This window comes from Streptomyces sp. NPDC021224, from assembly GCF_044332905.1.
Lineage (GTDB): Bacteria > Actinomycetota > Actinomycetes > Streptomycetales > Streptomycetaceae > Actinacidiphila.
The window spans coordinates 1-113367 of record NZ_JBIRPW010000004.1 but is presented as its reverse complement, the minus strand read 5'-3'; the positions used below and the strand labels follow the sequence as shown (position 1 = coordinate 113367).

Below are 113367 nucleotides of genomic sequence, written 5' to 3'. Positions count from 1 at the left end.
TCCTTGCTCAGGTGCAGGTCGAGTTCGACCTGGTCCAGCCCCGCCTGTTCGGCGCGGCGGAAGGACCGCAGCGTGTTCTCCGGCTCGACGCCCATGACCCCGCGGTGACCGACGGTGAGGAAGCTCATGCCCGCAGCCTAGGCCGCCCGGACGACGCGGGGCCGAACGTGTCGTGACGACTCGGCGGCGCCGGAGGAATTCCGGACGGTCCCGGGACGAATAGGGTCATCGGCCGCAGGAAAGGCGAACACCAAGCCGTGTCGCCGGAGAATCTTCTCCTGGCCCGCTTGAAGCGGGAACAAGGTCGCGGATACGGTGTCGGTACGGCAATTTTTCCTGTGAAGGAGCGGTCATGGCAGACATTCTTTCGTCGAGGGCGGCACCTGCTCAGGGGATATCCGGTGACGACGTCGTCGGGCACCCGGTGTGGAGCGAGCTGAAGGAGGCCGTCGAGACCGTCCGGCCCTGGCAGCTGGGGGACGGCTCGATCGACTTCGAGGCCGAGGACGCGCCCTCGCGTACGGAGGCGGCGCAGGCCGTGGACCGGGTCGCGGAGGCCGTGGACCGGCTCACCGACCTGCTCCCGCACGACGCGGCCTACCACCGCGCGCTGGCCGCCGACCTGCGCCGCTGGGCCGACGAGGGCTTCGGCGTGCCGGACTTCCTGGACTCGCTGCTGGCCTTCCGGCCCTCCGCCGACCGCACCGACGGCCGCCGCCATGTCGTGGTCTTCCCGATGTACACCCAGAACGGCAACCCGGACCGCAACCTGGAGGCCGTCGCGCTGCGCGTGATGTGGCCGGAGTGGATCGCCGAGCTGGAGCGCACCCGCTACGACAACCCGCAGTTCGTGCCGATCGTCTTCGAGGACTTCACCCCTGGCTACGACACCAACTCCGCGGTGCTCTTCCCGGAGACCGTCGCGGTGCGCAAACCCCCGGCCGCCTGGAGCTGGGGTGCGATCTTCTGCGACCGCGAGGCCGCGCGCTTCCGGGTGGTGACCGAGGCCGCGGTGGACATCCTGGGCCTCGACCTGCCGCCGGAGGCCGCCCGGCTGGTGTCCGACCAGGAGCTGGCGCAGCAGACGTACATGCTCTGGGACATGATCCACGACCGCACCCACAGCCACGGCGACCTGCCCTTCGACCCGTTCATGATCAAGCAGCGGGCGCCGTTCTGGATGTACGGCCTGGAGGAGCTGCGCTGCGACCTGACCACCTTCCGGGCCGCCGTCGAGCTGCAGGCCGAGGGCCACCCGATGGGTCTGGGCGTGCAGTACGCGATCCTCTTCGACCGGCTCTTCCGCTTCCCGGTCACCGGCGCGCGGGTCCGCAACTACGACGGACTTGGCGGACAGCTGCTGTTCTCCTACCTGCACAAGCACGACGCCGTACGCTGGACGGACAACACCCTGCACATCGACTGGGAGCGTGCACCGCAGGTCACCAACCAGCTCTGCGAGGAGATCGAGACGCTGTACCGGGACGGCATCGACCGCCCCAAGCTCGTGCACTGGTTCGCCGCGTACGACCTGGTCGCGAGCTATCTCTCGCCGCACCCCGGCTCGGTCTGGGCCAAGGGACCCGATGCCCTCGACCTGTCTCAGCCTCCGCGCAAGCTGGTGGACGACGTGCTGCCGGACGAGTTTCCGCTCAGCATGTTCTACGAGGCCCTGTCCAGGAAGCTCCGTGAAACGATCGCCTCGACCAAGGGGATCACGGGGGCCGGACTGGAGCGGAGCGCCGCGTGACCGGTGCGGCCGAGGAGGCGGAGATGACGACCGACACGTATTCCGGCGGTCTCGACGGAGCGGTGATCGCCGTGGCGGGTGCCGGCGGCCCGGCCGGCCGCGCCGTGCTGCAGCGGCTCGCCCGCGCGGGCGGCCATGTCGTCGCGGTGGACCACGACCCCGAGCGGCTCGCCGAGGCCGTCGACGCGGCCCGCTACGACGCCGGCGGCGCCGACATCACCGGCGAGATCGTCGACCTGCTCGACCTGGAGGCCACCCAGGACTGGGCGGCCCGGATCGAGAAGGACCACGGCAGGGTCGACGGCCTGGTGCACCTGGTGGGCGGCTGGCGCGGCTCGGCGTCCTTCCCGGAGACCGAGCTGGCCGACTGGGACGTGCTGCACCAGCTGCTCATCCGCACCGTGCAGAACACCTCACTGGGCTTCCACGACGGGCTCATGCGCAGCCCCGGCGGCCGCTACGTGCTGATCAGCGCGGCAGGCGCGAGCCGCCCGACCGCGGGCAACGCCGCCTACGCCGCCGCGAAGGCCGCGGCCGAGGCGTGGACGCTCGCGCTCGGCGACTCCTTCCGCCGGCTCGGCGGCGACAACGGACCCACCGCGGCGGCCACCGTCCTGGTGATCAAGGCGCTGGTGCACGACGGTCTGCGGGCCGAGCGCCCGCAGTCGACCTTCTCCGGTTTCACCGACGTGACCGACCTCGCCGAGGCGATCGCGACCCAGTGGAACCGCAACGCAGCAGAAGTGAACGGGACCCGCCAGTGGCTGACGCCTCAACCGTGACCGATTCCGCGGACGACTCCGGCCGTACCGACGCCGTGCGCCGGCACGACCCCGCCGTCCGCGGCTTCGCCAGCGACAACTACGCCGGTGTCCACCCCGAGGTGCTCGCCGCTCTCGCCCTCGCCAACGGCGGCCACCAGGTCGCCTACGGCGAGGACGCGTACACCGCAGCGCTCCAGGACGTCTTCCGGCGGCACTTCGGTCCGGCCGCCGAGGTCTTCCCGGTCTTCAACGGCACGGGCGCCAACGTGACCGGCCTGCAGGCGGTGACCGACCGCTGGGGCGCGGTGATCTGCGCGGAAAGCGCGCACATCCACGTGGACGAGTGCGGCGCGCCCGAGCGCGTGGGCGGTCTGAAGCTGCTCACCGTCTCCACTCCGGACGGCAAGCTCACCCCCGAGCTGATCGACCGGCAGGCGTACGGCTTCGACGACGAGCACCGCGCGCGGCCGCAGGTCGTGTCGATCGCCCAGACCACCGAGCTGGGCACCTGCTACACCCCGCAGGAGGTCGCGGCGATCTGCGACCACGCCCACCAGTTGGGCCTGGCGGTGCACATGGACGGCGCGCGGCTCGCCAACGCCGCCGCGACGCTCGGGGTGCCGCTCGCCCGCTTCACCTCCGAGGCGGGTGTCGACATCCTGTCCTTCGGCGGCACCAAGAACGGGCTGCTGTTCGGCGAGTGTGTCGTCGTGCTGGATCCGGACCGGGTGCGCGGGCTGCGGTACCTGCGCAAGCTGTCGATGCAGCTGGCGTCCAAGATGCGCTTTGTGTCGGTGCAGTTCGAGGCGCTGCTGGCCGGTGACCTGTGGCTGCGCAGCGCCGGGCACGCCAACGCGATGGCGCGCCGGCTGGAGGCGGCCGTGCGGGGCGTCGAGGGTGTGCGGGTGACCCAGGCCGTACAGTCCAACGCGGTCTTCGCGGTGCTGCCGCGCGAGGTGAGCGAGCGGCTGCAGAAGCGCTTCCGCTTCTACTTCTGGGACGAGTCGACCGGCGAGGTGCGCTGGATGTGCGCCTTCGACACGACGGAGGCGGACGTGGACGGCTTCGCGGCGGCGGTCGCGGAGGAACTGGCGGGAGTGTGTGAATAAATATGCGAGCGTCGGTAAATTGATTGATCTGCGGTCGGTGCCTGTCTAGGGTCTGCCCATGGAACCGATCCCGGAGACCGACGACCTTTCCGCCTTCCTGGCAGCCGACGACGTCCTCGACCACCACGACCCGGTGGTGGTCGAGACCGCGGCACTGCTCGCCGAGGATGCGGACAATCTGCATGAGTATGCGCACACGGTGTACGAGTATGTGCGCGACATGATTCCGCACTCCTTCGACTCGGGGGATCCGGGCGTCACCTGGCGGGCGTCCGACGTGCTGGCCCGCCGCAACGGCATCTGCTACGCCAAGTCGCACGCGCTCGTCGCCCTGCTGCGGGCCCGCGGCATCCCGGCGGGGCTGTGCTACCAGCGGCTGACCGAGGACGACGGCTCCGACCCGGTCCTGCACGGGCTGGCCGCTCTGCGGCTGCCGGGCGCGGACCGCTGGAGCCGGCTGGACGCGCGCGGGAACAAACCCGGTGTGGACGCCGCTTTCTCCCTCGACGTGGAGCGGCTCGCCTTCCCCGTCCGCCCGGAGCTGGGGGAGTGCGACTACCCGACCGTGTACGCCGCGCCGCTCCCGCAGGTGGTGGACTGCCTGTGGGCGGCGCCGAGCAGCTCGCAGATCGTGCTGCCGACCGAACTGCCCTGAGGGGGACGCACATGGGTGCCGCGGACGACGCCGGGCGGCTGACCGCCGCCGAACTCGGCGGACCACTGGGGGAGCGGGCCACCCTGGTGCAGTTCTCCAGCGCGTTCTGCGCGCCCTGCCGGGCGACCCGGCGCGTCCTCGCGGAGGTGTCCGGGATGGTCGAGGGGGTGCGGCACGTGGAGATCGACGCCGAGGCCCACCTCGGCCTGGTCCGGCGGCTGCGGATCGAGAAGACCCCGACGGTGCTGGTGCTGGACGCCGCCGGTGCGGTGGTGCGCCGTGCGGCGGGGCAGCCCCGCAGGGCCGACGTCATCGCGGCGCTCGCCGCCGCGGTCTGAGCGGCGGGCACCGCGCCGCCCGCCCGCCGGACCGGCGGCCCGGACGTCGGGCAGGTCACAGCGGCGGACCTTGCCAAGGGGCGGCGCGGTCTGTGTACTGGCGAGTAATATAACCGCAGGTGACTCGTCGCGACGCGTGCCGTACGCGGCGGGGAGCCGATGCCACTGGCGCCTATGCTGCCAGTTCCGGGGCATTGCCAGGGCGCTGCCGGGGCAGTTGACGAAGACGTGCAGGACGAAGCAGTAGGAGAGCAGGCGTGAGCTTGAGGATCGTAGTCGCTGTGAAGTACGTGCCCGACGCCACCGGCGACCGCCACTTCGCCGATGACCTGACCACCGACCGCGAGGCGGTCGACGGGCTGCTGTCGGAGCTGGACGAGTACGCCGTCGAGCAGGCGCTGCAGATCGCGGATGCCGCGGACGACGCGGAGATCACCGTGCTGACGGTCGGTCCCGAGGACGCCAAGGACGCGCTGCGCAAGGCGCTGTCGATGGGCGCCCACAAGGCCGTCCACGTCGAGGACGACGAGCTGCACGGCACAGATGTCATCGGCACCTCGCTGGTGCTGGCCAAGGCCGTCGAGCACATCGGCTACGACCTGGTCGTGACCGGCATGGCGTCCACCGACGGCACCGCCGGTGTGGTGCCCGCGCTGCTCGCCGAGCGGCTCGGCATCCCGCAGGTCACGCTGCTGTCCGAGGTCGCGGTGGCCGACGGCAGGGTGACCGGGCGGCGCGACGGCGACGCGGCCAGCGAGCAGCTGGAGGCGTCGCTGCCCGCGCTGGTGTCGGTGACCGACCAGTCCGGCGAGGCCCGCTACCCGTCCTTCAAGGGCATCATGGCCGCCAAGAAGAAGCCCGTGGAGTCGCTGGACCTGTCGGACCTCGGCATCGACGCGGCCGAGGTCGGCCTCGGCGGCGCCTGGACCGCGGTGCAGGACGCGGCCAAGCGCCCGGAGCGCACCGCGGGCACGATCGTCAAGGACGAGGGCGAGGGCGGCAAGCAGCTCGCCGCCTACCTCGCGGAGCAGAAGTTCATCTGACGAACGGCCCCGCCCGGCGCGCCGCGTCCGGGCCCGGCCGCGCGCTCCCGCCCGCCCCCGACCCCCCTTCTTCCGCAGGAGAACGAACCCATGGCTGAAGTCCTCGTCCTCGTCGACCACGTGGACGGCGCCGTCCGCAAGCCCACCCTCGAACTGCTCACCCTGGCCCGCCGGATCGGCGACCCGGTCGCCGTCCACCTCGGCCCCGGTGCCGACACCGCCGCCCTGGTGCTCGCCGAGCACGGCGCGGTGAAGGTGCTCACCGCCGACGCCCCGGAATTCGCCGACTACCTCGTCGTGCCCAAGGTGGACGCCCTGCAGGCCGCCGCCGCTGCCGTCTCGCCGGTCGCCGTCCTCGTCCCGTCCTCGGCCGAGGGCAAGGAGGTCGCCGCGCGGCTCGCGCTGCGCCTCGGCTCCGGCATCATCACCGACGCCGTCGACGTGGCGGCGGGCGACGACGGCCCGGTCGCGACCCAGTCGGTCTTCGCCGCCGCCTTCACGACCCGCTCGCGCGTCACCCACGGCGTCCCGGTCATCACCGTCAAGCCCAACTCCGCGCCCGTCGAGGCGGCCCCCGCGGCCGGCACCGTCGAGCCGCTGGAGGTCGTCTTCGGCGAGCTGGCCACCGGCACCAAGGTCGTCTCGCGCACCCCGCGCCAGTCCACCGGGCGGCCGGAGCTGACCGAGGCCGCGATCGTGGTCTCCGGCGGCCGCGGCGTCAACGGCGCCGAGAACTTCTCCCTCATCGAGGAGCTGGCCGACTCGCTCGGCGCGGCCGTCGGCGCCTCGCGCGCCGCGGTGGACGCCGGCTGGTACCCGCACAGCAACCAGGTCGGCCAGACCGGCAAGTCGGTCTCGCCGCAGCTCTACATCGCCAACGGCATCTCCGGCGCGATCCAGCACCGGGCCGGCATGCAGACCTCCAAGACGATCGTCGCCGTCAACAAGGACGCCGAGGCCCCGATCTTCGACCTCGTCGACTACGGCGTGGTCGGCGACCTCTTCCAGGTCGTCCCGCAGCTCACCGCGGAGGTCAAGGCCCGCAAGGGCTGAACCGCCGTCAGCGCCCCGCCCGCCGGCCCCCGTACGCCCCCGCGCGCACGGGGGCCGCGGCGTGCCCGGAGGGGTGTTGACCGGGCAGTCGGCCCCGGCTAGCGTCGCTCCGTCGATTCATCGACACCGACGTCGGCCGGTACGCGGAAGGTGGCGCCTGTGACGGGGGCGGACGGCAGGACGCTCAGCAGAGCGGACGTGGCCCGTATCGGGGTCTCGCTCGCGGCCACCGACGCCGAACTCGCCCGCCGCTACCCCGGCGACCCGGGCACCCGGCAGCCCGTCCACACCGTCTACGTGCCCGCCGACACCGCCGGACCCGGCACCCCGCGCGACTGGGGCGACCGGGCGCTGGCCGCGCTGGACGCGCACGCCCCGGACGCCGCCGCCCTCGGCTCGGTGCTCGGACTGCCCACCGCCCTCGCCGCCGAGGTGCACGACCGGGTCCGCGCCAAGCTGCTGCGGGAGCCGGTGGAGGACCTGCGCATCGACTTCGAGGACGGCTACGGCCTGCGGCCCGACGCCGAGGAGGACGCCGCCGCGCGCGCCGCCGCCCGGACCGTCGCGGAGCTGGCCGGGGGCGAGGGGGCGCCGCCCTGGGCCGGGATCCGGATGAAATGCCTGGAGGCCGCCGTACGCGAGCGCGGCATCCGCACCCTGGACGTGTTCCTGACCGCGCTGCTCGACGCGGGCGGGCTGCCGGACGGGCTGGTGGTGACGCTGCCCAAGGTGACCTTCCCCGCGCAGGTCGCCGCCATGGCCGAGCTGTGCGGGCAGTTCGAGCGGTCCGCCGGGCTGCCCGGGGGCCGGATCCGCTTCGAGGTCCAGATCGAGACCACCCAGGCCGTTCTGGGCCCGGACGGCACCGCGACCGTCGCCCGGCTCGCCGAGGCCGCGGCGGGCCGCCTCACCGCGCTGCACTACGGCACCTTCGACTACAGCGCGGCCTGCGGGGTCGGCCCCTCCCACCAGGCGCCCGACCATCCCGCCGCCGACCACGCCAAGGCCGTCATGCAGGTCGCCGCCGCGGGCACCAGTGTACGGCTCTCGGACGGCTCCACCAACGTCCTGCCGGTCGGCTCCACGCAGGACGTGCACGACGCCTGGCGGCTGCACTACGGGCTGGTGCGGCGCGCGCTGGCCCGCGCCTATTACCAGGGCTGGGACATGCACCCGGCGCACCTGCCCACCCGTTACGCCGCCGTCTACGCCTTCTGCCGGGAGGACCTGGACGCCGCCGCGGCGCGGCTCGCCGCCTACACCGGCAGGCGGGCCGGGGGCGGCGCCGTGCTGGACGAGCCGGCCACCGCCCGCGCGCTGTGCGCCCACCTGCTGCGCGGCCTGGACTGCGGCGCCCTCGATCCGGCCGAGGTCACCGACCGCACGGGGCTCGGCCGCGGCGAACTCGACGCGCTGGCCGGGCGCTGAGCCGACGCCCCCGTCAGGAGGAGGGCGGGATCTCGCCGGAGCCGCGCGGGACGAGCCGGGCGGGCAGTTCGACCCGGCTGGTCCCGGTCACCGCGCCGTCGAGCCGGCGGAAGAGCAGTTGCGCGGCGGTGCGTCCGAGGCCCGGGGCGTCCTGGGCCACGACCGTGACCGGCGGGTCGAGGAGGTCGGCCAGCTCGAAGTCGTCGAAGCCGACCAGGGCGATCCGGTCGGGACGGCCGGACAGCACGCGCACCGCGCTCACCGTGACCCGGTTGTTGCCCGCGAAGAGTGCCGTGACCGGCTCGGGCCCGGACAGCATCGCCGCGAGCGCGGCCTGCACGCGCTCGGGCGTGGTGGGGCCCATGGCGTACCACTCGGGGCGGACGGTGATCCCCGCGTCGGCCATCGCCTCGCGGTAGCCGCGCAGCCGCTCGGCCGCGGTGTGGATGCCGGGCTGGTCGCCGATGAAGCCGATCCTGCGGTGGCCGTGCGCGATGAGGTGGGCGACGCCGGTGCGGGTGCCGCCGGCGTTGTCGGTGAGGACGACGTCGGCGTCGATGCGGCCCGCGGGGCGGTCCACGAACACGGTGGCCACGCCCGCGTCGATCTCCGGGCTCAGGTAGCGGTGGTCGTCACCGGCCGGCACCACGACCAGGCCGTCGACCCGGCGGGCGCAGAAGGCGAGCACCAGCTCCTGCTCGCGGCGCGGGTTCTCGGTGCTCGACCCGGTGAACAGCAGCGCCCCGTGCGCGCTCGCGACGTCCTCGACGGCGCGGCTGAGGGCGGCGTAGAACGGGTCGGCGAGGTCCTCCAGGACCAGGCCGACGCTCGCCGTGCGGCGGGTGCGCAGCAGCCGCGCGCTGTCGTTGCGCCGGAATCCGAGGGCCTCGATGGCGGCCTGGACGCGGGCCATCGTGTCGGGCGTGACGCCCGGTTCCTCGTTCACCACCCGGGACACCGTCTTGAGGCCGACGCCCGCGCGGGCGGCGACGTCCTTCATGGTGGGCCGGGGGACTCGTCCAGGAGTATGGGTCACGGTCGTAGTATTCCCTGCGGCAAGAGATGGACAACGTTGTCACGATCAGGCGAGACTACCCCCGGGACCGCCGTCGCGGAAGCCTGGCGGCCGGTCCGGCACGATCCGTCGTACCGCCCCGCGCCGTCCCGCGCGGTCCGGCACGACATTGCTCCGACCCCCGCGACGGATCGCGGCACCGCGCAAGAGATCATGTGCGACCACCCGCACGACACCGAAGGAGACCCCGAAGCGATGCACCTGCACGGCGTGACCGGTCCACTCGTGGCCGCACTGGACATCGGCGGTACGAAAATCGCCGGGGCGCTCGTCGACACCGACGGCCGCCTGGTCACGCGGTCGCTGCGGCCGACGCCCGCCGGGGGGGACGGCGAGACGGTCATGGGCGCCGTCGCCGAGGTGGTCGGCGAGCTGCGCGCCGCACCGCAGTGGGACGCGGCCGTCGCCGTCGGCATAGGCAGCGCGGGTCCGGTGGACGCCGTGCACGGCACCGTCAGCCCCGTCAACGTCCCCGGCTGGCGGGACTTCCCGCTCGTCCCCCGGGTCGCCGAGGCGGCCGGCGGACTGCCGGTCGTACTGGCCGGTGACGGTGTGGCGATGACCGCGGCCGAGCACTGGCAGGGCGCGGCCCGCGGCTACGACAACGCGCTGTGCATGGTGGTGTCCACCGGAGTCGGCGGCGGACTGGTACTCGGCGGCACGCTGCTGCCCGGCCCGACCGGCAACGCCGGGCACATCGGGCACATCAGCGTCGACCTCGACGGCGACGTGTGCCCGTGCGGCTCGCGCGGCTGCGTCGAGCGGCTGGCGAGCGGCCCCAACATCGCCCGCCGCGCGGTGGAGTCCGGCTGGACCCCGCCCGCGGGCACCGCGCCGACGGCGGCGGCCGTCGCCCGGTCCGCGCGGGCCGGCGACCCGCTCGCGCTGGCGTCCTTCGACCGCGCCGCGCAGGCGCTCGCGGCCGGCATTGCCGCGACCGCCACACTGGTCGAGATCCATGTCGCCGTCGTCGGCGGCGGGGTGGCCGGTGCGGGCCCGGTGCTCTTCGACCCGCTGCGCGAGCACCTGGCCCGCTACGCGACGCTCTCCTTCGCCGCGGGCGTCGAGGTCGTCCCGGCCAAGCTGGGCACCGACGCGGGTCTGGTCGGCGCGGCCGCCGCGGCGGCCCAGGGGCTGGGCCTCGCGGGCTTCGTCGGAGGCTGACGCGCGGGCAGCCACGCCTTCCCGCTCAGCCCCGCACGGTGTGCGGGGCGCCCGCGCCCGGCACTTCCGCCGTGGATCCGCCCCGGCTCCCGGCGCGGTCGCCGCGGCGGGCCAGCAGCAGGACGGCCGCGGCGCCGGCCAGGCACGCGGCGGCGCTGAGCAGGAAGGCGTGGTTTCCCCCCGTGGCCAGTGCGGCGGCGGGGGAGGAGCCGTGCGCGGCGGCCACCACCGAGACGGTGAGCGCGACGCCGAGCGCGGAACCGACGTAGCGGGCCGTGTTGTTGGCTCCCGAGCCCATGGCGCTGCGGTCGGCCGGGACGCTGGAGACGGCGAGCCGGGCCAGCGCGGCGTTGAGGATGCCGCTGCCGACTCCCCCCACCGCCAGGGCCGGGAAGAGCCTGCCGTACGAGCCGCCGGTGTGCAGGCCGTAGAGGCCCGCCTGGCCGGCCGCGGCGACGGTCAGGCCGAGCGCGGCCTGCGCGCCCGCGCTGAGGTACGGGGCGAGGCGGCGGGCCAGCAGGGCGGCCACCGCCGACAGGCCCGACCAGACCAGGAAGAGCATGCTGGTGGCGATCGCTCCGGTGCCGAGCACGCCCTCCACGATGGTCGGCAGATAGCTGAACACCCCGACCAGGGCGAGGCCGTTGACCAGGGCGGCGATGCCGGAGGCGAGGAAGACGGGACTGCGCCACAGCGCCGGGTCCAGCATCGGTTCTGCCACCCGGCGCTCGACCGCGGCGAAGGCGGCGAGCGCGGCGGCGGCCACCGCGACCAGCACCAGCACCGCCGGGTGCAGCCAGCCGCCGCGGCTCTCGCCGAAGCCGGCCACGAGCGCGCCGACGCCCGCGCTGAGGGTGACCGCGCCCGCCGGGTCGAGCCGCCGGGGGCGGGCGGCGCGGGACTCGGGGACGGCGGCGGTGAGCGCCGCGACCGGCACCGACAGCAGCGCCAGGCCCCAGTAGAGCGAGCGCCACCCCCAGACCTGTGTCAGCACCGCTGCGTAGACCGGGCCCACGGCCACCCCGGCGCCGATCATCGCGCCCCACAGCCCGAGCGCCCGTATCCGCCGGTGGCCCGCCGGGTGGGTGGCGGCGATCAGGCCGAGTCCCGAGGCCAGCACGGCGGCGCTGGCGGCGCCCTGGAGGATGCGGCCGGTCAGGAAGACGGCGGTGGTGGGCGCCGCGGCCGCCAGCACGGTGGCCAGCAGGAGCAGGACGGCGCCCGCGGCGAAGGTACGGCGCCGGCCGCGCGCGTCGGCGGTGCTGCCCATGGTCAGCAGCAGGGCCGCGAGGCCGACGGGGGTGCCGGTGAGCATCCAGGTCTGGGCGACGGGACCGGAGTGCAGGCCCTGGGCGGTGGCGGCGAGCGTGGTGGCGGGGGCGGTGAAGGCCATCAGCGTCACGAGGGTGCCGAGGTTGACGGTCAGCAGGGTGAGCCCGGCGCCGGGGGCGTCGGCGGCGCCGTCCGGGCCGTGCGGCGCGTACGGGGAGGCGGGGGTGGCGGGTGCGGCCTGGGCGTTCATGGGGTTCCTCCGCGGGTGCGGTCGGTCCGTGGGATGCCGTTGCAGGGGCGAGTTTCGTCATTGAACTCACCGTCGGGGCGGCAGCCTAGCATGTGAGTCTGTTCACCGAACCTTCGATGGCGGGCGGCGGTAGGCTGGCCCCATGGCACTCGGTACGGACTACGCCAAGCAGGACTGCTCCCTCGCCCGCGCCCTGGAGATCGTCGGGGAGCGCTGGAGCCTGCTGATCCTGCGGGACGCCTTCTACGGCGTGCGGCGGTTCAACGACTTCCTGATCCACCTGGACATCCCGCGGGCGGTGCTCACCGCGCGGCTGGCGGCGCTGACGGACGCCGGGGTGCTGCGCAAGGTCGCCTACCAGCAGGCGCCGCCGCGCTACGACTACGTGCTGACCGACGCGGGGGTGCGCCTGTGGCCGCCGCTGCACGCGCTGATCCGGTGGGGCGGCGAGTACGCGACCGAGGGCGTGCCGACCCGGACCTTCCACCACGCCGCCTGCGGCACCCGGCTCGACATGACCGGCGGCTGCCCGCACTGCGGGCTCGCCCAGGTGGCCCCGGGCGACGTCGAGATGCGCACGCCCGCCCCCGACGGCCGTCCGCGCCGCTCCGACCCGGTCGCCGCCGCGATGGCCGCCCCCCACCGGCTGCTGCGGCCGCTGCGCGGGGCCGCGGGTGCGGACGCGTTTGCCGGTGCCGATGATCCGGGCAATTCGTAGGGGTCAACGGAGAAGGGGGCACCGTGATCATCTGGGTGAACGGGGCGTTCGGCGCGGGCAAGAGCGCCGCCGCGCGCGAACTGCTCGACCTCATACCGGAAAGCACCCTGTACGACCCCGACGTCCTCTCGGGCTGCCTGCGGCAACTGCTGCCCGAGAAACGGCTCCAGGAGGTCACCGACTACCAGGAACTCGCCCTCTGGCGGCGGCTGGTGACCGAGGCCGCGGCCGGGCTGCTCGGCGAGGTCGGCGGAGTGCTCGTGGTGCCGATGACACTGCTGAGGCAGGGGCACCGGGATGAGATCTTCGGCGGACTCGCGGCGCGCGGGATCGAGGTCAGACATATCGTGCTGGATCCTGGAGAAACGATCCTGCGTCGCCGGATCGCCGCTCGTACCGAACACCGCGACTCTACCGGCGCCGCGGCCCGCGCGGACCACCCGCGCACCACCGTCCCCGCGGACGGGGCCGACCCCTCAGCGGCTGACGAGGCCGCCTGCCGCTGGGCGCTGGAACGCGTGCCCGACTACCTCGACGCGCTGCCCTGGCTCACCCGGGACGCGTGCGTGGTGGCCACCGCCGGCCTGACGCCGCGGCAGACCGCGCTGCGGATCGCCGAGGCGCTGGCGCGGGGCGAGGGCACGTGCGGGATCGTCCAGACACCCGAGCCGCGGGCCGAGACGGTCGCGGCCGGAGTGCTGCTCTTCGACGACGCCGACCGGGTGCTGCTGGTCGACCCCACCTACAAGTCCGGCTGGGAATTCCCCGGCGGGATCGTCGAGCGCGGCGAGTCACCGGCCGCCGCCGGGCACCGCGAGGTCGCCGAGGAACTCGGCATCGAGCTGACCGGGGGCCTGGAACTCCTCGTCGTCGACTGGGAACCGCCGCACCCGGCCGGGCACGGCGGGCTGCGGCTGATCTTCGACGGCGGCCGCATGCCGAGCGCCGACATCGGCCGGCTGCTGCTGCCCGCGGCCGAACTGCGCGACTGGCGTTTCGTCACCGAGGACGAGGCTGCCGGGCTGCTGCCGCCCGTCCGGCTCGACCGGCTGCGCTGGGCCCTGCGCGCCCGTGAGCAGGGGCGCCCGCTCAACCTCGAAGCCGGCCACCCCGCGCAGTGACGCGCCCGGCCCCCGCCCCGCAGGCCGCGGGACGGGGGCCGGACAGGCGGCGGCCGGTGGACGCTACGACGCCTTCGAGGCCGCGTACCCCTGCAGGAACAGCGCCTCGGTGAGCGACAGCCGCTCCAGTTCCTGCGGCGACACGCTCTCGTTGACCGCGTGGATCCGGGCCTCCGGCTCGCTCAGCCCGATCAGCAGGATCTCGGCCTGCGGGTACAGCGTCGCGAGCGTGTTGCACAGCGGGATCGAACCGCCCTGCCCGGCAACGGCCATCTCCTGCCCGTACGCCTCGCGCATCGCCTCGGCCATCGCGGCGTAGGCCGGGCTGCCGGTGTCCGCCTGGAAGGGCTGGCCGCTGCCGCAGTGCTTCACCTCGACCCGGGCGCCCCACGGGGCCGCCGCCCGAAGGTGCTCCTCCAGCGCCGTCGCCGCGTGCTCCGCCGTCATGCCCGGAGGCACCCGGACGCTCACCCGGGCGCCCGCGGTGGCCTGCACCGACGGGGTCGCGCCGACGACCGCGGGGGCGTCGATCCCCATCACCGTCACCGACGGCCGGGCCCAGAGCCGGTCGGCGACCGTGCCCGTACCGACCAGCCCGACGCCGTCCAGCACCTTGGCGTCGCGGCGGAAGTCCTCCTCCGGATACTCCAGGCCGCTCCAGGTGCCCTCGCCGTCCAGGCCGGTGACCGTGGTCGCGCCGGACGCGTCGCGCAGCGAGTCCAGCATGCGGATGAGCGCCGCCAGTGCGTCCGGCGCCGCGCCGCCGAACTGGCCGGAGTGCAGGTTGCCTTCCAGGGTGGCGACCCGGACCTCCAGCTGCGCCATGCCGCGCAGCACCGAGGTGACCGTCGGCAGCCCGACCCGGAAGTTGCCCGCGTCGCCGATCACGATCGCGTCCGCGGTGAGCAGTTCGGGGTGCGCCTCGGCATAGCGCTCCAGACCGCCGGTGCCCTGTTCCTCCGAGCCCTCGGCGATCACCTTGACGGTGACCGGCACGCCGCCCTGCGCGGCGAGCGCCCGCAGCGCCGTCAGATGCATCAGCACCCCGCCCTTGCAGTCGGCGGCGCCGCGGCCGTACCACCGCCCGTCGCGCTCGGTCAGCTCGAACGGCGGTGTCAGCCACGCCGATTCGTCCAGCGGCGGCTGCACGTCGTAGTGCGCGTACAGCAGCACCGTGGGGGCGCCCTCCGGGCCGGGCAGCAGACCGTAGACCGACTGCGTGCCGTCCGGGGTGTCCAGCAGCGCCACGTCCTGGAAGCCCTCGCCGCGCAGCGCCGCCGCCACCCAGGCCGCCGCCTTCTCGCTCTCGCTGCGCGGATACTGCCGCTCGTCGGCCACCGACGCGAAGGACACCAGCTCCGCCAGCTCGGTACGCGCGCGGGGCATCAGCGAGGCCACGGTCTCGGACAGCGGAACGGACGGCATGGGCTGCTCCTCGTAGGAATCGGCGGGTCGCGGCGCTCGGTGGGTGCACGCGACGGTCGCTGCCGATGGTGCCACAGCAAGTCCGGTCCGGCGGGCGCAATAGGATGCCCTGAGCAGGGGTGACGACGGACGGGCCGAGCGGGAGCGGATCAGACGTGAGCGGTGAGCGGGCGGCGCAGGACAACGGGGCGCAGGACGGGGAGACGTCGGCGGTCTGGGATGTCGTGGTGATCGGTGCGGGCCCCGCCGGAGCGTCGGCGGCGCACGCGGCCGCGGTCACCGGGCGGCGTGTCCTGCTGCTGGAGAAAGCCGAACTCCCCAGGTACAAGACGTGCGGCGGCGGCCTCATCGGCCCCTCACGGGACGCGCTCCCGCCGGGCTTCGACCTCCCGCTGCGCGAGCGGGTGCACGCGGTCACCTTCAGCCTCAACGGCCGCCGGACCAGGACCAAGCGTTCCCGGCAGATGCTCTTCGGGCTCATCAACCGCCCGGAGTTCGACGCCGCGCTCGTCGACGCCGCCCGTGAGGCGGGCGCCGTGGTGCGCACCGGGGTGACGGTCTCCCGGGTCGAGCAGCACGGCCCCGGCGTGCCGGACCGGCGTACCGTCGCGGTCGTCGTCGGCGCGAGCGGCAGCGGAGGCGGCTCCGGCAAGCGCGACGAGGAGATCGTCTACGCCCGCGCGGTCATCGGCGCCGACGGCAGCGCCAGCCGGATAGGAGCGCATGTCGGGGTCAAACTCGACCAGGTCGACCTCGGTCTGGAGGCCGAGATCCCCGTCCCGCCGGCCGTGGCGGAGGACTGGGCCGGCCGGGTGCTGATCGACTGGGGCCCGCTGCCCGGCAGTTACGGCTGGGTCTTCCCCAAGGGGGACTCCCTCACCGTCGGCGTGATCTCGGCCCGCGGCGACGGCGGCGCCACCAAACGCTACCTGGACGACTTCATCGCCCGGCTCGGCCTCGCGGGATTCGAGCCCAGCGTCTCCACCGGGCACCTCACCCGCTGCCGCGCCGACGACTCGCCGCTCTCCCGCGGCCGGGTGCTGGTCTGCGGTGACGCGGCCGGGCTGCTCGAACCCTGGACGCGCGAGGGCATCTCCTACGCGCTGCGCTCCGGCCGGCTCGCGGGGGAGTGGGCCGTCCGCATCGCCGAGGCGCACGACGCGGTGGACGCCCGGCGGCAGGCGCTCAACTACGCCTTCGCCGTCAAGGCGGGCCTCGGCGTCGAGATGGGCGTCGGGCGCCGGCTGCTCGGCGTCTTCGAACAGCGCCCCGGGCTCTTCCACACGGCGCTGACCACCTTCCCGCCGGCCTGGCGGGCTTTCGCGGGCATCACCAGCGGCAAGCGGTCGCTCGCCGAGATCGTCCGCACCCACCCCGTCGCCCGGCGGGCGCTGGACAGCCTCAGCCGCGCCTGACCGCCGATCACGGGCGGCCGCCCCCGGCGGCGGCCGCCCGGACGGCGGCGCGTACCGTCCCGCAGCACCACCTCTCCGGGCTCCGATTGCCTCCCGGGCTCCGATTGCCTCCCGCGCTCCGATTGCCTCCCGCGCTCCGACGGCCTCCCGCGCCCCCGCGGTCCCGCCCGCTCACGCGCCGGATATCGCGTCCGCGCCCTCGCCCGGCCCGGTGACGCGGAACACCGGGTGCCTGGGGGCTATCGCGCGCAGCTGCTCGTCCGTCGAATCCGGGCCGACACCGTCGAAGAAGACTCCGACCTCGGCCTTCCAGCGCTTCAGGTAGGCGCGCAGCACCGGCACCTTGTCGTCGTCGGTGACCTCCACCGCGCCAAACGCCTCCGCCTTCCTGCCGAGGCGCAGCTCGCCGCCGCCCGCGGCCCGCATGTTGTGCGTCCACTGCACGTGACCGCGCGGGGCGACCAGATAGCGCTTGCTCTCCAGCGTCAGCACGTTGACCGGGGTCGTCCGCCACTCGCCGCTCTTGCGGCCCTTGACGGCCAGGACCCGTGAGCCCCAGACGCTGAGCCCCCGGCGGGTCAGGAACGCGACCGCGCGGTTGACGACGTTCACGGTGATCCAGCCGGGCTTGCGGACGTGCTGGGCCTGCTCGGACATGTCGGCCACTCCCTCTGCTCTGTCGGTCCTGTCTCCCGCTCCCATTTCGTGAGCGGTGCTCTCGCTTGAGAACAGTGTGCTCCCCGATCGAACGGGAAAGCAAGAGCACTGCTCTCTTTTCTTTGCGCCGGTCGCGTTCTTGGCCGTCGCTCTCGCCCGATGGCACACTGGGGGGATGAGTGCCATCAAGGGAGCCAGGGAACGGGCCAGGGCGGAGATCACCGAGGCGATCAAGGAGGAGGCGGGCCGGCAGCTCGCCGCCCACGGGTCGTCCGGGCTCTCGCTGCGTGCCGTCGCGCGGGAGCTGGGGATGGCGTCCTCCGCCCTCTACCGCTACTTCCCCTCCCGGGACGACCTGCTCACCGCTCTCATCATCGACGCGTACGACGCCGTCGGCGAGGCGGCGGAGCAGGCGCTCGCGGAGTCCGACGCGGAAGCCCGAGACCGCGCCGCCGCCGCGGTGGTCGCCGGGGTGAGGGCGCGGGGTGCCGGACCGGCCGACCGCTGGCAGGCCGTCTGCCGCGCGGTCCGCGACTGGGCGGTCGAGCATCCGCACGAGTACGCCCTGATCTACGGCTCGCCGGTGCCGGGGTACGCCGCGCCGCAGACCACCGTGGGACCCGCCTCCCGCGTGCCGCTCGCCCTCGTCTCCGTCGTGCGCGACGCCCACGCCGCCGGGCTGCTCGGCGAGCCCACCGGAGGTCCGCTCGCCGAGCCCGTGGCGGACGACGCCCGCCGGCTCGCCGCCGAACTCGCGCCCGAGCTGCCGATACCCGTGGTGGCCGCGCTCGTCGCCGTCTGGGCCCAGCTCTTCGGGATCGTCAGCTTCGAGCTGTTCGGGCAGTTCAACCGGGTGGTCGAGGCGCGCGGCCCGTTCTACGACCAGGCCACCGCCGCGCTCGCCGCGCAGGTCGGGCTCACCGGGGCCGTCGCCCCGGCCGAACGGGAGCATGCCGCCGCGGCCCACGGCGTACTCCCCACGGAGTAGCCGCACCGCCCCCGCACAGCTGACGCGGCCGCCGCGCAGCGCGGTCTAGCGTGGGCGCATGACGTACGAGGTGCACCCGGGGCCGCCCGGCGCAGGGCACGGGCCTGCGGGCCGGTCGCGCCGCCGCGGGCTGCTCTCGCTGTGGGTCCCGGTCGTGCTGCTGGCCTTCCTCCAGACCGCCGGCTCCGGTGCGGCCGGGCGGCACCAGCCCGTACGCGTCGACCTCGACCGGCTCGGCTACCTGCTGCTGCTGGCGGGCCCCGCGCTGCTCCTGCTGCGCCGCCGCGCGCCGGTGGCGGTCGCCGCGGGCGTCGCCGTGGTCACACTGCTCTACGTCGTGCTCGGCTATCCGTACGGCCCGGTCTTCGCCGGCCTCGTCGTGGCGTTCTTCAGCGCGGTGGCCGCCGGGCACCGCAAGGGCGTGCTGATCGTGGCGGGCAGCGCCTTCGCCGCCCACGCGCTCGTCGGACTGTGGCTCTACCGCTGGCTGCCGCCCCCCGGCGACGCCCGCGCCTCGTGGACGGAGGTGTCCGGGGCCGCGGCCTGGCTCGCGGCGGTGCTGGCCGCGGCCGAACTCTTCCGGGTGCGGCGCGAGCGGATCGCCCGTGAGCGGAGGGAGCGGGCGGAGGCGGAGCAGCGCCGCGCGGACGAGGAGCGGCTGCGGATCGCACAGGAGCTGCACGACGTGCTCGCGCACAGCATCTCGCTGATCAACGTCCAGGCCGGTGTCGCCCTGGCACTCATCGACGAGCGGCCCGAGCAGGCGCGCACCGCGCTGACGACCATCAAGGCGGCCAGCAAGGAGGCGCTGGGGGAGGTGCGCCAGGTACTCAGCGCGCTGCGCACGCCGGGCAGCGAGGCGCCGCGCGCGCCCGCCCCCGGGCTGGACCGGCTGCCCGAACTGGTCGAGCAGGCCACCGCCGCCGGGCTGCACGCCGAGGTGACCGTCGAGGGCGGGCGGGTCGCGCTGCCCCCCGGCGCCGATCTCGCCGCCTTCCGTATCGTCCAGGAGGCGCTGACCAACGTGGTGCGGCACTCCGGTTCGCGCACCGCCCGGATCTTGCTGACCCACCGGCCCGGCCTGCTCCAGGTCCAGATCGACGACGACGGCCCCGCCTCGGCGGGCGGCGACACCGGCGGCGGCAACGGCCTGGTCGGCATGCGGGAGCGCGCCGCCGCGCTGGGCGGCACGGTCGAGACGGGCCCGCGCCCCGACGGCGGCTTCCGCGTCCGCGCCCGCCTCCCCCTCGCCGACCACCCCACGGACCACGACACCGCCGCGCCCTCCGACGACACCACCGACAGGCCGCCCGGCGCCCCTTCCGGCGGCCCGGCCGACCGCGCCCCGGGCACGTCTTCCGGCGATCCCGCCGACGGGGACGCAGGTCCGAACGACCGTGCGCCCGGAGGCCCTTCCGACGGCACCGCCGACCGCGCCACCGGCCCGGCCGACCGCGGGGCCGGTGCGTCCCCCGACGGGACGAGGGACGGCGCGCCCTCCGACGACACCACCGACCGGGCGGCCGGACCCGCCGCCGAGGAGCGTTCATGATTCGCGTCGTGCTGGCCGACGACCAGGTGCTGGTGCGGGCCGGTTTCCGGGCGCTGCTCGACGCCCAGGCCGACATCGAGGTGGTGGGGGAGGCGGCGGACGGCCGGGAGGCTCTGCGGGTCGTGGGCGAACTGCGGCCCGACGCCGTGCTGATGGACATCCGCATGCCGGTCATGGACGGGCTCGCGGCGACCCGCGGCATCACCGGCGACGCGGCGCTGGCCGGTGTGAAGGTCGTCGTCCTGACCACCTTCGAGCTGGACGAGTACGTCTTCGAGGCGATCCGCTCCGGCGCCTCCGGCTTCCTGGTCAAGGACACCGAGCCCGCCGAGCTGCTGCGGGCCGTCCGCGCGGTGGTCGCCGGCGACGCGCTGCTCTCGCCCGGCGTGACCCGGCGCCTGATCGCGGAGTTCGCCGCCCGCTCGAAGGAGCCCGCGGCCGCGGGCGCGCTCGACGAGCTGACCGACCGCGAGCGCGAGGTCATGGCGCTGGTGGGCATCGGGCTGTCCAACGAGGAGATCGCGCGCCGCCTGGTGGTCAGCCCGCTCACGGCGAAAACGCACGTCAGCCGGGCCATGGTCAAGCTCGGCGCCCGCGACCGCGCCCAACTGGTCGTCCTGGCCTACGAGTCGGGCCTGGTCCGCCCCGGCTGGCTCGGCTGACCCGGGCTCGCTGCCCCGGACCCGTTCGCCCGTCACCCCCCGTCCGTACCCCGCCCCCCGTATCCGACCCTCCCCGTATCCCCGACCGGCAAAGACGCGACCGGCGCGAACGCGACCGGCCCCGCGCATCATGTGCGCGGGGCCGGTCGCCGGTCGCGTGCCCGCCCCCGTACCGCGGGCACGCGGCGGTCAGGCGCGGGCGGAGCCGTCGCCGTCCCGGTGGGACGCGCCCGCGGTCGCCACGGCGTCGCCCTCGGCGGCGTCCTGCTGCGCGGCGGTCTGCCGGGCGCGCTCGTCGCCCTCGGAGGAGGCGACGAGGATGCCGTACGACGGGCGCCGCCTGCGCAGGCCGGTGAGGGTGAGGAGCAGGCCGACGAGTCCGATGACGGTGACGACCCACAGGGCGGGGCGGTAGCTGTCCAGCACCGCCTGCTTGGTGCCGGCCGAGCTGCCGGTGGTGTCGGTGTTGGCGGTGACCACCGCCGTCACCACCGCGAGGAAGATGGCGCCGCCGACCTGGAAGGACGTGTTGAGCAGGCCGGAGACCATGCCCTGCTCGTGGTCCTTGACGCCGTTGGTGGCCTGGATGTTGAGCGCGGGGAAGGCGGTGGCGAAGGCCCCGCCGAGCAGCAGCATCGACGGCAGGATGACGCCCGCGTAGCTCGGGTGCAGGTCGATGCGCAGGAAGAGGACGTAGCCGATGACGAGCGCCACGAAGCCGAAGGCGGTCACCCGCGGGGTGCCGAACCGGTCGACGACCGGGCCCATCCGGGTGGACAGGATGGCCACCAGCGACCCGGCGGGCAGGAAGGCGAGCGCGGTCTGCATGGCGCTGTAACCGAGCACGTTCTGCAGGTACTGCGTGACCAGGAACTGGAAGCCGACGTAGGAGCCGAAGAACGTCGCGGCCCCCAGGTTGGCCCGCACCTGGGTGGAGGAGCGGAGGACGCCGAGGCGGACGAGCGGCGACGCGGAGCGGCTCTCGATGACGGTGAAGGCCGCGAGCAGCACGGCGACGGCGGCGAAGGAGCCCAGCGTGCGGGCCGAGGTCCAGCCGGCGCTGGAGGCCGAGACGACGGTGAAGACCAGCAGCAGCATCGAGGCGGTGCCGGTCACCGCGCCCGGCAGGTCGTAGCCGCGGCCTGCGGTGCTCTCGCGCGGGGTGCGCGGGATCAGCTTGAGACCGGCGATCAGCGCGATCACCGCGACCGGTGCGGGCAGCAGCATCGTCCAGCGCCAGCCGGCCTCGGTGAGGAAGCCGGACAGGACCAGGCCCATGGAGAAGCCGGTCGCGCCGCAGCTGGAGTAGATCGTCAGGGCGCGGTTGCGGATCGGGCCCTCGGCGAAGGTGGTGGTGATGATGGACAGGCCCGCGGGGGCGGTGAACGCGGCGCTCAGGCCCTTGACGAAGCGGGTGGCGATCAGCAGCGAACCGGAGTCGACGAGGCCGCCGAGCAGTGAGGCGACGGCGAAGACGCCGAGAGCGATCAGGAAGACCCGGCGCCTGCCGAGCAGGTCGGCCGCGCGGCCGCCGAGCAGCAGCAGGCCGCCGTAGCCGAGGATGTAGCCGCTGACGACCCACTGCAGCGAGGTGGTCGACAGTCCGAGGTCGGTGCCGATGGAGGGGAGGGCCACGCCGACCATCGAGACGTCGAGGGCGTCGAGGAAGAGCGCGGCGCAGAGCACGAAGAGCGTGCCCCACTGAAGGGCGCTCCAACGGTCCTGCGCGCGGGGGACGGTGGCGGACGTGGGGGACGGAGAGGTCATGATCGGTAGATTACATGCAAGTGCATGAGATGCAAGCGCATTTAATTACCGTGCATCGGGGTCCGTTTTCTGCTACCCTGCGGGCATGGCAGTGGACAAGGACGAGCGTGCGCTGGAGCGCGAGTGGCGGGAGATCCTCGCCATCCACGCCCGCACGGCCTGCGAACTGGACCGTGAACTGACCCAGTACGGTCTGTGCGCGAGCGACTTCGAGGTTCTCGACGTGCTCGCCGGAGACCCGGAGGACGGCGGCTGCACCTTCCGCGTGCAGGAGCTGGCCGACCGCGTCCACCTCAGCCAGAGCGCGCTGTCCCGGCTGGTGGCCAGGCTGGAGAAGGAAGGCCTGGTCGACCGCGGCATCTGCTCGGAGGACCGGCGCGGTGTGTACGTCGCCATCACCGACAGCGGCCGCCTGCGCCACGCCGAGGCCCGCCCCGGCCACCGTGCCGTCCTGGAGCGGATGCTCCCCAAGCACGCCGAGGCGTAGCGCCTTCCGGCGGCCCGGCTCCGGCTGCCCGCCGCTCCCTTTTCGTATGAGTGTCGTACGAGTTGTACGCGTATGAGCCCCGCAGGCCTTCCGTCCGCGGGGCTCCCGCACGTCCGGGCCGTGCGTGCGGCGGCCCGGATCCCGTCAGGCCGCCGTACGCCCCAGGTTGCGCACCGAGTACGCCAGCACCGCCGCGACGGCGCCGAGTGCCGACACCGTCGTCAGGGCGGTCGGCAGTCCCACCGCGTCGGTGAGGAAGCCGATGGTCGGCGGGCCCATCAGCAGCCCGCCGTAGCCGAAGGTGGACGCGGTGGCCACGCCGCCGGGGCCGGTCAGCGCGCCCGCGCGGGCGATCGTGGTGGGGAAGGTGTTGGAGAGCCCGAGGCCGGTGAGCGCGAAGCCCAGGACGACCAGCGGCAGCAGCGGGGCCAGTGCGGCGAGCAGCATGCCGCCCGCCGCGAGCACCGCGCCCAGCACCAGCACCCGGGTCTGGCCGAGCCGCAGCAGCAAGGTGGTGCCGGACAGCCGGCCGAGCGTCATCGCCAGCGTCACCGCGGCGTATCCGGCGGCGGCGACGCCGGGTCCGCGGTGCAGGTCCTGCTGGACGTGCAGCGGGCCCCATTCGGCGAGCGCCCCCTCGCCGTACGTCGAGCAGGCCGCGATCAGTCCGAAGAGCGCGACCAGCAGCCCCGGGCGCCGGGCGGCGGCCGGGGCGGGAGTGCCGTCTCCCGGCACCGTTTCCGGCGCGGCCGTCGCCGGGATCTGCTCGGGCGGCGGCACGAGCCTGGTGCGCAGCAGGACACGCCCGGCGAACAGCACGGTGAGCAGGCCGACCGGGGTGAGCAGCGCCAGGTGGACGGCGGGCGACAGATGCGGCGCCAGCAGTCCGCCCAGACCCGCGCCGACGAGGCCGCCGCAGCTGTAGGCGGCGTGGAAGGACGACATCACCGGGCGGCGCAGCGCGGCCACCAGGTCCACGGCGAGGCTGTTCATGGCGACGTTCAGACCGCCGTACGCTATGCCGAACACCAGCAGGACCAGGCCGAGGGCCATCGCCGAGTGGGTCTGCGGCGGCAGGGCGATGCTCAGCGACAGCATGACGGCGGTGCCGACGGTGACGCGGTCGCTGCCGAAGCGGCGGCAGAGCCGTCCGGTGAGCACCATGGTGGCCACCGCGCCGGCCGACACGCCGAGCAGCGCCAGCCCGAGCTGGCTCGCGGAGGCGCCGGTCTGGGCTTTGATGGCGGGAATGCGGACGACCCAGCCCGCGAAGAGGAAGCCGTCGACCGCGAAGAAGACGGTCAGGGCGATGCGCAGGCGGCGCAGGGCGGGATCGGTGGTCGGGGTACGGGGAGGTCGGGACGGCCGGGAAGATCGACTCAGGGCCGTCCCTATTTTGTTCAGTGTCGGCACAAAGTGAGAATAGGGGGGTGACACAGATTCGGACAAGGCTGGAGCGGGGCCGCGGAGCACTCGGCCCCGCGCTCGCGCTCGTGCACACCGGCCGCGCGGCGACCCGCGCACTGCTCACCGCGGAACTGGGGGTGACCAGGGCCACCGCCGGAGCGGTCGCCGCCGAACTGGAAGCACTGGGGCTGATCCGGGTGGACACCCGCCCCAGCGGCCCGGCGGGCGCGCAGGGCCGCCCCTCGCACCGGCTGGACGTCGCGCCCGAGGGCCCGGTCGTGCTCGCCGCACAGGTGCACGCCGACGGCTTCCGCGCCGCGCTCGTGGGCCTCGGCGGCGAGATCGTGGCGACGGCGCCCGGCTCCATGACCGTGCCGCCCGATGCCGCGCACGTGCTGGGCGCGGTCGTCGAGGCGGGCGCCGGACTGCTGCGCGCGTCGGGGCGGGTGTGCGTCGGGGCGGGCCTCGCGGTACCGTCCGCGATCGCCGAGCCCGAAGGCCTCGCGCTCAACCCGCTGCATCTGTCCTGGCCCGCCGGTACGCAGGTGGCCGAGGTCTTCGCCGGGCAGATCGCCGAGGTGGGCATCCTGGGCCCGGACGGCGGACCGGTCCCGTCCTTCGTCGGCAACGACGTCAACGTCGCCGCCCTCGCCGAGCACCGGCACGGCGCCGGGCGCGGCGCGCAGCACCTGCTGGTGGTCGCCTCCGGGCACCGCGGCGTCGGCGGCGCGCTGGTGCTGGACGGCCGCCTGCACACGGGCAGTTCGGGCCTCGCCCTGGAGGTCGGCCACCTCACCGTGCGCCCCGACGGGCGGCCCTGCTACTGCGGCAGCCGCGGCTGCCTGGACGTCGAGGCCGACCCGCTGGCCTTCGTGGAGGCGGCCGGGCGGACCCCGGGCCCCGAGGTGTCGCTGCTCGACCAGAGCGCGGCCCTGCTGCGTACGGAGTACGCCGACCCCACCGTCCGGGCCGCCTCGCTGCTGATGATCGACCGGCTCGGACGCGGCCTCGCCGGGCTCGTCAACGTCCTCAACCCGGACCGCATCCTGCTCGGCGGGCTGCACCGCCACCTGCTGGACGCCGATCCGGAGGCGCTGCGCGCGGTCGTCGCCGACCACAGCCTGTGGGGGCGCAGCGGCAGCGTGCCGGTGCTGGCCTGCGCACTCGACCACAACAGCCTGGTCGGCGCCGCGGAACTGGCCTGGCAGCCGGTGCTCGACGACCCGCTGGCCGTCCTCGGCGGCTGACCCCCGCGCGGGGCGTACCGGCCGCTGGCCGTACGCCCCGTGCCGCCCCTCGGACCCGCCCCCCGGCGCCACCCGTGGGAGTGCCGGGCGGGGCGCGGCGTACTCCCAGCGGAGCAGCGGCGGAGCCGCTGGCCGTACGACGATTTCGGCGGCCGCGGACGCCAGGCTCGGTGGTGTCGGGAGAACCCGGCACGACCGAGGAGCTGACAGACGATGGACACCCTGGCGTGGCACGACGGCGGGCCCGGCCCGTGGATCCTGTTCTTCCCCCTGATCTGGGTGTTCGCGGTGGCCGCCGTGGTCACCGTGCTGCGCCGCACGGTGTGGCGCGGACGCGGCGCCCCCTGGCGGCAGTTCGGGCCGCCCTCGGCGGGCGGGGGCAGCGAGCACAGCCCGCTGGCGGTGCTCGGCCGGCGGTTCGCCTCCGGCGAGATCGACGAGGAGGAGTACTGGCGCCGCATGTCGGTGCTGGAGGAGCACTTCGCCCGCGGCCCGCGTGACCGCAACAGCGTTAAGGGCGGGGCCTGATGCCCGGCACGACGACCGACCGGCGCGGCCCCGCCGGCGGCGGTGCGGCCGGCGGCGGGACCGCCGCCGCACGGGTCGTGGACGCCGTGAAGGTGCACGGCGCGGGCGACACCGCGGTGCGGGCCCTGGACGGTGTGACGGTGGGCTTCCCGGCCGGCCGCTTCATCGCGATCATGGGGCCCTCCGGCTCCGGCAAGTCCACCCTCCTGCACTGCGCGGCGGGTCTGGACGCACTCACCTCGGGCGCCGCTTTCGTCGGCGGCACCGAGCTGGGGCCGCTCGGCGACCGGCAGCTGACGCTGCTGCGCCGCGAGCGGATCGGCTTCGTCTTCCAGTCCTTCAACCTGGTGCCCACCCTCGACGTCGCCGAGAACGTCACGCTGCCGCTCGACCTCGCGGGCACCCGGCCGGACGCGGAGTGGATCGACGTCCTGATCGACGTCGTCGGCCTGCGCGACCGGCTGCGGCACCGGCCCGCCGAGCTGTCCGGCGGGCAGCAGCAGCGCGTCGCCGTGGCCAGGGCGCTGGCCGGCCGCCCCGAGGTGGTCTTCGCCGGCGAGCCGACCGGCAACCTCGACTCGCGCACCGGCGGCGAGGTGCTGGAACTGCTGGGCCGCGCGGTCCGCGACATGGGCCGCACCGTCGTCATGGTCACCCACGACCCTCCCCCAGGGCCCTACGGGCATGGGGGTGCCCCCAGCCGCCGCGCACGCCGACGAGGTGGTCTTCCTCGCCGACGGCCGCCTCGTCGACACCATGGCCGACTCCACCGCCCCGAGGGTGCTGGACCGGATGAAGGCATTCGACGGCCGCCGTGCCGCGGGCGGTGACCGGCCGTGAGCCGCATCTCCGCACCCGCCTCCGCCGCGGCTCCGCTGCGCCTCGGGATCGCCGGGCTGCGCGCGCACAAGCGGCGCTTCGCGGGCACCTTCGCCGCCGTCTTCCTCGGCGTGGCCTTCCTGACCGGCACCATGGTCATGGGCGACACCCTGCGGGCGAGCTTCGGCACGCTCTTCGCGACGGCCAACCGCGGTACGGACACCGTCGTCCGCGGCGCCGACGAGATCTCCGCGGGCGGACCGGGCCGCAGCACCCGCGAGCCCGTGCCCGTCTCGCTGGTGGACACGATCCGCCGGGTGCCCGGTGTCGCCGCGGCCGCGCCCGACATCGAGGGCGCGGGACAGCTGACCAAGGCCGACGGCACCGCGCTGGAGACCCGCGGGCCCACCGTCGCGGCGGCCTGGATCGACGACCCGCAGCTCAACCCGTACAAGATCGTCGAGGGCCGCGCGCCGCTCGCGCCCGGCGAGATCGTCGTCAACCGGGGCGCGGCCGACCGCGGCGGCCTGGCCCGAGCCTGCCGCTCACCGCGGCGGGGGCGGTGCTGACGCTCGCCGCGTTCGTGGCGCTGGGCCCGGTCGCGGCCCCGGCGGCCGTACGGGTGCTGGGCGCCCCGATCGCCCGGCTGCGCGGGGTGAGCGGCGGGCTGGCCCGGCGCAACGCGCTGCGCAGCCCGCGGCGGACGGCGGCCACCGCGACCGCGCTGATGATCGGTGTGGCGGTGGTGTCGCTCTTCACCGTGCTGGGCGCCTCGATGAAGGCGACGCTGCACCGGACGGTGGACCGCTCCTTCGCCGGTGACGTCGCCGTCGGCACCTCCGGCTTCGGCCCCGGCGGCGCCGGGCTCAGTCCGCGGCTCGCCCCGGCGGTGGCGCGGCTGCCCGAGGTCAGAGCGGCCGTCGGGCTCGGCGCGGGCGTCGCGGACGTCGACGGGCACGGGCGCAGGATCACGGTCACCGACCCGGCGGCCCTGTCCGGGCTGCTGGACCTCGGCACCGTGCACGGCTCCCTCGCCGACCTCGGCACGCACGGCGTCGCCGTCGCCGCGGGCGAGGCGGACGACCGCGGCCTGACCACCGGCAGCACCGTGCTCTTCACCTTCGCCGACGGCACCCGGACGACCTTCACCGTCGAGGCCGTCTACGACCGGCCGGGCCTCGCGGGGAACTACCTGATCACCCGCGCGGCCTGGGAGCCGCACCGCACGCAGGACCGGGACACGCTCGTCGCCGTCGCCTTCCGGGACGGGGTGTCCACGGCCGCGGGCACGGCCGCGGTGACCCGCGCGGTGGTCCCGTTCGGGTCGCCCGACGTGCAGACCAGGAGCGAGTACGCGGCGTCCGCGGCGTCCGGCGTCGACATGTTCCTGACGCTGATCTACGCGCTGCTCGCCCTCGCGGTGCTCATCGCGCTGTTCGGCATCGCCAACACCTCGACCCTCGCGGTGCACGAGCGCACCCGGGAGCTGGGCCTGCTGCGCGCGGTCGGCCAGACCAGGGGGCAGCTGCGGGCGATGGTGCGCTGGGAGTCGGTCGTGGTGGCCGCCTTCGGCACCGCGGGCGGGCTGGTGCTCGGCGGCTTCCTCGGCTGGGCCCTGGTGCGGGCCGCCGACAGCACCGGCACGGGCGCCTTCGCGATCCCGCCGCTGCCGCTTGCGGTGGTGCTGCTGGTGGGCGTCGCGGCGGGCGTGCTCGCGGGCTGGCGCCCGGCCCGCCGCGCGGCCCGGCTGGACATCCTGCGGGCGGTCGCCGCGCAGTGACGGGGACGTACGTCGGGCGCCGCCTCCCCCGCGGGGGGAGACGGCGCCCGGTGCGCGGGGGCCGCCGGCGCCCACACCGGCGGCTCCGCGCGGTCAGGCCGCCGCAGCGACAGCGGCCGGTTCGGGGACCGTGCCGGTGACCGGCGCGGTGACGGGCTCATGGGCGGGCTCGGGCAGCGGCTCGGCCATGGCCCGTTCGAAGGGCACGCAGTTGCGCACCGGCAGCATCGTCGGCACCGCGACGGGGGTGCGCAGCACGAACCACACGACCTTGCCGGCGTCCAGCGGGAGCAGATCGGTGCCCCAGGTGTCGCTCAGCGCCTCGACCATGGTCAGGCCGCGCCCGGTGGTGGCCATCGGCTCCACGGGCCGCAGCTGCGGCAGGCGCGGGTCGCTGTCGGTGACGGCCACGGTCAGCCGGTCGTCGGCGAGGCTCAGCCGGACGCCGCACTTCTTGTCGGGCCGGGCGTGCCGGTGCACGTTGGCCAGCAGCTCGCTGGTGGCGCTCGCGGCGGGCTGGATCAGCGGATCGAGTCGCCAGTAGCGCAGCTGCGCCGCCACGATGCGGCGGATCTGCTGGATCCGGTACGGGTGCGCCTCCAGTTCGAGGACGCACTCGCGGGGTGTTCGATGGGTCGGGTCGGTCCGGTCGGTCTGTTCCGCTTGCATGATCACGGCTGCGACTCCCTCCGCGGCTGGGACGGTCCCGCACGTGCGGGCTCCGGCCCTCCGCCGCTCCGATGGGAAATTGAGCGAAACTGCGTAGAGTGACTGCTTCAGCACTCCGTGATGCGATAACAGCGTCACCCGATGTGGGGAATGTCGCAACTTGTCGCGCGTCGCATCGCTGACCTGCCCCTTCGGCGGGCGGACCGGCGCCGTCCGCGCCCCCGGTGCCGCCGACCGGCGGGGGGTCGCTCATTCCGGTCCGAGGTCGTCCGGCCCGGTCCGTGCCAGCTCGGCCAGCGTGTCGAGGGCCCTGCGCAGCACCGGCGGCGGGGGAGAGGCCAGCCCGATCCGCACCGCGGCCGGAGTGCTGTGCGAGCCCACCACGAAGGACGCCGCGGGCGTGACCGCGATCCCGCGCCGGGCGGCGGCGGCCACATAGGTGTCGGCCCGCCACGGCGGCGGCAGCTCCAGCCAGCAGAAGTACGAGCACGGGCCGGAGCGGACGGCGAGCCCGGCCAGGGCCTCGGCGGCCAGCTCGCCGCGCAGCCGGGCGTCCTCCCGCTTGGCGGCGCTCAAAGCCGCCGCGGTGCCGTCGCTCATCCACCCGGTCGCCGCGGCCAGGGCGTACCCGGCGCTCGTCCAGCCGCCGGAGCGCAGCGCGGCCGACACCCGCGCGGTGAGCGCCGCCGGGGTCGCCGCGAAGCCCGCCGTCAGGCCCGGTGCGAGGCGCTTGGAGAGGCTGTCGACGAGCACGACCCGCTCCGGCGCGTACGCGGCCAGCGGCGGCGGCGGGTCCGCGGGCAGGAAGGCCCAGATCGCGTCCTCGACGGCGGTGAGCCCCGACTCCCGCAGCGCCGCCGCCAGTTCGGCCCGCCGCCGCGGGCCCATGACGGTGCCCAGCGGGTTGTGCAGCGTCGGCTGGACGTAGAGCGCGCCGAGCGGCGCCGCCCGGTGCGCGGCGAGCAGCGCCCCGGGCAGCAGCCCCTCGGCGTCGCACTCCAGCGGCACCAGGGTCACCCCGAGGCGCGCCGCGACGGCCTTGACCACCGGGTACGTCAGCGCCTCGACGCCCAGCCGGCCGCCCGGGGGCACCAGCGCGGCCACGCACGCGGCGATCGCCTGCCGCCCGTTGCCCGCGAAGAGCAGGCCCGCCGGATCCGGCGCCCAGCCCGGCCGGGCCAGCAGGTCCGCGGCCGCGGCCCGCGCGGCGGCCGTACCGCCCGCGCCGGACGGGCCCAGCGCGGGGCTCAGCACATCGGGCCGGGCCAGCCGTGCCAGCGCTGCGGCCAGCAACTCCGGCTGGCCGGGCGTGACGGGGTAGTTGAGCTCCAGGTCGACCCGGGCGGTGCCCGGCTCGGCGAGCGCCGGGTCGGCGGCGGGCGGCGCGGCCCGTACGAAGGTGCCGCGCCCCACCTCGCCGACGACCAGGCCGCGCCGGGTCAGTTCGGCGTACACCCGGCTCGCCGTCGACTCGGCGAGGCCGTACCGCCGGGCGAACGCCCGCTGCGTCGGCAGCCGGTCGCCCGGCCGCAGCCGCCCCGCCGCGATCTGCGCCGCGACCGCGTCCGCCGCCTGCCGGAAGTCCCGTGCCATCCCCTGCTCCCCGCCCGCCCGCGCCACCGTCTCGGGGCACCGGCACATTGCCCCGACATCAATGCCGGGCATTGCTCCGCTGATTGCCCTCTGCCTAGCATCGGACCAGTCACCATCACAAGGGGGAAACCGCACGTGAACACGGCTTTCGTCAACGGCATCAGCATGACCTACGGCGACACGGGCGGCGACGGAAGCGCCCTGCTGCTCATCCACGGGCACCCCTTCGACCGCACCATGTGGGCGCCGCAGCAGGACGCCGCCCCCGGCCACCGCGTCGTCACCCCCGACCTGCGCGGCTACGGCGGCAGCCAGGTCGTGCCCGGCAGCACCCCGCTCGGCACCTTCGCCCGCGACCTCGCGGCGCTGCTCGACCACCTCGGGATCGCCGAGGCGGTGGTGTGCGGGCTGTCGATGGGCGGTCAGATCGCCCTGGAGTTCCACCGGCTCTTCCCGGACCGGGTCGCCGGGCTGGTCCTCGCCGACACCTTCGCGCAGGCCGACACCGAGCAGGGCAGGCAGGAGCGCTACGCCCGCGCCGACCGGCTGGAGCGCGAGGGCACGGCCGGGTACCCCCGCGAGGTGCTCGGCTCCATGGTCTGCGCCGCGACCCTCGCGCGGCGGCCCGAGGTGGCCGACCACGTGCTCGGCATGATGCTCGCCGCCCCGCCGCGGGGCGCCGCCGCGGCCCTGCGCGGCCGCGCGGAACGCCCCGACTACACCCCCACCCTGGCCGGTGTCGCGGTGCCCGCCCTGGTCGTGGTCGGCCGCGAGGACGTCTTCACCCCCGTCCGCGACGCGGAGTTCCTGCACCGGCACATCCCCGGTGCGACCCTCACCGTTATCGAGGACGCCGGCCACATGCCCAACCTGGAGTGCCCCGACGCCTTCAACGAGGCCCTCGCCCGGCTGCTGGCCCGGGTGCCGCGGGCCCGCGCGAGCGCCCGGATGTGACGGAAGCCTGACGGCCCGCCCGGGGCCCTGGCCAGACGGCGGCCGGCGTGCTCGAATCGGTCCATGGACGACCGCACGCCGCCACCGGACACACCCCACGGCCCCGCGCCCGAGGAGGGCCGCGGCAGCCCCGTCGGGCGGCGCGTGGTGCTCGGCATGCTCGGGCTGGGCGCGGCCGGGGTCGCGGTCGGCGGCGCGGTGCAGGACCGGATCGACTCCGTGCTGGCGTCCGTCAGCGCCAAGGACCCCACCGGGGTGACCTCGCTGCTGCCCGGCGGCGGAGGTTTCCGCTTCTACTCCGTCTCCAACTCCGTGCCGCACCGCGGCGAGAGCGACTACCGTCTGACCCTCGGCGGCCTCGTCGACCACCCCGCCGAATACCGGCTCGCCGACCTGCGCGCCCTGCCGCAGACCCGGCTGGTGCGCGACGTGCAGTGCGTCACCGGCTGGCGGGTGCCGCACACCGCCTTCTCCGGGGTGAAGCTGTCCACCTTGCTGGACGCCGCCGGGGTGCGCTCGGCCGGCACGGCCGTCCGCTTCACCTGCTTCGACGGCGTCTACACCGAGAGCCTGACGCTGGAACAGGCCCGCCGCGCCGACGTGCTGGTGGCGCTGACCATGGACGACAAGCCGGTCAGCGCCGCCCACGGCGGCCCGGTCCGGCTCTACGTGGCACCGATGTACTTCTACAAGTCCGCGAAGTGGCTGTCCGGCATCACCGTCACCAAGGACGTGCGGCCCGGCTACTGGGAGCACTACGGCTACGACGTCGACGGCTGGGTGGGCAAGTCCAACGGCCGCCGCGACGACCCCACCTCATGACCGCCGCGACCCCGCCCCGCGACCCCGCCGGCGCCACCGGGCTGCGCCGCTTCACCCGCGCCGAGACCTGGGTGCACCGCTCGGTCACCTGGCTGATGGGCGTGTGCGTCGCCACCGGCGCCTGCCTCTACCTGCCGCAGCTCGCCGAGATCGTCGGCCGCCGCCGCCTCCTGGTCACCGTGCACGAGTACTCCGGCATCGCCGTGCCCGTGCCCGTGCTGCTCGGCCTGGCCTCGCGCGCCTTCCGCGCCGACGCCGGGCGGCTCGGCCGCTTCTTCCCGCACGACTGGCGCTGGCTGGGCGTCGCGCTGCGCCGGCGCAGGCGCGAGCCGAGCCTCGCGGGCAAGTTCAACGCGGGCCAGAAGCTCTACGCGGCCTTCGCCACCGGGGCGCTGCTGATCATGGCCGGGACGGGGGTCGTCATGTGGTTCCCGCGGCTGGCCCCGCTGGTCTGGCGCACCGGCTCGACCTTCGTGCACGACTGGCTCGCGCTGGTCCTGGCCGCCGTCGTCACCGGTCACGTGTGGTTCGCCCTCCAGGACCCGGAGGCCCGCCGCGGCCTGCGCACCGGCTACGTACCGCGCTGGTGGGCACGCGAGGAGCACCCGCTGTGGCAGCCGCCGCAGCAGCGGGCCGCCGCGCCGCCGCCCGGCCCGCCCGCCGACGCCCCCTGATTCCCTCCGCGGGCCGCGCCGAACGGCCAACTCCCCGCGCCTTCGCGGCAGTTCTGTTACGTCCAGGACACCCCGCGGTCGCCCGCAGGCCACCGTCCTTTCCCGGCCCGCGCCTAGCGTCACGGCATGACGATGTCCCAGGCGTCGGCTCAGACGGCCCCGCCGGCCCAGGAGGCCCCTGACACGGAAGAGCCCGCCGCGGCGCCTGCGAGCCCGGCGGAAACCTACCGGGCGCGCCGCAGGCTGCGGCTGACCGGCGGCGGGCCGCGGCGGCTCGCCGTCCGCACCGTCACCGTCCTGGTGGCCCTGGGCGCGCTGTGCGCGGTCGCGGTCGCCGGCGCCCTGTCCGTACGGCACGCCACCGCGCGCTTCGGCAGCACCGTGACCGACCGCGCCTCGGCCGCCGCGCAACTGCGCTCCACGCTCGCCGACCTCGACGCGCAGCGCGCGGACACCCTCGCCCCGGGCCGCTCCGCGGACGACCCGGACGTGATCGTCGGCAACCAGCTCAACGCCCTGATCACCGCGCAGCGCGACCACGCCCTGGTGAGCGACCTGCTCCGCAGGCTCGGCGGCGGCCCGGGCCAGGGCACCCGGGTCGCGCAGCTGCTCGACGGCCTCGGCCGGTACGACGACCTGAGCGGCCGCGCCCGCTACGTCGCCGAGCAGGAGCCCAACCAGACCGTCGGCCACCCGCCGCGCTTCGCCGTCGCCATGAACGTCTCGGCCGGAAGCATCATGCACACCCGGCTGCTGCCGCTCGCCGACGACCTGTCCGCCGCCTACCAGCAGCAGGCCGACCGGCAGCGCGACGCGGCGCGGCACGCCGCCGTGCGCTGGGGCGTGGCCGTCGGGGTGCTGGGCGGGCTCGCCGTCGTACTGCTGCTGTGGTGGCAGTGGGAACTGGCCCGCGACTACCGCAGGCGCTTCAACGCCGCGCTGCTCGTCGCCACCGCCGCCACCCTCGCCGTCGCCCTGGCCGGAACCCTGGCGATGCACGCCGCCGCCGACGGCGTGGACGCCGCGAGCAGCCAGGGACTGCGGCCCTGGACCAACCTCGCCGAGGCCGGCGCCGTCGCCTCGCAGGCCGCGGCCACCGAGAGCCGCTGGTTCGTGCACGACAGCGCTTTCGGCGAGGCCGACGAGGCGCAGTTCGACAGCCTCGCCAAGCGGCTCGACGGGCTCCTGACCCCGGACGGCAACGCCACCGCGGGGGAGCGCCCCGCCTACCAGGACATGCTCGGCCGCTACGCGAACTTCCGCGCCGACGACGACAAGCTCCGCTCCCTGAGGAAGAGCGGCGACACCGAGGAGGGCGCGGTGGTGCTCACCGAGGTCGGCCGCGGCAACGTCGCCTTCGACTTCTGGGACTTCTCCACCACCCTGGAGCGGCTCGCCGACCGGCAGCTGACCGACTTCCGGCAGCACGCCGACGACGCCCACGGCTCCCTCGACGGCTGGCCCGCGGTGCCCGCCGGGGCACTCGGCCTCGCCGCGGCCCTCGTCCTGCTCGGGATCCGCCCCAGGTTCGCCGAATACCGCTGACCTGTGGCGGAGCCCACTGCCGCCGGGGACCCACGCCGCGTACGGCATCGGGCGTGGTACAAGTGGCAGGGGAAGTATCGATTCGCCGGTGGGGGGAAAGTGTGCCGCGTGCCGCCGCCCCGGCCATGCCTGGACGAGACGAGAGCGCAGACGTGACCACCGAACCACCACCCGCGGCCGACGAGCCGTCGCTGCCCGACGAGGTGTGGGAGCAGTTCGCCAACGACTCCGAGCGCGCGATACGCGCCACCGCGCCGAAGGAGCCCTCGGCGCGGGCCCGCATCGTCGCCCGCCGGTTGCGCGAGGACGACGAGAACGGCGTCACCGACGAGCCGCGCCGTCTCGGGCGGCGCCGCACCCGCCCGCACACCCCCTCGCAGCACGCCGCCGCATGGCGGCCCGACAACCGGCCGCCGCGCCGCCCGCTCACGCCCGGCGTGCGGCGGCTGCGCGCCTTCGCCGGGATCGTGCTGGTCGTCGCGGTCGCGCTCTTCCTGCTGGCGCCCAGCAGCGCGTGGTCCTGGATCAGCGGCTGAGCACCGGACGGCCCGCGGGCGGCCGGACCGGCCGCCCGCCGCTCAGCCCTCGGCGGGCTCGCCCGCCACGATGAGGTCCGACAGGTGCTCGGCGATCTCGGCCCGCAGCACCTCGGGGATGCCCGCGTCCGTCACCAGGGTGTCCACGTCCTCCAGCGCCGCGAACGAGCTGAGACCCACCGTGCCCCACTTGGTGTGGTCGGCGATCACCACGACCCGGCGGGCGGAGCGGACGAAATGCCGGTTGGTCTCGGCCTCCGCCAGGTTCGGCGTCGACAGGCCCGCCTCCACCGAGATGCCGTGCACGCCCAGGAAGAGCAGGTCGAAGTGCAGGGCCTGGATCGCCCGGTCCGCCACCGGCCCCACGAGCGTCTCCGAGGGGGTGCGCACCCCGCCGGTGATCACCACCGTCGCCGACCCCTCGCCGGGCGCGGCACCGGGCCGCCGCTGGTTGTTCTGGAAGACGTCGGCGACGCGCACCGAGTTGGTCACCACGGTCAGGTCCGGCACGTCCAGCAGATGGTGCGCGAGGGCGTACGCGGTCGTACCGCCGGCCAGCGCGATCGCGCTGCCGGGCGGCACCAGGGCGGCGGCGGCCGTCGCGATGGCCTCCTTCGCGCCCAGCTCCAGGCCCGACTTCGCCTCGAAGCCCGGCTCGTGGCTGCTGGCCTCGACGACCGGCACCGCGCCGCCGTGCACCTTCTCCACCACGCCCTGCCGGGCGAGGGCGTCCAGATCCCGCCGGACGGTCATGTCCGAGACGTTGAGCCGGCGCGTCAGCTCGTTGACGCGCACACCGCCGCGGCGGCGCACCTCGTCCAGGATCAGTGCCCTGCGCTGCTCGGCGAGGAGGTTCTGGTTGTCGCCCACCCGTGACCTCGTCTTCTGCGTCTTCTGCGTGCTCGGATCTTCCCGGTGCGACCGGCGGCCGCCGTGCGCCGCGGGCGCGTCTGCCCATCTTTCCACGTGGCGGCCGCCCTGCGCCCGGCGGCCGCCCTCTTCCGCCCCGCCCGGCACACGGGCGGAGGCCGCGCGGTTCAGGGCAGCTCGGGCAGATCCTCCGGGTACAGCAGCTGGAGTTCGTCGTGGGTGGGCTCGACGACGTGCGCCAGGCGCACCGCGTGCCGCTCCACCATCGCCTCGAACGCCTGCCGCGCCGCCCGGCCGTTGCCGAACGCGGGTCCCTTGGGAAGGGCGGTGAAGTACTTCAGCAGCGCCTCGCCCGCGTCGTCGCCGAGCCGGTACTCCTGCTCCGCGGCCTGCGACTCCACGATCCGCAGCAGCTCCTCGGCGGAGTAGTCGCCGAAGGTGATCGTCCGCGAGAAACGCGACGCCACACCGGGGTTGGAGGCCAGGAAGCGCTCCATCTCCGCGGTGTACCCGGCGACGATCACGACCACCGCGTCCCGGTGGTCCTCCATCAGCTTGACCAGGGTGTCGATCGCCTCCCGGCCGAAGTCCCGGCCGCCGTCCTCGGGCGCGAGCGCATACGCCTCGTCGATGAACAGCACACCGCCGCGGGCCCGTTCGAAGGCCTCCTGGGTGCGGATCGCGGTCGAGCCGATGTGCTCGCCCACCAGGTCGACCCGGGCCACCTCGACCAGGTGGCCGCGCTCCAGTACGTCGAGCGACGCCAGGATCTCGCCGTACAGCCGTGCCACGGTGGTCTTGCCCGTGCCGGGGGAGCCGGTGAAGACCAGGTGGCGGCGCGGGGAGGGCGCCTTGAGACCGGCCTCCAGGCGGCGGCGGCCCACCGCGATCATGTCGATGAGGGTGCGCACCTCGCGCTTGACGCCGTCCAGGCCGACCAGCGCGTCCAGTTCCGCCAGCACCTCGGTGCTCTCGCGCCCGGCGGCCGCCGCCGGCGCCGCGGCCTCCGTGGGCCCGGCGGACTGCTGCGGCACCCCGCCGAGCAGCCCGTACGACTGGCTGGCCGGCTGCCGCTGGGGCACCGGCGGCACGGTGACGGGAGCCGGTTCGGGCGTCGCGGCCCGGTCGCTCGTGCAGTCCTCGGTCACCGGGCCCGGCTCGGCGAACTCGTAACCGCCGCGGGCGCAGCGCTCGGTGCGGCAGCGGGTCAGTGTGGACCGGCAGCCGTCGATGATGTGGAAGCCGTAGCCCTTGCTGCCGGTCACCTTGCAGGCGGTGAAGGTGCCGCGGCCCTCCGCGGAGACGTAGATGCCGGATTCGGTCGTGTTGGTCACCGTGCAGCGCTCCAGCGCCGGGTCCGCGCCCTTGGTGACGATCACGCCGGTCGCCGCGGAGTCGATGGTGACCTGGGAGAAGGTGCCGCCGCTGCCGTGGTCGCGGAACCACGCGCCGGTCGCCGCGTCGCGGATCCGGCAGTCGTCCAGCTGGACGTTGGCGCCGTCGCTCACCGACACCGCGGTGTTGCGGATCTGCGTGAAGTCGCTGTCCACCACGTCGGCGCGCGAGCCGCGGTCCAGCACGAACAGCGCGTCCGGCACGTCGTGCACCCGGCAGTCGTCGATTATCGCCACGGCGCCGTCGCTGACCCACACCGCCGGGTAGTCGCCCGTACTGTCGTGGATCTCGCACGCGTTGGCGTCGGCCCTGGTGCCCGGGTCCCACACCGACAGGCCGTTGCGGCCGAACCGGCGGACCGTGCAGCGGGTCAGCGTGAGGACCGCGCGGGCCCGCAGGTCCACGGCGTTCTCGGGGATGTCGTGGACGTCGCAGTCGGACATCGCCAGCACCGCGTCGGAATCCAGCGAGATGCCGTCACCGGTGGTGCCGTGCACCCGGCAGTCGATCAGCTGGCCCGAGGCGCGCTGCGAGACGTGCAGGCCCGTGCCGCGCACTTCGAAGACCTCGCAGCCGACCGCCTCCAGCGAGCTGTGCTCGCCGGTGACCGACAGGCCCGAACCCGAGACGTGGTGCACCTTGCAGCGCTCCAGCCGCGGGCTGCCACCGTTCCGCACCGCGACGCCCGACTGACCGGCCGCGACCACCTCGCAGTCCTCGAACAGCCCGCCCGCCGCGTCCAGCACGCTGATGCCGACGCCCGCCGGGTTGTCCACGGTGCACCGCCGGGCGGTCGGCCGGGCGTTGTCCCGCACCTCGACGCCGACGGCCGAGCGCGCGTTCACCCGCAGCCCCGTCAGCTCCGGCGCGCAGCCCTCGACGAGCAGCGCGGCAGCCGTGCTGTCCTGGCCCTCGACCACCAGGTCGTGCACCGCGGCGGACGCCCGCACGGTCACCGCGACGCCCGACGCGGGGGCGATCCGGACCGTGCCGGGGCCCTCCGCGCAGCGCACCGTGACCGCGTGGTCTATCACCAGATTCTCGCGGTACGTGCCCGGACCGACCGTCAGCACGTCACCGTCGGCCGCCGCCGCCAGCGCATCGGCCATCGTGCCGTACTCGCCCGTGCGGCGACGCCACCGTGAACTGCCCGGGTTGGTGACCTGCACCACGCCATGTGCCATCGGGTTGCCCTGCCCCCACCTCTTGCGTCGGCCGACCGGGGATCAACCGTAGCGTGCGCGAAGGGGCGCTGTTGACGACGTCCCGTCAGGCGGGCGGCGCCGCCCGGCGCATCCGCCCGCGCACCGGGGCAACCCCGCGGCCGTCCCGTGCGCCGCCGCGTCAGCCACCGGCACCTGCCCGGCCCCAGTCCTGGCCGAACCGGGCCCACGCGCGATCCCAGGACAGCATCCTGCGCCGCGTCAGCCGCCACAGCAGCAACTGCCGGGCCAGCAGCACCGTGCCCGCCGCCACACCCGCGGCCGCCACCCCGGCGAGCGCGGCGTGCGCGGTGGCCGTCGCGCGGTCCAGCGGCGGCGCGACCAGCCTGCCCTGGCGGTCCGTCCACAGCAGCAGCCGCCCGCCGTGCCGGACTTCGAGCCCCAGCGGCACCTTCCCGGAGCGTGCCGTGCCGTCCGGCGCCGTCCAGCGCAGCACCTCCTCGCCGGCCGGATCGACCTCCCGGCCCGCCGCCCGCCCCGCGCCGGGCGCGGTCGTGGCGCCGCGCGCCGCGGACGCGGGCACCTCGGCGGCGGTGACGAGGCTGCGCTCGGTGCGCTGGACGCGCGCGACCCGGGTCAGCGCGCGGTCCACCGACTGGCCGGCCCACCAGCCGGCGAGCGGCACCGCGCACAGCAGCAGCACGGTGACCAGGCCGAGCCAGGCCTCGACGACATCGGAACGCCGCCGCAGCGGACTGCGCCGCCACCGCCACCCGAACCTGGTGCTCCTGCTCCGACGAGCCACGGCCGGCACCCCCTTCACCCGTCCCTACCGCCCGCATACCCGCGGGTGGCGCGGCCGACGCACGAGGCCGGCGGGATCCAGCCGGACGGGTCGCCGGTGCGTCACTCCAGAACGGTCAACGGATCCCCGACGCGCAGGGTTCCGGCGCCCTCGGGCACCAGGTTCTGCCCGAAGAGCAGGCCGGAGCCGACCTTGCGGTGCCGCGCCAGCGTCCGCAGCGGCTCCTTGCCGCGCACACCCGTCGACTGGTCGGTGGTGGTCACCACACAGCGCGAGCAGGGCTTGGCGACCCGCAGGACGACCTCGCCGATCCGCACCCGCCGCCAGCCGTCCTCGGCCCACGCGGCGGCGCCGTCGACCACCGCGTTGGGCCGGAAGCGGTTCATCGGCAGCGGACCCTCCCCGGGGCGGTCCCCGGCGGCGATCAGCGCGTTGAGGGCGTCGAGCGAGGAGGACGAGGCGAGCAGCAGCGGATAGCCGTCGGCGAGGCTCACGGTCTCGCCGGGCCGCGCGTAGGCCGGGTCGATGGGCCGCCGGACCGCGGGCTCGTCCAGGAACACCAGACGCACCGGCTCGCCGAGATACGCCCCGAACCACGCGTCCGCCGAACGGTCGGCCGCGACCACGTCGACCTTCCCGGAGAAGAGGCGCACGCCGCGCGGTTCCACCCCCGCAGGAGGCACGGCGACATCGAGGCCGGGCTGTCCGGGCGCGGACAGCCGCAGGCCGCCGCCGGGCAGCGGCAGGGCGGTCACCAGCGCCAGGCGTGCGTGCTCGCGCTGTGTCACGGCCGTACCAGCGGCGTCGACCAGCATCCAGCGGCGATCCCCCGCGAGCCCCCAGGGCTCGACCACCGCCTCGCGCACGCCGACGGCACGCAGCGACTTGACCGGATGGATGTTCAGGGCGCTCAGCGTCAGCGGACTCATGACGCCATGGTGCCAGCGCTTTCCCGCACAGGTCAGCCCTGGTAGTAACCTCCGCCGCCGTTGCCGAGGTTGCGCCGCGGGTACTGCTCCTCCGGGTGGCCGCCGGGGGCCTGGCGCGGCGGAACGGGACGCGGCGGCAGCGGGCGCGCGGCCTCGTGGCCGCCGGGCGGGGCCTGCTGCGGCATGCCGCCGCCGTAGCCGCCCGGGTGGCCGCCGGCCTGGCCGTTCACGGGCTGGCCCATCGGCCCGCCCATGGGCGCGCTGCCGGGCGGGAAACCGCCGCCGTTGAAGCCGCCGCTGCCGTTGAAGCCGTTGTTGGCGTAGCCGCCGCGGGGCGGCTGCGCCTGCTGCGGCACGTACGGCGCGGGCTGCTGCGGGTAGCCGCCGCCCGGGTAGCCGCTCGGCGCCGGAGGCTGCGGCGGCTGGTACGAGGGCGACGACGGGCCGGCCGGGAGGGCGGGCAGTGCCGGCCGGGTGGCGGGCAGGTTGGCGCCGTAACCGGTGGGCATCCCCGAGTCGAAACCGGAATACGGCGTCGGTACGCGGATCGGGGCGATCTGCGGCGTGCCGCGCTCGGCGACGAGGCTGTCGTAGATCGGGGTGTCCGGGAAGGACGCAGACGAGGGGTAGCCGCCGTAGCCGCCACCGTACGAACCGCGGGGGGTGGTCATGAGCCATAAGTTAAGCCCACGATGTGGTCGTTGGGGAGACCGATTAGAGGGTTGTTTGACGGGTGTTTGACGGCTCCCTCGTGGCACGATGTCCCCAATACGAGCGAATCCCCGGAAACCGGTCATGGAAGAGTGCTGTGATCAGGTAAAAGGCGTGCGCTGGAAGGGCCGCCGGGGGGACGCGACGCACCGGGGGAGGACGGCAGTGCTGCTGCGCAGGGGGGAAAGCGTCCGTTTGCCGAGCGCGGAAGTCCGGTTGGAGTTCCGCCGCGGCACGGGCCAGGGCGTACCGCGGGCCGAACTGTGCGCGCTCCTGCTCGCGGACGGCGCGGTGCGCGGCCCGGCCGACCTCGTCGGCGGCGGAGCCCCCGCGCACCCTTCGGGAGCCGTCACCCACACGGGGGAGAAGAGCACGGACGGCCCCGCCGTCGACATCCTCGTGCTCGACCTGGCATCACTCGAAAGTGCGGTCACCGCGGTGCTCGTGGTGATCCGTGCCGAAGGCGGGCCCGCCGCACGGATCCCCGCCCCGCGGCTCGGCGCGCTCACCGGGGGCAGGCCCGTGCGGTGCGAACTGCCCGGTGTCACCGGCGGACCCGCGACCGTGGTCGGCGAGTGCTACCGGGAGGGCGGGCAGTGGTGGCTGCGCGCCGTGTCCCGGACCGCGCCGCCGCTTCCCGTCCCCGCCGCCGCTGCCGCCGTCCGGCGGTCGGGGGGTCGGGCGGGCCGCCGTGACGCGGGCGGTACGCGGCTCGGGCCGGGGGTGCTGCGGATCGCCTGTGACGGCGCGTTGGGCGCGGAGGGCGCGGAGGGCGCGGAGGGCGCCGGGCGCGCGGAGTTGGGCGCGCTCTTCGAGCTCGCCGACGGCCGCAAGGGAGTGGTCCAGGCCCTCGGTGGCGCCACCGGGGCGCTGTGGCTGCCGCCGTACGTCCAGCTCGACGCGGAGGGCGGCAGGGCCGAACTGACCGTCAACCTCGATCAGGCGGTGCGTTTTCGCCGTGTGCTGGTCTTCCTCGCGCTGCGCGGCGGGACCTTCGCGGAGGCGGGCGGCACGGTGGAGGTACGGCCCGAGCACGGGCCGCCGGCGGACTTCACGCTCGGGGCCCCCGGGGGTGAGTCCGCGGTGTGCGCGCTCCTGCTGCTCACGCGGGAGCGGGTGGGGGCGGGGGTGGGGGTGGGCGAGGTGCTGCGGATGCGGCGCGAGGCCCGCTACCTCCCGGCCCGTCCGGGCCTCAGCCCTCAACGCACGGTGGATTACGCGTACGGGTGGGCTCTGCGCTGGGTTCCCGCGGAGGGGTGAGCTCGCGCTTGCGCTCCGGGGTGGCTTGTTGCGGTTCGCCGCGCGACCTTCTGCCGGTGGGGGGTTGCTCGCGCCGTTCTCCCCCAGAGCTTCGCCTGGGAGGTGCCCCCACGCGCCTCTTTGCGCGGCGCGCCGCAGGCTGGGTCGGGGGCCGCCACGGGGCACCTCCTCGGAATGCGCGTTCGGCCTCGTACCGAGTTGGTGAGCTCCTCCCAGCGCATTCCTGCGGGGGCACCCCGCACCGTCCCCCTCCGGGCCGGTCCGGCGGCTGCCTGCCGGTGGGGAAGACCTTGTCGGGGCGAGGGCACCCGTTTTCCCGCGACGGGGGTTGCTGGTGTGGGGGGAGGGTTCTCGTTTTCAGGGGCGCGTGGGGGCACCTCCCAGGCGGAGCCTGGGGGAGAACTGCGTGACCAGCCACGACGGCGGGACGGTCGCGACGACCACCGCACCAGGCACCCCGGGGTGAAAGGGGGGCACCCCAGGCGTAGCGGTGCCGCCCCGCAGGGGCTACGTGGGGTCAGGGCGGGAGTACGTGCGGCCCTTCCAGGCCGCTCCGCGACCGCGGTAATGCTGGATCGCGGAGTCGACGGTCATGAGGAGGTAGAGCGCCGCGGTCCAGGGGAGGGTGAGGGCCAGCCACAGGGGCTGGGCGTAGTAGCGGAGCATCGGCAGGTACGTGAGGGTCATGAGCGCCCACGCGGCGGCGCCCGCCGCGCACAGGGGCCAGGTGGCGGTGGCGGCGCCGCCGATCGCCGCGGCGGGCGGGACGAGGTAGATGAGGGCGAGCCCGAGGACGGTGCCGGCGAGGACCAGGGGGTTGTGCCGGAGCTGGGCGTAGGCGCTGCGGGCGACCATCCGCCACAGTTCACCGAGGTGCGGGTAGGGGCGGACGCTGTCGACGCGTTCGGCCAGACCGAGCCAGATCCGTCCGCCGGAGCGCTTGACCGCGCGGGCGAGGGCGACGTCGTCGATCACGGACTGCCGGATGCTGTCCGGCACTCCCGCCGCGTCCACGGCGGAGGCGCGGATCAGGACGCAGCCGCCCGCGGCCGCGGCGGTGCGGGAGCGGTGCCGGTTGATCCAGCGGAAGGGGTAGAGCTGCGCGAAGAAGTACACGAACGCCGGCACGATCAGCCGCTCCCAGCCGGTCTCGACGCGCAGCCGGGCCATCAGGGACACCATGTCGAGGTCCGCGCCGGTGGCGGCCGCGGCGAGTGCGTGCAGGCTGTCCGGGCGGTGTGCGATGTCGGCGTCGGTGAGCAGCAGGTAGTCCGCGCCGGTGCGCTCGCGGGCGAGGGCGACGCCGTGCCGTACGGCCCACAGCTTGCCGGTCCAGCCGGCGGGCGGCTCGCCGGGGGAGGTGACGGTGAGGGGCAGGCCGCCGTGCCGGGCGGCGAGCTGCCGGGCGAGGTCCCCGGTGCCGTCGGTGCTGCCGTCGTCGACGAGGAAGACCTCGGCGCGTCCGGGGTAGTCCTGGGCCAGCAGGGACGGCAGGCTCGTCCCGAGCACCTCCGCCTCGTCACGCGCGGGCACCACGACGGCGACCGCGGGCCACCGCTCGGGTTCGGTCTCCGCGCGCGGCAGCCGGACGTCCGTGCGCCAGAAGAGCCCCTGTCCCAGCAGCAGCCACACCCATACGAGCAGGGACAGCCCTGCGATCACTGTCGTCACCGTCACCCGCGCAGTCTGCCGCACCGCGGGTGCCGCCCGGCGGTGCGGTCCCGGCGGCGCCTATTGTGAAGGCGTGAAGATCGCACTCGTGGACTCCGGGATCGGACTGCTGGCCGCCGCCGCGGCCGTACGGGCCCTGCGGCCGGACGCCGACCTGGTGCTGTCGTGCGACCCGGCGGGGATGCCCTGGGGGCCGCGGACCGCGCAGGACGTCAGCGACCGGGCGCTGCGCTGCGCGCTGGACGCCGCCGAGCGCGGTCCCGACGCGCTGATCGTCGCCTGCAACACCGCGTCCGTGCACGCGCTGACCGCGGTGCGGGCGGCGCTGGAGCCGGGCCTGCCGGTGGTGGGGACGGTGCCCGCGATCAAGCCCGCGGCGGCGGGCGGCGGCGCTGTCGCCGTCTGGGCGACGCCGGCGACCACGGGCAGCGCCTACCAGCGCGAGCTGATCGCCGAGTTCGGCGGCGCCGCCGAGGTGACCGAGGTGCCCTGCCCGGGTCTGGCCGCCGCCGTGGAGGCGGGTGACGCCGCGGCGGTACGGGCGGCGGTGGCCGCAGCCGCGGCGCTGACCCCGGCGGGGGTGCGGGCGGTCGTGCTGGGCTGCACGCACTACGAGCTGGTCGCCGACCGGATCGCGGCGGCCGTGCCCGGCGCCGAGCTGTTCGGCTCGGCGGGGGCGGTGGCGGCGCAGGCGCTGCGCCGGATCGCCGCCGCGGGGGGCGTGCCGGAGGGCGGCGGCGGCCTGGAGGTGCTGCTCAACGGGGTGAGCGCGCCGCTCCAGGAAACCGCGGCGGCCTACCCGCAGGGCGCGGTGCTCGCCGTGACACCCGCCACGGCTTGACGTGCCGGGGCTGCCCGAATCGTGCCGGGTGAGTACGCTTCGAGCATGACGCACGCTCCTCGCTCGGAGTCCGTCGCGCCTCAGGTGTGGACGGGCCGCGCCAGCAACCGCATGCAGTGGGTCCTCGCCGTCGTGGGTGCCGCCTGCCTCGCACTCGGCATCGAGCTGGCCGTCGACCAGCCGGCCACGACCGATCTCGTACCCCTGGTGATGTCCGTCGTCGGCTGCCTGGCCGCCGGACTGCTGATCCTCTTCGGCACGGTCGCCTTCACGCATGTGAAGGTGCAGGTCGACCGCGAGTGCGTGGAGGTGCGCTGCGGGCACATCGGGCTGCCGCGCCGCCGGATCCCGCTCGCGGACGTCAGCGGCGCCCGGCTGGCCCCGCTGATCAGCCCACGCAGCTGGGGCGGCTGGGGCTACCGGTGGCGCCCGGAGAAGGGCACGGCGGTGATCGTCCGGCGCGGCCCCGGCATCGTCATCGACCTCGGCGGCGACCGCCGCTTCACGGTGACGGTCGACGACCCCGAGGGCGCGGTGCAGGCCATCGCCGCGTGGCTGCGGCTGCGCGCCCCGCTGGCCAGCCCCTGACGGCGGACCCCGCTCCGTCACCCGTACGGCTCAGTCCGGAGGCGGGAGCTGTTCGGCCGCGAGCGGGCGGGCCGTCGCCAGACCGGCGAGGAAACCGGCGCCCGCGGTGACGACGGCGTAGCTGAGCACATGGTCGACGGCCGCAAGCATGGCCAGGCCGGTGAGCGTGGCGGCGGCGGTCAGGACGACGGGGGTGGGGCGCGGCGAGCGCCACAGCGCCGTGAGCAGCCATCCGAAGGAGACGGCCAGCAGCACCACCCCCGGAACGCCCTGCTCGGCGGCGAGCTGGAGCGGCGCGGACTGCGGCGAGGCGGAGGACGGCCCCTCGGCGGGCGTCACCTCGGGATACGTGTCGGCTCCGGGGGTGTCGGCGGGGATCGCGGCGGCGAAGCGTTCCGGGCCCACCCCGCGCAGCGGATGGTCCTCGGCGAGGGTGACGGCCTGGTGCCACAGCTCCACCCGCGGCTGGGTGAGCTGGCCGGTGAGCGACGCCGACAGGCCCGCGGGCAGCGCGTCCACCGCGACCGCGCAGGTCGTGCCCACCGCGAGGGCGGCGGCCAGGGCCAGCGCGGCCAGCGCGGGGAGCCTGCGGCGGAGCCGGGCAGCGGCGAGCGAGCACAGCACGACGGCCACGCCCGCCGCGAACCCGGCGGCCGAGCCCAGGGCCAGCGCGGCGGCTGCGGCGCCGAGCCCCGCCGCGCGCAGCGCCGCCCGCCGCAGCCTGCTGCGTACCGTCCAGGCGGCGCAGCACGCGGCGCCGGTGGCCAGCACCAGCAGCGCCGCGTCGGCGTTCGGGTAGCCGAGTGGCGGCGCCTCGGGGCGGGCGGTCGGCCGGCCGTCCGGGGCGAGGACCAGGGCCAGGACGGTGAGGGCGGCGGCGGTGGGCGCGAGCGTGGGCAGCAGCGCCCCCAGGATGCGGCCGAGCGCGTACCCGGCGGTGACGGCGAGGACCGCGAGCAGCGTGCCCTCCGGCCGGGCGGGGCGTCCCGCAGCGGCGACCAGTGCCCAGACCGAGGCGCAGCCGAGCACCGCGATCCCGGCCGCGTCGGTGAGGCCGCTGCCCCGGCGGCGCCCCCCGGCGTGCCCGTCCGGACCGTGCGGCGCGCGGCGCGCGCGTGCGGCGCCCGGCGGTTCGCCGGCCGTCGTGTCCATGCCCCCCGATACCCCCTGACCCACGGGGGCGCGACGGACTGCCGTCGGGCCCCCGTTCCCCGTGCGGGCGCTCTGTCCGGGTCACGGTAACGGCTGGGCGGGCCGCGGGGGACGGTTGCGCGGCAAGCTTGTCGTCCTTGGGATACGTGGTGCGGATGTGGTGTTCACCTGGTATCTCGTAGGCTCGGGCCATGGCGACTCCGCAATTCATCCTGGACATCCGTGCCAAGGCGGGCGACACGCTGCTCTTCCTGCCGGGCGTGGTGATGGTGGTGTTCGACGACCGCGGGAGGGTCCTGCTGAACCGGCGGACCGACACCGGCAGGTGGGCGCTGCTCAGCGGCATCCCCGACCCCGGCGAGCAGCCCGCGGAGGCGGCCGTGCGGGAGGTCGAGGAGGAGACCGGCGTCCTGGCGATCGTGGAGCGGGTGCTGAGCGTCTTCACCAACGAACCGGTGGTCTACCCCAACGGCGACCACGCGCAGTACATCGACATCGTGCTGCGCTGCCGCGCGGTCGGCGGGCAGGCGCGGGTCAACGACGACGAGTCGCTGGACGTGCGCTGGTTCGCGGTGGACGAACTGCCCGAGCTCGGCCCGACCGCCCGCGGCCGTATCGAACTGGCGCTGCGCGACGACCCCACGTGGTTCGCTCCCGCCGCGCCCCCCGGCGGCGCCGACCGCGGTTTCCCGGCGCCCTGAGCGACGGCCCCCGAGAAGCACCCCGCCCCCGCCGCGATGTCACATCGCGCCGTGCGGCGCCCCTCTGACCGGCAGGAGCCGGGAGGGCGCGCCGAGCGCACCGGCTCGTCCGCGTAAGCGCCCTCCGCCCCGCACGGGACGGAGGGCGCCTTACGACCACGAGGCCGCGAGCGCGCGCACGTTCGCGGCGAGGAGGGAAAAGTGAGATCAATGCGGGGCAACCCGTGGGCGGTCCTCTCCGTGCTGTCCGTCGGGTTCTTCATGACGCTGCTCGACCTGACCATCGTCAACATCGCCATTCCCGACATGGTGGGCCGGCTGGGCGCCTCTCTCGACCAGATCCTGTGGATCACCAACGCCTACACGCTCGCGCTCGCCGTACTGCTGATCACCGCGGGCCGACTGGGCGACCTGAACGGCAAGAAGAACCTCTTCATCGGCGGCGTCGCGCTGTTCACCGTGGCCAGCCTCGCGTGCGGGCTGGCGCAGGACCCGAGCCAGCTGATCACCTTCCGCGCGGTGCAGGGCGTGGGCGCGGCGATGCTGCTGCCGCAGACGCTCTCGCTCATCGTGGACGTCTTCCCGCCCGGCAAGCGCGGCGCCGCGCTCGGGGTGTGGGGCGTCGTCGCCGGGGTGTCGGGCGCGGCGGGACCGACGGTGGGCGGCCTGCTGGTCACCCGGCTGGACTGGCGCTGGATCTTCTTCGTCAACGTCCCGCTCGGCGTGCTGTGCGTCATCGGCGCGCTGGTGTGGTTCCCGGCGCCGGTGCGCACCGTGCGGCACCGCTTCGACGTGCCCGGCACGCTGCTGTCCACGCTCGCGCTGTTCCTGCTGACGTTCGGCCTGACCGAGGGCCAGCGCTACGACTGGAACGGCTGGATCGTCGCCTGCCTGGCCGCCTCCGCGGTGGTCGGGGCGGGCTTCCTGCTGCACCAGCGCGGCCGCCAGGACGGTGAACCGCTGGTGCCCTTCGCGCTCTTCCGGGACCGCAACTTCACGCTCATGAACGTCGTCGGCGTCGCCATCTCCTTCGGCATCGTCGGCCTCTTCCTGCCGCTCACCGTCTACCTCCAGTCGGTCCTGGGCTACAGCGCGCTCAAGGCCGGGGTGGTGCTGCTGCCGCTGTCGGTCGGCACCTTCGTGACGGCCGGGCCCGCCTCGGTGCTCGCCGACAAGCTGGGCGCCAAGTACATCCTGCTGGCCGGGCTGCTGCTGTTCGGCGGGGGCCTGGCGTGGATCGCGCTCGCCGCGGACGCCGGCGGCAGCTGGAAAGGCGTCGTGACTCCGCTGTTCCTGATGGGCCTGGGCACCGGGTGCACCTTCTCGCCGATGGCGGGCGAGGCGATGCGCAATGTGCCGCCGCAGCTGACCGGCGCCGCTTCGGGCGTCAACAACGCGCTGCGGCAGATGGGTTCGGTGCTCGCCGGGGCCGTCGTCGGGGCGGTGCTCCAGGGGCGGTTCGCGGCCGGGCTGAAGGACCAGGCCGCGCGGCACGCGGGCGAGGTGCCGGCCGCCTACCGCACCGCCTTCGTGCACGGCTTCGACGCGTCCGGGCGGCGGCTGGACGTCGCGGCCGGGACGGCGGGGCCGGCGCTGCCGAAGGACGTCCCGGCAGGCACCGCCGCGCGGGTCCGGGAGGTGGCGGGCACGGTCTTCGGGCACGGCTTCGTCGACGCCATGGGACCGACGCTGCTGGTCTCCGTCGGCGTGCTCGCGGTGGGCGCGCTGAGCTGCCTGTTCGTCAAGCCGCACGCGGGCGCGTCGGGCAACCCGCACGGGCTGCCGATGACGGAGGAGGAGATCGCGGCGGCGCGGACGGGGGCGGCTGCCGCCGGATGAGGCGGGGAGGGCGGGGTGACGGCACGGTGGCCGACGCGGTCCTGACGGGGCGTCGCAGACGCGGTCGCGCGGTCGTACAAACATTCGTCATATAGCGTCTGGCCAGCGGACTTTGTCAGTGGTCGGCGGTAAAATGGACAGTGTTCGAGAGGTTCGGCCGACGCCGCAGGAGGTTGCCGATGCCCGCTGCCGTACTGTCCCCGCCGAAGGGCCCGCTGAGGAGTCCGCTGCCGAAGCGGGCGCTGCCCGCCGGCCGTCCGCGTGCGTGGTACATCGCGCACAACCGGCGGCTGAAGTCCATGCGCCTGGTGATCGCCCTGCTCGACGCGGGCGTGTACGAACCGGCCCAGGCCGGGAACGGGCGGATACGCGACGCCGCCGAGCGGATCGGTGTCCACGAGCCGTCCGACACCACCTGCCGCATGGTCCGCACGCTGCTGGTCTACGGGCGCTGAGCCGTCCGCGGCCCCTCCTCCCGCATGACGGGGGAGGGGCCGCGGGTCCGCCGCTCAGACCTTGCGGTAGGCGTACGCGTCCGCGGCGGCCGCCGCCACGGCGTCCAGGTCGGCGCCGGTCGAGGCGGTGACCACGGCGGCGACCGCGCCCTCCAGGAAGGGGGCGTCCACCAGCCGCGTCCCCGCGGGCAGCTCCTCGTCCGCGAGCAGCGCCTTGACGGTGAGCACCGCGCTGCCCAGGTCCGCGAGCACCGCCACCCCCGCGCCCTGGTCCACCGAGGTCGCTGCGGCCGCTATCAGATCGGAGCTGGTGCCGAAGCCGCCGTCCGGGGCGCCGCCCGCGGGGGCGACGGGCACGGTGGTGCCCGCCCCGCTGAGTCCTGCGGCCAGGTCGGCGACCGCCTGGGCGGCCTGCGCGCTGTGCGAGACCAGCACTATGCCGACGAGCGGGGTGCTCATGCGTCCTCCCGTGCTGCCTCGGTGAAGGCCTCTACGAGCAGCGCCGAGGATGTCGCGCCCGGATCCTGGTGGCCGACGCTGCGCTCGCCCAGGTAGCTGGCCCGGCCCTTGCGGGCCCGCATCGGCGTGGTCGCCGTCGCCCCCGCCCCGGCCGCCTCCGCCGCCGCGGCGAACGCCCCGGCCGTGTCCTGGCCCGCGTCCAGCGCGCCGCCGAGCGCGTCGACGGCCGGCAGCAGCGCGTCCAGCATCGTCTTGTCGCCCGGCACCGCGCCGCCCAGCTGCGCGACCCCGTCCACCCCGGCGCGCAGCGCGTCCCGCAGCCGCGCCACGGACACCGCCGGCTCCTCGCCCAGCTCCTTGCCGGCCCGGCGCAGCAGCGTCCCGTACAGTGGCCCGGAAGCGCCGCCGACGGTGCTGATCAGCGTGCGGCCCACCAGCACCAGCACGGCGCCCGGGGTCTGCGGCGCCTCCTGCTCGACCGCGGTCCGCGCGGCCAGGAAGCCGCGCCGCATGTTCGCGCCGTGGTCGGCGTCGCCGATGGGGGAGTCCAGCTCGGTCAGCCGCGCGGCCTCGCGTTCGACGGCGGCGGTCGCCGCCGCGAGCCAGCGGCGGGCGAACGCCGCGTCGACCGGCGCCTCGGGATCGGGGGTTGCGTTCATCGGGGTCGCGCGGTCCTTTCGCCGGTGGTGCGGGAGGAGGTGCGGGGGTACGTGCCGGGTGGCGGGCGCCGGGTCCGGGGCGGGTCCGGGGTCAGCAGCCCCAGCGCAGGCCCGGGGTGGCGACCGGGGCGTCGTACAGCCGCAGCAGCTCCTCGTCGGCCCGGCATATCGTCACCGAGGCGCCCGCCATGTCGAGGGACGTCACATAGTTGCCGACCAGGGTGCGGGCGACCGGGACCTTGCGCTCGGCCAGCGCGCGCTGCACCTCGGCGTTGAAGCCGTACAGCTCCAGCAGCGGGGTGCCGCCCATCCCGTTGACCAGCAGCAGCACCGGGCCGTCCGGCTGGAGGTCGGACACCACCGCGTCCACGGCGGCATCGGCGATCTCCCCCGAGGTCATCATCGCGCGCCGCTCGCGGCCCGGTTCGCCGTGGATGCCGACGCCCAGCTCCAGCTCGCCGTCGGGCAGGTCGAAGGTCGGGCCGCCCTTGGCCGGGGTGCTGCACGCGGTGAGCGCCACACCGAAGGACCGCGAGGCGGCGTTGACCTGCCGGGCCAGCGAGGCGACCCGGTCCAGCGGCGCGCCCTCCTCGGCGGCGGCGCCCGCGATCTTCTCGACGAAGAGCGTCGCGCCCGTGCCGCGCCGCCCGGCGGTGTACGTGCTGTCCGTCACCGCCACGTCGTCGTCGATCAGCACGGTGGCGACCTGCACGCCCTCGTCCTCGGCCAGCTCGGCGGCCATCTGGAAGTTCAGCACGTCACCGGTGTAGTTCTTCACGATGAAGAGCACCCCGGCGCCGCTGTCGACGGCCGCCGCGGCGCGCACCAGCTGGTCCGGCACCGGGGAGGTGAAGACCTCGCCCGGGCAGGCCGCGTCCAGCATGCCGCGGCCGACGAAGCCGCCGTGCAGCGGCTCGTGCCCCGACCCGCCGCCGGAGACCAGGCCGACCTTGCCCTCGTAGGGCGCGCCACGCCGTACGATCACCCGCTTCTCCACGTCCACGGTCAGCTCGGGATGCGCGGCGGCGATACCCCGCAGCGCATCGGCGACCACGTTCTCGGCGACGTTGATCAGCATCTTCATCGGCTACTCCGTCCGCACGGGCCACGGGATCTCCAGCCTACGGTTCCACCGCCCGCAGGGCACCACGTACGGCAAGGCCCAGGGGTGCTGCGGTACCCTGCCGGCCCCCTCCCCGGCGGCCCGCGGCCACGGTTACGGTGGGCGGTGAAGGAGGCTGTCATGAGCGACACCGACCCCGGACTCTTCGGGCCCGACTCGGTGACCTGGCAGCTGCACGCCGACCCGGTCATGTGGGTGGCCGGCATCCGGGCGCTCTACCTCCAGGCACTGCACCCGCGGGCCGTCCGCGGGGTCGTGCAGAACTCCGACGTCCGGCACGACTCGTGGGGGCGGCTGCTGCGCACCGCGTCCTTCGTCGGCGAGATCACCTACGGCACCGCGCCCGCCGCCGAGCGCGCCGGCGCCCGTATCCGCGGCATCCACCGCAGGCTCTCGGCGGCCGACCCGCAGACGGGTGAGCGCTACGGCGTCGACGACCCCGAGCTGCTGCTGTGGGTGCACTGCGCCGAGATCGACTCCTACCTGGGCGTCGCCCGCCGCTCCGGCTACCCGCTCACCGCCGCCCAGGCCGACGCGTACGTGGCCGAGCAGCGCACCGCCGCCCGCCTCGTCGGCCTCGACCCCGCCGGGGTGCCCGCGAGCACCGCGGAGCTGGCCGGATACTTCGACACCGTGCGGCCGCGGCTCGCCGCCACGCCGGAATCCGGTGACATCGCCGGCTTCCTCGCCGCCCCGCCCGTGCCCTGGCCGCTGCTGCCGCTGCGCCTGGCGGTGTGGCGCGCGGTCTCCGGCACCGCCTACGCCGCGCTGCCGCGGTGGGCGCAGGAGCTGTACGGGCGGCCAGGACCCGGGCAGGCCGCCGCCGACCGGCGGCTGCGCGCCGCGGGCCGGCTGCTGCGGGCCGTCCCCGCGCGGCTGCGCTGGCAGCTGCCGCCGGGCCATATCCTGCGGGCCGTCGACCGGCTCGGACCCGGCACCCGCCCCTCCGTCCGCAGGCTGCCGACCGCTCCGGGCGCGGGCACCGGTGGGCCTTGAGCGGATATGCCCTGATGCGAGGTGACGTGTTCGACGCGGCCCGGCCATACTGAGTGCGGGGAAGCACCGAGGACCACGGGGGCGGGTACGCGATGGCGGCGGGACATCACGGGGACCACCACGGGCACGGCGGCACGGCGGAGCAGGCCGCCGTCATCCAGGGGCGCTACCGGCTGCACGAGCTGATCGGGCGCGGCGGCATGGGCGAGGTGTGGCTCGCGCTCGACGAGTCGCTGGGCCGCAAGGTCGCCGTGAAGTGCCTCAAACCCGCGGGCCAGGCCAGGGACGCCGGATTCACCCGGATCCTCCAGGAGCGCTTCCGCCGGGAGGCGCGGGTCGCCGCGGCCCTCCAGCACCGCGGGATCACCGTCGTCCACGACTTCGGCGAGCACGACGGCCTGCTCTTCCTGGTGATGGAACTGCTCGACGGGCGCAACCTGCTCCAGGTCCTCGACGACGCCCAGCGGCACCCGCTGCCGGTCCCCGACGTCATCGACATCGCCGAGCAGGTCGCCGACGCGCTCGCGTACACCCACTCGCAGGGCATCGTCCACCGGGACCTGAAACCGGCCAACATCATGCGGCTCGCCGACGGCGGCGTGAAGATCTGCGACTTCGGCATCGCCCGGCTCGGCCACGACATCGGCTTCACCTCCCGCCTCACCGGCACCGGCGTGGCCATGGGCACCCCGCACTACATGTCGCCCGAGCAGATCGGCGCCTCCGGCGAGGTCGACCACCGCAGCGACCTGTACTCGCTGGGCTGCGTGCTCTACGAACTGGCCACCGGCGCACCCCCGTTCGACCTCGGCGACACCTGGGCGATCCTGGTCGGCCACCGCGACACCGTCCCCGACCCGCCGCGCGCCCGCCGCCCCGAACTGCCCGCCGAACTCGACCGGCTCATCCTCGACCTGCTCGCCAAGGCCCCCGACGACCGGCCGCAGGACGCCGCCGACGTCTGCGGCAGGCTCAAGTCACTGCGCGGCGGCGGCCTCCCGCACCCCGCGCAGCCCGCCGTGTCCGGCGCCGCCCCACCCGCCGCCGGACTGCCCGGCTGGGCGCAGCACCTGACCACCGGCACCGCCGCCTTCCCCGCCGGGCCCGCGCCCGCCGCGCACCACGAGCTGACCGGCGCGTGGTCCACCCGCGGGGTGCGCCCGCCGCTGCCCGGCCCGCCGCCCGGCCCCGCCGGAGTGCAGGCGGAACTGGCCGGACGGCACGCCGAGGCCATCGACCTCGCCCGGGCCGGCAAGTGGCGGCAGGCCCACGACCTGCACACCGCGGTCGCCGCCGCCCGCGAGAGCACCCTCGGCGCCGAACACCCCGACACCCTCGGCAGCCGCTACGAAACGGCCTACTGCCTCACCGGCCTCGGCCGCACCGAAGAGGCGCTGCGGCTGTACGCCCACGTCGGCGAGGCCCGCGCCCGCGTCCTCGGGCCCGACCACCACGACACGCTCGCCGCGCGCCACGAGGCCGCGTACGCGCTCGGGGTGCTCGGCCGCCACGAGGAGGCGCACCGCGAGTACGCCGACGTGCTCGCCGCCCGGCTGCGCGCGTCCGGCCCGGACGACCCCGACACCCTGCAGTGCCGGCACAACCTGGCCTACAACCTCGGATGCCTCGGCCGCACCGAGGAGGCGCACACGCTGGCCGCCGAGGTGGCCGAGGCGCGCACCCGGGTGCGCGGCGCGGACCACCCGCACACGCTGATAACGCTCTTCGAGGTCGGCCACATGCTCGGCAAGGCCCGCCGCTGGCCCGAGGCGCTCGACGTCTACGGGGACGTCGCCGCCGCGCGCGGCCGCGTCCTCGGCCCCGACCACCCCGACACGCTCGCCGCCCGCTACGAGACCGGTATCTGCCTCGGGCGGCTCGGCCGCAGCGCGGAGGCCCGGACCCTCTACGAATCCCTCGTCGAGGCCCGGACCAGGACCGCGGGCTCCACCGACCCCGAGACGCTGCGGGCCCGGCACGCGCTCGGCGTCAACCTCGGCCGGCTCGGCGACTGGGAGCGCGCACTCGTCGAGGCCCGCGACGTCGCCGCCGTCCGCGCCCGGGTCCTGGGGCCCTTCCACCCCGACACGCTGGTCAGCAAACGGGAGATCGCCGTCGCCCTGGGCTGGCTCGGCCGCTGGGCCAGCGCGCTCGCCGTCTACCACGAGGTGGCCGACGCCCGCGAGCAGGTGCTCGGCGCCGGCCACCCCGACACCCTCGCCAGCCGCAGCGACGAGGCGCAGTGCCTGCGCCGCCTCGGCCGCACCGCGGAGGCGCAGGCCCTCTACGAGCGGGTCGCCGCACGGCGCAACGACCCGCCGCCGCCCGTCGGCTGAGCCCGGGACGCCGCCCGGCGGAGGGTTGTGCCCGCCGCGAACGGGGCGGCCGTACGCGCCGGACCGCGACTAGGGTCCGGGCATGAACGCCATGCGCACCTTCCGCTCCGGCGGCGTCCGGCTCGCCTACGAGCAGACCGGTCCCGCGGACGGCCCCCCGCTGCTGCTCCTGCACGCACTCGGCGAGAACCGCGGCTCCTGGGCCGCGGTCGCCGCCGCCCTCGCCGCGGACGGCTGGCGCACCACCGCGCTCGACCTGCGCGGCCACGGCGACAGCGACCACGCCGACGACTACACGTTCGAGGCGATGCGGGACGACGTGTTCGCGCTGCTGGACGAGCTGGGCATCGACGAGGTCACCGTCATCGGACACTCCGTCGGCACGATCGTGGCCTCGCTCGTCGCCATGGACCGGCCCGCCGCCGTCCGCCGCATGGTCCTGGAGGACGGCCCGCTGCCCTTCCCCGCCGACCCGCCCCGCCCGGTGCCGGACGGACCGGGCCCCGGGCTCGACGGCGACTTCGACTGGCGGGTCGTCGCCGAGGTCGCCCGCCAGCGCAACGCGCCTCCGGCGCGGCACCGGGAGGGGCTCGCGCGGATCACCGCGCCCACGCTCGTCGTCGCGGGCGGCGAGCGCAGCCCCATCCCCCAGGACCTGCTGGCCGACGTCGCCGCCCGCATCCCCGGCGCCCGCCTCACCACGATCCCCGTGGGCCACATGATCCACGACTACGCCCCCACGGATTTCCTCGCGGTGACCCGAGCGTTCCTCTCCGAGGGGTGAGCCGGGGTTACGCCCCGGGGCGCCTCTCGCGGTGCCCCGCGCGGCCTCCCCCCGGAGGTGGCTGAGCGCGCAGTTCCCCGCACCCCTTTGGCGCCCTGGGGTGGCCCTCGCGGTGGGCGTCGCGACCTTCTGCCGGTGGTGGGCCGGTCGCGCAGTTCCCCGCGCCCCTGGAACGCTCGCCCGGCGCGGTAGGGGCTTGCGCACACCGGGCCGGGCACGGCAAGGGGCGCGGGGAACTGCGCGCTCAACCACCCACCGAGGGCAGGTCGCAAGCACCACTGTCAGAGGCAGCCCGGGGCGTGGCCGGGAGCAGGGCCTACGCGGGCCAGGGCGCGGCGAAGGCGCGTGCCGGGTTGGCGGAGAGGATCGCCTCCGCCGCGGCGGGGCCCAGGTCGCGGGTGAGGCGGGGGCGCAGGACGCGCAGGAGGTACGGAGCCCCGGGGCCCGCCCCCGGCGAGGTGGTGTCCGCGCCGAGCAGCAGCTGGGAGGTGTGGCCCGCTTCCGCGAGGGCGACGAGGGAGCCGACCAACCACGGATCGGTCGCGCTGTGCGCCCTGCTCGGCCCGTCGAAGGCCAGATACGCCCCCGCGGCGGCGAGTTCGCGGTGCACCCCGGGATCGGGGAAGCGGTTGAGGTGCCCGAGCAGCAGGCTGCTCGCGGGCACGCCCAGCTCGCCGTGGAGCAGTCCGAGGACGTCCACCGCCGCGGTGCCCATCTCGTGGTGGATGCCGATGGGCGCCCCCGTGGCGTGGTGCGCGTGCGCGGCCGCGGCCATGACCCAGCGGGTGTGGTCGTCGAGGGCGTGGAACATCCCGGCGACCTTGATCATCCCGGCCCGCGGGCCGGTCCGCGCCCCGCCGGGGTCGTCGCCCGTGACGGTGCCCTCGGTGAGTTCGGCGACGAAGAGCTCGGCGAGCGCGTCGCCGCTCCGCAGCCGGCGCAGCAGCTCCGGGTCGTAGTGCACCTCCTGGTGGAGGCCGGTCGCGGCGATCACGTGCACCCCCGTGGCACGTGAGGCCGCGACCAGCCGGTCCGAGCGCCGCCCCATGGCGAACGGCGTCCACTGGGCGAGCGCCCCGCCGCCGAGGTCGCGGAAGGCCCGCAGCGTGCCGAGCGCGGCGTCCTCGTCGTCGAGGGGGAGGGGCAGCGCGGGGCTGCGCAGGAAGAGGTGGTCGTGCGCGTCGACGACACCGAGCGTGGCGGGCGCGATGTCGCCGAGCACGGTGCGGACGGTGCGGGGCCCGGTCACGACGCCTGCGTCCCTTCGTTCTCGCGCAGCACCGCCGAGGCGACCCGCAGGCCCGCGAGGGCCTTGGGCACCCCGACGTAGGGCGCCAGATGCACCATCACCTCGACGATCTCCTGCGGTGCGACGCCTATCCGCAGGCTGTTGCGGACGTGGTCGTCGAGCTGCGGCTCGACCCCGCCGAGCGCGGTGAGCGCGGCCAGTGTGGCGATCTGCCGGTCGCGCAGTTCCAGGCCTTCGCGCTGGTACGTGCCCCCGAAGAGGCTGGTGACGATCCAGTCGGCGAAGCCGGGGGCCAGCGCGTCCAGGCGCGACAGGGTGCCCTCGATCGTCTCGGGCCCGGCGAGTTCGCCGAGCAGCCGGTAGCCGGCCTCGCGGTCGATCACTGCTTCGCGCATCACCACATCCTCCCTTCGGGCAGCTTGTCGAGTTCCGGACGGGACAGGTGCAGCACCTGGTAGCGCTCCTCGTCCGGTGTCGTGGGCGGGCCGGGCACGGTGTCCTCCCAGAGGGCGAAGTGGAGCAGTTCCCAGTGCCGCGGGTCGACGACGACCGCGGTGGAGTGCACGCCGGGCAGGGCCGCGGTGCGCGTCATGTCCTCCAGCGCCTGTCCGACCGCCTCGGCGGGGGCCGTGCCGGGGGAGATCGGGAAGGCGCGGCGGGTGGCGGCGCGCGGCGCGGCGCCGTAGGCGGGGCCGCGGGCGAAACCGGCTCCGGTCCAGTGCTCGACGGTCGGCCGCCCGAAGTCGGCGCACAGGTTCTGGAATCCGGCTCCCCACAGGAAGCTGTTCATGCCTTCGGGGGTGTTCCACAGGTAGAAGGGCGCGTACTGGTTGACGGGCGAGCCGTCGACGCCCCGCTCCCGTATCAGATAGGCCTTCTGGCCGAGGCCGGGGAAGTCGTCGAGCAGGTGGCCCTTGGTGGCCACCCGGTGGCGGATGATCTGCATGTCGTAGTCGGCGGGCAGGGTGATGCGGTAGTTCATCGCGTGCACGGGCGGGTTCTCCTGGGGCTGGGGCTCGGCTGATGTCGGTCGGGTGTGCGGTCGCGGTTCAGGCGCCGGCGGCGGGTACGGCCTGGGCGGCGAGGAGGGCGACGGATCCGCGGACGGCGGCGTCGAAGGGCTCCTGCGAGTCGGCGGCGCGGGCCAGCACGTAACCGCCCTGGACGACGGCGACGATCGCGGCCGCGGTGTCGTGCGGGTCGAGACCGGGGCGCAGTTCGCCCGCCGCGACGCCCTCGGCGAGGACACCGGCGAGGTGGCCGGTCAGCCAGGCGAAGGTCTCCTGCACGGGTGCGCGCAGTTCGTCGCTCGCGATCACGTCGGGGTCCATCGCCATGCGCCCGACGCGGCACCCGCGCAGGGCGTCGCGCTCGCGGACGAGGTAGGCGGTGGCCCGCTCCAGCGCGGTGCCGCCGCGGGCGATCTGCTCCTCGGCCTGAGCCCGCAGTTGCGCGGCGCTGCGGCGCATCGCGGTGACGGCGAGGTCGGGCTTGCCGCGGAAGTGGTGGTACATGCTGCCCTGTCCGGCGCCCGCCCGGTCCTGGATGGCCTTGGGGCTGGTGCCGACGTATCCGCGTTCCCACAGCAGCGCCTGCGCGCTTTCGATCAGTCGTTCCGACGTCTCCATGATCGTAGTGTACATACTAGTAGGTACAGAAAGCCAGCCCGACCGTGCCGAAGGCCGGGACGGCTCCTCCCCCGTACGGGAGCCGCCCCGGCCGTGGTGGCGCGGGTCAGACGTGCAGCCCGGCCGTCCACTGCCCGGCCGTGTCCGCGCCCGGCGCGCCCTGGGTGACGACGCCGCCCTCGCCCGGGTGCACGCTCACGCCGCCCTTGCCGGGCTGCGTGGTGACACCGCCGGGGCCGGGCAGACCCTTCGGCGGCGCCGGGCACTCGGCGCCCGTGCCGACGTGCACCGAACCCGCGGGCGCGGGCTTGCCGTTGACGTAGACCGTGACCTTGCCGTTCACGACCTTCACCACGACCTTGTCCCCGGTGCCCTTACCGGGCTTGCCGGGCAGCGGCGGGAGCGTGACCGGACCGCCCTTGCCCGGCTTGCCGCCGACCTGGACGATGCAGACGACCTGCTTGCCGCCCTCGGTCCCGCCCTTCCCGCCGCTCTTGCCGCCGCCCTTGCCTGCGGGCTGCGCGTGGGCCGTGTGCGCGGCCGACGGCGTCGTGGCGCCGCTGACCGGCGCCGCCGCGACGCTCGCCAGGCCCAGCCCGGCCACTAGGGCGAAGCCCGCGGCAATCCTCTTGTCGATCATCGTGTGCTGTCTCCCGTTCGAGGACGCCGGACCGGCCGGTCCGGCGATCACCACACTCGCCGGGGGCGGCTGAAGCGGACCTGAAAGCCCGTCGGACGATCTTCATGTTCGCCTTAGGTGGCGGGCCGCACGCTGGAGAGGTGCGCATACTCGTGGTGGAAGACGAACGCAGGCTGGCCGAACTCCTCGGCGACGGGCTGAGCCGCGAGGGCTTCGCCGTCGACCTCGCCCACGACGGGCGCGAGGGGCTCTGGATGGCCACCGAGCACGCCTACGACGCGATCGTGCTCGACGTGATGCTCCCGGAGCTGGACGGCTACGGCGTCTGCCGCGCGCTGCGCGAGGCCGGGGTGTGGACGCCGATCCTCATGCTCACGGCGATGGACGGCGAGTACGACGAGGCCGAGGGGCTGGACACCGGCGCCGACGACTACCTGACCAAGCCCTTCTCCTACGTCGTGCTGCTCGCCCGGCTGCGCGCCCTGGTGCGGCGCGGCCTGCGCGAGCGTCCCGCGGTGCTGGCGGTGGGCGACCTGCGGGTCGACCCGGCGGGGCTGCGCGCGAGCCGCGGCGACGTGCTGATCCCCCTCACGCCCAAGGAGTTCGCGATCCTGCACTGCCTGGCCCGGCGCGCGGGCGAGGTGGTGCCCAAGTCCGAACTGCTCGCGCGGGCCTGGGATTTCGCCTACGACGGCGACTCCAACGTGGTCGAGGTCTACATCAGCGCGCTGCGCCGCAAGATCGACAAGCCCTTCGGCCGCAGCTCGCTGCGCACCGTCCGCGGCGCCGGTTACCGGCTGGAGGCCTGAGATGAGCGTCCGGCTGCGCACCACGCTCGCCGCGACCGCCGTGGTGGCCGCCGCCCTCGGCCTCGCCGCCGCCGCGCTCCTGCTGTCGCTGCACGCGAGTCTGACCCGCTCGGCGCGGGATCTGGCCGTCCAGGACGCGGGACGCAAGGCCGCGCTCGTCCTGGAGCAGCACGGCGCGCCGGGCGGCACCACCGTCACCGGCGGGGCCCTCGGGCCGGGCCCGGACGCGACCGTTACCGCAGGGGGCGCCGGGCCGGGGCCGGACGCGCTGCCGCCCGGGATGCCGCCGCCCGGGAAGGAGGGCGGCACGGTGGTCGTGTCGATGAACGTGAACACCGGCGCGGGCCCGGTCACCGTCCAGGGCACCGCGTCCCTCGCACCGGTCCGCGCGGCGATGCGCACCCTGCTCCGGGTGCTGGTCCCGGGCATCCCCGCGCTGCTCGCGCTGGTCGCCCTGCTGTGCTGGCACACCACCGGGCGGGCGCTGCGCCCGGTGTCCGCGATCCGTGCGAAGGTCGACAAGATCACCGCGCGGGATCTGCACGAGCGCGTTCCCGAGACGGACGCGCGCGACGAGGTCGCGGCCCTGGCCCGTACCGTCAACGCGACCCTCGACCGGCTGCAGACGGCGGTCGGCGCGCACCGGCAGTTCGTCGCCGACGCGGCACACGAACTGCGCAGCCCGATGGCCGTGCTGCGCACCCGGCTGGAACTGGCCGCTCCGGGCGAGCAGCACCTCGCCCGCGAGGCGCTCGCCGACGTCGAGCGCCTCCAGACGCTCACCGCCGACCTGCTGCTGCTCTCCCGGCTGGACGCCCGCGAGCCGATCCGCACCCGGGAGACGGACCTGGCGCAGATCGTCGCCGAGGAGGCGGCGCGGGCCCGGCCGCGCACCGATGTCGCGGTGCGGATGCGGCTCACCCCCGACGTGCTGATCGACGGCTCGCCGGACCACCTGCGGCGGATGGTCGCCAACCTCGTCGACAACGCGGTGCGGCACGCGTCCGGCGCGGTGACCGTCGAGCTGACCCGGGACGGGGCGCGCGGCCGGGCGCGGCTCGACGTCGCCGACGACGGGCCCGGCATCCCGCCCGAGCACCACGCGACCGTCTTCGACCGCTTCACCCGCCTCGACCACGCGCGCGCCCGTGACACCGGCGGATCGGGGCTCGGCCTGCCCATCGCCCGCGACATCGCCCTCGCCCACCGCGCGTCGCTCCGGGTCGTGCCCGGCGGCGGGCCGGGGGCCACGCTGCGCGCGTCCTTCCCGCTGCGGACACCGGCCGGGCCGTCCCCCTCCTATTGACCCGCGGCGAAGCCGATCTGGGCTGCACTCACCACGGTGCCGAAGCGCGGGAAGTCCAGTGCGACCGCGGCCTCGTGCTCGGCGGCGGTCAGCGCCGCCATCGCGTCCGCCGCGAAGACCAGCCGGTAGTCGAGGTCGGAGGCGGCGCGGGCGGTGGACTCCACGCCCAGGTTGGTGGCGATCCCGGCGAGCACCAGGGTGTCCACGCCGCGCTCGCGCAGCAGTTCGTGCAGGCCGGTGTCCAGGAAGCCGCCGATGGTGCGTTTGACGACGACGAGGTCCCCGTCCCGCACCACGCCCGCGGCCAGTTCGCTGCCGGCCGGCTGCTCGGCGACGCCGGGCCGCTGCGTCCGGACGGCCACCACCGTGGCGCCCGCGGCCCGGAAGGCGTCGGCCAGTTCCAGCGCGGCGGCGAGTACCGCGGGGCCGGGCAGCGGGGCGAGGGGTAAGGCGACGATGCGGTCCATGAGATCGATCGTGACCAGCGCGGTGCGCGCCGGGTCGAGGCCGGGGGCGAGCGGGGACTCGCCGCGGCGTCCGTGATCATGTGCGGTCATGTGCGGTCACCCTACCGGCAGCCTCCGCCCGGCCGCCCGGTGTTCACGACGGACCGTTCTCCGGTCGCGAACAGCCCGCGAAGTGCCCTCCGTGCGATCGGAACAGGCCCCGGCGCGGGCGGCTTCGGTCATCTTGTGTCGGCGTACGGCACGGCCGCTACTGTGGTGAACACGCAACGCAGCGGGAGGAGCACGACGTGGCGGAAAGCACCACGGGACAGCCGTTGGCCAACGGGAAGAAGCCGCAGCTCGACCTGACGGACGCCGAGTGGCTGTCCAGCAAGCAGGGGAACGGCGATGTGCAGATCGCCTTCGTCGAGGGCTACATCGCGATGCGCGACGGGCGGCACCCCGACGGCCCGGCGCTGATCTTCACCCCCGCGGAGTGGCGGGCCTTCGTCCTCGGCGCGCGCGACGGCGAGTTCGACCTGACCTGACCGCGGGCGGGACCGGCCGGGGCACGCGCGGACGCGTACCCCGGCCCTTCCGTGCGGGCCTACGGCCCGGCCGTCACGGCCAGGTGCCCAGCTCCGGCAGCGGCCCGCCCGTGAGCGCCTGCTCCGGGTGGCGCCCGGCGAACCACGCCGCCAGGTCCGTGAGCCGGCCCTCGACGGCGACGCGCGCCCCGCGGCCGTACGTCCACACCTCGCCGGTGTCGACGGCGGTCACCGTCAGCCCGACCCCGCCCGGCACCCGCACGGACAGGAAGTCGAGCAAGTGGGTACACAGCTGCGGGGACCAGCCGGAGGGGCTTGCGCCGAGCCGCGCGTCCACCGTGTGGATCTCCAGCTCCCGCCACCAGGCCAGCCCCACCGTGCGCAGGGTGCCGTCGCGGTACGCCACCGGGTGCTCCCAGTCGCCGGGCCCGACCGCGGCCCAGGACGCCTCCGCCTCGTCCAGCGCGTCGGACAGAGCCGCGGTCAACTGCGCCGCGGGACGGCCGTGTCCGGCCTCGATGGCGGCGTCCCGCGCGGGCCTGCCGCCGTCGTAGACCTCGATCGTCCTGCCCCGCAGCGCGTAGCGCGCCTGACGCGCGAGGGCCCGCCCGACACCCTCGACGTGCGTCAGCACGTGGCCGCGGGTCCAGCCGGGCAGCGCGCTCGGGGCGCGCAACTCCTCGTCGGTGAGCGCCCCGGTGAGCCCGCGCAGCCGCGCCACGCCCGCCGTGAAGGCCGCCCGCAGATCGGGCTGCGGCCGCTCCGCCGCGTCCTCGCCGTCCGTCCCGCCCGCCGTCCGCTCGGTCACGGCCACAGCAGTCCCCTTTCCCATCCCTCGCCGGTGTGCGTGTAGACGACCCTGGTGTGCCGCCGGTCCCGGTCGCCCTGCCAGAACTCGACGCTCTCCGCGTGCAGCGCGTAGGCGGTCCAGCCCGGCGCGACCAGCCCGGGCTCCGCCTCGATCCGGGCGGCGGCCTCGCGCACCGCCGCGTCCCGGACCGCCGGGTCGGCCAGCGGTGTGGACTGCCGGCCCAGCAGCGCCTCGGCGCGCGCGCCGGGGGAGCGGGCCAGGAAGTCCGCGGCGCTGTCGGCCGGACCGCCCGGCTCCACCCGGCCGCGGATCCGGACCTGACGGGCGAGCGGCGACCAGTAGAAGGTGAGCGCGGCGGCCGGCTGCGCGGCCAGTTCTCGGCCCTTGCGCCCGCCCGCGTCGGCGGCGAAGCACCAACCGCCGGGGGAGACGTCCTTGAGGATCAGGACGCGGGCGGACGGGGCGCCGTCCTCGCCCGTGGTGGACAGCGTCATCGCGTGCGGCTCGCGGACCCCGGCCCGTACGGCGGCGAGCAGCCACTCGACGAACAGCTCGTGCGGATCGGACGGCAGCACGCCGGGGTCGAGGTCCGGCAGCTCTCCTGCGAACACGTCCAGTCCGCGCAGCAGTTCACGCAGGTCGGACACAGACACCCCCTCCGTGTTAATGGTTTTCGCTCACGATACCATTAGGTCATGGCAGCTGATCATCTCGCGCTGGACCTCGCCGTCACCATCCGCCACGACGGGCACGGCGGCGTCGCCGACGACCTCGCCGAACCGGCCGGGCTGACGCGCTGGGTCCGCGCGCACGCCGACGCGCTGCGGGCCGACCTCGCCGCGGGCGGCGACGCCACCGCCCCCTTCACCGCCGAGGACTTCACGGCCGACGCCGCCGCGCTCGCCGCCGCCGTCGAGGTACGCACCGCCACCCGCGCGCTCTTCGCCCGCGCGGTACGGCCCGGCCCGGCCAGCTCCGCCGACGCGGGGAAGCTGCCGTCCGCCGCCCAGGCGCTGGACCGGCTCAACGCGGCCGCCGCGCGCGTCCCGTACGCGCCCCGCCTGGAGTGGCCCGCCGACCGGCCCGCGACCGCCGCCCGCGCCGCCGCCCGCACCCCGCGGGCCGCCGACCTCGTCGCCGCCGCGCTCGCCCGGCACGCCATCGCCTTCCTCGCCGGGCCCGACCGGGAGCGGCTGCGCGCGTGCCCGGCGCCGCGCTGCGTGCGCTACTTCGTCAAGGAGCACACCCGCCAGGAATGGTGCAAGCCGTCGTGCGGCAACCGCGCCCGCGTCGCCCGCCACGCCGCCCGCCAACGCGCCGCCACCGGCTCCACCGACAACCGGGCGTAGCCGGACCGCCTCGGGGGAGCCGTACGTACCCGGGCGCGTCACCCGGCGTTCCCGCCGATGGGCGAGGCGGCGGTGGGGCAGCCCCTCCGCACCCTCGCGACCGAAGGCGTCCCTGGCCACGCCGCCCGGCAACGTGCCGTCTCCGGCTCCGCCGCTGACCGGGCGTAGCCGGACCGCCCCGGGGGAGCCGTACGCACCCGGGCACGTCACCCGGCGTTCCCGCCGATGGGCGAGGCGGCGGCGTGCCGCGTCGGCTGTAGGCGTCCTCCGAGACCGGGCAGCCCCCTGCCCAGGTCCCACCGCCGCTCCGGCCGGCGGGTGTCCCGGCCGCCGTCCGGCCCCGGCGGGACCGTGCGCCCCGCCCTGCCCCGGCGCCGGGCGCCGCCCGCACCCCGGCGGGGCCGCCGCGTGGCGCTGACGTGGTGTCACTCGTGCGGGTGGGGCCGCCCCGCAGGGGCTACGGACGGTAACGGGGCGCATCGGGGGCGCACGGAGGAACGGGGCTGGCGCGTGTTCCGCAAGCGGTGGCCCTGCGCCGCCGGGCGTGGCAGGCTCCGCGGTGGCCGCCGGGGCGGCCGCGCTCCGCGCACGCCCCCGCCGCCCTCACGCGCCGTGTCCGGTCGTGCCCGCTGCCAGTGGCCGACCGGCACGGCTGTTCCCGCTTACACACCGCATGTGACGGCGTACGCTGTGAGGCCGTACGAGGTCGACAGGCGGAGCGCGAGCGCGGCGGCGCGACCGCCTGAGCCCCACCGGCCGCGAGGGGGTGCCCCATGCCGCAGCGCCACACCCGCCTCCGGCCTGCCCTGCTCGAGCGCGACGCCCAACTCCTCGCGGTGGAAGAGGCGCTGGACGAGCTGACCGGACGGCGCGCCGACGGCACCGGCTACGAGGACGCGGCCCGCAGCGGCGGCCTGCTCGCCTTCTCCGGACCCGCGGGCCTGGGCAAGACCGCGCTGCTCGCCGAGGTGCGCCGGCAGGCCACCGCCCGCGGCTGCACCGTACTGTCCGCGCGTGGCGGTGAGCACCAGCAGCACGTCGCCTTCCATGTCGCCCGGCAGTTGCTGCAACCGCAGTTCGCCGCGGCCGGCGAGGCGGAGGCCCGCGCCGCGCTGGGCAGTTGGTACGGCGTCGTCGGCCCCGCGCTCGGCCTGTGCACCGCAGAGGGCGACGCGTCCGACGCGCAGGCACTGCGCGACGGCCTCGACTGGGTGCTCACCCATCTCGCCGTCCGGCGTGCGCCCGTGGTGCTGGTCCTCGACGACGCCCACTGGGCCGATGCCCCGTCGCTCAACTGGCTGGCCGCGTTCGCCCCGCGCACCGACGACCTGGCCATGCTCGTCGTCATCGGCTACCGGCCGGACGAACTCCCGCCGGACGCCGAGGCGTTCCGCGGCCTGCCCGGCAGATCCGGGCACCGCCCGATCGGGCTGCCGCCGCTCAGCGAGACCGCCGTCGCCCGGATCGTGCGCGACGCCGTGGGCGCCCATGCCGACGACGCCTTCTGCCGCGAGTGCTTCGAGGTCACCTCCGGCAACCCGTTCGAGGCCGTCGAACTCGCCGCCAAGGTCGCCGAACACGGTGTCACCCCGGACGCCACCGCCCTGTACCAGCTCCGGGACCTCGCCGCCGCCGTCAAGGGCCCGGGCCTGGCGCGCAGGCTGGACCGGCTCGGCCCGTCCACCGTCCGGCTCGCGTGGGCCGCGGCCGTGCTCGGCACCGCGGGCACACCCGAACTGGCCGCCGACGTCGCGGGGCTCGGCTACGAGGAAGCCGCCGACTGCGCCGAGCGGCTGCGCGCCGCCCGTATCCTCATCGACGGCGAGACCCTCGACTTTGCCCATCCGCTCATCGCCACCGCCGTCTACCGCGCCATCCCCGACACCGTCCGGATCGGCCTGCACGCCCAGGCCGCGTGGTCCGTCGTGGACGCCGGGCTCGGGCCCAGCGCGGCCGCCCGCCACCTGCTGGAGACCCGGCCCGCAGGCGACCCGTGGGTCGTCACCCAGCTGCGGGCCGCCGCCCGTGACACCCTGCGCGCCGGTGCGCGCGAGGCCGCCCGCAGCTACCTGCGCCGCGCGCTGCGCGAACCGCCGCAGGACGACGACCGGGCCGCGGTGCTCTACGAACTCGCGGTCGCCTCCCAACTGCTCGAACCCTCCGTCACCGTCGGCCATCTGAAGGCCGCGCTGGAGGAGCCCACCGGCGACCCGGAGCTGCGCGACGGCATCGTCTTCCGGCTGTCGCAGTCGCTCGCGCACAGCGACCAGCTCGGCGAGGCCGCCGAGGTCGTGGCCCGTGCCGCCCGCAGCGCCACCACCGCCCGCGGGCGGCTGCGCATGCAGGCCGAGCAGTTCATGTGGGACGCCTTCCGCGCCGACGAGCCCGACTCGCAGGGCCGCTCCAAGCGGCTGAGGCTGCTCGCCGACCGGCTCACCGGACGGGACGCCACCGAGCGCTACATCATCGGCCTGCGCGCGTGGGACGCGACACTGCGCGGCGAACCGGCCGCCGAGGCCCTGCGGCACACCGAACGCGCCCTGGCCGGCGGACTGCCCTGGGCCGACGAGACCCGCGGCTTCGAGGTGCCGGTGCTCGTCGCCATGACCTACGCCTACGCCGACCGGCCGGAGCGCACCGAGGAGCTGTTCGCCACCGGTGTCGCCGAGTTCGAGCGGTTCGGCTTCCACGGCGCCCATCTCGCCTTCGGCCAGGTGCTGCTCGGCTACGTCCGCTACCGCCAGGGCCGCCTCCCCGACGCCGAGCGCGCCGCCCGCGACGGCCTCCGCCTCGCCGAACGCGTCGGGCGCGGCACTCCCGTCCACTGGTACGCGGTGGCCGGCCTCGTCACGGTGCTGCTGGCCCGCGGGCAGGTCGAGGCCGCCGTGGAGGTCGCCGGCGACCAGGCCTTCCACGCGCCCTTCCCGGCCGCCGTCACCTTCCCCGACGCCCAGGCGGTGTACGGCGAGCTGCTGCTCGCCCAGGGCCTGCACACCGAGGCCGCGGCGGTCCTCGCCGAGACCGGCGGCCGGCTGGACCGGCGCGGCTGGCGCAACCCCGCGTGGTGCCCCTGGCAGATCCACCTCGCGCTCGCCCAGCAGCACGCGGCGCCGGACAGCGCGCTGACCACCGCGCTGGACGCCGTGAGCCGGGCCCGGCACTACGGCGCGGGCTCCGCGATCGGGCAGGCGCTGCGGGCCGCGGGCCTGGTCTCCACGGGCGCCGAGCGGCTGCGGCTGCTGGAGGAGGCCGTCACGCACCTGGACGCCTCGCCCGCGGTGCACGACCTCGCCGCGGCCCTCGTCGACCACGGCAGCGCGCTGCGCGCGGCGGGGAGTGACGAGGAGGCCGCCGACCGGCTGCGCGCGGGTCTGGCCGCCGCGGAGAAGTGCGCCGCGGACGGTACGGCCGAGCGGGCGCGGGCCGAATTGGCGCTGATCACCGCCGCACGGGGCACTGCGGGCTGACCCCGGCCCAGTACCATGGCGGCATGTCCTTCCTCCGCCGCCGCCCCGCCACGCCCACCGGGCCGGACTTCGACGTTCTCGCGATGGACCCGGGGGACTGGCCCGGCGACCTCGGCGCGGGCCTGCTGCCCGGCCCGGACGGCCGCTGCGAGGGCATCTACCTGCGGTACGACCTCTTCGGGGGGCGCGGCCCCGCGATGCTCATCGGCAACCTCCCGGAGGGCTCGCCCGCGCGCCAGCTGGAGGAGGGGCAGGTGCCGTTCGAGGTGGCGCAGCTGCTGGCGGCGCTCGGCAACGACGAGCCGGCGGTGGTCACCGAGACCGAGGACACCCCGGTCTGGCAGGGGGACGGACTGCTGATCGTCCGCCGGATCAAGATCTCCGAGTCGCGCGTCGCGTGCGCGCAGTTCGACCGCAGCGACGGCGTCCAGGTGACGATCGCCACGTGGGACCGGCCGATCACCGACGACCTCTACCAGCTGCTCAAGCCGCTGCCCGCGGAGATGTTCCAGGCCGGCTGAGCCCCCGCGCTCAGCCCGACCGGTCAGCGGGTGCCGACCGCCGCGCGCACCGCCCTGCGGGCCAGCCCGCAGTCGTCGTGCAGCCGGCGCAGCAGCAGCCGCTGCTCCTCGCCCGTCTCGGCGGCACCCGGCGCCACCGGGGCCGTGGAGCGCATCGTGCGCTGGACGGCCGTCTCGTAGGTGCGGATCTCCCGCGTCAGCACGAGCATCAGGTTCACCAGGAACGCGTCCCGTGCGGCGGGGCCCTGGCTCTGCGCCTGCTGGCTGATCTGACGGCGCGCCGCCTCGTCGTCGCCGAGCACCGACCACAGCACCGCCAGGTCGTAGCCGGGCAGGTACCAGCCCGCGTGCTCCCAGTCGACCAGCGACGGGCCGGCGGGCGACAGCAGCACGTTGGACAGCAGGGCGTCGCCGTGGCAGAACTGGCCCTGGGCGTGCGCCAGCCCGTGCAGCAGCTTCTGCAGGTCGCCCATGTCCCGGTCGGTCAGCAGGCCCAGCTCGTGGTAACGGCCCAGCCGCGCCGCGTAGTCGATCGGCGCGTCGAAGGAACCGGCGGGCGGGCGCCACATGTTGATCCGCGCGTACGCCGACAGGGCCGCCCGCACGTCGCCGCGGGCCGGGGTGTGCGAAGGGTGGCGCTGCGGCGAGACCACCCGTCCCGGCATCCGCTCCATCACCAGCACACAGCTCTCCGGGTCGGCGGCGATCAGCCGCGGCACCCGCACCGGAGGACGGTGCCGGACGAAGGTGCGGTAGGCCGCTATCTCGTGGCGGAAACGATCCGCCCACGCGGGGGAGTGGTCCAGCAGGCACTTCGCGACGGCCGGGGCGCGGCCCGAGGTGCCGACCAGCAGGGCGGTGCGGCCGCCGCGGCGCAGCAGCTGGACGGGGGTGAACTCGGGACAGATCCGCTGCACCGCGGCGACCGCGGTACGCAGCTGGGCTCCCTGCGGGCCGGTCAAGTCGAGTCTCCCGCTCAGCGGATGGGTCCCGCCGAGCGTCGCGCGCCGCAGGCCGGCCGTCGGCCGTGGCCGGAGCGCCGGTTCGGGCACGGAGGGGAAGCCCGCGCGGGCCGCGGCGGGCCGGGCCGGTGCGGGACGGGGCGGGGTGGACACGGAGGACGATGCCGAATACATGGGAGGAAACGATCCCTTCGTGTGCCAGCAGGTGAGGAAACGCCGGGCCCCGGCCCGGCACCGCACCCTGGGGAATGCGGCGCCGGGACGGGGTGGCGCGTTCCTACCTGACACCCCGGGGGCCGTGGCAGACCATCTGGCGGACCCTGGCGAACCCTGGCGAATAGTCACGGGGCCCATGTCGGGGGGATGCCGGGGGGAATAGTGTCAACAGCGCCGAGGAACCTGGGGGCTTGACGTGGGCAATGTGGCCAACACCCGACTCGCGGACCTGTTCGCACTCACCGGCTGGTCCAAGGGCGAGCTCGCACGGCTGGTCAACCGGCAGGCGGCGGCCATGGGCCACCCGCAGCTGGCGACCGACACCTCGCGGGTTCGCCGCTGGATCGACACCGGGGAGTCGCCGCGCGATCCCGTGCCGAAGGTGCTGTCCGTGTTGTTCACCGAGCGTCTCGGCCGTGTCGTGACCATCGAGGATCTCGGGTTCGACCGGCGCCGGCAGACGACCAGGAAGAAGGCCGGTGACGGCCTTCCGTGGGCGCCGGACAGAACGGCCGCGGTCCTCACCGAATTCACGGGAATGGACCTCATGCTCAACCGACGCGGTCTGGTGGGCGCGGGCGCCGCGCTCGCCTCCAGCACCGTCATCAGCAACGCCATGTACGACTGGCTGCACTCCGACCCGGCCCTCGCGGCCGACGCCCCGGTCCTCGACAACCCGCTGCACGCCGACCCCGCCGACTACGACCGCTACGAGGCGGCCCCGGTCGGCTCGCAGGAGGTCGACTCGCTGGAGGCCTCCGTCCAGGTCTTCCGGGCCTGGGACGCCTCGCGCGGCGGCGGGCTCCAGCGCAAGGCCGTCGTCGGCCAGCTCAACGAGGTCGGCGGCATGCTCTCCTACCACCACCCGGCGCACCTCCAGCGCAGGCTGTGGGGCGTGGCCGCCAACCTCGCGGTCCTGGCCGGCTGGATGTCCCACGACATCGGCCTCGAACCCACCGCGCAGAAGTACTTCCTGATCGCCGCGCACGCCGCGCGCGAGGGCGGCGACCGGCCGCGGGCCGGCGAGGCGCTCTCCCGTGCCGCCCGCCAGATGGTGCACCTCGGCAAGCCCGAGCAGGCACTGGACCTGATGAAGCTCGCGCAGTCCGGCGCGGGCGAGCAGTCGCTGCCGCGCACCCGCGCCATGCTGCACACCATCGAGGCCTGGGCGCAGGCGTCGATGGGACGCGGCCAGGCGATGCGCCGCACGCTCGGCGAGGCCGAGGAGCTGTTCGTCTCGGACCGCACCGAGGGCCCCGCGCCCGACTGGATGCAGAACTTCGACGAGGCCGACCTGCACGGCATGCAGGCGCTCGCCTACCGCACCCTCGCCGAGCACGACCCCGCCGCCGCCGCCCAGGCCCAGCACCACGCCAAGCAGGCGCTCGCGCTGCGTACCGACGGCCACGAGCGGTCGACGATCTTCGACTACCTGTCGCTCGCCTCGGCCTGCTTCATCGCCGACGACCCCGACCAGGCCGACCGCTACGCCCGGATGGCGCTGCTCACCATCGGCCAGACCTCCTCGCACCGCACCTGGGACCGGCTGCGCGAGATGTACCGCCTCACCGGACGCTACTCCGACTACAGCCGGGTGCAGGATCTGCGCAAGGAGATCGAGTCGAAGCTGCCGCGGCAGAAGGGGGGAGGCACCGGCGCCGCCCGCTACCGTGAGGTCTGAGCGCCTCGCCGGGTACCCGTACTTCGCACTCCTCATCCCTCAGGCCCAGGACGTCTTTTCGGCTGTCCGCTGCCGCTGACCCGGCACCGTACGGCCGTCTTCCGGTGCGCGCCGCGCTGGTGCCGTTCAGCCGATCCTGGCGATCAGCACGCACGCGTCGTCCTCGCGGTCCGGGGTGCCGAACTCCTCCGCCACCAGCCGTACGCAGTCCTGCGCGCTCCTGGCGGCGGTGAGCCGCGGTGCCATGGACAGCAGCCGGTGCCCGCCCCCGTCGGCATCCTGGACGCCCTGGCCGTCGGCCGTGGCGCGCCGCGGAACGAGTCCGTCGGTGTGCAGCACCAGCAGGTCGCCGGGCGCGAGCTGCTCGGTGGCCTGGGCGTACTGCGCACCCGAGGTGGCGCCGAGCAGCACGCCGTCCGGCGCGTCCAGCAGCCGCCCTGTCCCGTCGCGGAAGAGCAGCGGGGCGGGGTGGCCGGCCTGCGCCCAGTGCAGCACCCGGGTGCCCGGGTCGTAGCGGCAGCACAGCGCGCTGCCCAGCGCGGGCTGCGGGGAGGTGTCGAGCAGTTCGTTGAGCCAGCCCATCAGCGGGCCGGGCTGGAGGCCCGCGACGGCCATGCCGCGCAGCGCGCCGAGCAGCATCGCCATGCCGGACGTGGCGGCGACGCCGTGGCCGGTGAGATCGCCGACGGTCAGTAAGGACGAGCCGTCCGGCAACTGCATCGCGTCGTACCAGTCGCCGCCGATGAGCGCGCTGGTCGCCGACGGCAGGTAGTGCGCCGCCAGATCCATCGTGGTCGGCCCCCCGTCCTGCGGGAAGCGCTGGGCGCCGCGCCACGGGGGCAGCACGGCTTCCTGCAGCTCGACCGCCATCCGCCGCTCGGTCTGTGCGATCTGCCGCTGCCGCTGCAGCGACTCCCTGGTCTCGCGCAGGGTGCGCTGGCTGCGCCGCAGGTCGCTGACGTCCCGCAGCACCGCCCACATCGACTCCGTGCCGCCGTCGGTGCCGAGCACCGGCTCGCCGACCATGTGCACGGTGCGGACCGAGCCGTCGCCGCGCACGATGCGGAACTCCCCGTCGATCGGGCGCCCGTCCACCAGGCAGCCGGTCACCATGCCGGTCAGCAGCGCCTGGTCCTCGGCGAACAGCCACGACGGCAGCTCGTCCAGGGTGAGCGGCCCGTCGTCCGGGGTGCGGCCGAAGATCCGGAAGAGCTCGTCCGACCAGTGCGCGGTGTCGGTGAGCAGATCCCACTGCGCGCTGCCCGCCCGGCCCAGCGCGCCCACGGCAGCCGCGTCGGGCCCGCCGTCGCGCAGCGGCACGTCCAGCAGCGGCGGCCGCCCGTCGGGTGTGGCGATGTCACCGAGCCCGTCCCGCAGCTGCCCGAGGTGGGCGCCGAGGTCGTCGAGCTGGTGCACCGCGAGGTCGCACAGCGCGCGCCGCCAGCGCAGCTGGGGATCGGTGTGGCCGTCGCCGTCGCGCAGCATCGCGTCGACCCGGGTCCGCAGCTGACGCGCCTCGGTGATGAGCGCGTCCACCGCACCGGGGTCGGGCAACTGCGCGGCGGTGTGATCCGCATGCGTTGGGGACGGCATGACGCACTCCGAACGTGTCTGCTGGCAGGCGCTCTCGGCCGTGGCGGACGGAAGGGGCCGGTAACGACTGTTGCACAGGGAGCGATGGGCCGTAAGGGTTTCCGCGATACCCGATCCGGTGGTGCTTCTGGCATATGCCACGTGCTCAGCGCGTTTTGCGCCACCCGATGGCCGTCCGGCCGCTGTTGCGCGGACACCTGCCCGACGTGCTGGAGCCATCTTGCTCCTGGTCGCGGGGGTACCGGAAGCGACAGCGCGGCCCTGAGTCGGTAGGCTGCGGCCGCCCGTCCCCCTCGTGGTCCGCCCCTGCCGCCAGGCATGAAATGCCCGGTGGCCGGTAAGGATGCCGGGCATCAGCAGCGGAAATCCCGTTGCCATGGAATCCCCCGCACCGGATGCTGACCTCATGTTCGACCCAGACATAGCGCCCAGTGGCACTCTTCTCGGCCTCCTCCAGCGGGGGCGCGGAGACGGGCCCCTGCACGCCCTCGCGGCGCCCCGGGCCGAGGCACTCGCCGCCCTGGAGCACTGCGTGCTGCGCGACCCCCGGCTGGACTGGCGGGTCGAGTCGCGCTCCCTCTACTACGCGCGGCTCTACTCCGACCTGGAGGGCCCGCTCGACGGGATCGAACAGCACCTCTTCCAGCCCGACGACGTGATCGCCCCCGACGAGCACCGCTGCGGCCTGGCCCTGTCCGTCCTCGGCCACCTCGCCGGATACGGCAGGCGGGACGCGCTGCGGCTGCTGCGCCGCTACGCCGCGACCGGCGGCTGCTGGGAATGGGCCCTCGACGAACTCGCCGTCCGCGACGGGGAGGCCGGGCTGCGCGCCCTCGGCCCCGCCGTGGTCGCCCGCTTCCCGCAGACCCCCGAGGGCGACGCGGACCTCGCCCGCGCCGTCCGCGAGGCCTACGAGCCCCGGCCCTGGCAGCTGTGGGCCGAGGACGCCGTACACCCCGCGACCGCCGAACGCGTCCGGCGGGCCGGCGAACAGGTCAGTTTCGACCGCTGGCAGCGCCAGATGCGCTCGGCCGGCCCCACCCCCGGCTGGGGAGTCGCCGCCGTCCTGGACTGGGCGCAGCAGGGCCTGGACGCCCACCCCGCCGCCGAACGGGACCAGCCCGCCGCCCGCTGCCTGGCCGCCGTCGCCGGGCCCGAGGACCGCCCCGCGCTGCTCGCGGCCGCCGAGCACGGCCCCTCCGCCGCCCGCGCCGCCGCCCTCAGGCACCTGTCCGACCGCCGCGAACCGCGCTGCCTCGACCTGATCGGCGCCGCCGCCGAATCCGCCGACGAGCGGGTGGCGCGGGCTGCCGTCGAATCCTTCGAACGCATGCACGACGACGACGCCCTGGAACGCGCCCGCTCCTGGGCCCCCCGCACCGACGCGCTCGGCGCCGCCGCCGCCCGCACCCTCGCGCGGCACGGCGGCCCCGCCGACAGCGAACTGGTCCTCGCCGCGCTGCGCCGCGCCGTCCGGAACGACGGCGCCGACGCCGAGGGCATCGAGCCGCTCGTCGAGGGCGCCGGCCGGCTCGCCGCCTGCCACGCCGCACCCCTGCTGCGCCACCTGTACCGCGAGACGGCCAGCTCGCAGCTGCGCGGCACCGCCGCCCGCGCCCTCGCCGCCGCCGACCCCGGCTTCGCCGCGGGCTTCGCCGTGGAGTGCCTGTGGGACTGCGAGGAGGCCACCCGCGAACTGGCCGCCCACCGCGCCGCCTCCGGCGACGTCCGAGTCCTGACCCAACTGCGCCGCCTCGCCGCCGATCCGGCCGAGGAGGCCGAGGTGCAGACCGCCGTCCGCGGCAGACTCAGCTCCGGCGGCACCGCACGCTGAGCGCGCGGGCGTAGGCGCCCTCGTCCCGCGCGGGCGCCACGGTTGGCGACGGTGCCCGCGGGACGCGTCCCGGCGGGAGGGCGCGGCGCGATTGGCCCGGCGACGCGGGCGCGTGCCGGGTGGGCCGGAAGGTGGCTTGCGCGGCGGATGCCGCGCCCGGTGGGTAGGACGCTGTCCTAGGCTCGACGGGGCCGTTGCCATGGGCCGGGTTCACCGTCCCGGGGGCTTCGGGCGGCCTGCACGGACGCGTGCGCCGTGGCCGTCCTGCCCGGAGGGTCAGGCGCGGGCCAACGCTCACGGGGCGTTCCCCTTCGGGAAAGATCCTCGTGGCCGTGACAACGTCCAGTCCGGCGACAACCTCCGTATGAGAGTCGCCATCGTCACGGAATCCTTCCCGCCCGACGTCAACGGTGTCGCCCACTGCGCCCTGCGCACCGCCGAACACCTCGCCAGGACCGGCCACGACCCGCTGGTCATCGCCCCCGCAGGACCGGGCGACCAGCAGTCCGACGACCCGTGCCCGGTCGTCCGCGTCCCCTCGCTCCCGCTGCCCGGCTACCCCCAGGTCCGCGTCGCGCTGCCCGGCCGCCGCACCGCCGCCGCGATCGCCGCGCACCGCGCCGATATCGTCCACCTGGCCAGCCCCTTCGTCCTCGGCGTCCGCGGCCAGGCCGCCGCGACCCGGCTGCACATCCCCGCCGTCGCCGTCTACCAGACCGACCTCGCCGGATACGCCAGGACGTACCTCAACGCCGGTGAGGCCGCCGCCTGGCGCCGGATCCGCGCCGTCCACTCCGCCGCCGCCCGCACGCTCGCCCCGTCCAGCGCGTCCGTCACCGCGCTCACCGAGCACGGCGTCCCCCGCGTCCACCTGTGGCCGCGCGGCGTCGACGCGGTCCGCTTCCACCCCCGCCGCCGCGACGACGCGCTGCGCCGCGAACTCGCCCCGCGCGGCGAGCTGATCGTCGGCTACGTCGGCCGGCTCGCCGCCGAGAAGCACGTCGAACTCCTCGCCGGGACCTGCGAACTGCCCGGTGTGCGGGTCGTCGTGGTCGGTGACGGCCCCAGCGAGCCCGGCCTGCGCCAGGCGATGCCGGGCGCGGTCTTCCTCGGCCGCAGGACCGGCGACGACCTCGCCCGGATCTTCGCCTCCCTCGACGTCTTCTGCCATACCGGCCCCTTCGAGACGTTCTGCCAGACCGTCCAGGAGGCCATGGCCAGCGGCGTCCCCGTCGTCGCGCCCGCCGCCGGCGGCCCCCTCGACCTCGTCGACCACGGCCGCACCGGCCTGCTCGTGCCGCCCGGCGACGACCTCGCGATCCGTACCGCCGTCCGGCTGCTGCACGCCGACCCGCGGCTGCGCCTGCGCTACGGGGCCGCCGCCCGCGACACCGTCGCCGCCCGCAGCTGGGAGGCCGTCGGCGACGTGCTGCTCTCCCACTACGACCAGGTGCTCGGCGAGCGCGCGCGGGTCGCCGCATGAAGACCTCCGGCCTGCGCATCGTCCGCGTCGCGAACTTCGTCACCCCCGTCTCCGGCGGCCTGCGCACCGCGCTGCGCCACCTCGGCGAGGGGTACGCGGCGGCGGGCCACGAACCCGTCCTCGTCATCCCCGGCCCCGAGGCGTCCGACGAGATCACCCCGCAGGGCCGCGTCATCACCCTGCCCGGCCCGGAGATCCCCGGCAGTGGCGGCTACCGCGTCCTCGCCCGCCGCGCGCCCGTCGCCGCCGTCCTCGAATCCCTCGCGCCCGACCGGCTGGAGGTCTCCGACCGCACCACCCTGCGCTGGACCGGCGAATGGGCCCGGCGGCGCAGAGTGCCCGCCGTCATGGTGTCGCACGAGAGCGCCGACGGCGTCCTCGGCACATGGGGCGTCCCGGGCGCCGCCGCCCGCCGCGCCGCCGACGCGCTCAACCGGCGCACCGCGCACTCCTACACGCGCGTCGTGTGCACCACCGCGTGGGCCGAGGCGGAATTCCGCCGGATCGGCGCCCGCAACGTCGTCCGCGCCCCGCTCGGCGTCGACCTCAGCGGCCTGCACCCCGGCCACCACGACCCCGGCCTGCGGGAGCGGTACGCGCACGGCGCCGCCGTCATGCTCGTGCTCTGCTCCCGGCTGAGCCCCGAGAAGCGGCCCGACGACGCGTTGCAGGCCCTCGCGCACCTGCGGCGGGCCGGCGTCGACGCCGCCCTCGTCGTCGCGGGGGAGGGGCCGCTGCGCACCCGCCTCACCACCCACGCCAGGTCGGCACGGCTGCCCGTGACCTTCCTCGGCCATGTCGCCCGCCGCGAGGACCTCGCGGCGATCCTCGCGACCGCCGACGTCGCACTGGCCCCGGGCCCCGTCGAGACCTTCGGGCTCGCCGCCCTCGAAGCGCTGGCCTGCGGCACGCCCGTGGTGGCCAGCACCCGATCCGCCCTCCCCGACATCATCGGCCCCGCGGGCGGCTCCGGCACGACCCCCGCGGAACTGGCCGCCGCCGTCCGCGCCCTCCTCGCGGTACCCGCCCCCACCCGCCGCACCCGCGCCCGCACCCGCGCCGAGCTCTACACCTGGCCCGCCGCCGTCTCCGCCTTCCTCACCGCCCACACCGCCCTCCCCGCGGACCTCCCCCGATGAGCGCACCCCCTCAACGACGCGAGCAACCGCGCACCCGGCCCCGTCCCGGCGGAGGTTCCCGAACAAACGGGTCCCGGCACCCCGTGCCGAGCGGCGCGACAACTGCGCGCAGGCCGCCCGGCGGTGCCAGGTGGCACCCCTTCAGGGGCGCGGGGAACTGCGCGCCCGGCCCTGTACCGGCGGAGGTTCGCGAGCAAACGGGTCTCGGCACCCTGTGGCGAGGGGCGCGGGGAACTGCGCGCCCGGCTCCTACGGCGGGAAGGGCACCCGGCGGTGCCAGGTGGCACCCCTTCAGGGGCGCGGGGAACTGCGCGCCCGGCCCTGTACCGGCGGAGGTTCGCGAACAAACGGGTCTCGGCACCCCGTGGCGAGGGGCGCGAGGAACTGCGCGCCCGGCTCCTACGGCGGGGAAGGCACCCGGCGCCGCCAGGTGGCAGCCCCTTCAGGGGCGCGGGGAACTGCGCGCCCAGCCCCCACGGCGCGCAAGGCACCCGGCGGGACCAAGTGGCAGGCCCGCGGTGAAAGGCCACGCCCATGAGTGAGCTCAGGTTCGCCGCCCTCGGCGACTCCGTCAGCGAGGGCCTCGGCGACCCCGCGCCGGCCGGCGGCTGGCGCGGCTGGGCCGGCATCCTCGCCGCGAGCCTCGCCGCCGACCTCCTCAACCTCGCCCGCAGCGGCGCCCGCAGCGGTGACGTGGCCGGCCCGCAGCTGAGCGCGGCGCTCGACTACAGCCCCCACCTCGCCTCCGTCCTGGTCGGCGGCAACGACACCCTGCGCGGCGGTTTCGCGATCGACCGCACCGCGGCCGAACTCCACACCGTGCTGGGCGCGCTGCGCGCCCGCGGCACGGTCGTGCTCACCGCCTGCCTCCCGGACCCCGGCTCCGTGCTGCGCCTGCCGTGGCCGCTGGCGCGCCCGCTGGGCCGCCGGATGAGCGCGCTCAACGACACCGTGCACGCCCTGTCCGCGCACCACGGGGCCCTGCATCTGCACGCCGCCCGGCGGCCGTGGGCGACGAGCCCCGGCGCGCTGAGCGCCGACCGGCTGCACCCGAGCGAGACCGGGCACCGGATGCTGGCCGCCGATTTCCACGCGCTGCTCGTGGGGGCGGGCCTGGCCGCGGGGCCCGCGCCGCGGCTCGCGCCGGACGGTCCGCCGCCGGGCCGCACCGCCTCGGTGTGGTGGATGGCGACGCGCGGGACGAAGTGGGTCGCGGACCGCTGCACGGACCTGCTGCCCGACCTGCTGCGGCTGGCGGCGGAGGAGTACCGGCACACCGCCCGCGGCACCGCGCCGCTCCTCGACCACGCCGCCCGGGAGGAGACCGCGCGGGCCCTGGACGCGCTGGGCGTCGAGGCGGCGCCGCCGGTTCACACCGCGGGCCGGGCCGAACGCAGTACGACGAAGCGGATCCTGCTGCCCGGCACGGACTGGGCCGCGGCGGGCAGCGACTCCTCGGGCACGACGCCGATCACCGGGTAGCCGCCGGTCGTCGGGTGGTCGGCGAGGAAGACGACGGGGTGCCCGTCCGGCGGCACCTGGACGGCGCCGGGCACCATGGGTTCGCTCGGCAGTTCCCCGTCGCGCCCGTCCGCCCGCCGCAGTGCGGGCCCGGCGGTGCGCAGGCCGATCCGGTTGGAGGCGGGGGAGACGGCGTAGGCGCCGGTGACCAGTTCGGTCAGCGCGCCGGGCGCGAACCAGTCGTCGCGCGGCCCCGGCACCAGCGGCAGGACCAGCTCACCGCCCGCGGGCCCGTACGGCAGGACGTCGGCGGCGGCGCAGCCGGCACCGCGCTCGGAGCCGACGGGCAGTTCGGCGCCATCGGTGAGCGGTGCGGGTCCGAGCCCGGAGAGCAGGTCGGCGGAGCGGCTGCCCAGCACCGGTTCGACGGCGAGTCCTCCCGCGACGGCGACGTACGAGCGCAGACCGGCCGTCGCGGCACCGACCTCCAGGACCGCGCCGTCCGGCACCCGCACGGGCGCGCCCCACGCTGCGGGCCGCCCGCCGACCCGTACCGGGCAGGGCGCGCCGGTCACGGCGACGAGCAGCGGGCGTACGGCCCGCAGCGCGCAGCCGTTGACCGTCGTCTCCAGCGCGGCGGCCCCCTCGGTGTTGCCGACCAGCCGGTTCGCGAGCCGGTACGCCGGTACGTCCAGCGCCCCCGAACGCGGCACCCCCAGATGCGCGTACCCGGCGCGCCCCAGGTCCTGGACGGTCGTCAGCGCCCCCGCCCGCACCACGACGAACCTCATGCCGCTCACCGCCCATCCCCCTACGCCGCAAGGCCCCGATCGCCGCCGGACCGCCGCCGCCCACGAGCGGATACGGTACCGGCCACCGTGACGGCCCCGCCCGCGTCCGGCCCCCGCCGGGCACCGGCCGACCGCACGCACTCCCGCCCGGGGCGGCCCGGCCCGCACCGCCCGGGGGTGTGGTGCCCGCCGCCCCACCGCCACGGGGAGCGCGCCCGCGCGGGAGCTCGACTCCGGCTCCCGCCGCCCGCGAATCGGCCCAGAAGCGTGGTGGGTGCGCTCGGCTCCGGCTCCCACGGCCACCGGAGCGGCCGGGAGGCGTGGCGCGCCCGCCCGGGCCGGCCGCCACCCGTCCGGCGGGTCATGGCGTCACCTCCACGAAGCGGACCTCCGTGCCCGGCGACAGCAGGGCGGCCGGGTCGCGGGACGGCTCCCACAGCGGGGCGTCCGTCGTGCCGATGAGCTGCCAGCCGCCGGGGGAGGAGCGGGGGTAGGCGCCCGCGTAGGGGCCAGCCAGGGCGACCGAGCCCGCGGGGACGGCGGTGCGCGGGGTCGGGCGGCGCGGGACGTGCAGCTCGGGCGGGAGGCCGGTCAGGTAGGCGAAGCCGGGTGCGAAGCCGCAGAAGGCGACCCGGAAGGGCGTCGCCGTGACGATGCCGGGCAGCTCCTCCGGGCGGACCGACCACAGCGCGGCCACCTCCGCCACGTCGGGCCCGTCGAAACGCACCGGCAGCTCCCGCGGCTCGCCGTCGCCCGGCACGACGGGCGGCACCTCCCAGCCGGTCACGGCGGCGGCGAAGCCGCGCGGATCGGCGAGGCCCGCGACCAGTACCGTGCGCGCGGCGGGCACGATCTCCCGCACCTCCGCGAACTCCCCGGCGGTGCGCCGCCGCAGCAGTTCGGCGTGCAGCGCCTGCGCCCGCTCGCCGTCCTCGGTCTCGACCAGCACCGCGTCGCGCCCCATCGGCAGCACCCGGCATCTCACGCCGACCTCACCTCCCGGGAGCGGCCCGCCGCCCGCCGCCGCGCCACGCGTCCGGCACCGGCCGCCCCGTACGTCATACGAACGCCGCCACTCGCAGCCCGGCGCCCTCCAGCGCCTCCCGGACCCGGGCGGCGAGCCTGGCGGCGCCCGGCGTGTCGCCGTGGACGCACAGCGAGCGCGCCGCGACCGCCACCGGCTGCCCGTCCACGGCGACCACTCCCGCGCCGGAGGCGATCCGCACCGCCCGTTCCACCACCGCGTCCGGCTCGCCGACCACCGCACCGGGCTCACGGCGCGGCACCAGCGTTCCCCGCGGGGTGTACGCGCGGTCCGCGAACGCCTCGGCCACCGCGGGCAGTCCGGCGGCGGACGCGGCCGCGAGCAGTTCCGAGCCGGGCAGCCCCAGCACGGGCAGCCGCCCGGCGAGCAGCACCCCCTCGACGATCGCGGCGGCCTGCTCGGCGTCGTGCACCGCCCGGTTGTAGAGAGCCCCGTGCGGTTTGACGTACGCCACCCCGGCGCCCGCGGCCCGTGCGAAGATCTCCAGCGCCCCGATCTGGTACGCCACTTCCGCCGCCAGCTCGCCCGGCGGCACGTCCATCGCGCGGCGCCCGAAGCCCGCGAGGTCGCGGTAGGACACCTGCGCCCCGATCCGCACCCCGCTCGCCGCGGCCCGCTCGCACACCCGCCGCATCGTCGCCGGATCGCCCGCGTGGAAGCCGCACGCGACGTTGGCGCTCGTGACGACCTCCAGCAGCGCGTCGTCGTCGGTGAGATGCCAGCGGCCGAAGCCCTCGCCGAGATCGGCGTTGAGATCGACGACCGCCCCGGCCGTACCGCCGCCGGAGTCCGCGGCCGCCTCGCCTCCCGCGCCGTCCGCCATGCCGCTCGCCGTCCTCTCCCTGCCCGCGCCCGGTCGGCCGGCCCCCGCGCCTGCCGATACGATGCCGCTGGACCGATCATGGCATCCCGCACCGACAACGGGCGTCCGCCCCGTGCCGATCCGTGCCGTTTCGTGCGATGTCGGTGGCACCGCCTAGGGTGTGGGGCGTGACCACGACCGTCCCGTATCCGCTGCCGGGTGCCCCCCGGCCGGCTCCGGGCCCCGCCGCCGACGAGGGCCTGGCCCGCCGTCTCAAGGCGCTCGCCTGCACCGCCCCGCTGCACGACCTGGACACCCGCAAGGCGAATCTCGCGGGTGAGTATTCGGTGTACGCGATGGCGGAGGTCGCGCTCGCCGCGATCGACCTGGTCACCCTCCACATGGACTTCGACACCGGCGCCGACCACGACCAGATAGTGGCCAGGCTGATGCCCCGGGTCGCCGCCCAGACGCCGTCGCGCTCGCACGCCGAGCACGAGCGGGTCGCCCGCTGGGTGCTGGAGAACCTGATCAACGTCGGCAGTGCCGACCGCGGATTCCGCGCCGTCTACGGCACGTTCGGCCCCGACGGGGAGTACGTCCGCAGGGACTACGACTTCAAGCTCGTCGAGGAGGTGCCCGGCCCCGGCGGCAGTGTCTACCTGCGCGCCACCGACGAGGCCGTCAACGTCCTGGTCGGCGCCCTGGACACCGACGTCACCAGCGCCCAGATCGCCGCCGAGGTCAAGCTGGAGGTGCTGATCAGCCGGGGCAGGCTGGCCGACGCCCAGCTCGCCGCCGAGCAGGCCCGCTACCGCACGGTGCAGTACGCCGAGACGCTGCGCCGCACCCTGGAGGCGACGCGGCGCAACGTCCGGGCGGTCGACTGGCTGCGGCAGGTCCCCGACCTGATCAGCGAGGCCCTCGACCACGTCGCCGACCGCTACCGGCACGAGAACGCGATCCTGACCAACATCCGCAAGGCGCGCGACGAGGCCGAGGATCCCGAGCACAAGCGGCGCGCCGCCGAACTCGTCGACATCGTCAAGGACTGCATCCGGCGGCACACCCAGCTCCAGTCCCGGCTGCTGGAGGCCGGCCCGCTCTTCCGCGCCGAGCAGGACCGGCAGGCCTTCGCCACGCCCCCCGCCCGCGCCGGGCTCGACCTGTACGGGCAGCTCGTCGCACCGCTGCTGCCGCTGCCGGTCGAGCAGGCCTCCCGGGTCACCGACGCCTTCTTCGCGCGCGGCACGGGCCTGCGCACCCCGTCCGCCGTCCGCGTCACCGACCTGGTCGAGCTGCTGCTCACCCCGCCGCTGGAACGCGACCACCTCGGCGCCGAGATGCCCGAGCCCGATCTCGTCGCCACCCCGGACGACAGCCGCTTCTCCGACGAGCAGCTCGAAGCCGCCCTCGACCTGCTGGACCTGCCGCACGACGCCCCGCGCCGGCTGTCCGGGCTGCTCGCCCGCGCCCGCGAGATCGACCCCGAACTGCCCTACCTGGTCGCGCTGCTGGCCCTGCACGCCGCGTCGCCGCCGGTGGGCACCGCCGTACGGCAGGGCGAACCGCACCTGCTCTTCGCCGTCGACGACGGCACCGAACTGGACGACCCGGAATTCGGCGGCGCCGACCTCGTCCTCGGCACCGCCCGCCTGGAGAGCCGCCCCGCGGAGCCCAAGGAGCACAAGGAGAGGACGCCGTGACCGACGACCGCGAGGAGCGCACCGACCGCCGGGGCGCGGCGGCCCCCGCCCCCGGCACGGGAACGGGCCGCGACACCGCGTACGAGGCCCCCGACGCCCCCGACACGTACGACCAGCCCCGCGAGGCCCCGCGCGAACGGGACGGGCTGCGCGACCGGGAGGGCGTCGCGCTGACCGCCGGGGACGTCGCCGACGCCGCCCGGCTGGTCGGCTTCGGCCTCCAGCCCAAGCTGCTGCCCGCCCGCGACGCCGAGTACGCCGAGCTGATCCGCCGCCACCGCGAGGACCCGGGCTTCGCCCGCACCGCCGACGCGGTCGCCGCCGGGCTCGGCCTGATCGTCCTGGAGGTCTCGCCGCGCGCCGGAATGGCCGTGGCCGCCGCCGAGGACTCCGTCTTCGCCGTCCGCATGGGCGACTACGCCCGGCGCGCCGCCTCCGACGCCGGCGACCGCTTCCTGCACGGCCTCGCCCACCTGGCCGCCGCCGCACTCGCCTTCCCCCGCCCCGAGGACCTCGCGGACGACGGCTACATCGGCCGTATCACCGTCAACGGGGTGGACGCCTTCGTCCGCCAGGCCTGCCGTCGGCTGGAGGAGCGGGCCGACGAGAGCGGCGAGATCACCGACCCGGCGAGCGACGCCCCGGGCCTCGAAGCCGCCTGGCGGGTCTACAGCAGGCGCAGCGCGACCGGCGCGACCAAGGACGCCCGGCGGCTGGCCGGTTCCACCACCGGCATCATCGCCAAGGCCGTCGCCTTCCTGGTCGACTCCGGCTTCCTCCAGCGCACCGGCGACGAGGCGGGCGGCACGTTCCGCACCACCGCCCGCTACCAGCTCCAGGTCCGAGACATGGCGGGCAGCGCCGCCATGGCCGAACTGCTGGAACTGGGCGTCGTCCCCGTCACCGACGGCACCGCGAGCCTGCTGCCCGCCGCCTCCGACGACGGCACGGACCTGGTCGCCGACGCGGGACTGCCCTTCCACACCCCCGCCTGACCGCCCGGCCCCCGACCCCGACCACCCGCCACCGACCCACCCAGCCACGAGAGTCCGCCGCATGTACGAGCTTTCCCGACTCCGCCTCTACTCCATCGGGCCCGCCGGCGCGCGCTACGCCGACACCGTGCTCGATCTGCGGGGCGTCGGCGAACCCGTGCCGCAGCCCGCCCCGGCCCAGGGCGACTTCTTCGCGGACGAGCCGGCCGGCCCGCCGCGCCGCCCCGCCCCCGCGGGCGTGCTCTTCCTGGAGAACGGCGGCGGCAAGTCCGTCCTGCTCAAGCTGATCTTCTCGGTCATGCTGCCCGGCCACCGCAACACCCTGGGCGGCGCCAGCTCCGGCGTGCTGCGCAAGTTCCTGCTCGCCGACGACTGCGGGCACGTCGCCCTGGAGTGGCAGCACACGCTGACCGGCGAACTGGTCGTCGTCGGCAAGGTCAGCGAGTGGCGCGGCCGCCAGGTCTCCACCGACCCGCGCAAGTTCGCCGAGGCCTGGTACTCCTTCCGCCCCGGGCCCGGCATGAGCCTGGACTCGCTGCCGGTCGCCGAGTCCACCGCGGTGCGACCGCCCGTCGAGGGCGCCTCCGGAGCACGCGGCCGGCGCCGCACCATGAAGGGCTTCCGGGACGCCCTCACCGAGGCCGGCAAGGCCTACCCGCATCTCGACGTGGTGTGGGAGGAGATCCACGACCGCTGGAACGAACACCTCGGCGACCTCGGCCTGGACCCCGAACTCTTCCGCTACCAGCGCGAGATGAACGCCGACGAGGGCGAGGCCGCGGGCCTCTTCGCGGTCAAGAAGGACTCCGACTTCACCGACCTGCTGCTGCGCGCCGTCACCGACACCCGCGACACGGACGGCCTCGCCGACCTCGTCCACGGCTTCGCCGGAAAACTCGGCCGCCGCGCCGAACTCACCGCAGAACGCGACTTCACCGCCGGCTCCCTCGACCTCCTCCAGCGCATCGCCGACAGCGCCGAGGCCCGCGACCAGGCCCGCGCCGTCCACGCCCAGTCCGAGCGCCGCACCCGGCTGCTGGCCCGCCGCCTCACCGCCCGCGCCCGCCAGGAACGCGACCGCACCGCCGACATCGCCCAGGACATGGCGCAGGCCGCGCACGCCGTCACCGACGCCGGGCAGGCCCGCGCGGGCAGCGCGCTCACCGCCGCGGAGATCGCCTACCGGCACGCCTCGCTCGCGCTCGCCGCCGCCGACAAGGGCGCCACCGCGCTGCGCCGCGAACTGGCCGACGCGCGCACCCTGCACTCCGCCTGGCAGGCCGCCGAGACCGTGCTGCGGCAGCGCGCCGCCGAGGACCGGCTGCACCGCGTCAGCGTGGCGATCCGCGAGGCCGAACGGGACGCCGCCCCCGCGCTCGCCGCCCGTACCACCGCCGCCGCCGACCTCGTCCGCGCCCTGCACGGGGCCGCCGCCCGCGCCGAGGCCCAGGCCGACACCGAGGAGGAGCGCTCGGCGCAGCTCCAGGCGCAGTCCGAGGCCGCGCACCGCGACGCCACCGCCGCCGCCACCGAGGCGCAGCGCGCCCGCAGCGAGGCCGGGCACCTCGCGCAGCGCCTCGCCGAGGTCGAACAGGAGACCGCACAGGCCGTACGGTCCGGCTGGCTCGACGACTCCGCGCCGGACGCCGACCCGGCCCGCGCCGCCCTCGCCGCGGCCGACGCCGAGGAGACCGCCGCCGACCTGGCCCGCGCCGCCGCCGAGTCCGCGCGTGCCGCCGCCACCCGGGCACGGGAGGCCGCCGGCACCGAATCCCGCGCCGAACTGGCCGCGGCCCGCGCCGCCGACGCGCTGTCCACCGCCGAATCCGCCCTCACCGCGGCCACCGTCGCCGCCACCGCCCTGACCGCCGAGCCCCGCATGACCGCGCTGCTCAGCCTCCCCGCCCCGCGCGCGGCCGAGACGGACACCCCGCCCCCGTCCGCGACGGTGCCGGGCGCCCGCACGGGCGGCGGCCTCCCGGCAGCCGAGCCGAACGCGGGCGGGCGAGCCGCGAACGGCCCGGGAACCCCGGGCGCCGCCCCGGAAAGCGCGGACAACGGCCCGGCCGGGTCCGGCGTCCCGCACACGACGGGTGACGCATCCGGCGACCCCGGGGAGGCGGGTCCGGACGGTTCGGGCGACGCGTCCGGCGGCGTCGGCGCGCCCGGCGGCGTCGGCGCGCCCGGCGGATCAGCGACGGGCGGCGCCGGTGGCGCTTCCGGGGACGCGGCTACGGCCGCCGGCCCCGGTGGTCCGGGCAACGGCCCGGCCGGGTCCGGTGCCCCGCACGCGACGGGTGACGTACCCGGCGGCTCCGCCGTCCCGGGCCAAGGGGGCTCGGGTGACGCACCCGCCGGCTCCGGCGCTACGGGCACGGTGGACGGCGGCTCCGGTGAGGCGGGCCCCGCCGTCCCGCGCGATGCTTTCCCGGACGGGGGTACCGCCGCCGGGCCCGGGTCGGGCGGCCCCGGCTCCGGGGCCGAGGCCGCGGCCCCGGGCGGGCGGTCCGGCGACCCGGGCGGCGCCGCGCGCGGGCGCTCCGCGGCGGCTGCCGAAGTCCGGCCCGGGGGCGTGCGTGCCCGCGTCGTGCCGGTGGAGTTCGCCGACGGCGACGGCCTCACCCCCGCCGTGCTCGACGACTTCGCCGAGCCGCTCCGCGAACTGCTCGACGGCGCCGTCGCCTCCGCCGAGCGCCAGTTGTTCGACCTGCGCACCGCCGCGGCCGACGACGCCCGGATCCTCGCCGCGCTCGGCGACGGCGGGCTGCTGCCGCCCGGTCCCGACGTGCTGGCCACCGTCGAGTTCCTCGGGGAGCACGGCATCCCGGCGCTGCCGGGCTGGCGCTACCTCGCCCAGGCCGTCGACCCGGCCGACCACGCCCTGGTGCTGGCGTCCCGCCCCGAGCTGGTCGACGGCGTCGTGGTCACCGACGCGGGCTCCTACCAGCGGGCCCGCGAGGTGCTGGAGCAGGCCGCGCTGCTGCCGCGGTCAGCGGTCGCGGTCGGCACCGCTGCCGCGCTGCTGGCCCCGCCGCCCGCGACCGGTTCCGGCAGCCCCGACCTCTTCCTCGTCCCGCCGAACCCGGCGATGCACGACGAGTTCGCGGCGGACGGCGAGCGGCAGGCGCTGCGCGCCCGCGCCACCGCCCGCGAGGAGGACATCCGGACGCTGGCCGCCCGGCTGGCGTTCGACCGGACGCTCGCCGCCCGGCTCGCCTCGTGGCGCGCGGCCTGCCCGCAGGGGCGGCTCGCCGAGCTGGCCGACGAGGTCGCCGCGGCGCGCGAGACCGTCCGCCGTACCCGGGCCGAGCTGGCCGACGCCCGTACCGACCGGGCAGAGGCCGAGGCGGCCGCCGCCGAGGCCGCGCAGGACAGCGACGTCCGCCGGGCCGCGGCCGAGCAGGCCCGGCGTGCGGCCGACGCGCTGTCCGGGCTCGCCCACCGGCTGCGCGAGCGCACCACCTGGCAGCGCCGGGCGCGCGAACTGGCCGCGGACGCCGCCGAGGCGGAGGCCCGTGCGGAGGCCTGCCTGGCTCGGGCCCGCGCGGCGGACGAGGACCGCCGGGCCGCACAGCGCGCGTCCGACGACGCCCGCCGTACCGCCCGTGTGCTGCGCGCCGAGCGCGCCGAGATCGCGGGCGCGCCCGACGAGGGCGGCCCGGAACCGGACGCGACCGCCCCGGCCGTGTCGCTCCCCGCGCTGCGGGAGGCCTACCGCGCGGCCTCCGAGGTCTACGAGAAGGTGGGCGTCGGCGCCGATCTGCGGGCCGAGCAGGCCCGCGCGGAGAGCACCGAGAACGCCGCGCTCGTCGAGCTCGACCGGCTGACCAACAAGGTGCGCAGCCGCGCCGCCCAGCTGCTGGAGGGCCCCGACGGCGCGGACGGCCCGTCCCGGCAGGCGGCCGCGGCCCGCGCGGAGGAGCTGGTGCAGACGCTGGAGTCGCGCGCGTCCGCCGCCAGCGAGCAGCTCGGCCGGCTGCGCGGCGAGGCCGAGCGGCTGGCCCCCGCCGACGGCGAGCCGCACCACACCGAACTGCCCGAGGCCCTGGTGCCGCGCGACGCCGAGCACGCCCAGGAGCTGCTGCGCGCGGCCACCGCCGAGGTCGCCGCGCGGACCGACGCGCTGGAGCAGGCGACGGCCGCGCACGCGGGCCTGGTCGCCGCGCACCGCGCGGCCGAGGACGCCGCGGGCGGCTTCGACGAGACGGCCGCGCTGCTGCGCGACCTGCTGCGGGACGGGCCCGGCCCGCAGCAGCCGGAGGAGGACGAGCCCGAGCCGTACCCGGGCAGCCAGGAGGCCGCCCGGCAGGCGGCGGCCGAGGCCCGGCGCAGTCTGCGCGGTTGCGCGGCCGACCTGTCCGCCGCCGAGACGCGGCTGCGGGAGGCCGCGGACGTCCTCGTCCGGCACGCCAACGCCGTCCGCTTCGAGCAGGTCAGGACGCCGGCCCGGCAGCAGATCCGGGAGCTGCCCGCGGCGGCGCTGCCCGAGCACGCGGCGGCGTGGGCGGCGGCCTTCGCGCCCCGGCTGCGGGTGCTCACCGACGAGCTGGAGCAGTTGGAGCGCAACCGGGAGATCATCGTCGACCGGCTGCGCGGCCTGGTCGAGTCGGCGCTGGCGACGCTGCGTTCGGCGCAGCGGCTCTCCCGGCTGCCGGAGGGTCTGGGGGAGTGGTCGGGGCAGGAGTTCCTGCGGATCCGATTCGACGATCCCGACCAGTCGGTGCTGACCGAGCGGCTCGGCGAGGTCATCGACGAGGCGACCAGGTCGGCGCTGCGCAAGAACGCCGATCTGCGGCGCGACGGCATGTCGCTGCTGCTGCGGGCGGTCGCCGCCGCGCTCCAGCCGCGCGGTGTCGCGGTCGAGATCCTCAAGCCGGACGCGGTGCTGCGCGCCGAGCGCGTCCCGGTCGGGCAGATGGGCGACGTCTTCTCCGGCGGCCAGCTGCTCACCGCCGCGATCGCGCTCTACTGCACGATGGCCGCGCTGCGCAGCAACGACCGCGGCCGGGACCGGCAGCGGCACGCCGGCACGCTCTTCCTCGACAACCCGATCGGCCGCGCCAACGCCACCTACCTGCTGGAGCTCCAGCGGGCCGTGGCCGACGCGCTGGGCGTGCAGCTCCTGTACACGACGGGGCTGTTCGACACCACGGCGCTCGCCGAATTCCCGCTCGTGGTGCGGCTGCGCAACGACGCGGATCTGCGCGCGGGCCTGAAGTACATCAGCGTCGAGGAGCATCTGCGGCCCGGCCTGCCGGTGCAGGACGCGCAGGGCGAGCAGATCCACGGCGAGATCACCGCCACCCGTATGTTCCGCCGCCCTCCGGAGGCCCCCCAGCAGGCCGCCGGGCCGTCCCCGGCGGAGCCGTCCGCCGGGGACCCGCAGTCCGCGCCGGAGGCGCCCGGCGGCTCCTGACCGGCCGCCGCGTCATACGCCGAGGTGCCGGGGTATATGCGGGCGCCGCCGTCCTCCCGCGCCGGTGGGCTGCGGCGACGCGGCCGCACGCCCCTCCCTGCGGGCTCTGCGCCGCTCGGCCCGCCGGGTCCGGGCGGCGCTGCTGGGGCTGGACAGCACCCCGTTGCGCTGGTTCCACACCTGCCGGGTCACCCACACGTCCAGCACCGCCCATGTCGCGACCACCGACGTCAGCACCGTGGTGAGCAGTACCGGCGCGGACAGCCACGAGCGTCCGAGGGCGAGCAGTACGTCGATCATGCCCTGCACCAGGGCGACCGCGCTGAGCAGCACCGCCCGTACCGCCGCGGCCCGTACCGGGTCCGCCATCCGTGGCCGCCGGGCGGGTTCCTCGACCCAGACGTTCCGCCGTTGCACGTCCATGAGGATTGGCTGCCCCGAAACCTCCCGGTGCATTCCGGGGAACGTTTCGCCGCAGATCTGCCCAACTCACATACATACTTTCGAGTTACCTCTGGGGCGGTAGTAGGCTCACGCCGTTTGGACGCGCGAGACGCGTGAACCGCCCCCACACGGGGGAGACCGTTGGGGAGGCCATGAGCTTTCGCGGTACGACGATCCGGCGGAAGATCGTGGCGCTGCTGCTGATCCCGCTGGCGTCGCTGACCGTCATCTGGGCGTTCGCCGCCGTGGTGACGGGCAGGGAGCTGCTCGACCGGCCCGACGTCAAGCGTGTCGCCGACGACATCGGGTATCCCGGTATCGCCGCCACCCAGAGCCTTCAGCAGGAGCGCCGGGCGGCGATGATCTACGCGGCCAACCCGCGGGATTCGCAGGCCAGGATCGGCTACACCAAGCAGCAGCAGATCACCGACAGCTCGATCGCGAAGATGCGCACGCGCATCAGCACCACCGGGGTGCGCGGCGACCTGACGGCGGAGTCCCGGCACCGGCTGGACGCCTTCCTCGGCAACGTCGAGGGCCTCACCTCGCTGCGGCAGCGCGCGGACGACGGCAAGATCAGCCGCAACGACGTCTACACGGCGTACAACGACATGATCACGCCGGCCTTCCAGCTCTTCCAGTCGCTCAACCCGTACAACGACTTCCGGCGCGACGAGCAGCACCAAGCGGCCATCCAGCTGAGCATGGCCCGCGACCAGATCAGCCGGGAGGACGCGCTGATGGCCGCGGCGATCAGCGCCGGGCACATGAGCGCCGCCGAGCTGAAGTCCTTCACCTTCGCGGTGGCCGGCCAGCGCGACGACTACGAGTCGAGCCTGTGGCTGCTGGGCGACGACCAGCGCGCCGGCTACGACGCCTACTGGCGCGACGGCAACGGCAAGACGTTGCGCGCCGCCGAGGACGCGGTCATCGCCGCGGGCGTGGCCAACGCCCCGATCGTCGCGGCCCACGAGTCCTGGCCGTCGGTCGCGGCGACCACGATGGACGACCTGAACCGGCTGGACGACGCCGTGCAGAGCCGGTTCGGCGACACCGACCCGCCGGTCGCGACGACCACGATCGTCGAGGCGGTCTTCGTCGGCGGTATCGGACTGGTCGCCGTGATCGCCACGCTGTTCGTGTCGGTGCGCATCGGGCGCGGCCTCATCCGCGACCTCACCGGGCTGCGCCGCGACGCGCAGGAGGTGTCCGGCACCCGGCTGCCGCAGGTCATGCGGCGGCTGGCGGCCGGCGAGCAGATCGACGTCGAGACCGAGGTCCCGCGGCTGGAGTACCCGGACGACGAGGTCGGGCAGGTCGGCAAGGCGCTCAACACCCTCCAGCGGGCCGTCGTCGAGGCCACCGTGCGGCAGAACAACCTGCGCAACGGCGTCTCCGAGGTCTTCGTCAACCTCGCCCGCCGCAGCCAGGTCCTGCTGCACCGCCAGCTCACGCTGCTGGACGCGATGGAGCGCCGCACCGACGACAGCGAGGAACTCGCCGACCTCTTCCGCCTCGACCACATGACCACCCGCATGCGCCGGCACGCCGAGGGCCTGGTCATCCTGTCCGGCGCCGCGCCCTCCCGGCAGTGGCGCAAGCCGGTGCAGCTCATGGACGTGGTGCGCGCCGCGATCGCCGAGGTCGAGGACTACGAGCGGATCGAGATGCGCCGGCTGCCGCGGCTGGCCGTAGCGGGCGCCGCCGTCGCCGACCTCACCCACCTGCTGGCCGAACTCATCGAGAACGCCGCCGTCTTCTCGCCGCCCAACACCACCGTCAAGCTGCACGGCGAGCCCGCCGCCAACGGTTTCGTGCTGGAGATCGACGACCGCGGTCTCGGCCTGACGCCCGACGCGCTGCTGGAAGCGAACCTGCGGCTCGCCGAGACACCCGAGTTCGAGCTGTCCGACACCGACCGGCTCGGGCTGTTCGTGGTCAGCCGGCTCGCCCAGCGGCACGGCGTGCGCGTCTCGCTGCGGCAGTCCCCGTACGGCGGCACCACCGCCGTGGTGATGATCCCCGACACGCTGCTCAGCGACACCGCCGAGGACACCGGTTCGACCCCCGTACCCGGTACGCCCCGGCTCGCCGGGCTGGACGCGGCCGGGGACACCGAGCACACCTTCCGCCAGTGGGGCCTGGAGGGCGTCGACGACATCGGCGGCGAGCACCGCAAGGAGCACGTGGCCCACCCGGACGAGCGGCTCTCCGCGGCCTTCGGCCGGGGCCTGGACGCCCTCGACGACCCGGCCGAACTCCCGCCGGGCAGTGCCGACCGGGCCCCGGACCCGCTGCCGCTGCCGCGGCGCCGCCCGCGCGGCACCGGCACCCCGGTGCTGATCTCCGACCGCGCCCGCCGCCCGCTCGGGAAGTCGCCCGACGACCCGTCCGACGAGACCGCGGCGGACCAGGGCGCAGCGGACGACGCCGCCGAGTCCGCCGCCGCAGGTCACCCGGAGGAGGCCGCCGACGGCGCCGCGCAGCCGCGCCCCGTCGCGGCCGTGCCCCCGCCGTCCGCAGCCGGGCCCCCGCAGGAGCCGGGGGAGCCGGAGGCGGCCGCGGACGGCCCCGGCGGCGCTCTGCCCCGCAGGGTCCGGCAGGCCAGCCTCGCCCCGCAGTTGCGTGGCGGCGCCCCGCGCCCCGACGCCGGCACCGGCGACGCCGGGCGGGACGGCACCCCCGAGCGCTCCGCCGACGAGGTCCGCGCCCGGATGGCGTCGATCCAGCGCGGCTGGCAGCGCGGCCGCCGGGCCGCCGAGGCCGCCCCCGGCGACGGACCGGCGCCCGACCCCGGGACGGACCCGGACACCGCTCCCGACGAGCCCGCCGCGGGCGACCCGGCCGCACCTGCTTCTGCAACGAGAACGACCAGAACGACACCTGAGGGGAACGGTCGATGACCGCACCATCGAGCCCGACACGTGAGCTGAGCTGGCTGCTGGACGACCTGGTGACACGGGTCTCCAGCGTCCGCAAGGCGCTGGTGCTCTCCGGCGACGGCCTGGCCACCGGCGCCTCCGACGGGCTGTCCCGGGAGGACTCGGAGCACCTCGCGGCCGTCGCCTCCGGCTTCCACAGCCTCGCCAAGGGCGTCGGACGCCACTTCGCCGCCGGGCAGGTCCGGCAGACCATCGTCGAGCTCGACGAGGCCTTCCTGTTCGTCACCGCCGCGGGCGACGGCAGCTGCCTGGCCGTGCTCGCCGACGCCGACTCCGACGTCGGCCAGGTGGCGTACGAGATGGCGCTGCTGGTCAAGCGGGTCGGCGTGCACCTGGGCACCGCTCCGCGGCAGCAGGGCGGCGCGGTCGGCTGAACGGCCGGGCCGCACGAGGCGGGGAACGGCGGGCAGACGGAGGGACGTGGGAGAGGCGACCGGCGGGAGCGGGGTGACACGGTGACATGACGGCTGAATCGGACCGCTGGTACGACGACGCGGCAGGGCCGGTGGTACGGCCCTACGCGATGACCCGCGGGCGCACCAGCCACGCGGCCGAGGCGAAGCTGGACCTGATCGCCCTGGTCGTCGCGGCGCCCGGCGGGGCGTCCGGCGGCACGGACGACGACGGCCCCGGCCCCGCCGACCCCGAGGACGACGGCTCGCTGTCGCCCGAGCAGGTGGAGATCGTCCGGCTCTGCCACAGCCAGCCCGCCTCGATCGCGGAGCTGGCCGCCGAGGTCGACCTGCCGGTCGGCGTCGTCCGCGTGCTCGTCGGCGACCTGATGGACGCGGGCCACGTGACGGTGCGTCCGCCGGTGCCGCCCGCCGAACTGCCCGACGAGAGCATCCTGCGCGACGTCATCAACGGCCTGCGGGCTCTCTGACCCCACCGCTCACAGACCGCTCCGACCCGTCCCGCGCCGGGCGGGTTTCCGCTACCGTTTCCGTCCCCGGTTCCCGCCGGCGGCACCACCGGCGCCCCACCGCCGTATCCCCCCCGCTGCCCACCGCATCCCCATCCCCCCGCAGGAAGAAGCAGACGAGATCCATGGCCATCGTCCACGCCGAGCGCCGACCGTCCGCCCCGGACCCGGTCGTCCTCAAACTGCTCGTCGCCGGCGGCTTCGGCGCCGGGAAGACCACGCTGGTCGGCGCGGTCAGCGAGATCAGGCCGCTGCGGACGGAGGAACTGCTGACCGAGGCGGGCCGCCCGGTCGACGACCTCACCGGCGTGGAGGCCAAGCGCACCACCACCGTCGCGATGGACTTCGGCCGCATCACGCTGCGCGACGACCTGGTGCTCTACCTCTTCGGCACGCCCGGCCAGGACCGTTTCTGGTTCCTGTGGGACGAGCTGGCGCAGGGCGCGCTGGGCGCGGTCGTGCTCGCCGACACCCGGCGGCTGCCGGACTGCTTCGCCGCCGTCGACTACTTCGAGACCCGCGACATCCCCTTCACGGTGGCCGTCAACTGCTTCGACGGGGTCCGGCTGCACAGCCCGGAGGCCGTCGTCGAGGCGCTGGACCTCGGGCCGGGGGTGCCGGTGGTGCTGTGCGACGCGCGCGAGCGCGAGTCGGTCAAGCGGGTGCTGGTCAGCGTCGTGGAACGCGCCGCGGCCCACGCCTCCGCCCACCGGGCGCCCGCCGTCACCTGACGCCCACGTCACCTGACACCCCCGCTCCCTGACGCCGCCGGGCCCGCCCCGAGCGCTCAGCCGACCCTTGGGCGGCGCGGCCGCACCTCGGGTTCGTCGCCGTCCAGCCAGTCCAGGCTGCGCCGGACGGCCTTCTTCCAGCGTGCGTACTCCCGGGTCCGCTCCGGCCCGCCCATCGCGGGTTCCCACCGGGCGTCCTCCCGCCAGTGCGCCCGCAGTTCGTCCGGGCCGTCCCACACGCCCGTCGCCAGGCCCGCGGCATAGGCGGCGCCCAGGCCGGTGGTCTCGCGGACCACGGGGCGGATGACCGGCACGCCCAGCACGTCGGCCTGGTGCTGCATCAGCAGCCCGTTGCCGGTCATCCCGCCGTCGGCGCGCAGCGCCGCGATCCGCACCCCGCTGTCGTGCTGCATCGCGTCGACCACCTCGCGGGTCTGCCAGCTGGTGGCCTCCAGCACGGCCCGCGCCAGGTGCGCGCGCGTCACGTACGCGGTCAGACCGGTGATCACCCCGCGTGCGTCGGAGCGCCAGTAGGGCGCGAAGAGGCCGGAGAAGGCGGGGACGACGTAGGCGCCGCCGTTGTCCGGGACGCTCGCGGCGAGCGGCTCGATCTCGTCGACGGAGCGGATCAGCCCGAGCCGGTCGCGCAGCCACTCCACGAGGGCGCCGGTGACCGCGATGGAGCCCTCCAGGCAGTACACCGGGCGCTCGCCGCCGAGCTGGTGGGCGACCGTGGTGAGCAGCCCGCTCGCCGACGGCACGGGCCGGTCGCCGGTGTTGAGCAGCAGGAAGCTGCCGGGGCCGTAGGTGTTCTTGGCCTCGCCGAGGTCGAAGCAGGTCTGCCCGAAGAGCGCGGCCTGCTGGTCGCCGAGCGCGGCGGCCACCGGGACCCCGGCGAGCCGCCCGGTGGCGGTGCCGTAGACCTCGGCGGAGGGGCGGATCCGCGGCAGGACGGCCTCGGGGATGTCCATCGCGGCCAGGATCGCCGGGTCCCAGTCCAGGGTGTTGAGGTCCATCAGCAGCGTGCGGGCGGCGTTGGTGACGTCGGTGACGTGGACCCCGCCGCGGGGGCCGCCGGTGAGGTTCCAGACGAGCCAGGAGTCGATGGTGCCGAAGGCGATCTCGCCGTGTTCCGCGCGGCGCCGCAGGCCCGGTACGCGCTCCAGCAGCCAGGCGATCTTGGGCCCGGAGAAGTAGGGGGCGAGCGGCAGTCCGGTGGTCTCGCGGAAGCGGTCCTGCCCGTAGGTGCCGCCGAGTTCGGCGCACAGCGCGGCGGTGCGGGTGTCCGTCCAGACCACCGCGTTGTGCACGGGGCGGCCGGTCGCGCGGTCCCACAGCACGACCGTCTCGCGCTGGTTGGCGATGCCGAGCGCGGTGAGCTGGTCGGGCCGCAGCCCCGCCCTGGCGAGCGCCCCCGTGGCGACGGCCTGCACCTTCGCCCAGATCTCGGTGGCGTCGTGCTCGACCCAGCCGGGCCGGGGCAGGATCTGCCGGTGTTCGCGCCGGTCGGCGGCGACCACCTGGCCGGCGGCGTCGAAGATGAGGCAGCGGGTGGAGGTGGTGCCCTGGTCGACCGCGGCCACGTAGGCCTCGGGCCGGGCCGCCCGGACGCGCCGAGCGGCGGCGGGGCGCGGTGCCCGGCGCGGTGCCGGCGGGGTGGCTGCCTGGGTGGGGACGGTGCCGCTCATGTCGCGCTCCCTTGCCCGGTGGATGCCGGCCCGGCCGGCGGAGGGCGCGCGGATCCGCGGCGTGCGCGAACCCCCCACGCCGTCCCGCGTCGCGCTGCCGGAAGTGTTGCCCGGGGGTGACGGAGCGTCAAGCGGTCGTACGGCGCGGGAATCCGGCACGGGAGTGCGGCCCGGCGGTCGGGGCGGAAACCGCGTGGACGGTGACGGCGCCGGGTGGTACGTTCTTCTCGGAGCGAGAAAGACTCACTCTGAGAACAACACCGGACGGCGGCGGAAGGGGGCGGTGGCCATGGCGGAGACGGACGGCACGCAGTCCGAGCACGGCTTCCTCGCCGCGTACGACCCGCGCGCCTTCGACCCCGTCGCGGTCACCGTGGACGTGGTGGCCCTGACCCTGCGCGCGGGCCGCCTGGAGGTGCTCGCCGTGCAGCGCGGCGAACCGCCCTTCGCGGGCCGCTGGGCGCTGCCCGGCGGCTTCGTCCGGGCCGGCCGCGAGTCGCTGGACGAGGCGGCGGCCCGCGAACTGGCCGAGGAGACCGGCCTGGACGCCACGGCGCTCGGCCGCGTCCACCTCGAACAGCTCGGGTCGTACGGCAGCCCGTCGCGGGATCCGCGGATGCACGTCGTCTCGGTCGCCTACCTCGCCTTCGCCCCGGGCCTGCCGGACGCACGGCCCGGCGGCGACGCGGCGGGCGCGGGCTGGCTGCCGGTCGAGGCGATCGCGCAGGCAATCGCGGCCGCGGAGCAACCGGACACGGTGCGTGCGCGTCCCTTCGAGCAGGGTCGGCGGTCCGGAACCTACGGGGGTGGTACCGGCCGCCGACCCGTCCCGTCCGAGGAGGCCCCCGCGCCCGGCGCCGGGCTCGCCTTCGACCACGCGACGATCCTCGCCGACGGCCTGGAACGCGCCCGCGCCAAGATCGAGTACACCCCGCTGGCCACCGCGTTCCTCGGCGAGACGTTCACCGTCTCCGAGCTGCGCGCCGTCTACGAGACGGTGTGGGGCGCCCCGCTGCACGCCGGCAACTTCCACCGCAAGGTCCTGTCCGTCCCCGGCTTCGTCGAGCCCACCGGCGAGACCGCCGCCCGGCCCGGCAGCCGCGGCGGCCCCCGGGCCCGGCTCTACCGCGCCGGGGACGCCCGGCTGCTGCACCCGGCGCTGCTGCGCCCCGGCGCCGACACCGGGGTCACCCCGTGATGGGCCCGGACGCCGCCTCCGGCGCCGACTTCGACCTCACCCCCGGCGCTCCCGACGCCCTCGACCTCCTGCCCCCGGCCACCGGCCGCGCCCCGCGGCACACCTACACCCCCGGGCCGCTGCTGGCCGAGGGCGACCTCGCCACCCTGCGCACGGCCCGCTACGAGGACGGCGGCGAGCACCGCACCGCCGTCCTGAAGACCGCCCGGCACCCCCGTGACAACGACCTGCTGGCGCACGAGGCCGACGTACTGGCCCGGCTGCACCGGGTCGGCGAGGAACGCCACCGGGCCTACGCCCCCGCCCTGATCGAGAGCTTCGAGCAGCCCGGCGAGGACGGCCGCCCGCGCCGGGTCAACGCCCTCGCCCCGCTCGACGGCTTCCACACCCTCGCCGAGGTCGCCGCCGCGCACCCCGGCGGGCTCGACCCGCGGGACGCCGCCTGGATGTGGCGGCGGCTGCTGGCCGGACTCGGCTGGGCACACCGCGCCGGGCTGGTGCACGGCGCGGTCTTCCCCGAACACGTCCTGATCCACCCCGCCCGGCACGGCGTCGTGCTCGTCGACTGGTGCTACGCCACCGCGGCCGGCACCGACCTGCCCGTCCTGATCTTCCGGCACGCCGCCGGCTACCCGCCGGAGGCGTCCGCCCACCGGCCCGCGACCGCGGCCACCGACCTGCACCTCGCATCCGCCTGCGTCGCCGGCCTCATGGGCGGCCTGGCCCCCGCACCGCTGCGCGCCTTCCTGCGCGGCTGCACCCTGCCCGAGCAGCACCGCCGCCCGCAGGACGCCTGGGCGCTGCTCGCCGAACTCGACGACCTGCTGGAACGCCTCTACGGCCCGCGCGCCTTCCGGCCGTTCACGATGCCGCCCGCACCGGCGGCCTGACCGTACGCCACGCACCGCGCGGGCACCACGCCCCTCCCGGCCACCGGGAGCGGGCCCCGTCACCGCACACCACACCACAGCACACCCAGGGGGAAAACCATGGGCAGCGGACGCTGGTCCACCGATGTCTACGACGCCGCCGAGCGCTACCGTGCCGCCTCCGGCACCGGCGCCTTCGCCTACAGCGACTCCGTGCGGCGCCGCTCGCCGCGCGACACCTGGCGCGCCCACCAGTCGCTCGACCCGCACGGCCTGACCGTGCGGGAGAGCCGCGACTCCGACGAGCACCCCACCTCGCTCGCCATCGCCGTCCTCTTCGACGTCACCGGCTCCATGGGCGGGGTGCCGCGCACCCTGCAGACCAAGCTCCCCGACCTCTTCGGGCTGCTGCTGCGCAAGGGCTACACCCCCGACCCGCAGATCCTCTTCGGCGCGGTCGGCGACGCCACCTGCGACCGGGTGCCGCTGCAGATCGGCCAGTTCGAGTCCGACAACCGGATGGACGACGACCTCGGCAACATCCTGCTGGAGGGCGGGGGCGGCGGCCAGATGACCGAGTCCTACGAGCTGGCCCTGTACGCCATGGCCCGGCACACCGCCCTGGACTGCCACGAGAAGCGCGGCCGCCGCGGCTACCTCTTCCTCATCGGCGACGAGATGCCCTACGGCAAGGTCAAGGCCCGTGAGGTCAAGGCGGTGCTCGGCGAGACGATCCCGCAGGACATCCCGGTCCAGGACGTGCTGGCCGAACTCAAGCGGAAGTTCCACGTCTTCTACATCCTCCCCGCGGGCGCCTCGCACGCTGGCGACGCCGACGTACTGACCCTGTGGCGCCGCCTGCTCGGCCAGAACGTCATCGAGCTGGACGACCTGGACGCGGTGTGCGAGACCATCGCGCTGACCGTGGGACTCGGCGAGGAGGCCATCGACCTGGCCACCGGCCTCGCCGATCTCACCGAGCTGGGCTCGGACGCCGTCGGCTCGGTCGCCCGCGCCCTGTCGGACCGGCGATGAGCACCGCCCGCGTCCCCGGCGGACGCCCCCACACCCTCGTGGTGGACCTCGGCTTCGGGGACGCGGGCAAGGGCGCCACCGTCGACCGGCTCTGCCGCGGCGGCGGTGTCGCCGCCGTCGTCCGCTTCAACGGCGGCGCGCAGGCCGCCCACAACGTCGTCACCCCCGACGGCCGCCACCACACCTTCGCCCAGTTCGGCTCGGGCGCCCTGCACGGGGTGCCCACCCACCTGTCCCGCTTCACCGCCGTCGACCCGCTCGCGCTCGCCGCCGAGGCCGACCACCTGCGCGCACTCGGCCTGCCCGACCCGTACGCGCTGCTCTCCGTCGACCGCGCCGCGCCGCTGGCCACGCCCTACCACGCCGCCGCGAACCGGCTGCGCGAGCAGGCTCGCGGCGCGGACCGGCACGGCTCGTGCGGCATGGGCGTGGGGGAGACCGCCCGCTACGCGCTCGCCCACCCCGGCGACGCGCCGACCGCGGGCGACTGCGCCTCCCGCCCCCGGTTGCTGCGCCGGCTGCGGCTGCTGCGCGACCGGCTCGCCGACGAGCTCGGCCCGCTGCCCGCACCGCCCGTCGAGGCGTGCGCCGAGGCCTACGCGGCCTTCGCGCGCGCCGTCACCCTCACCGACAGCGGCGCGCTGGCCGGCCTGGCGCGGCGCGGGCCGCTGGTCTTCGAGGGCGCCCAGGGCGTCCTCCTCGACGAGTGGCACGGCTTCCACCCGTACACCACCTGGTCGACGACGACCTTCGGCAACGCCGAGACGCTGCTGGCCGAGGCCGGGGCGGCGGGGGAGGGGCTGCGGCTCGGCGTGGTGCGCACCTACACCACCCGGCACGGTCCCGGCCCGCTGGTCACCGAGGACCCCGAGCTGACCGGGCTGCTGCCCGAGCCGCACAACGGCGACGGCCGCTGGCAGGGCCCCTTCCGCAGCGGGCACTTCGACGCGGTCGCGCTGCGCTACGCCGTCGAGGTCTGCGGGGGAGTGGACGCGCTCGCCGTGACCCACCTGGACGCCCCCGCCCGCTTCCCGTCCCTGCGGATCTGCCGCGCCTACGGCATCGACGGCGAGCTGGTCGAGCGCCTGCCCGCCGGTCCCCCCGGCGACCTGGAGCGGCAGGCGGCGCTGACGGCGCGGCTGCTGCGCGCCGCGCCCGCGCTGTGGGACACCCCGGGCGGCGAACCGGCCCGCTGGAGCGCGGCGATCGGATCGCTGCTCGGGGCGCCCGTGGTGCTGGAGTCCTTCGGACCGAGCCGTCAGGACGTCAGGGACCTGCGGTCGACGGGGAAGTCGAAGTACGTGTCGGGGAAGGGCTCGGAGTTGAGCGTGTAGTGCCACCACTCCTCAGGCAGGTTGGTGAAGCCCTGCGCCTGCATCGCGTCCATCAGCAGCATCCGGTTGGCGTGCTGCACCCCGGTCACCCGCGGGTCGAGGGTGTGCGCGAGGGTGTCGAAGCAGTCGAAGCCGGTGCCCATGTCCAGCGAGTTGTCGGGGAAGCGCTCCGCCTTCGGCCCGTAGCAGGGCGTCAGCGGCTCACCGGGCCGGTAGGGACGGGTCGGCAGCGCGGGCAGCGGCACCACCGTCAGGTCCATGGTGCTGCCGCGGCTGTGCCCGGATTTCGCGGCGATGTAACCGTCCGCGAACAGCCGGGTCTTGTCCACCTGCGGGTAGAACTCCGCCTTCATCTGCGTGGCGTCCAGGTCCGCCGCCCACGCCACGAAGTCGTCCACGGCCCGCTGCGGGCGGTAGCAGTCGTAGACCTTGAGCGAGTAGCCGCGCCGCAGCAGCCCCTGCTGCACCCGGTGCAGCCCCTCGGCGGCGGGCCGGGTGAGGATGCACATCGGCTTGCGGTAGCCGTCGACGGGGGCGCCGGTGAAGTTGTGCGGGGTGATGTACCGCATCTCCTGGATGATCGTCGGATCCACGTCCCGCAGCGCGACGAACTGCGCGGGCGCCTTGGGCTCCGGATGCGCCTGCGCCGGGGCCGCGGAGGTGACGGTGACCGCGGCCAGTGTGGCGAGAGGCAGAACGAGTGCCCGCAGTAAAGTCGTGAGTTTCGGCATCCCCCTGGGATACCAGGGATGGCACCCGCCGCGACAGACGATCGGATACAGTCCCGGCGTGTCCGCGACCCCTGCCGCGCCTGCGGTGCGCAACTCCCACTGCTCCGCGTGCGGGGCGCCCTACCCCGCCGGGGCGGCCTGGCCGCGCCGCTGCCCGGTGTGCGGCACCGTCGCCTACCGCAACCCGCTGCCGGTCGCCGTCGCCCTGCTGCCCGTCCGCGACAGCGCCGGCACCGCCCTCGTCGTCATCCGCCGCACCATCGAGCCCCGGCGCGGCGAACTCGCCCTGCCCGGCGGCTTCATCGACCACGGCGAGAGCTGGCAGCACGCCGTCACCCGGGAACTGGCCGAGGAGACCGGCATCGCCGCCGACCCCGCCGACGTCCGCCTCGCCGACGCCCTCACCGACGCGCCCGGCGGCTACCTGCTGCTCTTCGGACTGCTGCCGGAGCGCCCCGCCGCCGACCTGCCACCGTCCGCGCCCACCGACGAGACCGACGGCCACCACCTGCTGCGCGCCCCGCGGGAACTGGGCTTCCCGCTGCACACCCTGGCCGCCCGCCGCTGGTTCGACGGCGGCTACGACCCCGCGCCGCGCACCCGCACGGTGTAGCCGGGCTCCTCGCCGCCGTCCCGCTCCACCACCACGGCGCCGTCCGCCCACCGCGACACGAAGCGCTCCGTGCGCGGCCGCCGCCAGCCGTCCGGGTCACCGGTGAACAGCACCCCGCCGCCGGTGCGGTCCCGGCGCGGCGCCCACGCCTCCAGCTCCACGGCCCCGCCCTCGCCCGCGACCGGCAGCACCGCCCCGGCCCTGGCCAGCACCGGGATCCGGCCGGGCGGCGCCGCGAGCCGCACCCGGGTCCGCCCGCGGTGCGCCTCGCCGGTCGCGGTGTCGTACCACAGCCCGCGCGGCAGCCGTACCGAACGCATCGTCACCCCCGGCTCCAGCACCGGCGCCACCAGCAGCGAGTCACCCAGCAGGAAGGCGTCGCCGCAGTCCCGCAGCGCCCGGTCGCCCGGGGAGTTCCACCACAGCGGGCGCACGTACGGGGCACCCGTGCGGTGCGCGACGTGCGCGAGGGTGTCCAGGTACGGCAGCAGCCTGGTCCGCTCCGCCAGCGCGGCCCTGGCGTGCTCCAACACCTCGGGCCCGAACTCCCACGGCTCGCGGCGCCCCGCGTCGATCGCCGAGTGGGTGCGGAAGAACGGCAGGTAGGCGCCCAGCTGGAACCACCGCAGATACAGCTCGGGCGACGGGAAACCGGTGAAGCCCCCCACGTCGGGACCCGAGTACGGCACCCCGCACAGGCCCAGCCCCAGCACCAGCGCGAGCGAGGCGCGCAGCCCCTCCCAGCCCGTCGCCACGTCCCCCGACCAGGTGCCGCCGTAGCGCTGCATGCCCGCCCAGCCGGACCGCGAGAAGAGGAAGGGCCGCTGCTCCGGGCGCAGTTCGCGCAGGCCCTGGTAGCCCGCCGCGGCCATCGCCAGGCCGTACACGTTGTGCGCCTCGCGGTGGTCGCCGCCCGCGCCCTCCAGCGCGTGCCGGGCCGAGCGCGGCAGCGTGGGCTCGCCGAACGCGGCGAAGGACACCGGCTCGTTCATGTCGTGCCAGACCCCGGCGAAACCCTGCCCGAGCCGCTCGGCGTACAGCCCGCCCCACCACGCGCGCACCGCCGGGTCGGTGAAGTCGGGGAAGACCGCCTCGCCCGGCCACACCACCCCCCGCACCTCGCGCCCGCGCGCGTCGCGCACGAACGCGTCCACCGCGCGTCCGCCGTCGTACGCCTCCAGGCCGGGCTCGCGCTTGACCGCCGGGTCGACGATCGACACCAGCCGCACCCCCTGGTCGCCCAGGTCCCGGGCGAGGCCCGGCAGGTCGGGGAAGTTCGCGCGGTCCACGGTGAAGATCCGGTGGCCGTCGAGGTGGTCGATGTCCAGGTGCAGCGCCGACAGCGGCAGCCCGTGCTCGCGGTAGCCCGCCGCGACCCGGCGCACCTCCTGCTCGCTGCCGAAGCCCCAGCGGGCGTGCTGGTGTCCCAGCGCCCAGCGCGGCGGCAGCGCCGGCCGCCCGGTCAGCGCGGTCCATCCGGCCAGTACCCGGGTCGGCGTACCGGCGACGACCCAGTAGCGCAGCGGGCCGCCGTCCATCCGCAGCTCGCAGCCGCCGTGCCGGTCGTGCCCGGAGCCCGCGCCCTCCTCGCCGTCCCGCAGCGTGACCCGGCCGTCCCATGTGTTGTCGTGGAAGACCAGGTGGCAGCCCGCGTCGGAGACCAGCAGCTGCACGGGCATGGTGATGTACAGCGGGTCGTCGCCCGGCTCGAACGAGCCGCCCGGGTCGGTGTTCCACAGCCGGTAGGTGCCCGCCGGCAGCCGCGGCCCCGCGGCCCGGCCGCCCAGCCCGTACACCCGCGCGTCGGCCGGGGTCTCCGAGCGCTGCACCCAGCGCCCCCCGCGGGTGCCCTCCGCCGCGCCCGCCGGATCCCACCAGCGCGGCGGCAGTTCCCGCCGCAGCAGCCGTCCGCCGGGGGTGCGGAATTCCACCGCGCCGTGCGCGGACACCCGTACCGTCATCCGCTCCGACACCACCCGCCAGCCGTCCTGGTCGGGTTCCAGCAGCGCCCGCGGGTCGGCCTCCGGGCAGCCGCCGTCCGTGAGGCCGGGCGCCGGGCCCCACTTGGTCGCGCCCGCGAGCGCGTACGACGGCTGGGGCGCGGCGCCGTCCCAGCCGCAGAAGACCGCGCCGCCCGCCGCGACGCGCACCCGCAGCACGGACCGGGCGAAGTGCACGGTGCCGCCGCCCGGCATCGGCTCGGCCCGCACCACGGCCCCGGGCACCCTCGCCCGCTCGGCGCCGTACCGCGGCAGGTCCCTGGCGTCGGCGCGGTCCCGCCGCCACGCCGCGGCCACCGTGCGCCGTCCCTGGGCGGAACCCGCCATCCGTACCGACCGCAGCAGGTCCCGTGCATCCATGGCCCCAGCTTTTCACTGCCTTCGCACGACACGCCGCCCGTTCAGCCGGTGTTCACCTTCGGGTGCGGTGGCGGACGCCACACCGGGGGCCCGCACCCTGTGGGTGGCCGCCCTGGCGATCCGGCCGCCGGCATGGCATCGTCCTGACCAGCCGTGCTGTGCACCGTCCTGGAGCCGCCCATGACCAGCCCCGCCGAAGCCGACCGCGCCCCCGAGGCCCTCTGGACCCCGGGTCCCGAGCGCGTCGTCCGCGCGCAGGTGACCCGTTTCCAGAACTGGGCCCACGAGCGGCACGGCGCCCCCGCCGTACGCCCCGACGACCCGCAGGGCAGCTACGCCGCCCTGCACGCCTGGTCGGTGCGCGAGAGCCGGACCTTCTGGCAGGCCCTCACCGAGTGGTACGACGTGCGCTTCGGCTCCCCCTACGAGCAGGTGCTCGCCGACGACGCGATGCCCGGGGCCCGCTGGTTCCCCGGCGCGACCGTCAACTACGCCGAGCACGCGCTGCGTCCCGCCCTGGACGCCGCGCGCCGCGACCTGCCCGCCGTCGTGCACGTCGACGAGCGCATGGAGACCGGCATCCTCAGCTGGGCCGAGCTGTCCCAGCAGGTCGCCTCGCTCGCCGCGGCGCTGCGCCGGCTCGGCGTCCGCCCCGGCGACCGGGTCAGCGGCTACCTGCCCAACATCCCGCAGGCGGCCGTCGCGCTGCTGGCCACCGCGGCGGTCGGCGGCGTGTGGACCTCGTGCGCGCCGGACTTCGGCTCCCGCAGCGTCCTGGACCGCTTCCAGCAGGTCGAGCCGGTTGTGCTGTTCGCCGTCGACGGCTACCGCTACGGCGGCAAGGAGCACGACCGCACCGCCGTCGTCGCCGAGACCCGGCAGGGCCTGCCCACGCTGCGTGCGACCGTGCACATCCCGCTGCTGGGCACCCCGGCGCCCGAAGGGGCCCTGGAATGGCGCGACCTGGTCGCCGACGACCCCGCACCGGTCTACGAGCAGGTGCCGTTCGAGCACCCGCTGTGGGTGCTGTACAGCTCGGGCACCACGGGCCTGCCCAAGGCGATCGTCCAGTCCCAGGGCGGCATCCTGCTCGAACACCTCAAGCAGACCGGGCTGCACCTCGACCTCGGACCCGACGACCGCTTCTTCTGGTACACCTCCACCGGCTGGATGATGTGGAACTTCCTGGTGTCGGGCCTGCTGGCCGGAGCCACGGTCGTCCTCTACGACGGCAGCCCCGGGTATCCCTCGGTCGAGGCGCAGTGGCGCATCGCCGAGCAGACCGGCACCACCGTCTTCGGCACCTCCGCCGCCTACGTCGTCGCCTGCCGCAAGGCCGGTGTGCACCCCGGGCGCGACTTCGACCTGTCACGGGTGAGCTGCGTGGCCACCACCGGCTCGCCGCTGCCCCCCGACGGCTTCCGCTGGCTGCACGACGAGGTCGCCGAGGACCTGTGGATCGCCTCCGTCAGCGGCGGCACGGACGTGTGCAGCTGCTTCGCCGGCGGTGTGCCGACGCTGCCCGTCCACGTCGGTGAACTCCAGGCGCCGTGCCTGGCCACCGGCCTGGAGGCGTGGAACGCCGACGGTGAGCCGGTCGTCGACGAGGTCGGTGAGCTGGTCGTCACCAACCCCCTGCCGTCCATGCCGGTCCGCTTCTGGAACGACCCCGACGGCAGCCGCTACCACGACAGCTACTTCGCGATGTACCCCGGCGTGTGGCGGCACGGCGACTGGATCACCCGCACCTCGCGCGGCACGGTCGTCATCCACGGCCGCTCCGACTCCACGCTCAACCGGCAGGGCGTACGGATGGGGTCGGCCGACATCTACGAGGTCGTCGAGCGGCTCCCGGAGATCGCCGAATCCCTGGTCATCGGCATCGAGGAACCGGACGGCGGCTACTGGATGCCGCTGTTCGTCCGGCTCGCCGACGGGGCGGAACTGGACGACGCACTGCGCGACCGGATCGCCGGCGCGCTGCGCTCCCAGCTCTCCCCGCGCCATGTGCCGGACGAGGTCATCGAGGTGCCCGGCGTGCCGCACACCCTCACCGGCAAGCGCATCGAGGTGCCGGTCAAACGGCTGCTCCAGGGCACCCCGCTGGACCGCGCCGTCAACCCGGGCTCCGTCGACGACCTGGCGGTGCTGCGCTTCTTCGAGCGGCTCGGCGCCGAACGCGCCGCCGGACGGGGGGAGTAGGGCCCTTTCGCCCCGCCCGGGCGTCAGTCCCCGTAGGGGCCCGGCGTGTCCGTGAGCGACGCCGCGAAGTCGGCGGCCAGCCGCAGCGCCTCGGCCGGTGCCAGCTCCGCGGTGGTGATCCGCACGCCGGGTCCCGCCGCGATCCGGAAGCGGGCACCGGCCGCCACCCACCAGCCGCGCGACCGCAGCCCGTTGACCACCGCCGACTCGTCGCGTACCGGCACCCAGACGTTCAGCCCGCTGCGCCCGTGCGCCTCGACGCCGTACGCGGCCAGCGCGCCGATCAGCGCCTCGCGCCGCTCGTCGTACGCCGCCGTCGCCGCGGCCATCAGCGCGTCCGTGGCCGGATCCGCCAGGAGCCGCAGCGCCGTCTCCTGGAGGACGTGGCTGATCCAGCCCGACGTCACCAGCAGCCGCGCGTCGTGCCGGGCGAGGGTGGTGGCGTCGCAGGCCATCGGCGTCCACCGCAGGTCCGGGCCCAGCGACTTGGAGACGGTCCGCACCTGCGCCCAGCGGGCCGGTCCCCGCTCGCCCGCCGTCGTCAGCGACCACAGCGGGCCGCCGGCCACCCGCGCCGTCCCGTCGTCCTCGACGACCAGCACCTCGGGGGCACCGGCGAGCACCTCCAGCAGCTCCTCGCGGCGCGCCCGGGACACCCGCGAACCGTACGGGATCTGGGCCCGCGGGAAGGTCACCACGGCCCGCGCGCCGCCCCGCAGCGCGGCCCGCAGCCCCTCCGGCCGCATCCCCTCGTCGTCGACCGGCACCGCGAGGGTCCGCAGCCCCAGTGTCTGGACCAGGTCCAGCAGGTGGTGGAAGCCCGGGTCCTCCACCGCCACCGCGTCGCCCGGCCGCAGCTCCACCGACAGCAGCCGCGCGATGGCGTCGAGCGCGCCGTGCGCGAAGGTCACGTGCTCGTCCGGCACCCCGTCCCGGCGGAACCACGCGCGGGCCAGCTCCTCCAGCTCCGGCAACCGCGGCGAGCGGCGGTGCGACCGGGCGTAGGGCGTGAGCCGGCCCGGCGGCACCAGCTCCGGCAGGAAGGCCGGGTCGGGGTGCCCGCCCGCGAGGTTGCGCAGGCCCTCCGGCACCTGCGGCGGCCGCCGCGAGGGGGCGGCGGCCGCGGGCGCCACCACCGTGCCGCCGCGCCCCCGGGTCACGACGACGCCCCGGCCGCGCAGTTCCCTGTACGCCGTCGCCACCGTGCCGGGGCTCACCCCGAGCGTCGCCGCCAGCGCCCGCACCGGGGGCAGCGACTCGCCGGGGCGCAACCGGCCCTCGGCGACGGCCCGTTCGGCGGACGCGGAAATCTCCCTGGCCGTACCACCCTCGATCGCATATTGTGTTGCCACAAGCTGAAGTATGTACCAATACAAAAGAGTTGGCAAGGGTCGGGAACCGGCCCGCGCCACCGGGTGAAGGACGTGACGCCGTGCAGGGGGCACCGATCGTGCAGCGGGCAGCGAAGGCACTGAAGTTCCCGCAGATACCCGGCGGCCCCGACGGCCGCCGGATGCTGTGGATCAACCTCGTCGACAAGACCGGCTCCGGCCTCTGGTACTCCGTCACCGCGCTGTACTTCGTCGTCGTCGCGGGCCTCGACACCCGCAGCACCGGCCTGCTCCTCGGCCTCGGCGGCGTCGCGGGCATCGCCGGCGCCCCGCTCGCCGGACGCCTCGCCGACCGGCTCCCGCTCACCCGCGTCCTGCTCGCCGTCCAACTGCTGCGCGCCGCCTCCGGCCTGGCCATGCTGGTCGCCCACGGCTTCTGGCAGCTGCTGCCGCTCGTCGCGCTCGGCAGCTTCGGCGAACGCTCCGCCTCCGTCCTCACCAAGCTCTTCGCCGCCCGCGTCGCAGGCCAGGACCGCGCCCGCTACCAGGCCGTCCAGCGCACCGTCGTCAACGTCGGCTACACCGTCGGCGGCCTGGCCGCCTCCGCCGCCCTGGCCGCCGGCACCACCGTCGTCTACCGCCTGCTGCTCCTCGGCGACGCCCTCTCCTTCGTCGTCGTCGCCCTGCTCGTCGCCCGCTGCGCCGAACCGCCCTCCGCCACCAGGACCGTCACCTCCTCCGCGACGGCGGGCCCCGCGGCCCCCACCGCCCCACCCGCCGCCGCGAGCCCCTGGCGGGACGCGGGCTACCTCGGCTACGCCGTCCTGGACGCCGCGATGTTCCTGCACGGCGTGGCCCTCACCGTCGGCCTGCCGCTGTGGATCCTCACCCGCACCGACGCCCCGCACGGCCTGGCCGCCAGCGTCTTCGTCATCAACACCGTCATCGTCGTCCTCCTCCAGGTCCGGATGTCCCGCTTCGCGACCACCGCCCGCGTCGCCGCGGACTCGCTGCGCCCGGTGGCCGCCTGGCTGCTGCTGTCCGGCCTGGTCACCGCCGCCGCCGTGGTGCACGACCGGTGGGCCGCGACCGCCGCCGTGCTGGCCTCCGCCGTCGCCTTCACCGTCGTGGAGATGGTCCAGTCCGCGGTCGGCTGGGAGCTGTCCGTCTGCCTCGCACCGGACGAGGCCCAGGGCGCCTACGTCGGCGTGTACGGCCTCGCGCAGTCCGCCGCCCGCTGCGTCGGGCCGCTGCTCGTCACCTCCGTGGTCATCGCGGGCGGACCCCTGGGCTGGATCGGCTTCGGCGCGGTCCTCGCGGCCGCCGCGCTCCTCCAGCGCCGCATCGTCCTGCGCCGCCTCGCCCGCGCCCCGCGGACACCGGAGACGGTCACGTTGTCAGTGGCTCCCGTTACAGTCGGTGAGCAGTAGAGATCACACCGATCCGCTCACAGGGGGAGCCGTGCAGAACACCGGCCACACGCAGGCCAGCACCCGGACCACCACCGCCGAAGCCGGCGCGCGCCGCACCAGGGGCGGCGCCGACCACCGCCCACGCACCCGTAAATCGGTACGGAGCAGGGCACGGCGCCGCCCACCCGGCCGCACCGACCACCGCCGGGCCCTGCGCCGCGAAGCCCCCACCGTGGTCGGACTGCTCCTCGACGAGCACGACTTCACCACCATGACCGGCTACCGCACCTTCCCCTTCACCGACTACGGGACGTACCTGCGACAGGTCGACGCCCTGCTCCGCTCCCTGCACTCCCAGGGCACCAGCGTCACCGTCACCCTCTTCGACCCCGAGCGGTTCGCCGACCACTGCGCCGACACCCGTAGGCCACCGGACACCCCCGAAGCCCGCGTCCGCTACACCGCGGAGGTCGGCACCACCGGACCCGCCGTCCCCTACACCCGCCAGCCACTGCGCCGGCTGCGCGCCTGCCTCGCCCGCACGGCGGACCTGCGCGCCACCCGCGACAGCGCCGCCGACCTGCTCGCCGCCGCCGGCCAGTGCCCCGACTGCGGCGAACTCTTCGCCCACTGCGCCTTCGACCTCGCCGCCCACACCGTGCTGCGCCTGCTCGCCGCCGCGGGCCCCGGCCGGCACCACCTCGTGGCCAGCCTGCCCCCCGACGCCGGACCGCCCCTGGTCGCCGCCGCCCAGGTCAGCACCGCGCCGGACGGCGCCATCGAACTGGACGACACCGAGACCACCACACTGTGCACCGTCATGGCCGCCGCCCGCCTCACCACCCGCCCCGGCGGCCTCGTCCTGCGCACCACCGACAGCCGCGGCACCGACACCGTGCGCGGCTGGTCCCTGCACCGCGACGGCCCCCACCCGCTCACCGAGGCCGAGGTCTTCGACGCCTACTGCACCGATCCCGAGACCGGCGACCTCCTCCCGCCCGAACCCGGAGTCCGCTACCGCGCGGGCCTCGACCTCCCACCCCCGCCGCCCGGCACCGCACCCCACCACGGCTGACCCCGCCCGCGCACCCGCCGCACAGCAGGAAGGGCGCCCCACCCGCAGGTGAAGCGCCCTTCCACGGCCACCCCGCACGCCACCGCGCGGGGAGACCCCGGCTACTCGCCGGACAGCACCGCCTGTACGGCCCGGCGCGCCTCGTCGGCACTGTCGGTCGCCCGTGCAGCGGCCGCCGCACGCTCGCACTGCGCCAGCGTGTACTTCGCCAGCGTCGCCCGCACGTACGGAATCGACGCCGCACCCATCGAGAGGCTGGTGACACCCAGACCCGTCAGCACGCACGCCAGCAGCGGATCGGCCGCGGCCTCACCGCACACACCGCAGCTCTTCCCCTCGGCCTTGGCCGCCTCCGCGGCCAGCGCCACCAGGTCCAGCAGCGCCGGCTGCCACGGGTCCTGCAACCGCGCCACCGCGCCGACCTGCCGGTCCGCGGCGAAGGTGTACTGCGCCAGGTCGTTCGTCCCCAGCGACAGGAACTCCACCTCCTGCAGCACCGACCTGGCCCGCAGCGCGGCCGACGGGATCTCCACCATCGCACCGAACTTCGCCGCCAGCCCCGCCTCCCGGCACGCGTCCGCGAACGCCCTGGCGTCCTGGCGGTCCGCCACCATCGGCGCCATGACCTCCAGATACACCGGAAGCCCGGCCGCGGCCGTCGCCAGCGCACGCAACTGCCCGCGCAGCACCTCCGGGTGGTCCAGCAGCGACCGCAGACCGCGCACGCCCAGCGCCGGGTTCGGCTCGTCCGCCGGCGTCAGGAAGTCCAGCGGCTTGTCGGCGCCCGCGTCCAGCACCCGCACCACGACCCGGCCGCCCGGGAACGCCTCCAGCACCTGCCGGTAGGCCTCGACCTGCTTCTCCTCCGACGGCGCCTGCGCCGAGTCGTCGAGGAAGAGGAACTCGGTACGGAAGAGCCCCACGCCCTCCGCACCCGCCGCCAGCGCCGCCGGCACATCGGCGGGCCCGCCCACGTTCGCCAGCAGCGGCACCTTGTGCCCGTCCGACGTGGCACCCGGACCGGACGCCGCCGCGAGCGCGGCCTTGCGCTCCTCCGCCGCGGCGGTCAGCGCGGCCACCTTCTCCGCGCTCGGCTCGACGAACACCTCACCGGTGCTGCCGTCCACCGCGATGACCGTTCCCTCGGCCAGCTCGCCCGCACCCGGCAGCGCCACGACCGCCGGCACACCCAGCGCCCGCGCCAGAATGGCACTGTGGCTGGTCGGCCCACCCTCCTCGGTCACGAAACCCAGCACCAGCGCCGGGTCCAGCAGCGCGGTGTCCGCCGGCGCCAGATCCCGCGCGATGAGCACGTACGGCTCGTCGCTGTCCGGCACGCCCGGCATCGGCACACCCAGCAGCCGGGCCACGATCCGGTTGCGCACGTCGTCCAGGTCGGCGACCCGGCCCGCGAGGTACTCCCCGGCGTTCGCCAGCAGCGCCCGGTAGGAAGCGAAGGCGTCGTAGACGGCACGCTCGGCCGTACTGCCCACCGCGACCCGGCGCTCCACGTCCGCCAGCAGCTCGGGGTCGAGCGCCATCAGCGCCTGCGCCTCCAGCACCGCCTGCGCCTCACCGCCGGCCAGATTGCCGCGGGCCTTCAGATCCGCGGCGACCGCCTCGACGGCCTGCCGCGCCCGTCCCTGCTCACGCGCTGTTTCCCCGGACGCGATCTGCTTGGCCGGCGGCTCCAGCACCGCGGTGCCCATGTGCCGCACCTCGCCGATCGCCACACCGTGGCTGACGCCGACACCCTGAAGAGTCGTCTCCATCGGTCGTGTCCCCTACTTCCAGCTGAAAAGGGTGTCGCCCGCGGCCACGTCCGCGGCCTCGACCAGCCCGGCCAGCGCGTCCGCGGTGGCCTCCAGCGCGACCACCGGGCAGATCGGCGACTTGCCCGCCGCCTCCACACCCGCCGGGTCCCAGCGCACCACCGCGTCACCGCGGGCAACGGTGTCGCCCTTGGCCACGAGCAGTTCAAAACCCTCACCGTTGAGCTGGACGGTGTCGATGCCAAGATGGGTCAGCACCCCGTGCCCCTCGTCGTCCACCACGACAAAGGCGTGCGGGTGCAGGGAGACGATCACGCCGTCCACCGGAGCCACCGCCTCACCGGGCTCGCGCACCGGGTCGATCGCCGTGCCGGGACCCACCATCGCTCCGGAGAACACGGGGTCCGGCACAGCCGCGAGCCCGATGGCCCGGCCGGCGAGGGGAGACGAAACGGTCGTCATGAGGAAGCCTCCTAGACGCGGAGTATCAAGAGCCGTCACTGCCTGTCACCGGACGGCCAGCCGCCACAGCAGCCTAAGTCATGCCAAGTGGTGATTCCGCCTGAGGCGTACCGTCCGCACGCCCGTCCGGATCCCTACCCCCGATTTGCTCCGTGCAGAGCCGTCCAGTAGGTTGGCACGACCGCTTGGACGAGAACCCACGGAAACGTGTGTGCTCGGAAAACGGGTGGTAATTCCGACGGAAAATCTTCTGATAGAGTCGGAACACAACGAAGGGAAAGCCCGGAGGGGCCGGTGAAACGGTCTCGAAGGAAGCTTCCGTTCCTTGAGAACTCAACAGCGTG

At 75.6% G+C, this 113367-nt stretch carries 97 protein-coding genes and 2 pseudogenes (1 of these 99 only partly in view); 60 read left to right on the top strand and 39 right to left on the bottom strand.

The window, feature by feature from the left end:
- Positions 1-128, bottom strand: the 5' end (the start) of a protein-coding gene (locus tag ACH4PY_RS12205) for a glycerophosphodiester phosphodiesterase (RefSeq protein ID WP_398179646.1). The gene continues 541 nt to the left of window position 1, outside the view; 128 of the gene's 669 nt are visible here — the first part of the coding sequence; the start codon lies at positions 126-128; its stop codon lies beyond the left edge, outside the window.
- Between the two features lie 224 nt (positions 129-352).
- Here ACH4PY_RS12205 and ACH4PY_RS12200 point away from each other — a divergent pair, with 224 nt between their 5' ends.
- The 8 genes from ACH4PY_RS12200 to ACH4PY_RS12165 all read left to right on the top strand — a co-directional run bounded on the left by ACH4PY_RS12200 (position 353) and on the right by ACH4PY_RS12165 (position 8140).
- Complete coding sequence (locus tag ACH4PY_RS12200; protein ID WP_398179643.1) at positions 353-1750, top strand: DUF6421 family protein; 1398 nt, start codon at positions 353-355, stop codon at positions 1748-1750.
- A 23-nt stretch (positions 1751-1773) separates the two neighbouring features.
- Positions 1774-2532 (top strand): SDR family NAD(P)-dependent oxidoreductase, encoded by a 759-nt coding sequence (locus ACH4PY_RS12195; RefSeq protein WP_398179640.1) that lies wholly within the window; start codon positions 1774-1776, stop codon positions 2530-2532.
- A complete protein-coding gene (locus ACH4PY_RS12190; protein ID WP_398179637.1) occupies positions 2511-3623 on the top strand; it encodes a threonine aldolase family protein in 1113 nt (370 codons plus the stop codon). Before ACH4PY_RS12195 ends, ACH4PY_RS12190 begins: the two co-directional genes overlap by 22 nt.
- A 58-nt stretch (positions 3624-3681) precedes the next feature.
- A complete protein-coding gene (locus ACH4PY_RS12185; protein WP_398179634.1) occupies positions 3682-4278 on the top strand; it encodes a transglutaminase family protein in 597 nt (198 codons plus the stop codon).
- An 11-nt stretch (positions 4279-4289) separates the two neighbouring features.
- Positions 4290-4616 (top strand): thioredoxin family protein, encoded by a 327-nt coding sequence (locus ACH4PY_RS12180; protein ID WP_398179631.1) that lies wholly within the window; start codon positions 4290-4292, stop codon positions 4614-4616.
- Positions 4617-4873: 257 nt separating this feature from the next.
- Positions 4874-5659, top strand: a complete 786-nt coding sequence (locus ACH4PY_RS12175; protein WP_398179628.1) for an electron transfer flavoprotein subunit beta/FixA family protein — start codon at positions 4874-4876, stop codon at positions 5657-5659.
- Between the two features lie 90 nt (positions 5660-5749).
- On the top strand, positions 5750-6712 hold the full coding sequence (locus ACH4PY_RS12170; protein ID WP_398179626.1) for an electron transfer flavoprotein subunit alpha/FixB family protein: 963 nt from the start codon (positions 5750-5752) through the stop codon (positions 6710-6712).
- Positions 6713-6871: 159 nt separating this feature from the next.
- Entirely contained in the window at positions 6872-8140 is a 1269-nt protein-coding gene (locus ACH4PY_RS12165; RefSeq protein ID WP_398179623.1) for a DUF6986 family protein, read from the top strand.
- 13 nt (positions 8141-8153) lie between these two features.
- Here ACH4PY_RS12165 and ACH4PY_RS12160 read toward each other — a convergent pair whose 3' ends face one another.
- On the bottom strand, positions 8154-9140 hold the full coding sequence (locus ACH4PY_RS12160; RefSeq protein ID WP_398180815.1) for a LacI family DNA-binding transcriptional regulator: 987 nt from the start codon (positions 9138-9140) through the stop codon (positions 8154-8156).
- Positions 9141-9410: 270 nt separating this feature from the next.
- Between ACH4PY_RS12160 and ACH4PY_RS12155 the strand changes: the two genes are divergently transcribed.
- Positions 9411-10379 (top strand): ROK family protein, encoded by a 969-nt coding sequence (locus ACH4PY_RS12155; protein WP_398179620.1) that lies wholly within the window; start codon positions 9411-9413, stop codon positions 10377-10379.
- A gap of 25 nt (positions 10380-10404) precedes the next feature.
- On the opposite strand, the gene ACH4PY_RS12150 is transcribed toward ACH4PY_RS12155, so the two are convergent.
- Positions 10405-11901 (bottom strand): MFS transporter, encoded by a 1497-nt coding sequence (locus tag ACH4PY_RS12150; RefSeq protein ID WP_398179617.1) that lies wholly within the window; start codon positions 11899-11901, stop codon positions 10405-10407.
- Between the two features lie 142 nt (positions 11902-12043).
- Here ACH4PY_RS12150 and ACH4PY_RS12145 point away from each other — a divergent pair, with 142 nt between their 5' ends.
- On the top strand, positions 12044-12619 hold the full coding sequence (locus tag ACH4PY_RS12145) for a winged helix-turn-helix transcriptional regulator (RefSeq protein WP_398179614.1): 576 nt from the start codon (positions 12044-12046) through the stop codon (positions 12617-12619).
- Positions 12620-12642: 23 nt separating this feature from the next.
- Positions 12643-13740, top strand: coding sequence for an NUDIX domain-containing protein (locus ACH4PY_RS12140; RefSeq protein WP_398179611.1), 1098 nt, complete (start codon positions 12643-12645; stop codon positions 13738-13740).
- A 63-nt stretch (positions 13741-13803) separates the two neighbouring features.
- Here the strand turns inward: ACH4PY_RS12140 and ACH4PY_RS12135 are convergent, their stop codons facing one another.
- Positions 13804-15165, bottom strand: coding sequence for a dipeptidase (locus ACH4PY_RS12135; RefSeq protein ID WP_398179608.1), 1362 nt, complete (start codon positions 15163-15165; stop codon positions 13804-13806).
- 155 nt (positions 15166-15320) lie between these two features.
- On the opposite strand from ACH4PY_RS12135, the gene ACH4PY_RS12130 reads away from it, so the two are divergent.
- Positions 15321-16580 (top strand): geranylgeranyl reductase family protein, encoded by a 1260-nt coding sequence (locus tag ACH4PY_RS12130; RefSeq protein ID WP_398179605.1) that lies wholly within the window; start codon positions 15321-15323, stop codon positions 16578-16580.
- Between the two features lie 171 nt (positions 16581-16751).
- On the opposite strand, the gene ACH4PY_RS12125 is transcribed toward ACH4PY_RS12130, so the two are convergent.
- Positions 16752-17237 (bottom strand): nitroreductase family deazaflavin-dependent oxidoreductase, encoded by a 486-nt coding sequence (locus ACH4PY_RS12125; RefSeq protein WP_398179602.1) that lies wholly within the window; start codon positions 17235-17237, stop codon positions 16752-16754.
- Between the two features lie 175 nt (positions 17238-17412).
- Between ACH4PY_RS12125 and ACH4PY_RS12120 the strand changes: the two genes are divergently transcribed.
- The 3 genes from ACH4PY_RS12120 to ACH4PY_RS12110 are packed head-to-tail and all read left to right on the top strand — an operon-like array spanning position 17413 to position 20439.
- Positions 17413-18225, top strand: a complete 813-nt coding sequence (locus ACH4PY_RS12120) for a TetR/AcrR family transcriptional regulator (protein WP_398179599.1) — start codon at positions 17413-17415, stop codon at positions 18223-18225.
- A gap of 58 nt (positions 18226-18283) precedes the next feature.
- Positions 18284-19777 (top strand): histidine kinase, encoded by a 1494-nt coding sequence (locus tag ACH4PY_RS12115; RefSeq protein WP_398179595.1) that lies wholly within the window; start codon positions 18284-18286, stop codon positions 19775-19777.
- Positions 19774-20439 carry a response regulator gene (locus ACH4PY_RS12110; RefSeq protein ID WP_398179592.1) on the top strand — a complete coding sequence of 222 codons (666 nt, stop codon included), beginning with the start codon at positions 19774-19776 and terminating at the stop codon, positions 20437-20439. Before ACH4PY_RS12115 ends, ACH4PY_RS12110 begins: the two co-directional genes overlap by 4 nt.
- Before the next feature lie 189 nt (positions 20440-20628).
- On the opposite strand, the gene ACH4PY_RS12105 is transcribed toward ACH4PY_RS12110, so the two are convergent.
- Positions 20629-22206: an MFS transporter gene (locus tag ACH4PY_RS12105; RefSeq protein ID WP_398179589.1), complete on the bottom strand. Its 1578-nt coding sequence runs from the start codon at positions 22204-22206 to the stop codon at positions 20629-20631.
- 85 nt (positions 22207-22291) lie between these two features.
- Here ACH4PY_RS12105 and ACH4PY_RS12100 point away from each other — a divergent pair, with 85 nt between their 5' ends.
- Entirely contained in the window at positions 22292-22693 is a 402-nt protein-coding gene (locus ACH4PY_RS12100) for a MarR family winged helix-turn-helix transcriptional regulator (protein WP_398179586.1), read from the top strand.
- Between the two features lie 144 nt (positions 22694-22837).
- On the opposite strand, the gene ACH4PY_RS12095 is transcribed toward ACH4PY_RS12100, so the two are convergent.
- On the bottom strand, positions 22838-24106 hold the full coding sequence (locus ACH4PY_RS12095) for an MFS transporter (protein WP_398179583.1): 1269 nt from the start codon (positions 24104-24106) through the stop codon (positions 22838-22840).
- A 17-nt stretch (positions 24107-24123) separates the two neighbouring features.
- Here ACH4PY_RS12095 and ACH4PY_RS12090 point away from each other — a divergent pair, with 17 nt between their 5' ends.
- From ACH4PY_RS12090 to ACH4PY_RS12075, 4 genes and pseudogenes are all read left to right on the top strand, one after another.
- Complete coding sequence (locus ACH4PY_RS12090; protein WP_398179580.1) at positions 24124-25347, top strand: ROK family protein; 1224 nt, start codon at positions 24124-24126, stop codon at positions 25345-25347.
- A gap of 213 nt (positions 25348-25560) precedes the next feature.
- Positions 25561-25875, top strand: coding sequence for an SHOCT domain-containing protein (locus ACH4PY_RS12085; protein WP_398179577.1), 315 nt, complete (start codon positions 25561-25563; stop codon positions 25873-25875).
- A pseudogene (locus ACH4PY_RS12080) lies at positions 25875-26715 on the top strand (ABC transporter ATP-binding protein). The gene ACH4PY_RS12085 and the pseudogene ACH4PY_RS12080 overlap by 1 nt, the downstream one beginning before the upstream one ends.
- A pseudogene (locus tag ACH4PY_RS12075) lies at positions 26712-28474 on the top strand (FtsX-like permease family protein). The pseudogenes ACH4PY_RS12080 and ACH4PY_RS12075 overlap by 4 nt, the downstream one beginning before the upstream one ends.
- 93 nt (positions 28475-28567) lie before the next feature.
- Here ACH4PY_RS12075 and ACH4PY_RS12070 read toward each other — a convergent pair.
- On the bottom strand, positions 28568-29143 hold the full coding sequence (locus tag ACH4PY_RS12070) for an ATP-binding protein (protein WP_398180812.1): 576 nt from the start codon (positions 29141-29143) through the stop codon (positions 28568-28570).
- A 249-nt stretch (positions 29144-29392) separates the two neighbouring features.
- Entirely contained in the window at positions 29393-30736 is a 1344-nt protein-coding gene (locus ACH4PY_RS12065; protein ID WP_398179574.1) for a PLP-dependent aminotransferase family protein, read from the bottom strand.
- A 165-nt stretch (positions 30737-30901) separates the two neighbouring features.
- On the opposite strand from ACH4PY_RS12065, the gene ACH4PY_RS12060 reads away from it, so the two are divergent.
- From ACH4PY_RS12060 to ACH4PY_RS12040, 5 genes are all read left to right on the top strand, one after another.
- Entirely contained in the window at positions 30902-31690 is a 789-nt protein-coding gene (locus ACH4PY_RS12060) for an alpha/beta fold hydrolase (RefSeq protein WP_398180809.1), read from the top strand.
- A gap of 63 nt (positions 31691-31753) precedes the next feature.
- Entirely contained in the window at positions 31754-32512 is a 759-nt protein-coding gene (locus ACH4PY_RS12055; protein WP_398179571.1) for a molybdopterin-dependent oxidoreductase, read from the top strand.
- Entirely contained in the window at positions 32509-33186 is a 678-nt protein-coding gene (locus tag ACH4PY_RS12050) for a cytochrome b/b6 domain-containing protein (protein WP_398179567.1), read from the top strand. Before ACH4PY_RS12055 ends, ACH4PY_RS12050 begins: the two co-directional genes overlap by 4 nt.
- Before the next feature lie 126 nt (positions 33187-33312).
- The gene (locus tag ACH4PY_RS12045; RefSeq protein ID WP_398179564.1) at positions 33313-34731 is read left to right on the top strand and encodes a hypothetical protein; all 1419 of its coding nucleotides are present in this window, start codon (positions 33313-33315) and stop codon (positions 34729-34731) included.
- 152 nt (positions 34732-34883) lie between these two features.
- Positions 34884-35267, top strand: a complete 384-nt coding sequence (locus ACH4PY_RS12040) for a hypothetical protein (protein ID WP_398179561.1) — start codon at positions 34884-34886, stop codon at positions 35265-35267.
- A 42-nt stretch (positions 35268-35309) separates the two neighbouring features.
- Here the strand turns inward: ACH4PY_RS12040 and ACH4PY_RS12035 are convergent, their stop codons facing one another.
- The 5 genes from ACH4PY_RS12035 to ACH4PY_RS12015 form a co-directional block, all read right to left on the bottom strand.
- Complete coding sequence (locus ACH4PY_RS12035) at positions 35310-36137, bottom strand: DeoR/GlpR family DNA-binding transcription regulator (RefSeq protein ID WP_398179558.1); 828 nt, start codon at positions 36135-36137, stop codon at positions 35310-35312.
- Positions 36138-36304: 167 nt separating this feature from the next.
- Positions 36305-38716: a right-handed parallel beta-helix repeat-containing protein gene (locus tag ACH4PY_RS12030; protein ID WP_398179555.1), complete on the bottom strand. Its 2412-nt coding sequence runs from the start codon at positions 38714-38716 to the stop codon at positions 36305-36307.
- Between the two features lie 160 nt (positions 38717-38876).
- Positions 38877-39500, bottom strand: a complete 624-nt coding sequence (locus tag ACH4PY_RS12025) for a hypothetical protein (protein WP_398179552.1) — start codon at positions 39498-39500, stop codon at positions 38877-38879.
- 101 nt (positions 39501-39601) lie between these two features.
- Entirely contained in the window at positions 39602-40429 is an 828-nt protein-coding gene (locus ACH4PY_RS12020; protein ID WP_398179549.1) for an MOSC domain-containing protein, read from the bottom strand.
- A gap of 32 nt (positions 40430-40461) precedes the next feature.
- The gene (locus ACH4PY_RS12015; RefSeq protein ID WP_398179546.1) at positions 40462-41100 is read right to left on the bottom strand and encodes a DUF6643 family protein; all 639 of its coding nucleotides are present in this window, start codon (positions 41098-41100) and stop codon (positions 40462-40464) included.
- A gap of 235 nt (positions 41101-41335) precedes the next feature.
- Between ACH4PY_RS12015 and ACH4PY_RS12010 the strand changes: the two genes are divergently transcribed.
- Positions 41336-42400, top strand: a complete 1065-nt coding sequence (locus tag ACH4PY_RS12010; RefSeq protein WP_398179543.1) for a Tellurium resistance — start codon at positions 41336-41338, stop codon at positions 42398-42400.
- 507 nt (positions 42401-42907) lie between these two features.
- On the opposite strand, the gene ACH4PY_RS12005 is transcribed toward ACH4PY_RS12010, so the two are convergent.
- A complete protein-coding gene (locus tag ACH4PY_RS12005; protein ID WP_398179540.1) occupies positions 42908-44077 on the bottom strand; it encodes a glycosyltransferase in 1170 nt (389 codons plus the stop codon).
- Between the two features lie 67 nt (positions 44078-44144).
- On the opposite strand from ACH4PY_RS12005, the gene ACH4PY_RS12000 reads away from it, so the two are divergent.
- Entirely contained in the window at positions 44145-44912 is a 768-nt protein-coding gene (locus tag ACH4PY_RS12000; RefSeq protein WP_398179537.1) for a glutamate racemase, read from the top strand.
- Positions 44913-44957: 45 nt separating this feature from the next.
- Positions 44958-45500, top strand: a complete 543-nt coding sequence (locus ACH4PY_RS11995; RefSeq protein WP_398179535.1) for a hypothetical protein — start codon at positions 44958-44960, stop codon at positions 45498-45500.
- 30 nt (positions 45501-45530) lie between these two features.
- Here the strand turns inward: ACH4PY_RS11995 and ACH4PY_RS11990 are convergent, their stop codons facing one another.
- Positions 45531-46652 (bottom strand): O-antigen ligase family protein, encoded by a 1122-nt coding sequence (locus tag ACH4PY_RS11990; protein ID WP_398179532.1) that lies wholly within the window; start codon positions 46650-46652, stop codon positions 45531-45533.
- Positions 46653-46843: 191 nt separating this feature from the next.
- Between ACH4PY_RS11990 and ACH4PY_RS11985 the strand changes: the two genes are divergently transcribed.
- From ACH4PY_RS11985 to ACH4PY_RS11975, 3 genes are all read left to right on the top strand, one after another.
- Complete coding sequence (locus ACH4PY_RS11985; protein ID WP_398179529.1) at positions 46844-47353, top strand: NUDIX hydrolase; 510 nt, start codon at positions 46844-46846, stop codon at positions 47351-47353.
- A 210-nt stretch (positions 47354-47563) separates the two neighbouring features.
- Complete coding sequence (locus ACH4PY_RS11980) at positions 47564-49192, top strand: DHA2 family efflux MFS transporter permease subunit (RefSeq protein ID WP_398180806.1); 1629 nt, start codon at positions 47564-47566, stop codon at positions 49190-49192.
- Positions 49193-49371: 179 nt separating this feature from the next.
- A complete protein-coding gene (locus ACH4PY_RS11975; protein WP_398179526.1) occupies positions 49372-49647 on the top strand; it encodes a hypothetical protein in 276 nt (91 codons plus the stop codon).
- A gap of 54 nt (positions 49648-49701) precedes the next feature.
- Here the strand turns inward: ACH4PY_RS11975 and ACH4PY_RS11970 are convergent, their stop codons facing one another.
- From ACH4PY_RS11970 to dhaK, 3 genes are all read right to left on the bottom strand, one after another.
- A complete protein-coding gene (locus tag ACH4PY_RS11970) occupies positions 49702-50106 on the bottom strand; it encodes a PTS-dependent dihydroxyacetone kinase phosphotransferase subunit DhaM (RefSeq protein ID WP_398179523.1) in 405 nt (134 codons plus the stop codon).
- Positions 50103-50765: a dihydroxyacetone kinase subunit DhaL gene (gene dhaL / locus ACH4PY_RS11965; RefSeq protein ID WP_398179520.1), complete on the bottom strand. Its 663-nt coding sequence runs from the start codon at positions 50763-50765 to the stop codon at positions 50103-50105. Before dhaL ends, ACH4PY_RS11970 begins: the two co-directional genes overlap by 4 nt.
- A 91-nt stretch (positions 50766-50856) precedes the next feature.
- Entirely contained in the window at positions 50857-51849 is a 993-nt protein-coding gene (gene dhaK, locus ACH4PY_RS11960; protein ID WP_398179517.1) for a dihydroxyacetone kinase subunit DhaK, read from the bottom strand.
- A 159-nt stretch (positions 51850-52008) separates the two neighbouring features.
- Between dhaK and ACH4PY_RS11955 the strand changes: the two genes are divergently transcribed.
- The 3 genes from ACH4PY_RS11955 to ACH4PY_RS11945 all read left to right on the top strand — a co-directional run bounded on the left by ACH4PY_RS11955 (position 52009) and on the right by ACH4PY_RS11945 (position 56004).
- Positions 52009-52884 (top strand): oxygenase MpaB family protein, encoded by an 876-nt coding sequence (locus ACH4PY_RS11955; RefSeq protein ID WP_398179514.1) that lies wholly within the window; start codon positions 52009-52011, stop codon positions 52882-52884.
- 92 nt (positions 52885-52976) lie between these two features.
- Positions 52977-55220, top strand: coding sequence for a tetratricopeptide repeat protein (locus tag ACH4PY_RS11950; RefSeq protein ID WP_398179511.1), 2244 nt, complete (start codon positions 52977-52979; stop codon positions 55218-55220).
- 82 nt (positions 55221-55302) lie between these two features.
- On the top strand, positions 55303-56004 hold the full coding sequence (locus tag ACH4PY_RS11945) for an alpha/beta fold hydrolase (RefSeq protein WP_398179508.1): 702 nt from the start codon (positions 55303-55305) through the stop codon (positions 56002-56004).
- A 316-nt stretch (positions 56005-56320) separates the two neighbouring features.
- On the opposite strand, the gene ACH4PY_RS11940 is transcribed toward ACH4PY_RS11945, so the two are convergent.
- From ACH4PY_RS11940 to ACH4PY_RS11920, 5 genes are all read right to left on the bottom strand, one after another.
- Entirely contained in the window at positions 56321-57253 is a 933-nt protein-coding gene (locus ACH4PY_RS11940; RefSeq protein WP_398179505.1) for a phosphotriesterase, read from the bottom strand.
- Positions 57250-57648, bottom strand: a complete 399-nt coding sequence (locus tag ACH4PY_RS11935; protein WP_398179502.1) for a carboxymuconolactone decarboxylase family protein — start codon at positions 57646-57648, stop codon at positions 57250-57252. The genes ACH4PY_RS11940 and ACH4PY_RS11935 overlap by 4 nt, the downstream gene beginning before the upstream one ends.
- On the bottom strand, positions 57648-58244 hold the full coding sequence (locus ACH4PY_RS11930; RefSeq protein WP_398179499.1) for a DUF4865 family protein: 597 nt from the start codon (positions 58242-58244) through the stop codon (positions 57648-57650). Before ACH4PY_RS11930 ends, ACH4PY_RS11935 begins: the two co-directional genes overlap by 1 nt.
- Before the next feature lie 58 nt (positions 58245-58302).
- Positions 58303-58881, bottom strand: coding sequence for a TetR family transcriptional regulator C-terminal domain-containing protein (locus ACH4PY_RS11925; protein WP_398179496.1), 579 nt, complete (start codon positions 58879-58881; stop codon positions 58303-58305).
- Positions 58882-58987: 106 nt separating this feature from the next.
- Positions 58988-59521, bottom strand: a complete 534-nt coding sequence (locus tag ACH4PY_RS11920; protein WP_398179493.1) for a hypothetical protein — start codon at positions 59519-59521, stop codon at positions 58988-58990.
- Between the two features lie 140 nt (positions 59522-59661).
- Here ACH4PY_RS11920 and ACH4PY_RS11915 point away from each other — a divergent pair, with 140 nt between their 5' ends.
- Entirely contained in the window at positions 59662-60330 is a 669-nt protein-coding gene (locus tag ACH4PY_RS11915) for a response regulator transcription factor (RefSeq protein ID WP_398179490.1), read from the top strand.
- Between the two features lies 1 nt (position 60331).
- Positions 60332-61636 carry a sensor histidine kinase gene (locus ACH4PY_RS11910; protein ID WP_398179487.1) on the top strand — a complete coding sequence of 435 codons (1305 nt, stop codon included), beginning with the start codon at positions 60332-60334 and terminating at the stop codon, positions 61634-61636.
- Here ACH4PY_RS11910 and ACH4PY_RS11905 read toward each other — a convergent pair.
- Positions 61630-62193 (bottom strand): isochorismatase family protein, encoded by a 564-nt coding sequence (locus tag ACH4PY_RS11905; protein ID WP_398179484.1) that lies wholly within the window; start codon positions 62191-62193, stop codon positions 61630-61632. The two genes, ACH4PY_RS11910 and ACH4PY_RS11905, sit on opposite strands and share 7 nt — an antisense overlap.
- A 197-nt stretch (positions 62194-62390) precedes the next feature.
- On the opposite strand from ACH4PY_RS11905, the gene ACH4PY_RS11900 reads away from it, so the two are divergent.
- Positions 62391-62630, top strand: coding sequence for a DUF397 domain-containing protein (locus ACH4PY_RS11900; RefSeq protein ID WP_398179481.1), 240 nt, complete (start codon positions 62391-62393; stop codon positions 62628-62630).
- Between the two features lie 73 nt (positions 62631-62703).
- Here ACH4PY_RS11900 and ACH4PY_RS11895 read toward each other — a convergent pair whose 3' ends face one another.
- Both ACH4PY_RS11895 and ACH4PY_RS11890 read right to left on the bottom strand, forming a co-directional pair.
- The gene (locus ACH4PY_RS11895) at positions 62704-63444 is read right to left on the bottom strand and encodes a maleylpyruvate isomerase family mycothiol-dependent enzyme (RefSeq protein ID WP_398179478.1); all 741 of its coding nucleotides are present in this window, start codon (positions 63442-63444) and stop codon (positions 62704-62706) included.
- On the bottom strand, positions 63435-64088 hold the full coding sequence (locus tag ACH4PY_RS11890; protein WP_398179475.1) for a pyridoxal 5'-phosphate synthase: 654 nt from the start codon (positions 64086-64088) through the stop codon (positions 63435-63437). Before ACH4PY_RS11890 ends, ACH4PY_RS11895 begins: the two co-directional genes overlap by 10 nt.
- Before the next feature lie 48 nt (positions 64089-64136).
- Here ACH4PY_RS11890 and ACH4PY_RS11885 point away from each other — a divergent pair, with 48 nt between their 5' ends.
- From ACH4PY_RS11885 to ACH4PY_RS11875, 3 genes are all read left to right on the top strand, one after another.
- The gene (locus tag ACH4PY_RS11885; protein WP_398179472.1) at positions 64137-64790 is read left to right on the top strand and encodes an ABATE domain-containing protein; all 654 of its coding nucleotides are present in this window, start codon (positions 64137-64139) and stop codon (positions 64788-64790) included.
- 773 nt (positions 64791-65563) lie between these two features.
- Positions 65564-68257, top strand: a complete 2694-nt coding sequence (locus tag ACH4PY_RS11880) for an ATP-binding protein (protein ID WP_398179469.1) — start codon at positions 65564-65566, stop codon at positions 68255-68257.
- Positions 68258-68280: 23 nt separating this feature from the next.
- A complete protein-coding gene (locus tag ACH4PY_RS11875) occupies positions 68281-68778 on the top strand; it encodes a hypothetical protein (protein WP_031523462.1) in 498 nt (165 codons plus the stop codon).
- 23 nt (positions 68779-68801) lie between these two features.
- On the opposite strand, the gene ACH4PY_RS11870 is transcribed toward ACH4PY_RS11875, so the two are convergent.
- Positions 68802-69914 (bottom strand): aminoglycoside phosphotransferase family protein, encoded by a 1113-nt coding sequence (locus ACH4PY_RS11870; RefSeq protein ID WP_398179465.1) that lies wholly within the window; start codon positions 69912-69914, stop codon positions 68802-68804.
- A gap of 238 nt (positions 69915-70152) precedes the next feature.
- Between ACH4PY_RS11870 and ACH4PY_RS11865 the strand changes: the two genes are divergently transcribed.
- Positions 70153-71637 (top strand): hypothetical protein, encoded by a 1485-nt coding sequence (locus ACH4PY_RS11865; protein WP_398179462.1) that lies wholly within the window; start codon positions 70153-70155, stop codon positions 71635-71637.
- Between the two features lie 126 nt (positions 71638-71763).
- On the opposite strand, the gene ACH4PY_RS11860 is transcribed toward ACH4PY_RS11865, so the two are convergent.
- A complete protein-coding gene (locus tag ACH4PY_RS11860; RefSeq protein WP_398179459.1) occupies positions 71764-73230 on the bottom strand; it encodes a PP2C family protein-serine/threonine phosphatase in 1467 nt (488 codons plus the stop codon).
- 406 nt (positions 73231-73636) lie between these two features.
- On the opposite strand from ACH4PY_RS11860, the gene ACH4PY_RS11855 reads away from it, so the two are divergent.
- The 4 genes from ACH4PY_RS11855 to ACH4PY_RS11840 all read left to right on the top strand — a co-directional run bounded on the left by ACH4PY_RS11855 (position 73637) and on the right by ACH4PY_RS11840 (position 79168).
- Positions 73637-75064, top strand: coding sequence for a HEAT repeat domain-containing protein (locus ACH4PY_RS11855; RefSeq protein WP_398179456.1), 1428 nt, complete (start codon positions 73637-73639; stop codon positions 75062-75064).
- A gap of 364 nt (positions 75065-75428) precedes the next feature.
- Positions 75429-76547, top strand: a complete 1119-nt coding sequence (locus ACH4PY_RS11850; RefSeq protein WP_398179453.1) for a glycosyltransferase family 4 protein — start codon at positions 75429-75431, stop codon at positions 76545-76547.
- Positions 76544-77686 (top strand): glycosyltransferase, encoded by a 1143-nt coding sequence (locus ACH4PY_RS11845; protein WP_398179450.1) that lies wholly within the window; start codon positions 76544-76546, stop codon positions 77684-77686. The genes ACH4PY_RS11850 and ACH4PY_RS11845 overlap by 4 nt, the downstream gene beginning before the upstream one ends.
- A gap of 534 nt (positions 77687-78220) precedes the next feature.
- Entirely contained in the window at positions 78221-79168 is a 948-nt protein-coding gene (locus ACH4PY_RS11840) for an SGNH/GDSL hydrolase family protein (protein ID WP_398179447.1), read from the top strand.
- Here the strand turns inward: ACH4PY_RS11840 and ACH4PY_RS11835 are convergent.
- From ACH4PY_RS11835 to ACH4PY_RS11825, 3 genes are all read right to left on the bottom strand, one after another.
- Complete coding sequence (locus ACH4PY_RS11835; protein ID WP_398179444.1) at positions 79057-79947, bottom strand: biotin-dependent carboxyltransferase family protein; 891 nt, start codon at positions 79945-79947, stop codon at positions 79057-79059. The genes ACH4PY_RS11840 and ACH4PY_RS11835 overlap by 112 nt on opposite strands.
- A gap of 352 nt (positions 79948-80299) precedes the next feature.
- The gene (locus ACH4PY_RS11830) at positions 80300-80902 is read right to left on the bottom strand and encodes an allophanate hydrolase subunit 1 (RefSeq protein WP_398180802.1); all 603 of its coding nucleotides are present in this window, start codon (positions 80900-80902) and stop codon (positions 80300-80302) included.
- 94 nt (positions 80903-80996) lie between these two features.
- On the bottom strand, positions 80997-81806 hold the full coding sequence (locus ACH4PY_RS11825; RefSeq protein ID WP_398179441.1) for a LamB/YcsF family protein: 810 nt from the start codon (positions 81804-81806) through the stop codon (positions 80997-80999).
- 137 nt (positions 81807-81943) lie between these two features.
- Between ACH4PY_RS11825 and ACH4PY_RS11820 the strand changes: the two genes are divergently transcribed.
- The 3 genes from ACH4PY_RS11820 to ACH4PY_RS11810 all read left to right on the top strand — a co-directional run bounded on the left by ACH4PY_RS11820 (position 81944) and on the right by ACH4PY_RS11810 (position 89902).
- A complete protein-coding gene (locus tag ACH4PY_RS11820) occupies positions 81944-83491 on the top strand; it encodes a hypothetical protein (RefSeq protein ID WP_398179438.1) in 1548 nt (515 codons plus the stop codon).
- 146 nt (positions 83492-83637) lie between these two features.
- A complete protein-coding gene (locus tag ACH4PY_RS11815; protein WP_398180799.1) occupies positions 83638-84486 on the top strand; it encodes a hypothetical protein in 849 nt (282 codons plus the stop codon).
- A gap of 61 nt (positions 84487-84547) precedes the next feature.
- On the top strand, positions 84548-89902 hold the full coding sequence (locus tag ACH4PY_RS11810) for a hypothetical protein (RefSeq protein ID WP_398179435.1): 5355 nt from the start codon (positions 84548-84550) through the stop codon (positions 89900-89902).
- A 12-nt stretch (positions 89903-89914) separates the two neighbouring features.
- Here the strand turns inward: ACH4PY_RS11810 and ACH4PY_RS11805 are convergent, their stop codons facing one another.
- Positions 89915-90325, bottom strand: a complete 411-nt coding sequence (locus ACH4PY_RS11805) for a hypothetical protein (RefSeq protein ID WP_398179432.1) — start codon at positions 90323-90325, stop codon at positions 89915-89917.
- 173 nt (positions 90326-90498) lie between these two features.
- Between ACH4PY_RS11805 and ACH4PY_RS11800 the strand changes: the two genes are divergently transcribed.
- From ACH4PY_RS11800 to ACH4PY_RS11785, 4 genes are all read left to right on the top strand, one after another.
- Positions 90499-93249 (top strand): nitrate- and nitrite sensing domain-containing protein, encoded by a 2751-nt coding sequence (locus ACH4PY_RS11800; RefSeq protein WP_398179429.1) that lies wholly within the window; start codon positions 90499-90501, stop codon positions 93247-93249.
- On the top strand, positions 93246-93662 hold the full coding sequence (locus ACH4PY_RS11795; protein WP_398179426.1) for a roadblock/LC7 domain-containing protein: 417 nt from the start codon (positions 93246-93248) through the stop codon (positions 93660-93662). Before ACH4PY_RS11800 ends, ACH4PY_RS11795 begins: the two co-directional genes overlap by 4 nt.
- An 86-nt stretch (positions 93663-93748) precedes the next feature.
- On the top strand, positions 93749-94171 hold the full coding sequence (locus tag ACH4PY_RS11790; RefSeq protein WP_398179423.1) for a DUF742 domain-containing protein: 423 nt from the start codon (positions 93749-93751) through the stop codon (positions 94169-94171).
- A 164-nt stretch (positions 94172-94335) separates the two neighbouring features.
- Positions 94336-94941, top strand: coding sequence for a GTP-binding protein (locus ACH4PY_RS11785; protein ID WP_398179420.1), 606 nt, complete (start codon positions 94336-94338; stop codon positions 94939-94941).
- A gap of 56 nt (positions 94942-94997) precedes the next feature.
- Here ACH4PY_RS11785 and glpK read toward each other — a convergent pair whose 3' ends face one another.
- Positions 94998-96629, bottom strand: a complete 1632-nt coding sequence (gene glpK / locus ACH4PY_RS11780; protein ID WP_398179417.1) for a glycerol kinase GlpK — start codon at positions 96627-96629, stop codon at positions 94998-95000.
- 289 nt (positions 96630-96918) lie between these two features.
- On the opposite strand from glpK, the gene ACH4PY_RS11775 reads away from it, so the two are divergent.
- From ACH4PY_RS11775 to ACH4PY_RS11760, 4 genes are all read left to right on the top strand, one after another.
- Positions 96919-97827 (top strand): NUDIX domain-containing protein, encoded by a 909-nt coding sequence (locus tag ACH4PY_RS11775; protein ID WP_398179414.1) that lies wholly within the window; start codon positions 96919-96921, stop codon positions 97825-97827.
- Positions 97827-98717, top strand: a complete 891-nt coding sequence (locus tag ACH4PY_RS11770; protein ID WP_398180796.1) for a molecular chaperone DnaJ — start codon at positions 97827-97829, stop codon at positions 98715-98717. Before ACH4PY_RS11775 ends, ACH4PY_RS11770 begins: the two co-directional genes overlap by 1 nt.
- Positions 98718-98816: 99 nt before the next feature.
- The gene (locus ACH4PY_RS11765) at positions 98817-99731 is read left to right on the top strand and encodes a hypothetical protein (RefSeq protein ID WP_398179411.1); all 915 of its coding nucleotides are present in this window, start codon (positions 98817-98819) and stop codon (positions 99729-99731) included.
- A complete protein-coding gene (locus tag ACH4PY_RS11760) occupies positions 99728-101065 on the top strand; it encodes an adenylosuccinate synthetase (protein WP_398179408.1) in 1338 nt (445 codons plus the stop codon). The genes ACH4PY_RS11765 and ACH4PY_RS11760 overlap by 4 nt, the downstream gene beginning before the upstream one ends.
- Here the strand turns inward: ACH4PY_RS11760 and ACH4PY_RS11755 are convergent.
- Positions 100990-101796, bottom strand: a complete 807-nt coding sequence (locus tag ACH4PY_RS11755) for a M15 family metallopeptidase (RefSeq protein WP_398179405.1) — start codon at positions 101794-101796, stop codon at positions 100990-100992. The genes ACH4PY_RS11760 and ACH4PY_RS11755 overlap by 76 nt on opposite strands.
- A gap of 58 nt (positions 101797-101854) precedes the next feature.
- Here ACH4PY_RS11755 and ACH4PY_RS11750 point away from each other — a divergent pair, with 58 nt between their 5' ends.
- Positions 101855-102409, top strand: coding sequence for an NUDIX domain-containing protein (locus ACH4PY_RS11750; protein WP_398179402.1), 555 nt, complete (start codon positions 101855-101857; stop codon positions 102407-102409).
- Here the strand turns inward: ACH4PY_RS11750 and ACH4PY_RS11745 are convergent.
- Entirely contained in the window at positions 102376-104769 is a 2394-nt protein-coding gene (locus tag ACH4PY_RS11745) for a glycoside hydrolase family 31 protein (protein WP_398179400.1), read from the bottom strand. The two genes, ACH4PY_RS11750 and ACH4PY_RS11745, sit on opposite strands and share 34 nt — an antisense overlap.
- 180 nt (positions 104770-104949) lie before the next feature.
- On the opposite strand from ACH4PY_RS11745, the gene ACH4PY_RS11740 reads away from it, so the two are divergent.
- Complete coding sequence (locus ACH4PY_RS11740; protein ID WP_398179397.1) at positions 104950-106971, top strand: acetoacetate--CoA ligase; 2022 nt, start codon at positions 104950-104952, stop codon at positions 106969-106971.
- A gap of 23 nt (positions 106972-106994) precedes the next feature.
- On the opposite strand, the gene ACH4PY_RS11735 is transcribed toward ACH4PY_RS11740, so the two are convergent.
- Positions 106995-108323, bottom strand: a complete 1329-nt coding sequence (locus ACH4PY_RS11735; RefSeq protein WP_398179395.1) for an aminotransferase class I/II-fold pyridoxal phosphate-dependent enzyme — start codon at positions 108321-108323, stop codon at positions 106995-106997.
- Positions 108324-108403: 80 nt separating this feature from the next.
- Between ACH4PY_RS11735 and ACH4PY_RS11730 the strand changes: the two genes are divergently transcribed.
- Positions 108404-109732: an MFS transporter gene (locus ACH4PY_RS11730; RefSeq protein ID WP_398179392.1), complete on the top strand. Its 1329-nt coding sequence runs from the start codon at positions 108404-108406 to the stop codon at positions 109730-109732.
- Entirely contained in the window at positions 109722-110789 is a 1068-nt protein-coding gene (locus ACH4PY_RS11725) for a hypothetical protein (RefSeq protein WP_398179389.1), read from the top strand. The genes ACH4PY_RS11730 and ACH4PY_RS11725 overlap by 11 nt, the downstream gene beginning before the upstream one ends.
- Positions 110790-110890: 101 nt before the next feature.
- Here the strand turns inward: ACH4PY_RS11725 and ptsP are convergent, their stop codons facing one another.
- Both ptsP and ACH4PY_RS11715 read right to left on the bottom strand, forming a co-directional pair.
- Complete coding sequence (ptsP, locus tag ACH4PY_RS11720) at positions 110891-112561, bottom strand: phosphoenolpyruvate--protein phosphotransferase (RefSeq protein WP_398179386.1); 1671 nt, start codon at positions 112559-112561, stop codon at positions 110891-110893.
- 12 nt (positions 112562-112573) lie between these two features.
- The gene (locus ACH4PY_RS11715; protein WP_398179383.1) at positions 112574-113023 is read right to left on the bottom strand and encodes a PTS glucose transporter subunit IIA; all 450 of its coding nucleotides are present in this window, start codon (positions 113021-113023) and stop codon (positions 112574-112576) included.
- Between the last annotated feature and the right edge of the window lie 344 nt (positions 113024-113367).

Coding starts and splice junctions, on each gene's coding strand:
- ACH4PY_RS12200 (WP_398179643.1), top strand. CDS start 353: ATGGCAGACATTCTTTCGTCGAGGGCGGCACCTGCTCAGGGGATATCC.
- ACH4PY_RS12195 (WP_398179640.1), top strand. CDS start 1,774: ATGACGACCGACACGTATTCCGGCGGTCTCGACGGAGCGGTGATCGCC.
- ACH4PY_RS12185 (WP_398179634.1), top strand. CDS start 3,682: ATGGAACCGATCCCGGAGACCGACGACCTTTCCGCCTTCCTGGCAGCC.
- ACH4PY_RS12180 (WP_398179631.1), top strand. CDS start 4,290: ATGGGTGCCGCGGACGACGCCGGGCGGCTGACCGCCGCCGAACTCGGC.
- ACH4PY_RS12170 (WP_398179626.1), top strand. CDS start 5,750: ATGGCTGAAGTCCTCGTCCTCGTCGACCACGTGGACGGCGCCGTCCGC.
- ACH4PY_RS12160 (WP_398180815.1), bottom strand. CDS start 9,140: ATGAAGGACGTCGCCGCCCGCGCGGGCGTCGGCCTCAAGACGGTGTCC.
- ACH4PY_RS12155 (WP_398179620.1), top strand. CDS start 9,411: ATGCACCTGCACGGCGTGACCGGTCCACTCGTGGCCGCACTGGACATC.
- ACH4PY_RS12150 (WP_398179617.1), bottom strand. CDS start 11,901: ATGAACGCCCAGGCCGCACCCGCCACCCCCGCCTCCCCGTACGCGCCG.
- ACH4PY_RS12145 (WP_398179614.1), top strand. CDS start 12,044: ATGGCACTCGGTACGGACTACGCCAAGCAGGACTGCTCCCTCGCCCGC.
- ACH4PY_RS12135 (WP_398179608.1), bottom strand. CDS start 15,165: ATGCCGTCCGTTCCGCTGTCCGAGACCGTGGCCTCGCTGATGCCCCGC.
- ACH4PY_RS12125 (WP_398179602.1), bottom strand. CDS start 17,237: ATGTCCGAGCAGGCCCAGCACGTCCGCAAGCCCGGCTGGATCACCGTG.
- ACH4PY_RS12120 (WP_398179599.1), top strand. CDS start 17,413: ATGAGTGCCATCAAGGGAGCCAGGGAACGGGCCAGGGCGGAGATCACC.
- ACH4PY_RS12115 (WP_398179595.1), top strand. CDS start 18,284: ATGACGTACGAGGTGCACCCGGGGCCGCCCGGCGCAGGGCACGGGCCT.
- ACH4PY_RS12110 (WP_398179592.1), top strand. CDS start 19,774: ATGATTCGCGTCGTGCTGGCCGACGACCAGGTGCTGGTGCGGGCCGGT.
- ACH4PY_RS12105 (WP_398179589.1), bottom strand. CDS start 22,206: ATGACCTCTCCGTCCCCCACGTCCGCCACCGTCCCCCGCGCGCAGGAC.
- ACH4PY_RS12100 (WP_398179586.1), top strand. CDS start 22,292: ATGGCAGTGGACAAGGACGAGCGTGCGCTGGAGCGCGAGTGGCGGGAG.
- ACH4PY_RS12085 (WP_398179577.1), top strand. CDS start 25,561: ATGGACACCCTGGCGTGGCACGACGGCGGGCCCGGCCCGTGGATCCTG.
- ACH4PY_RS12070 (WP_398180812.1), bottom strand. CDS start 29,143: ATGCAAGCGGAACAGACCGACCGGACCGACCCGACCCATCGAACACCC.
- ACH4PY_RS12065 (WP_398179574.1), bottom strand. CDS start 30,736: ATGGCACGGGACTTCCGGCAGGCGGCGGACGCGGTCGCGGCGCAGATC.
- ACH4PY_RS12060 (WP_398180809.1), top strand. CDS start 30,902: ATGACCTACGGCGACACGGGCGGCGACGGAAGCGCCCTGCTGCTCATC.
- ACH4PY_RS12055 (WP_398179571.1), top strand. CDS start 31,754: ATGGACGACCGCACGCCGCCACCGGACACACCCCACGGCCCCGCGCCC.
- ACH4PY_RS12050 (WP_398179567.1), top strand. CDS start 32,509: ATGACCGCCGCGACCCCGCCCCGCGACCCCGCCGGCGCCACCGGGCTG.
- ACH4PY_RS12045 (WP_398179564.1), top strand. CDS start 33,313: ATGACGATGTCCCAGGCGTCGGCTCAGACGGCCCCGCCGGCCCAGGAG.
- ACH4PY_RS12030 (WP_398179555.1), bottom strand. CDS start 38,716: ATGGCACATGGCGTGGTGCAGGTCACCAACCCGGGCAGTTCACGGTGG.
- ACH4PY_RS12020 (WP_398179549.1), bottom strand. CDS start 40,429: ATGAGTCCGCTGACGCTGAGCGCCCTGAACATCCATCCGGTCAAGTCG.
- ACH4PY_RS12015 (WP_398179546.1), bottom strand. CDS start 41,100: ATGACCACCCCCCGCGGTTCGTACGGTGGCGGCTACGGCGGCTACCCC.
- ACH4PY_RS11995 (WP_398179535.1), top strand. CDS start 44,958: ATGACGCACGCTCCTCGCTCGGAGTCCGTCGCGCCTCAGGTGTGGACG.
- ACH4PY_RS11990 (WP_398179532.1), bottom strand. CDS start 46,652: ATGGACACGACGGCCGGCGAACCGCCGGGCGCCGCACGCGCGCGCCGC.
- ACH4PY_RS11985 (WP_398179529.1), top strand. CDS start 46,844: ATGGCGACTCCGCAATTCATCCTGGACATCCGTGCCAAGGCGGGCGAC.
- ACH4PY_RS11980 (WP_398180806.1), top strand. CDS start 47,564: ATGCGGGGCAACCCGTGGGCGGTCCTCTCCGTGCTGTCCGTCGGGTTC.
- ACH4PY_RS11975 (WP_398179526.1), top strand. CDS start 49,372: ATGCCCGCTGCCGTACTGTCCCCGCCGAAGGGCCCGCTGAGGAGTCCG.
- ACH4PY_RS11970 (WP_398179523.1), bottom strand. CDS start 50,106: ATGAGCACCCCGCTCGTCGGCATAGTGCTGGTCTCGCACAGCGCGCAG.
- dhaL (WP_398179520.1), bottom strand. CDS start 50,765: ATGAACGCAACCCCCGATCCCGAGGCGCCGGTCGACGCGGCGTTCGCC.
- dhaK (WP_398179517.1), bottom strand. CDS start 51,849: ATGAAGATGCTGATCAACGTCGCCGAGAACGTGGTCGCCGATGCGCTG.
- ACH4PY_RS11955 (WP_398179514.1), top strand. CDS start 52,009: ATGAGCGACACCGACCCCGGACTCTTCGGGCCCGACTCGGTGACCTGG.
- ACH4PY_RS11950 (WP_398179511.1), top strand. CDS start 52,977: ATGGCGGCGGGACATCACGGGGACCACCACGGGCACGGCGGCACGGCG.
- ACH4PY_RS11945 (WP_398179508.1), top strand. CDS start 55,303: ATGAACGCCATGCGCACCTTCCGCTCCGGCGGCGTCCGGCTCGCCTAC.
- ACH4PY_RS11935 (WP_398179502.1), bottom strand. CDS start 57,648: ATGCGCGAAGCAGTGATCGACCGCGAGGCCGGCTACCGGCTGCTCGGC.
- ACH4PY_RS11925 (WP_398179496.1), bottom strand. CDS start 58,881: ATGGAGACGTCGGAACGACTGATCGAAAGCGCGCAGGCGCTGCTGTGG.
- ACH4PY_RS11920 (WP_398179493.1), bottom strand. CDS start 59,521: ATGATCGACAAGAGGATTGCCGCGGGCTTCGCCCTAGTGGCCGGGCTG.
- ACH4PY_RS11910 (WP_398179487.1), top strand. CDS start 60,332: ATGAGCGTCCGGCTGCGCACCACGCTCGCCGCGACCGCCGTGGTGGCC.
- ACH4PY_RS11905 (WP_398179484.1), bottom strand. CDS start 62,193: ATGACCGCACATGATCACGGACGCCGCGGCGAGTCCCCGCTCGCCCCC.
- ACH4PY_RS11885 (WP_398179472.1), top strand. CDS start 64,137: ATGGCAGCTGATCATCTCGCGCTGGACCTCGCCGTCACCATCCGCCAC.
- ACH4PY_RS11880 (WP_398179469.1), top strand. CDS start 65,564: ATGCCGCAGCGCCACACCCGCCTCCGGCCTGCCCTGCTCGAGCGCGAC.
- ACH4PY_RS11875 (WP_031523462.1), top strand. CDS start 68,281: ATGTCCTTCCTCCGCCGCCGCCCCGCCACGCCCACCGGGCCGGACTTC.
- ACH4PY_RS11870 (WP_398179465.1), bottom strand. CDS start 69,914: ATGTATTCGGCATCGTCCTCCGTGTCCACCCCGCCCCGTCCCGCACCG.
- ACH4PY_RS11860 (WP_398179459.1), bottom strand. CDS start 73,230: ATGCCGTCCCCAACGCATGCGGATCACACCGCCGCGCAGTTGCCCGAC.
- ACH4PY_RS11855 (WP_398179456.1), top strand. CDS start 73,637: ATGTTCGACCCAGACATAGCGCCCAGTGGCACTCTTCTCGGCCTCCTC.
- ACH4PY_RS11850 (WP_398179453.1), top strand. CDS start 75,429: ATGAGAGTCGCCATCGTCACGGAATCCTTCCCGCCCGACGTCAACGGT.
- ACH4PY_RS11845 (WP_398179450.1), top strand. CDS start 76,544: ATGAAGACCTCCGGCCTGCGCATCGTCCGCGTCGCGAACTTCGTCACC.
- ACH4PY_RS11840 (WP_398179447.1), top strand. CDS start 78,221: ATGAGTGAGCTCAGGTTCGCCGCCCTCGGCGACTCCGTCAGCGAGGGC.
- ACH4PY_RS11830 (WP_398180802.1), bottom strand. CDS start 80,902: ATGGGGCGCGACGCGGTGCTGGTCGAGACCGAGGACGGCGAGCGGGCG.
- ACH4PY_RS11825 (WP_398179441.1), bottom strand. CDS start 81,806: ATGGCGGACGGCGCGGGAGGCGAGGCGGCCGCGGACTCCGGCGGCGGT.
- ACH4PY_RS11820 (WP_398179438.1), top strand. CDS start 81,944: ATGTCGGTGGCACCGCCTAGGGTGTGGGGCGTGACCACGACCGTCCCG.
- ACH4PY_RS11810 (WP_398179435.1), top strand. CDS start 84,548: ATGTACGAGCTTTCCCGACTCCGCCTCTACTCCATCGGGCCCGCCGGC.
- ACH4PY_RS11805 (WP_398179432.1), bottom strand. CDS start 90,325: ATGGACGTGCAACGGCGGAACGTCTGGGTCGAGGAACCCGCCCGGCGG.
- ACH4PY_RS11800 (WP_398179429.1), top strand. CDS start 90,499: ATGAGCTTTCGCGGTACGACGATCCGGCGGAAGATCGTGGCGCTGCTG.
- ACH4PY_RS11795 (WP_398179426.1), top strand. CDS start 93,246: ATGACCGCACCATCGAGCCCGACACGTGAGCTGAGCTGGCTGCTGGAC.
- ACH4PY_RS11790 (WP_398179423.1), top strand. CDS start 93,749: ATGACGGCTGAATCGGACCGCTGGTACGACGACGCGGCAGGGCCGGTG.
- ACH4PY_RS11785 (WP_398179420.1), top strand. CDS start 94,336: ATGGCCATCGTCCACGCCGAGCGCCGACCGTCCGCCCCGGACCCGGTC.
- glpK (WP_398179417.1), bottom strand. CDS start 96,629: ATGAGCGGCACCGTCCCCACCCAGGCAGCCACCCCGCCGGCACCGCGC.
- ACH4PY_RS11775 (WP_398179414.1), top strand. CDS start 96,919: ATGGCGGAGACGGACGGCACGCAGTCCGAGCACGGCTTCCTCGCCGCG.
- ACH4PY_RS11770 (WP_398180796.1), top strand. CDS start 97,827: ATGGGCCCGGACGCCGCCTCCGGCGCCGACTTCGACCTCACCCCCGGC.
- ACH4PY_RS11765 (WP_398179411.1), top strand. CDS start 98,817: ATGGGCAGCGGACGCTGGTCCACCGATGTCTACGACGCCGCCGAGCGC.
- ACH4PY_RS11760 (WP_398179408.1), top strand. CDS start 99,728: ATGAGCACCGCCCGCGTCCCCGGCGGACGCCCCCACACCCTCGTGGTG.
- ACH4PY_RS11755 (WP_398179405.1), bottom strand. CDS start 101,796: ATGCCGAAACTCACGACTTTACTGCGGGCACTCGTTCTGCCTCTCGCC.
- ACH4PY_RS11745 (WP_398179400.1), bottom strand. CDS start 104,769: ATGGATGCACGGGACCTGCTGCGGTCGGTACGGATGGCGGGTTCCGCC.
- ACH4PY_RS11740 (WP_398179397.1), top strand. CDS start 104,950: ATGACCAGCCCCGCCGAAGCCGACCGCGCCCCCGAGGCCCTCTGGACC.
- ptsP (WP_398179386.1), bottom strand. CDS start 112,561: ATGGAGACGACTCTTCAGGGTGTCGGCGTCAGCCACGGTGTGGCGATC.
- ACH4PY_RS11715 (WP_398179383.1), bottom strand. CDS start 113,023: ATGACGACCGTTTCGTCTCCCCTCGCCGGCCGGGCCATCGGGCTCGCG.